Below are 114,398 nucleotides of genomic sequence, written 5' to 3' on the forward strand. Positions count from 1 at the left end.
GCGTCGGCATTCCCGAGGAATACGGCGGGCAGGGCGGCGACGTGGTGATGCAGATGCTGCTGGCCCGCGAACTGGCGCGTTCCCTGGGTGGACTGGCATGGATCTGGGGGATCACCAGTTTTGCTGGGGGGAAGTCGATCGGTCTCTACGGATCTGCCGAGCAGAAGGAGAAGTATCTGCCGTTGATCGCTTCCGGTCAGCTCAAGGCCGCCATCGCATTCACGGAACCGGGGGGCGGTACCGACCTGCTTGGCGCGATGACGACAACGGCGGAACGCGTCGATGGCGGCTGGAAGCTCAACGGCGAGAAAACCTGGTCCTCATCTGCGCATGTCGCCGACTATCTTCTGGTGATTGCACGAAGTGACAGGAATCCGGAGAAAAAGCATCAGGGACTGACTCTTTTTTGGGTTCCCGCCAAGACTGCCGGAGTGACGATAACCCCGCTCGCCAAGCTCGGCATGCGATCGATGGGGAGCTGCTCGATCCATTTCGAGGATGCTTTCGTCGCAGACGAACAAGTGCTCGGCGAGCCGGACAAGGCCTGGTACATGTTGCTGCCCACGCTCAACAACGAGCGGATCATGGTCGGCGCGTTCTGCCTGGGCGTCATCGACGGCGTACTGGAAGACGCTGTCGCCTACATGCAGCAGCGCAAGGCATTCGGCGGGATCATCGGCCGTTTCCAGAGCCTGCAGCACTATGTGGCGGATATCGCCACGATGCAGAAGACCACAGAACTCATGCTGCATTTCTGCGCCGACAAGCAGAGCCGAGGCGAAGACGTTGGCGTTGAGGCGAACATGCTGAAACTCATCGCGTCAGAGAATGCCAACGCGGCCGCAGATCTCGGCATCCAGATCCTGGGCGGCATGGGCTACTCCGCAGAGACCGACATGCAGCGATACTGGCGGGACAGCCGGCTCTGGCGGATCGGCCCGATCACCAACGAGATGGTGCGAAATGGCATCGCCGAGAGCCTCGGGTTGCCCCGATCCTTCTAAGCGACAGGTGCAGGAATGACCGGCCCCGGAAATGGGGCGGGACAAACGACAGGGAGTGTGGGAGTGATGATGTTTCCGGAGCAGCCGATCCCCGATCACGTGCCGCCAGCCTTGGTGAGCCGGGACTTTCCATTCATTTTCGGAACGACGACGGACAAAGATCCGTTCGACGATCTGGCCATGAGGATCCATGACGGACCCGAAATCATTTACGCGGCCCATGCCTATCCCGGAGGAACGGGAGCATGGGTGCCACGCCGCATGGCGCATCTTCGCGAAATCTATCTCGATACAGAGCACTTTTCTTCCACCGACTTTTCGCCTTTCTCGAAGCTGGTCGGTGGAGCGTGGATCAATTCGCCGGCGGAACTCGACCCTCCGGCGCATGGCCCATTCCGTCAGATGGTGAACCCGGCCTTCACGCCCAAGGCCATGGCGGCGCTGGAAGACAGGATTCGGCACTATGCGGTGGAGTACATCGAGACCTTCGCCAAGCGCGGGCAGTGCGAATTCATGGGCGAGTTCGCATTCGAATTCCCGATCAAGGTCTTCATGGAACTGATGGGTTTGCCGCTCGACCGGGTCAGCGAATTCATGGAATGGGAAATGAACCTCTTGCATAACCACGATTTGTCCAAGATCGCGGATGCCACGCGCAGTGTGCTTGACTATCTGGCCGGCGAGATTGCCGACAGGCGCGCAAATCCGCGCGACGATCTCATTTCATTCGGCGTGCGGGGCGAGATAGAGGGACGTCCTCTGACGCAGGACGAACTGCTCGGCTTCATGTTCAACCTATTTATCGGCGGGCTCGACACTGTCTCCACGAACATGGGCCTACAATTTCGCCACCTCGGCACACACGTTGAAGACCAGGCAATTTTGAGAGCCGACCCTTCACAGATCCCGCATGCCATCGACGAATTGATGCGGGCATACGGGGCGGTCACCACGTTTCGTACCTGCAAGAAGGAAGCGGTGATAGGCGGTGTGCAGTTCAGGCCGGGAGATAAGGTCGCCATGTCGACAACGCTCGCCGGGCGGGACCCCGACGAGTTCGAAAATCCCTGCGAGGTAAAGTTGGACCGGCGGCCGAGGCACGTCGGCTTCGGCTTCGGCATACATACCTGCGTCGGCATGCACCTGGCTCGCCGCGAATTGCGGATCGCGATGGAAGAGTTCCTGGCGCGGATTCCGGAATTCCGCCTTGCGCCCGGTCATCGGGTGCGTTGTCATCTGGGCATGATCCAGCCAGTGGAATTGCCGCTGGTCTGGTGAGGGTGCGACGGAGCCGTTTCCAGGACAGTCGCTGCTTTCTGACAGGAGAGCGCCTTGGAAACGGCTTTCGAGCCTAAAGGTCGACGCAGGCTTCGTCGAAGTCCAGCCGGGGATTGCGGGGATGGAGTCCTGCCGGATCGCCGTGACCGATGTTGCACAGGAAATTGCTTTTCCAGCGGCCATCCGGGAAGAATTCGGAATCGAGGCTGGCCGCATCGAAGCCCGACATAGGACCGCAATCGAGACCCAGGGCGCGGGCGGCCATGATGAGATAGGCGCCTTGCAATGTCGAGGAACGGGCGACAGTCTGCGCGACGAGTGCGTCATTGCCTTCAAACGTCGCCCGCATGTCCCTTGCGGGAAACAGCTTGCCGTAGAATTCATAGAACCGTGTGTCACCCGCTACGATCACAGTGCAGGGAGCCTGCATGACCTTGTCTCGGTTGCCGGCGTTGACGTGAGGCAAGAGCCGGACCTTGGCATCGGCCGAGCGGATGAAGACAAATCGGGCCGGATTGCTGTTCGCGGTCGTCGGGCCCCACTTCGCGAGTTCGTAGAGGTTCCGAATGGTCTCCGTGCTGAGCGGACGATCTTGCCAGGTGTTATGCGTGCGGGCTTCCCGAAACAGGAGGTTCAGCATCGTGTCGTGTTCGAGCGTGGTTGCGCCAGTCATCCTCATTCCTCGTCAGTGGAGTAGGAACCGGGAATTCCACGCTCGATCCATTGGCGATGTTCGCGTGCGAGGATAGCTTCGGCCTCTTCGGCCAGAAGCGCCATCTCCGCGATCTCCCAGACGCGGTGGTTTCCGGTCGCATAGGCGCGGGCGTTCTCGCGATAGAGGAGCGCATCGATGATGTTGCCGTGCAGCTTGTCAAGAACGCGCGTCACTCGGCCGGGCGTGCCCATTACCAGGGAATTTGGCGGAATAATGGTGCCGGCGGGCAAGAAGCTGTGAGCAGCAACAATCGAGCCGTGGCCTATGACGCAGCGCTCCATGATCGTGGCACCGATGCCGATGAGGCAGCCGGGCTCCAACGTGCATCCGTGCAGGACTGCACGATGTCCAACTGTACAGTAGTCGCCGATGATGGTCGGGTCATTCCAGCCGATGTGGATCATGGCGTGATCTTGCACACTTGCGCATTTTCCGATGCGCACATGACCTCTCTCGCTCCGAACGACCGCGTAAGGCCACAGACTGCAATCCTGTTCCAGCATGACGTCGCCGAAGATCCGGGCTGTGGGATCGACGTAAGCTGGTAGAGAGCCGATGCTCGCCTCGGTCACGATATCGCCGTTCGTTGTCTCTGTTGCTACCCCTGCGCAGCATCCATGGGCCGTCCCTCTCTAAATGGGCTGTGGATGCTGCCACTGGGGCGATCGCCTGCCTAACACGCGATCGCCCCGGCATTTTGGATCAATAGGCACCCGGCGGAGAGATCGGATCGGCTCCGGCAAGGTTCCGGCCATAGATTTCGTAGCCGATGGTCGGGATATTCTGGATGTGGCGGAGAGCCATCGAAATATCGCGCCAGTAGCGGTTGATCGGCTTGTCCAGCGCAAAACCGGAAGAACCCGCCTGGAACATCAGCGATTCACTTGCACTGTGAACGAGTTCGACCATCTGGGCACCGCCGGAGCGCTGCTTTGCCTTCTCGGCGAGGGTGAACTCCTCACCCTGCGCAACTCGGTCGAGCTTGGCTGTGAGGTTGAACAGGATCAACTTGGCCGTGTCGATCATGGCGGCCGCTTCACCAAGGTCGCGCATGTAGGCACCGGAATTGGTGCGCGGCGAAATCGTCGTCGTCAGTACGGGCTTCTTCGGCGATTCTGCCGTAACGATCTCCAGCATGCCCTCGACTGCGCCAATGAGCTGGGCAATGCCGGTCGTGCGAACCACCGGAACGGCAGGAAGGAGGTCTGAAGGCGCGCCGAAATGACGCTTGGTCCGATCGATCTGGCCCGCGCGTTCGTCCATCAATACCATCTGGTCATCGGGAATGAACACGTCCTTTGCTATCGCCGTGTCCGACCCGGTTCCCTGCATGCCCGAAACGAACCAGGTGTCCTCAATAGTCATGCTGTCCATCGGCAGATAACACATGCTGATGCCCGGAACGACCGGCCCGTCGTAGCCTTCAAGCACCACGCCCTGTTGCGCCCACTTCGACTGGCGGGAGCCGGACATGTAGGGCCATTTACCGTTGATGATCCAGCCGCCGTCCACCTTGCGCGCCTTGCCCGGCGGGTTGTAGGCGCCGCACACGGTCTGCGGGCCCTCGCCAAAAATCGTGTCCTGGACACCGTCGGGCGCGAGACTGGTGATCCAGCTGGTGCCGTTGATGATCTGCATCACCCAGCTGACCGCGGGGTCGCCCTTGGCGATTTCCATCTGGACGCGGCAAAAGTCGGTGGTCGAGAGTCCGAAGCCGCCGAGGCGTTGAGGCAGCAGAAGCCGCAGGAAACCTTCCGTCTTGAGCATTTGATCGACGGCCGGGGTTGGGCTGCGCCGCTTTTCCCCTTCAGGCGCTTCCTTTTGCAGGAATTCGCGCAGGCTGCGCGCCTTTTCCACTAGGCCGTCGGCCACCGCCTTGTCGGCGAAACCGGATTGCGTGTCTGATTCGAGCTTTGCTACTGTTGCCATGAAATCATCCTCTCGTATTTTCGGCTTGGTGGCCGGCGATTTGCATTGCGATTTCGTGCAGCCGATCGGGAGAACCGTTCCAGAGTTCCAGCCACTCACCAGTGGCCGGAATGATCAGCGTGCTAAGCTGCAGGCGAACGAGCGTGTCGCAGAATGTGTCCCGGTCTATGGTATTTCCGGTCAGTCCTTCGAAATAGTCGAGCACGGGTTCGAGAGCGCGTTGCACGGCGGCCTTGTGACGGCCGAAATGGCTGCGCAGGAAACTCAGGTGAAAGGCAGGTTCGACTTCGAAGATCCGTTCCGGCGACCGCTCGATCGTAAAACGGCCGAAGAATTTCATGACGGCACGGAACCGCTCGATCGGATCGGGAATGCCTTCGCCAGCCTCGACAATGCCCTTTTCGAAACTGCTGCAGATGTATTCGCTGACTGCCGCGAGCACTTCTTCCTTGGACGCGAAATGACGATAGAGGGTCCCGCGCGACACCCCGCTGCTTTCGCTGATGTCACTCATCGACAGTCGCCGCGTGCCGATTGTTGCGATCGCGCGCAGTGTACCGTCCATGATCTTCTGGACGCTGCCCGTGCTGTCGGTGGCGACGACTTCGCTCCAGTCGGTGTGCGGCGTCAGTTTCATGTTTGGGCTTCCATTTCGGCAAGGTTGTGCGGAACGCTTACATAGCCGGGCAGATGCTGACCGCCATCGACATTGATCAGCTCGCCATTGACGAAACGCGACATTTCCGAAGCGAGGAAGAGCACGACCGGTCCGATGTCCTTCTCGGGATCGCCCGCGCGCTTGAGCGGATTACTTGCTGTTGCCATTTCAAGGAAGCCGGGCACGTCCTCTGCCAGCTGCGCGAACACCTGGCCCATCCCTGTCGGTGCGATCGCATTGGTCCTGATGTTGAACCGGCCCCATTCAACCGCAGCGGTGCGGGTCAGGCCCAGGATCGCCCCCTTGTTCATGTTGTAGTCGGCATGAAGCCATGCACCCGTCTGGGCGTCGATCGAGTAGAAATTGACGATCGAGCCGCCGCCGCGTGCCTTCATGTGCGGGAAGGCGGCACGCATGGCCCACCAGGTTCCCCAGGTACCGATCTCGAGAGTGCGCTGGAGCATCTCATCGGTCTTCTGTTCCAGCAACACGTTGGCAGACAGCTGCGAGGCATTGTTGATCAGGATGTCGAGGCCTCCGAACTCGGAGACGACCCGCTCGATCATGCCTTCGACGTCGTCCTTGATTCCCATGTCCGCCGAAAGGCCCATGGCGCGGGTTCCGAACTCCTGGCTTATCTCGGCCGCAACCGCTTCCGCCGCCGCGCCGTCGCGCCCGGTAATGAGGATATCGGCGCCCTCACGCGCCAGACAGCGGCTGATGCCGTAGCCCAGCCCTTTTGCCCCGCCCGTGACGATCGCGATCTTGCCCTGAACCAACCCAGTCAAGCAGCTTCTCCTGCAAATTGTTCGCCCAGCGCCCGGTCCATTTCCATGCGTTCCTGGCAATAGTCCTGCGTAAAAACGTAGCCCCGCACGTTCTTGTCGTTGTCGCGGAACAGGTACTTGAGCCCCCGCTCGTCGTTGGCCGCTTCCTCCCACCGCCCGGCAACGCCGATCGGAGCCGGAAGCAGCACCACCGGGTAGGCTGTGGTCTTGACCTGCACCGAGAGCGGCGGAAAGTGGATATTGGTAGGTGTTCCGAGCGCACTGGGAGCGATGGCGCGCGCTGCCGACATGATCGGTGTTACATAGGCTGCGAGGCCTTGCGGATATTCCGCGCAGTCGCCGATAGCGTAGATGTCGGGATCGGAGGTCCGCCCGGTCTGGTCGACAGTAATGCCCCGGCCGGTCTCCAGCCCCGCCTCACATGCCAGCGCGACATGAGGGCGAAGACCCACCGCTGAAAGCACCGCAACGGCTTCAATGACCATGCCGCTGTCGAGCTGCGCGCGAACCCCGCTTGGAGACTTGTGGATGGCCGTGATCTTGCTGCCTAGGTGCCATTCGACGCCCTTGGTAGCCAGCGCATCACGGATTCGATCACCGACCCCGCTGGGTACCAGCTGAGCCAAAGGATGGAGCAGCATGTCCACGACTACCGGAAAATAGCCTGCGGCAGAAAGATCGTTCGCAAACTCAGTTCCGACAAGTCCGCCGCCCATGACCAGCACTCGCCCGCCAGCGGGCAGCCGCTCGCGAAACTCGCGGTAATTGTCGAGATTGTTGACCGCAAGAGCCCGGTGGGCCGCGTCGCCATCGATCGGCGGCCGCACAGGATCTGCTCCAAGCGCGAGGATCAGTTTGTCGTAGAAGATCGGCCCGCCAGTTGTCAGTACAGCCTTGTCCTGCCGATCTATGGCCTCGACGAGGCGTCCTGCGCGCAGATCAATTCGGAGCTGAGCCGCCATTTTCTCACCCGGCGTGGTAATCAGGGCGTCGGGCATTTTGCCCTTGGCCAGTGCGGTGGACAGCGCCGGTTTGGAATAGAAGTGGCCATCGTCCTGCGTCACCAGGGTCAACCGGGCGTGCGGCGCGAGCTTGCGTAGCTCCCGCAGGACGCCGTAGCCGGCGAGGCCGCTCCCGATGACGACGATGTGCGGGGATGACGTCACCGTGCCCGTCCGATCAGAGGAAGATCGCAAGATTGGACATTCCCAGCGTGGATTGGTCGACAATGATCTCCCTTACGGACAGCTTGTAGTTGCCATCCACAAGACGCCAGACGTCCCGGCGCTCGGCGGTAAGCGTCTCGTTCTCCGGATTGTCGAAGCGGCTGCGCTCGACGAAGAGGTAGCTGACCACTTCATATTCGCCGGTCTTATCGCTCTCGGCGATCCGCACATTAGTGACGAACCGCCGCGTGCGCGAGGGCGGGTCTTCTGCCCAGGCGCTCTTCGAGAGACGACCAGTGCGCATGAGGATCGACCCGTAATTCTCGTCGAAATGCTTCATCGTCCGTACGACGTCACGGTCCTTGTTGGGGCCATTTCGCGTGAGACGCAGCGGTGCCGTATAGATCAAATCCTCCGCAAGGAAGGCGACCCAGTCGTCGAAGCGCCGCTCGTCGAGCGCAGCCGCTTCGTCATAGAGCGTTTCCAGAATGCGGTTGTAGACCTCCGAACCGAGCGGTACCCGCTTGGTGGAAACAAGACCGCGCATCACTCCAGTCTTGTCGATTGCGGCCGTGGCGTAGTTCACCATGTCGTGATCCTCCCAGTCTCAGGCTTCGGCCATCAGATTGTAGTAAGCCATCCACCAGGCCCACTGCGTGTCGTCCTTGGTGAAGCCGGGATAGAGATCGCCGCCTCCCACCCAGCCTTCCGGCCGCTCGTGGCCGTGAAGCGCCTGGTACTTGAGCGTGATGGTCTTGCTCATGTGGCCGCGTGCATTGCGCATGATCTGCGGCCAGGTATCGGCGTCGTCCTGCTCGATCGTTCCGGAGGTGCCGGTCGACCAGATGGCGTTCTGCAACATATCGCGCTTTACGTCCTCAGGTGCGTCCTTCTCCGCGAAAATGAAGTTCACGAATTCGACCCTGTCCGGCCCCTTGGGAACATAGGTGTGCAGCGACAGCGCGCCTGACGCGCCGCCATCGGTGCGAGGCGCAAAGATGAATGCGATCAGCACGTTGGGGAACATGCCGCCGACTTGCGGGGGGATCGTCGCTAACTGGTTGACCTGATCTTCCGTCAGATTCTTGAAGAGCTGAGGGATCAGGTCCTTGGTGATGCCGGGCGGCGAAAGTAGATGAAGGCGCTCTTCGGTCGACTTCCCTTCAAAACTGACATCCGCAAACATCTTGAAGGTTTGGGCCGCTTCCAGACAGCGCAGGGTATGGCCTTGCGGAACCGAGATATCGACACCGTACATGCCGGGCGCCGTATCGTAGATCAATTCGGCAGTACCGCCCATGATCCCGCCTTCCATAAGCGAGCGGTGCAGCGTCAGAGTATGGAAGCCGTCGGATCCCGACTGTTCGCCAGGGATCTTCCAATTGCAGGGCAGCACGAAGCGCTGCGGCGGGCCGAGCATTTCAAGGCCGTTATCGGTACGGCAGAACAGCTGATCGAGATAGAACTTCGCGTCGCCGAGGTAATCGTCGAACGAAAGATCCTCGTTCCACGTTGCGAAGATGAGGCCGCCGTACAGATGGACGCGGGCCTTCTTGAGCCCGAGTTCTTCCTTCTGGCGCTTGTTGCCGTGCATCTGTTCCTTTTCGATCGGGGCGCCGATAAAGCTGCCATCGGGTCGGAAGGCCCAGCCATGGTAGATGCAGCGGTGGGCATGGGCATTGCCCGCCTCGGCAGTGCAGACCTTCATTCCGCGATGCGGACACACGTTGAGCATGACGTGAATTTCGCCGCTACGGTCGCGCGAGACGATGACATTGTCCTCGGCCATATCGCGCATGACGTAGTCGCCGGCCTTGGGAATCTCGGACTCATGGCCCAGCAGGAGCCAGGTTCGCGCGAAGATGCGCTCCATCTCCAGCTCGTACAATTCCTTGTCGTTCATCACACGCAGCGACACTTCGTTCATCTCGCGGTCGATGAGATTGTCGAGCGTCGTCCCGTCGCTGAGTGTCAACCCAGGGTGGTGCAGCATCTTCCTCTCCTTGGAAAATCCGTGTTTGATCGCGTTATACATATTGAACGAAATCTGTTCAAGCTGTAATAATCCGAAAAAAGGAGAGGACTATGAGTCAGAAGCTGAAAGTCGTGATCGATAAGGCCGCATGCTGCGGATACGGCGTCTGCGCCGAGATCTGCCCCGCGGTGTACAAACTCGACGCCAACGGCATCGTATACGTGGACGACGAAATCGTGCCGGACGGCCTGGAAGAGCTGGCACGCGAAGGCGCCGAAGCATGTCCGCAGGCCGCGCTCGCAGTGGTCGACGCCTGATAAGGGCTCGGTCGGTGGTACAAGAATCCTGATTCGCCCTCTGGGCGAACCTGTCGCCGGGAAGGTCTCAGGACGGAGCGGCTAGAGGCAGCAGTGTCAGAAATCAGGCAGGACGGGAAACCACGGCACTATGGCAAGCGGCACCGAAATTCTTTTCAGGCCATGTGAAGTCGGGCCGCTAGCGCTGCCCAACCGCTTCGTAATGGCGCCGATGACGCGAAATTTCTCGCCTGACGGGATTCCGTCAGCGGGTGTGGCGGACTACTACCGCCGCCGTGCCGAAGCGGAAGTAGGTCTGATCGTCACGGAAGGCATCGGGGTGGATCATCCTGCTGCCGTCGGCAGGGAGACAATGGGGGGCGGAGCCTCGCCGATCATGCATGGCGAGGCCGCGCTTGCGCGGTGGCGCGCGGTCGTGGACGGGGTCCATGAGGCCGGGGGAAAGATCATTCCCCAGCTATGGCACCAAGGCGTCATCCGAGTCCCGGGAACCGGCTATCATCCCGACGCGCCGTCTGCGCGCCCCTCAGGCATCTGGGGCCCACTCGACAAGGCGATGGTGCCCCCGGAATATCTCGAACAGGTTCGCGAGCCTACCGCGCCGCTGACAGAGAACGAAATCGCCGACATCATCGCCGGGTTCGCACGAAGCGCGGCAAATGCGAGAGCCGCAGGCTTCGATGGCATCGCCCTCCACGGTGCACATGGCTACCTGATCGACAGCTTTCTCTGGGGAGAGACAAACCTGCGAACGGACCGGTGGGGAGGCGCACTCCCAGACCGCGCCAGGCTTGCGGCAGAGTTGGTCCGGGCAGTGAGGGCCGCGACGGCGCCCGATTTTCCGATCATGTTCCGGTACTCGCAGTGGAAATTGCAGGATTACGATGCGCGAAATGCGCAAACCCCGGATGAGCTCGAATCCTTGCTGACACCGATTGTCGAGGCGGGCGTGGACCTATTTGACGTCAGCACCCGGGTGTTCTCGGCGCCCGCATTCGACGGCTCCGATCTCAGCTTGGCGGGATGGGTAAAACGGCTTACGGGCCGGCCAACGATAGCGGTGGGCGGCGTCGGCCTCTCGCGCGATTTGCAATCGTCGTTCGCCCAGCCGACCGTGATGACCAACAATCTTTCGCTTGTGGCGGAGCGCTTGGCGAAGGGTGAGTTTGATCTGGTGGGGGTGGGAAGGGCGCTACTGATGGACCCGCAGTGGGTTTGCAAGATGCGGAAGGGAGAGAGCGTCAATCCCTTCCGGCTGGAAGCTTACGGGTCGCTGGATTAACGCTTAATGCGTGTCACAGGCGGCAAACACTTGAATCCGGGCGAGGTTGGTGCGCTCGGGCTGAGCCGCCATGTACCGCACGGCATCCGCAACATCCTCAGGTTGCATCGGCGGTATGAAACTGTCCCAGGCCGGCTGTCCGCGTGACTTCATGTCCTCGAATATTTCCGTGCTGGTCGTGCCCGGCGAAACGATACCGACTTTCACTCCAGTGCCGGCCAATTCGACCCGCAAACAATCGGTGAACCCCTCCAGTGCTCGCTTCAGGCCGCCGTAGACACCGACACCAGGTGCAACGATGTTGGCGCCGATGCTCGAAATATTGATGATCTGGCCTCTGGCTGCCGATTTCATTGTCCGTGCAAACAGAGTACTGGTGCGAACGACCGCTTCGTAATTGAGCGCCATCATCGGTCGCAACTGGTCGAGATCGAAATCGTCGATCGGTGCCGCATGAAGAATGCCCGCATTATTGACCAGAATGTCGGCTCGCCCGAACTTAGCCAGAACGAAGTCGTGCAAAGCCCGAGCGGCGTCGGGATCCGCCATGTCGGCTGAATGGACACAGGCATGCTCGCCAAGTTCGCCCGCCAGTGAGGCAAGGCGTTCGGCGCGGCGGGCGACCAGCACTGTCCTCGCGCCCGCCTCGGCGAGCGCTCGCGCAGTGGCCGCGCCTATCCCCGACGATGCCCCGGTTATAATGGCGACCTTACCTTCAAGGGCGTTCATTACCGTCACTCGTGCGCTCCTGTCTCTTTCAGCCGGATCAACCGCTTGCCGTGGTTTTCCCCACGGTAAAGGCCCGCAAGGGCATCCGGACAGCTCTCAATCCCGTCGAGTATTTCCTCGCGCCACGTCAGGCGGCCCTGCTCGGTCCACTCGCGCAGCTGCGCAACTGCGGCGGCGTAACGGGCCATGTGATCGAAGACGACGAAGCCTTCCATTCGTGCCCGCTTGACCAGAAGGTGGCGTTCCACGCGCGGACCATCGGGCCAGGGAGCCCAGCGGTCCTGCGACGCTGTTCCGCAGACGATGACACGGCCGCCGAGCGCGAGGTGGGGCATTACCGCGTCGCTGATCGGGCCGGCGACGTTGTCGAAATAGACGTGGATCCCCTGGGGCGCGACGCGGCTCAAAGTGGCGGCCACGTCCTGGCCGCGGTAGTCGATCGCAGCCTCGAATCCAAACTCCTCGACACAGCGCCGCACTTTGTCTGCTCCCCCGGCAATACCCACCGTGCGGCATCCAAGGATATTGGCAATCTGGCCCGCGGCGGACCCAACCGCGCCTGCGGCCGTGGATACCAGCACGGTTTCACCGGCGCGCGGCTGCCCGACAAGCGTGAGGGCCAGATAGGCCGTGACGCCGTTTATTCCCAAAATGCCAAGCGATGCGCGAAGTTCTTTTTCGCTGGTCTTCTGAAGGATTTGATCGGCCGCTACGCAAGCGAAATCCTGCCACCCGAACCATCCTGCGACGTATTCGCCAACTTGGAAATGTTCGTGGTTCGATTCGATGATACGGCCTGAGGCGAGGCTGCGCATGACCGAGCCCAGGGCCACCTGGTCTCCGTAGTTACCGACGTCGGCGATCCAGCCGCGCATGGCGGGCTCGACCGAGAGATAGTGATTTTGTACAAGTATCTGGCCCGGACCGGGACGGTCCACCGGAGCGCTGCGGATTTCGAAATGCTCGGCCTGGGCAATGCCTGCCGGACGAGAGCGCAACCTGACCTGCCGGTTCGTCGCCATCAAAAACCCGCTCTGACCATCGTGAATTTCCGGCGGGATATCCGCCAGCCTTCTGCCGTGCGGATCAGGCAGTCGTCATAGAATCCGGCCGCTCTGGTCGCGCTGCCTCCCGGTGCCGGGTCGGTCAGCACAGCGTCCACATAACTGCGGGCCAGAATCTCGCTATTGCGGCTCTCGACCACGATATTGGTTATGCGGTGAAGCGTCGCGCCTAGATTGCGATGCGCGGATTCCATGTACTCGGTGATCTCGCGCGGTCCGCGCCATTGACCGAAGCTGCCGTAATCCACTTCGCAGTCATTCGCGAAGCAGGAGCGAAACAAGGGCCAGTCCCGGGTATCGATGCCGGTCGCGTAGCGCAGCAGCAGATTGCGGATTGCGCGCTCGTCATCGGCCGCGACAGGCGATGTTCTCGTCAGGCTGCCTGATGTCGGCATGCTCCATCCTCCCGTTTTTGTTACTTGCGACGATAGTGCGTAATCGGGGCGACTTGCCCGTCCAAGGATAGGAGCTTGCGGGGACACGCCCCTATTTTTTACGATTTATCTGGCCCATCATTTCGTCGGCAGAGCATAGGCGATCAATTCGTCACTCGTTCCAGACAGCATGGCTGCATGGCCGCCGGCCGCGATGACGACAAATTGGCGTCCGCTGGGCCGGGACCAATACGTGGTCGGCGATGCATTGCCGCCGGCTGGCAACCGTGCTTTCCACAACACCTGCCCACTTTCCGTCGCAAGGGCGCGAAATACGTGCTCCTGAGTCGCGCCGATGAAGGTGAGGCCGCTCGAAGTCGTTAGAGACCCGCCAATGTTCGGCACCCCCATAGGTATCGGTACGAGCGAAGGCAGAGCCAGCGGCCCGCTGTCGCGCGATGAGCCCAAGGTACGGGACCATACCAGCTTGCCGGTTCTGAGATCGACGGCGTTGATGCTGCCATAGGGCGGCTGCTGACACGGGATCGCGAGCGGCGAAAGAAAGGGTGCGATTTGCGCGGCGTAAGGCACGCCCTGTTGAGCCGCTGGACCTCCCACATTGCTCATGTGCGCTGCATTCATCGGCTTGATGCCGCGCCGGTCCGCCTCCGCTCGGGAAATGAGGCGGTTGTAGTTGGCGACCTGGTTGTTGTTGACGATCATGAGGCCGCGTCTCACATCGACGGAGACACCGCCCCAGTCGATCCCCCCAAGGTAGCCAGGCCACGTAATCGTGAAGCGGTCTGTCGAGAGGGGTGTCATTTCGCCTTCGAAACGGGCTTGCCGAAAGCGGATGCGGCACAATGCCTGATCGATCGGCGTGAGCCCCCACATGCTCTTTTCCGTGGGAGCCGGGCCGCCGAAACTTGGCATCGCGGCGGAAAAGGGCTGGGTGGGAGATAGTCGCTCACCGGCGACCGCTCCGCGGGGAACAGCGCGTTCCATTACAGGCAGTAGGGGTTTACCCGTCATGCGGTCCAGGACGAAGATCTGCCCACGTTTTGTGGGTTGTACAAGTCCATGGATGCCGCCGGGCAGGTCGAAGAGAGTAGGCTGCGCCGCAACATCGTAATCCCAAAGATCGTGATGTGTCGTCTGGAACGACCAGCGGACTGCTCCTGTCTGGGCGTCAAGTGCGACAACAGCGCTGGAGTAGCGATCGTCCAGCGCCGTGCGGTGGCCGCCGAAGTAGTCAGGCGTTGCGTTTCCGGTTGGCACATAGACGAGCCCCAGAGCTTCATCGGAACTCATCGGAGCCCAGCTATTCGGCGTGCCTCTTGTGAATGTCGCGCCTGGTTCCGGTGAACCGTGATCGTCCGGGCGGCCAATATCGAATGCCCACGAAAACTCGCCCGAAACAGCATCGAACGCGCGGATGACGCCCGAAGGCTCCTGCGTTCGCTGACCGTCGATGATCCAGCCGCCGACGACCAGCCGTCCGCGAACCAGCGCCGGGGGCGAAGTGACGAAGTAATAGCCCTTTTCGACGGACCCAAGGCCCTTGGTGAGATCCACCTGGCCGTTCTGTCCGAAGGCGCCGCAGGACTGTCCCGTGGCAGCATCGAGCGCCAAAAGCCGAGCATCCAGCGTAGCGGTATAGATACGTTCTGAGCAGGTGCCCGTCGCGCCGGGCACGCGGTAATATGTCACGCCGCGGCATACAAGGCCGTAAACGCCTTCGAGGTTTGTCCTTGGCGAGTGGCGCCAGAGCTGGCGGCCGGTTTCAGGGTCGAGTGCGATTACATCATTGTTGCCCGCGCAAATGAACAAGCGATCACCGATCTTGAGGGGATTGGTTTGAAAGGCCGTGCCCTGCTTGCCGCTTGTCAGTTTGCCCGTATGGTAACTCCAGACGGGTTTCAGATTGCCGACGTTTGCTGGTGTGATCTGACCAAGCGGTGAATAGCGCGAGCCTCCGCGGTCGTTGCCGTAGGCAATCCAGTCACCTTCTTCCGAAGCTGCTGGTGCCGGTCCCCAAGCTGTGCTTGTGGCAGCAGGTGTGCGGTCAGCCCAGAACGCCGCCCCGATCCCGGCTATCCCGATTACCGCGAGGCCAGGCCAAAGTAGGCGGCCGCCGGGCAGGGCTGCCTGCTGGCCCACATGCCGGCGGTACCAACCTGTCAGCATGTAGAGACCCATGACAGTCGGCATTGCGATCCGCGGCGCCAGTGCCCAGCCATCGAGGCCGCACTCCCACAGCGCCCAGCATAAGTTCACACAGAGAAATACCCAATAGAGCAGCGCAGACTTTGCTTCCCTCCGCCATCCCAGAACTGCGCAGACAAGCATGACAAGGCCGCTCAGCACATACCAGGGCGATCCACCCAGCAAGGCGAGCTGGGCGCCAAGGACTGTCAGGGTACCGCCTGTTGCGCCCAGCAGCACCAGGAAAGCATGATTGAATAGGCGTCGCATGTCACCGCCTTGGGTCTCAGGATGGAAAGTGAGCGCGAACTCAGGACGGCAGTTGTTCAGCCAGCCAGTCCGGGACATTGATCCGGTAGCATTTCTGTTCGTAAAGGCGGCTGATCTTCCAGCCCTGCTCGGTCCGGATAAAATCGTGAATATACCAGAGGCCAAATACGAGCGTGTCGCTCGATTGCCCCTGCGAGACGGTCATCGGATTGTAGCATACCGTCTTGGTCCGGGCGGTATCGCCATCGATAGCGTATTTTGTGGTCGACACTGCGTGCTGGTAGGCGAGAATGGGAGATAGCCCCTCCACGAGGAATTGCTTGATCTCGGTCAGTCCGCCGCGCACGCCCACCATTTCTGAATAGTCTATCAGCGCGTCTTGCGTGAAGAACTCGTCAAGCGCGTCCCAATCGCGATTGTCCACGGCATAACAATATCCCACGATCAGGTCCTGCAGTTCAAACCTGTCGGACATTTCCTGCATGCTCAGGGTCATGGCCTCTCCTCCGTTCGATATGGTGCGATCGCACGGGCGTTCGTCCTGGCCGCCTTTCGTTGGGTAGGTGGCAGCAGGTGCGGGGATCGGGATGACGGGCTACGGCCTGCGCGATGGGCGGGCCAGATATCAAGCAAGGAGAATACTGATGGGCCTGGCCCCGTTCACTGAAGCCGATTTCGTCCTGTCCAAGGAGAAGCGGGCCGAAATCACAGCCGGACTGACTGAGCGGCAGGCTTTCATGGTCACGCAATGGATGGACCTGCACGAAGTCATCAATCGGGGCGATTGGGACGGCATGGATGCCTTCTTCAACACCGACACCATGACGTATGACAATCCGAACCGGCCGGATCTTGGCACCTACCATATCTGGAAGACCTCGCCGCAGGGCCTCTACAAGACGTTCCCGCCCAGCACTTACCGGACTTTGAAGGCATGGGGTCGCGGCGACGATGAGGTCTGCGTGCTCTGCCATCACTACGGCAAGCACACTGGCGGTCCCTACATGGGTGTTCAGCCGACAGGAAACGAACTCAACGTCCTGTGGTTCTCCTGGCTGCGTTTCCGCGGCGACAAGATCGACCACATCTATTCGATCTCCGACGTGCTCTCGATGCTGAAGGACCTCGAAGTGATCGATGTGCCTCAGCCAGTCGACCCCTACAAGTGATCGAGCACGCCCCGGCCGCCTGCGTTGTCGGGCGGTCGGGGTGTGAAAAGGCCCAATCTTAGAGCGGGACTTGCGGCATAGCTCGCCAAGGGTTTGACGTGGGGCTCTCGGGTGCCTCGGGGTATCGGCGTCCTTAACGCTGAGAGTTTCCCAGTAGCGGCTGGCGTCTCATTCGCCCGTCTTGGCCATCTCATCGATCCAGCCGTTGAGTTTCGCCCAGCTGTCGCTGCGCGTCGAGGCGAAGTTATGGCAATGCGCAGAACCAGCGAGCGGCATCAGGCTGATACGGCGCGACTTGCCGTAGAACGACGGCTCAAGAAGCGGATCCGGACTGACGTCAATGTCCCCGAAATGCAGATAGACGGGAACATCGATCGCGGCTGCCTCATCCGCCACGCCGCCGGGCACTATCGCCAGGCGGCCGTAGCTGTTGGGCGTGACCGAGGCGCGGGAATCGTCGGCGGCAATGACGGCTTCAGGCACGTCAGGGGCGTGGAAACTCGCGCGCATCGAACCCCGATCCGCTTGACTGTAACCACTGCCTTCGACCCGCTTTTCGAGATCTGCACGCACTTCGTCCGGCAGATCGAGGCTGATATTGGTGAACCCAAGGATCGCAACCTGATCGAAGCTGCGAAACGAGGCCTGCTGAATGATCGTGAGCATTCCGCCCATGGAGTGACCGATGCCGCTGATCCGTTTGCGCTTCGCTGCAAGTTCGGCGCCGAAATCTCCAGCGTCGATCCGGCACAGGATGTTTGCAAGCGCCTGATGGTGCGCCTGCGCGCCGAGCAGGGGATTTAGCAGTCCTTCATCGAGTGGCTTGGAACTATCCCCCATTCCCAGTGCGTCGAGGGTGAGGACGGCCTTTCCCTGGGAGAGGAAGTAATCGATGAAGCTGTAGCCGGGGTGACCGTCAATCCATGCATCCCAGTACCAGCGACTGTACGATGCGCCATGTAGGCAGACGAGCAGGTCGAGAGCATCTGAAGGCACGGTTTCGGGCAGGGCCAGCGTAGCGGCAACCGTGAGTGGCTGCGCGAATTCGATCGCGGGTGCAACGGGTATCGACAGCGTTAATTTGGACACGGTTGCTATCCTGTTTCAGAGGCTGAAGCCACCGTCGACGATGAGGGTCTGACCCGTCACGTAACCTGCACGCGCTGACGCAAGGAAGGCCACGGCGTTGGCGATATCGCCTGCGCTGCCAAAGCTCTGGAGCGCGATCCGCTTGCGCTGGGATTCCCAGATGTCCGGTGTGTAGAGAGTTGAAAGAAATTCGGCGCCAAGCCCTGCGTCGATGATGCCTGGTGCGACCATGTTCGCCCTGATGCCGTATCGCCCTTCTTCTTTCGCAACAGCCCGGCAAAGAGCCTCGATACCGGCTTTGGGAACCGATGAAAGCGCATCGCCAGGGGGGAAGCAGTAATTGGCAACCGATACGACCGCGACGAAATTGCCGAAGCCCTGCGTCCGGAAGTGCGGCAGGGCATGGGCAACCACGCGGGTGAAACCCATCAGTTCGATCTCGATGACTTCGCGCCATTGCTGTTCGACGATCTGACTGACGAATGGCTGCGGAATTTCGACGCCGCTGGCGTAAACGACGGTCCCGATTGCTCCGAACCGCTCCACGGTGCTGCGCATGGCCTCCTGGATCGAAGCATTGTCAGAAAGGTCGCAGCGGACCGCGAGGGTGCCGCCGTTTCCGCCCATTGTTTTGGCGACTGCGAGGGCTCGCTCCTGGCTGGAACGATATCCAATGGCGACTCCGTTCCAGTCAGAGGCAAGCTGCCTGCATATCTCGCTTCCGAGGCCGCCGGTTCCGCCAATGACTATTGCGGCTCCCCGGTTCATAAAGGCAGATGCTCGGCCAGATGGCGCAGCAGTCGAACTGCGAAGGCATCGTTCTGGTCGCCGGTGAACATGTGACCGACACCCTCGGCGATTTCGACCTCCAATTGCGGTGTGAGGCTTTTGAAATGGCGAACGCTCTCGTCCGAGACAAGTTCGCTGAGCTGCGCCTTCACCAGCACGACGGGTGATTTCACCCTGCCGGCCGCTGCGAACAGGGATGCGCGTTCGGAAGGCGGATGCAGGAATTCGGGTGCGGTTGTGCGCGGATCCCAATGCCAGAACAGCCGGCCGTCTTGCTTCCGCATCGACTTGGCCAGCCCGGATACATTGGCAACGCGCGGTTGGCCCAAATGGCGATGCAGAGCATCGGCTGCGTCATCCAGCGTCGCAAAGCCGGCGTCGCTGCTGCGAAAGAAATCGCGAATGCCATCCACGCCGTCATCGACGATCAGCGGCGCCACGTCCGCCAGCATGATGAGCCTGACGAGATCGGGATGACGCGAACCGCCGACCAGTGCCGATTGGCCGCCTCGCGATGCGCCGACCAGCGCAACGGGCCTGGAGAGACGGGTGACGATGGCTTCCACATCGCGCCCGTAGGCTTCCAGCTCATAGTCGCCATCGGCCGCCCAGCCGCTCTCGCCATGCCCGCGCAAATCGAACGTAAGTGCATAGTAGCCGGCCTCCGCTGTCCGCCGTGCCGAACGCGTCCATGAGCGCCGGCTTTGGCCGCCGCCATGGAAGAAGCACACTGCAGGAGCAACAGGGTCGCCGAAGGCATCGGCTACCATGTCGAGATGGTCACCGGGCCACGTAGTTTGGGAAGCGGTGATCATGCGCAAGTCTGCCGATCACGCTGCCGCGACCGGGGGTACCAGTTCTGCAAAGGAAGGATGTTCGCCTGGCCCGCGGTACGCGAACTTGCCCGGCGCATGGTGCCACTTGCCGTCGTTCCTGCTCTCGTAGGGCGAGGCGACCTCGATAAGGCAGCCATGGGTGCTTTTCGGGCCCACCCAGCTCCATTTCTGCCAGGTCATGTCCGGGTCGTTGTAGGTCTTGCCGCCGCCAAGCACCTGAATGCCTTCTGCGGCCAACTTCTCCATCGCGTCCGGTACGTCGTCCGTAGCAAAGCAGAAGTGATGCACGTGCTCGCCGACCTTTTCGAGGCGGTCGCCCATTGGCGTTCCCGGAGAGGGCTGGATGAACTGGATTTCCGTTCCGCCATTGTTGACGAAAGTGGCCCACCGCATGCCTGCATCCGCACCGCTCGAGAATTCGTCGTACTTGACGATACGCTCTTCCAGCGATGCAGGGTCGAGAACGCGCAGGATCTTGGTCCAGTTCTCGATGGCGGTGTCGAGGTCGCGTACGACCATGCAAACGTGGGCAAAAGGTCCGCTAGGCATAATCTCTCTCCTGGAGAATCTTCAGATTTCTATTGTTGCTGTGCCGGAATTGACGGTACCGCGCCCGTCCACGTCGAGCTTGAATTCGCAAGTGACCGTGCTTCCATCGATCGCCGTGACCTTGCCGGTGACGACAGCGCGATCCTCGCCATAGACATTGTCCAGAAAGCGCGAATCCATCTTCGAAATCCGGCCTTTGGGGAAGGCACGCATGAGCATGTTCATCATGTAGGCCACGTTGATTGGCCCCTGGTTGATGACGCGGTTGCCCAGGCCCTTCGCCTTCACGACTTCGACGTCGAGATGGATCGGATTGGGATCCGCGAGAAAGACCGCCCACTGCTTCATTGCATCGGAGCTGACGCGTTCGATGGTGAAGGAAGGCAGTTCGTCTCCAACGTCGTATGTCATGCCGCAAACTCCTTGCGGGGCAGTACCCACACGTTGTCGGTTTCAAGCACTTTGGTGCCGTCCAGCAGGTGCAAACGGAGCCGGTAGGTCAGTACGTCCATGACGCCGAGCTTGCGGCTGCGCTTGCGGACGAGATCGAGGATTTCGCCGGTGACCCTGTAGCTTTCGCCCACCTTCAGAGGGGCGTCGAACGTTACGCCGCTCGAGCCCATCATCGGACCGTCCTCGACGTCGAATTCGCAGGCCTCGCATACGCCGGCCACCGTCTTGCCCATCGCGACCTGGGTCGCGATGTAGTAGTAGATCGGATGCGCAGTGCCGTCAGGCGCCGGCTCGATGCCGGTCGAACGGCACAGCGCAGCGTTTTCCTCGGCACTGATCGTGAAGATCGCGCTGCCGTCAAGAGAGGTGCCGGCAGCGTCTGGGGCAGGGGGCAGATCGTCGAGATCGCTCATGACCATTTCCTTCAGAAAGAGCGGGGCAGCCCGAGGCTTTCGGCAATCGTGTTGCGAACCATCTCGTTGCTGATTGGCGTCATTCTCAGGATCCGATGATCCCGCCAGTAGCGTTGCATGTCCGTCTCTGCGGAATAGCCCATGCCGCCCAGGATCTGGATGCCTAGATCGGCCGCTTTTACTGCATTTTCAGTGGCGACCATCTTGAGCATGTTCGCCTCGACACCGCAGGGCATGCCGTTGGCTTGCATCCATGCGACGTTGTTGAGCAGCAATTCGGTCGTTTTTTGCCAGGTGGCGATATCCGCGACGTAGTGTTGAAGGATCTGAAAGCGGCCGATGATGCCCCCGAACGCCTTGCGCTGCTTCATGTAGTCAAGCGCGTCTTCAAGTACGCCGTCTATCGCACCGAGGCACTGCGCGCCGACCATGATACGCTCGTTGTTGAGCGTCGGCAGCATTGCGTACCACGCCTGCCCCGGTTCCCCGAGCACGTCCTCATCCGGGACGAAGACATCGTCGTAATGGACTTCGCACGAACCCATCGCCCGCATGCCAAGCTTGGGCAGTAGCGAGCAGGTAATGCCGGGAGATTTGGCATCGACGAAGAACATCGTGAGGCCGTGATGCTTCTTTTCGACATTGCGATCCGTCCGCGCGAGGACAAGAAGCCGGTCAGCCGCCTTGGCGGCCGTCGTCCACATCTTGGCCCCCTTCAGCTTCCAGCCACCCTCGACCTTGTCCGCGTAAGTCTTCATCGCGCCCAGGACATCGGTTCCGCCATCGGGTTCGGTCATCGACAGCGAGACGCGAAGCTTGCCCTGGGCCATCGGCCTCAGCCAGCGGTTCTTCTGCTCTTCGGTTCCCACCGCACCGATCGTCTTGGCGCCTCCGAACGAGGTAAGGCCCCACACCCAGAGCAGCCCCCCTGCCGTGCGGGCAAACTCGCGGGCGAAGATCATCTGCATCATGACGTCGCCGCCCAGCCCGTCATATTCTTCCGGGATGCCGATGCCGAAAAAGCCTTGCTCTGCCAGCTTGTCCCAAAGCGCGTAAGGGTAGTTTTCCTCGTCGGCTTCGAGCGTGCGCATCCAGTCCTTCGGGGCTTCTGCGTCGACCCAGCGGCGCACCACGTCACGGAAGGCCTGCTGCTCGTCGGTGAGCGAAAAATCCATTGTACTTCCTGTTCTCTTGCGCCCCCAATTGGCACCCATCCGGTGCGCTCAGAACCTATCGTCCTATAGGGTCGGCCCTGCGTGGAAGCGAAACATCTGGTCTACCATCATGGTAAGCTGGCTGGTGACGGGCGCCTGTTCGATGGGATCGCCCTCGGTTCCGACCGTGTTGATCGCAACCCCGAGAGGTGTGGGCCAACCGCGCAGGGCATGGGTTATGCTGCGAAGCTGCTGGAGCGTTCCAACCGCAGCCTGCCAGCCAGCAGCCGTGGCGATTGCGCCGACCGGCAGGCCGTCGAAGTAGCAGCGACTGTCCCGGTTCGTATCCTCGACATAATCGAGCGCGTTCTTGACGAAGCCCGATATCGCACCGTGATAGCCCGGCGAACCGATGATGATGCCATCGGCGGTCCGAAGCAGTTCAATATAACGCCGTGCTGCGTCGGAGCGCTCCTGATTTTCCGGTGCATACGGGGGGAAATTGATGTCTTCGCCCGAAAGGATGGTAGTGCGTGCGCCGCGCTCCTGCGCGATTGCTAGCGCTTTACGCAGGGCGCGTTCGGTCGATGACATGGCGCGCATGGTGCCGCCGATGGCGATGAAATGGGGCTGAGTCATATCAGATCGACAATCCACCTTCGACCGGAATGACCGATCCTGTCACGTAGGCTCCGGCGCGAGAGGCCAGATAGATGGCAGCGCCCGCCAGGTCTTCCGCAGTACCGGTGCGCCCGCGCGGCACCATGCCTTCGACCATTTTTCTCATCTCGTCGGACGTGATGACGGTCATCTCCGTCTCGAAGAAGCCGGGCGCGATGACATTGGCCGTGATGTTATCGCGGCCCAGTCGTTTGGCGAGACCCTTCGCCAGCCAGTGGATCGCACCTTTGGATGCCTGGTAGGCGTAGTTCTCCTTGGGACCGACCTTGAGAGCGCCTACCGAGCCGATGTTGATGAGGGATGCCGGCCGTTCCTTTGTCCCGCCGGCGCGCAGTAGAGGGAGAAATTTCTGAAGCAGGAAGAACGGTGCCTTCAGGTTGAGATCCATGACCTGGTCCCAGTCCTGCTCGCTGTAATCGTCGATAGGCGCCTCGGCCATCGCACCGGCATTGTTGACCAGGATATGAAGCGCATTCTCGGCTTCACTCACGCGGGCGACGAGAGCGTCCACTCCCTCCAGGGATGAGACATCAGCGGTTAGCCCGATGCATTGACCCCCGGTCGAGGTGCTGATTTCCCGGGCGGCATCGAGCACTTTGGCCTCGGTCCGCGCGCAGATATAGACCTTGGCGCCGGCGGCCGCGAAGCCGGTCGCTATATGGCGCCCAATGCCGCCGGAGCCGCCCGTCACGACGGCGATGCGGTCCTTCACCGAGAACAGTTCTGCGGGGTTCATGCGTCTACCTTCAATCCGGCGATTTTAAGGATCAGGCCGGTGGTGCCTTCGGGATCGCCCACCAGCAGAGCATGGTCGCCGGGATGTTCGTGAATGTTCCAGCCGAGCGCGCGCGCGCGCTCGTGCATCGCCGTCATTACGGTCACGGCGGCGGCGATATAGTCCACCGGTCTTGCGATGGTTTCGCTGCCCTTGGCGATGGCGCCCGCTGTCGCCTTCATTGGCTGGTCAGAAAGGTTGTCGAGCAGCCACTTTTCCCGTGCGGGATCCATGAGGTGCGGATGCTCCTTGGCAGCCGCACGCTGCATCTCGTCGACGCCCGAACCGATCGGTCCCTCGCCGGCTTCAAGCAATGCATCGAGCTGTGCGACTTGTTCCTCGGGTACATAACCCATCAGCGAGGCGATGCGCTCGCCCGAATGGGCGATAATGGCGTCGAGGTAGATGATGCTGGCGATGCGGTCGCCCACCTCTGCTATGATACCCGGCGCCACGGTGCCTGCATAGCTGTGCGCTACCAGCACGACGTCATGCAGATCTTCGAATTTGAAGACGTTGACGATGTCGCGCACGTGGGTCTCGTTGCCCACATCGCGGCCGATGAGATGGCTGCGCTCGCCAAAGCCGGTAAAGGTCGGTGTGTAGACCTTGTGCCCTTGCGCTTCGAGAATCTCCCGGACGTATTTCCAGGTCCAGCCGCCCATGCCGCCGCCGTGAAGAAGAACGAATGTGGTCATGGCAATCAGGCCTCCGCTGGTTCGGTGTTCTGGATAAATTCGGGGAATGGGTCCGGCCCCCAAAGGAACATGCTGTCGTCAGGGGCGTGGTTGGCCGAGGGCCAGTCCACATCCGCAGGAATGAAATCGATGTCGGCGGAATACTCGCTGAAGCTGCCCCAAGGATCGCGTACGTAGTAGAAGTAGTTCGCACCCAGCACGTGCTGGCCGAGGCCCCAGTTGGGTCCGTAGCCGGCGCGCGCCATGCTTGCGCCGCCGAGACCCACTTCCATGACGGAACCCACGTCCCAGCTGTTGTGATGCATACCGCGGCGGTCGGAGAGCACGAGTGCGAGCAAGTGGTGATCGCTCCCATGGACACCATGGAGAAAGGCAACAGCGGGCTCGCTCTTGTCGGAGAGCCGCAGGCCAAGCGTCCGCTCATAAAAGTCGATCGCGGCGTTCACGTCGGTGGTGAAAATCGCAAAGTGCGAAAGACGCCGGGGGTGGACCTTGGGTGCCTTGCTGTTGGGAATCGCGCCGGACTTGCCGGGTTCTGAACTCGTGAAGCTGAAGCGGCTCTTTTCGGCGGGCGTCGCCTTTTCCGCAACGCGGACGTTGATGGGAAGGCCGTCGAACCCTCTGAACCAGATACCCTTGGCTTCTGCGTTGTCAGGTGCCGGGATGAATTCCACACCGGCGCGCTTGAGGTGGCCGCGAAACGTCTCCTCCTCATCCGCGAATATCCCGAAGCTGAGATAACGCAGCCGCTTGGCATCGCCTGCCTGGCTGAGGACTGCCCACCTGTGCGGATGACCCTGCGCATAGAGTTCGAGCCGGCCATCCGCCTCGCGCACGTCCAGACCGAAGAGCGTGTAGAAGCGTCGTGCCTCGTCGAGGTCGGGCACTTCCACCGCAAAGTGATCGATGGAATGGACACCAAGTACATTGGCGCGGCGACTGGCGATGCTTTTCTCGTTCATCCTGTCCTCCATGGCGGCCGAGCGATGTTCTGGCGCATCGCTCGGCCCGAAATCACGCTGCCTTGATGGGATTGACCAGCAAGCCGATTTTTTCGATCTCCACTTCGCACACATCCCCGTCCTTCATGAAGAGCGGAGGATTGCGGGCAAGTCCGATGCCCGACGGCGTGCCCATGACCAGCACGTCGCCTGCTTCCAGCGTGAAGCATGTGGAAAGCAAGGACACCGTATCGACAACATCGAAGACCATGTCAGAGGTATTGGCGCTCTGAACCACCTGCCCGTTCAGCCTGGTCTCGATCTTGAGCCCAGCGCCGCCCGCGGGCAGTTCATCGGCCGTGACCAGCCATGGACCGAAGGCACCGGTATCGTCGAAATTCTTGCCCACGGTCCATTGCGGCGTCTTGAGCTGATAGTCGCGCACGGAGCCGTCATTGAACACCGAGTAAGCGACGATGTGGGACAGCGCGTCTTCCTTTCCGATGTTCTTTCCGCCCTTGCCGACGATTGCGACCATTTCAGCCTCGTAATCGAGCTGGTCCGATGTGGCCGGCTTGATGATCGGTGCGCCGTGGCCGATCAGGCTCGAATTGAACCGTCCGAAAACTGTCGGGAATTCGGGAACCTGAAAGCCGCCTTCGGCAGCGTGATCCTTGTAGTTGAGACCAAGGCACAGGATTTTCGGCGCCTTGATGAGCGGAGGCAGAAATTCAAGGTCGTCTTGCGCGACGCTCTCTCCCTGGGCCAGGACTTTGCCGCCCGCCTTTGCGAGCGCTTCGCCGCCCTGAGCGACAAGGTCGTCCAGATCGTAGAGTGCCGCGTCGCCGAAAATCGCCTTGATGCCGGAGCCAGTGTCCACCGCAACGCCGATGCGACCGTCCTTCGAAACTTTTGCCAAGCGCATGATTCGATCCTTTTCCAAACTCGGGCACCGTGGGGTGGCTCGGTCGGCTCGTCAATCTGAAATATATTCTAAGTACTCAAATATACCTCTAGCGTTTACCTTGCATTTCGTTGCTGCTATGGAGACTGGGATGACAAAAAAGCTCAGCCTCACCGAGCAGGCCTATCGCCGGCTGCGGGACAATCTCCTGACCTGCCGCCTTGTGCCGGGGGAGCGGATCAACATCAAAGACGTGTCGGACAACCTGGGGTTCAGTCTCGGTGCAGTCCGAGAGGCCTTGTCGCGCCTGACGTCTGAAGGGTTCGTCGTCCTTGACGATGCGCGAGGCTTTCGGGCAGCGCCGATTTCCATCGCCGATCTGACTGACCTCGTCATGGTGAGGAGTGACATCGAGGGACAGTGTCTTCGCCGCGCCATCGAACGCGGCGGCCTCGATTGGGAATCGACGATCGTGAGTGCTGCCCACCGTCTCAGCAAGACGCCGACACGCGATCCCGACATGCCGGAGCGGCTCAATGAGGACTACGCCGAGGCCCATGGTGACTTCCATCATGCCCTCGTCGATGCTTGCGACAGCCCATGGTTGCTGCGCATGCGCGAATGGCTCTACGCTCAATCCGAACGATATCGCTACCTCACGGTTCCGCTCGCAACCGGCGAGCGGGATCTGGTGCATGAGCATGCCGAAATCGTCGAAGCCACGCTTGCCAGGGATGCGGATCGGGCCGTCGCTCTCCTCAGAAGCCATCTCGAGGCAACAGCCAGGCTTCTGATCGATGGACAGACCGACCCGGCGGGTGAGGCGAACCTGCGTTTCCTGGATGACAAGGCCGCCTGACACCATTTTCAGCGTTGCCTTTGCTGGCCCGTGCCGCCCCCGCTGGCCGGCATCAGCATGTTGCTCATGCCGCCGTCGACAAGCACATCGATACCGCTGATGTGGCTGGCCTGCGAACTGGCGAGGAACAGGATGGCGTTGGCGACATCCTCGGCCAGGCCGAGTTTACGCAAAGGTATACTGGCTTCCCGCTCTTCCCGGCGCGTCTTGTCACCGTAGCCGGCGGCCGTCATCGGCGTGTAGGTAGGACCGGGAGAGACGGTATTGCAGCGGATGCCATCGGGACCCCACTCAATGCAGAGTTGCCGGATCAGCATCAGAAGCGCCGCCTTGCTGCACGAATAAAATCCGAGCCCCGGCGTGGGCTGGGTGCCCGACATCGAACCTGTAGCAATGAAGGCACCCTTGCTGGCTCGCAGGTGCGGATGCGCGGCCTTTGCTAGCAGCCAGGTGGAGCGAGTGTTTACCGCGAAGATCCGGTCGAAGTCGGCAAGTGGCTGGTCGACAAGAGCGCCACCCATGATGATGCCCGCATTGCTGATGACTGCATCGATACCGCCCATGTGGGCGAGTGCAGCCTCGACGATGCGATCGCCGCAGTCGGGCTCGGCAAGATCGACGACGCAGCCCCCTGCCGCCGGCCCAATTTTGCCCGTCACTGCTCCAAGATTGGCCTCGTCCCTGTCGGCGAGGAGCATTGAGTGCAGGCCGGGCAACACTTGTCCCGCCGCCAGCAGTTCAGCGCAGGCGCGGCCGATGCCGCTGGCTGCACCAGTAATGACCACACGCATTCCATTCTCCCTTTGCGCGCAGCGCCTGATCAGTCCTTGAGACCAAGCTCGTCCATCAACGCGCTGCGCAGCTTGAACTTCTGTATCTTCGATGCCGACATCGGCCATTCGTCGATGAACCGGATGTGCCGGGGCACCTTGAACGAGGCAAGGCGCGCCTTGGTAAAGGCGATCAATTCCTCCGGCTCGACAATCACGTCGCCGTCTCGCTCGATGTAGGCTGCAGGGATTTCGGCCAGCCGCTCGTCCGGCAGGCCAACGACCTGGGCAAGACGAACAGCCGGATGCGCGGCCAGGACCGCTTCGACTTCTGCCGCCGCGACGTTCTCGCCGCCCACCTTGAGCATGTCCTTGAACCTGCCGTGAAACATCACATGCCCGTGCGCATCGATCGAGCCGATGTCGGCGCTGTGATACCAGCCCTCGCTGTCGAGCGCCTGGGCCGTCTTCTCAGGATCTTTGTAGTATCCGTCGAACAGATTGTAACCGCGGATCAATATCTCGCCCCGTTCGTCGACGGCTTTCTCCAAGCCTGTTTCAGGGTCGATGATTTTCATTTCGATGCCGGCAAGAGGATAACCGAGCTTTCTGAAGCCCATTTCCGGCTCCATCCCGTAGCCGCCGGTGGTCACGATTCCTGTAGCCTCCGTCATGCCCATGGTCCCCACCTGCAACATACCGGGAGCCTTCTCCCGGTATGCCTGACCGACCCGGTCGGGCATGAAGGCAAAGCAGCTGTTCTGGAGCCTGACCGAGGAAAGATCTGACGTTTCCCAATCGGGATGCGCGATCATTGCCTGATGAAATGTGACGAAGGGGAGGAACATCATCGTCACGCGCTCCTGCTCGATCTGGCGCAGGCTTTCTCCGGCGTCGAAATGCGGCTGTCCGATGAAGGTACCACCTACCTCCATCGCGCCGAGCATGCAGAGCATTGCGGCGATATGGAAAAGCGGCAGCGGCGACCATGCTCGCTCGCCGGGCTGGAAGGCCCAGCGATAGTGCGCCAGGTTGTTCGCCTCGCGCGTCACGGCTTCATGGCTTAGTAGACAGCCCTTGGGATTGGCCGAAGTGCCGGAGGTGTACAGAATCATCGCGGTATCACGTACGCGAACAGTGAGGCGCGCCGCATGGATTTCGTCTTCGCTGACCTGTTCGGCGGCTTCATCGAACATCGCCTGGTCGATGAAGCCGGGAACCGAACGACCGCCAAGCATGATGATGCGGGAAAGCTTCGGTGCCGCGGCAAGTGACAGGCGAGCAGGATTGTCGGCACTCGCCAGGTCTGCAAACGCCTCGTAAAGCCGGGCACCGAAGTCGACGTGTTCAGAGACAAGATCGTTTGTGACGATGGCTGCAAGGTCGGCGTTCTCCGACACGTACGCCATCTCTGGTGCCTTGTAGCGGGCATTCATGAGAACCGAGACGGCACCGCACATCGCATTTGCGAAAAGCGTTTCGACGAATTCGATGCTGGACGGCAGCAAGATGCCGACATGGTCGCCCCGCCGAATCCCGAGCGCCCTTAGCCCCCTCGCGCGGCGCAGAACACTGGCCACGACTTCGTCATAAGTCTTGCGTTCGCCCGGAAAAACCAGGGCCTCCCTGTCCTTGCCCTTGTCCCACCCCGCCAAGAGGTGATCACCCAACGTCGTCGCGGTGATGCGAATTGCGGCGTCGTCTTCACCCGTCATGCTCACAAAAGCTCGTCCTCAAAGTTCGTCCCTGCGCGATGAGTGCGAGATTGCAGCGAACCCGCGATCCTGCGCCTTTCGTTGGATAGGTGCGGACAGGCTGGCCAGACCCAAGAGCAGGATCACGAAAACACCGATCACTGGCCGGGAAATGACGATGGAAGCCTATATCTACGATCATGTTCGCACGCCGCGCGGCAAGGGCCGGCCCGATGGCGCGCTGCATGAGATCACTTCGGTCGAAATGGCGACACAGCTGCTCAAGGCCTTGCAGGAGCGCAACGCACTCGACACCGCCTTGCTCGATGACGTTATCATTGGCATGGCGCAGCCGGTCGGCGAACAGGGCGGTGTCCTGGCGCGCGCGGCAGTTCTTCAAGCCGGCTATGCGCAATCGGTGGCTGGCCAGCAGATTCACCGATTTTGCGCGACTGGCCTCGATGCTGTCAGTCTCATCGCGGCCCAGGTCCATTCCGGCATGATCCAGGCCGGCATCGGGGGCGGCGTTGAATCCATGAGCCGGACGGTCATGGGCTATGATTCCGGTGCCTGGACGTCGGACCCGGCTGTTGCATTCGGCAACTATTATGCGCCGCAGGGCATCGGCGCGGACATCATCGCGACGCTCGACGGCTACACCCGCGAGGATGTCGACCGTTTCGCGGTCGAGAGCCAGCGCAAGGCGGCCCGTGCCTGGGAAAACGGCTATTTTCGAAATTCCATCGTGCCAGTGAAGGACGTGCTGGGCGAGGTCGTGCTCGATCATGATGAGCACATGCGTCCGGGCACCACGCTGGAGAGCCTGGCAAAGCTCAAGCCCGCATTCGAAGGCTTCGGGAAAGCCGGTTTCGAAGCTGTCGCAAAAGCGCGGTACCCCGAGATCGAGGACCTCGACTACGTCCATCACGGCGGCAACAGCTCCGGTATTGTCGACGGTTCCGGGCTCGTCCTGGTCGGCTCACGGGCGTTCGGCGAGAAAGCGGGGCTCAAGCCCCGCGGGCGCGTCCGTTCCTATGCCAATATCGGTTCTGAACCGACGATCATGCTGACGGCCCCTGCGGAGGTCTCGCGCAAGGCTTTGCGGGCCGGAGGAATGATGCCCAAGGACATCGACCTCTGGGAGCTCAACGAGGCCTTCGCCAGCGTAGTTATGCGCTTCCAGCGCGACATGGACATTCCCGACGACCGGATCAACGTGAACGGCGGCGCGATCGCCATGGGACATCCGCTCGGCGCCACCGGCGCGATGATCCTCGGCACCGTGCTCGACGAATTGGAACGCCGCGACGCCGAAACCGGCCTCATCACGCTGTGCGCGGCCAATGGTCTTGGGACCGCCGCTATCATCGAGCGCGTCTGAACGCTGCTCCATTCCTAGAAAAAGATCGGGACACACCCATGAAGACAATGCGACTGGAGAAGGCCGAAGACGGCTTCGCGATCCTGACTCTCGATGCCGAAGGTTCGATGAACGTCGTCAACGACGGCTTCATTGCGGGCATGACGCAGGCCACCAGGCAGATCGCACAGGACGACGCCATCAAGGGCGTTATCCTGACCTCGGGCAAGAAGTCGTTCATGGCCGGCGCGGATCTCAAGCAGCTGGTCAATGGCTTCGATACGCTCACACCGCTCGAGGCCTATGCGTTCTCGAAGCGGGCGACCGACATGCACCGCGCGATCGAGCAGTCGGGTAAGCCGTGGGTTGCAGCGATCAATGGTTTGGCGCTGGGCGGAGGTTTCGAACTCGCGCTGGCCTGCCATCATCGCATCCTCGTCGATGATGCAAAGGCCACTGTCGGCCTGCCCGAAGTTACTGTCGGTCTCCTTCCCGGATCTGGAGGCACGGTTCGGCTCGGTATCATCGCCGGCATGAAAACGGCGCTCGACCTGCTTCTGACCGGCCGCGCCGTCGCGCCTGCCGAAGCGCTCAAACTGGGCATCGTGGATCAGGTGGTTCCCGAAGCGGAACTTCTCGATACCGCCCGGACGTGGCTGGCGAGCGGGCCCGACCCTGTCAAGCCGTGGGACGTCAAGGGCTGGGTTCCGCCTCAGAAGAAAGGGCTCACGGTACCGGAAGATTCCGCCGCGTACATGATGGCGACGGGAGGCCTTGCGAAGAGCGGCTATAATCAGCCGGCTCCGCTCGCAATTCTCAATTCGCTGTTTCAGGCATTGCAGTTGCCGTTCGACAAGGCGCTCGCAGTAGAGGGCAAATACTTTGCTAAGCTGCTAACCGATCCGGTCGCCCGCAACATCATTCGCACGACCTTCATCTCGAAGCTGGCAGCAGAAAAGGGCGCTCGCCGCCCCGCAGGCTATCCCAGGTTCGAAGCGCGAAAGGTCGGCGTGCTGGGCGCGGGGATGATGGGTGCGGGAATTGCCTACGTTGCGGCCAATGCCGGCATCGACGTCGTCTTGATCGACCGCGATGTGCCGACGGCGCAAAGGGGCAAGGACTATTCAGCCAAGGTACTCGACAAGCTGGTCGAAAAAGGCAAGGTGACGCGGGACAAGGCCGATGCGGTTCTTGCCCGCATTGTCCCGACCGACGATTTCGGCATGCTCCAGGGCTGCGATCTGGTCGTCGAAGCCGTGTTCGAGGATACCGCGATCAAGGCGGAGACCACGAAGAAGGCAGAGGCAGTGCTGCCGCCCGAAGCCATTTTTGCTTCTAACACCTCGACTCTTCCGATTTCGCAGTTGGCGCTGGCTTCGAGAAGCCCGGATCAGTTCATCGGTCTGCATTTCTTCTCGCCGGTCGATCGCATGGGTCTGGTCGAGGTCATCATGGGCAAGCAGACCAGCAAGGAAACGCTGGCCAAGGGTCTCGATTTCATCGCGCAGCTCCGCAAGACGCCGATTGTCGTCAATGACAGCCGCGGCTTTTATACCAGCCGCGTGTTCCAGATGCTGATCCACGAAGGAGCGGCCATGCTGGCGGAAGGCGTGCCACCGGCAGTGATCGAGAATGCCGCCAAGGCAGTTGGCATGCCGGTCGGTCCGCTCGCGCTGCTGGACGAACTCACGCTGGATCTGCCGCTCAAGATCGTCGACCAGGCGATCGCGGAAGAGGGCGAGGCCTATACTCCGCCGGCCGGCGTTGCCGTCATGCGCAAGATGAAGGACGAGATCGGACGCTCCAGCCGCAAGACCGGAGGAGCCTTCTACGACTACCCTGAAGGCGGCAAGAAGCACTTGTGGAAGGGGCTCGTCGAGCACTTCCCTGTCAATGGCAGTTGGGACATCGAGGAACTCAAGAAGCGCTTTCTATTTGCCCAGGCGATGGAGACGGCGCGCTGCCTGGAAGAGGGCGTGTTGGAAACACCGCAGGACGCCGATCTCGGCGCGATCTATGGGTGGGGTTTCCCGACGTGGACCGGCGGAACGATCAGCTACATCGATACGATCGGCATCGGCTCGTTCGTCGGGGAAGCGGATATCCTTGCCCAGCGATATGGGCCCCGTTTCCTGCCTTCCGCGTGGCTGCGTGAGAAGGCATCGCGCGGCGAGACCTTCTACACTGCCGAAAGCGCCGACGAGGCCAAGGAGCCCATGCCAGCATGAAGCGCCTGATCTTCGAGCCGGAGCACGAGCAGTTTCGCGACAGCGTCGTCAAGTTCATGAGCGCCAATGTCGGCGCCCATGCCGAACGCTTTCGCGAACAGGGCATGGTCGATCGCGATCTTTACCTCAAGGCAGGCGAGCAGGGATTGCTCTGCACCTGGGCCGAGGAACGGTACGGGGGTGCGGGAATCGACGATTTTCGTTTCGAGCAGATTATCATCGAGGAGAATATGCGCCACGGCGACATAGGCTTCTACATCAATCTCCATAACGATTTGGTCGCGCCCTACATCGCCAAGCTCGGCACACAGGAGCAAAAGGAGCGCTGGATGCCCGGCATCGTCAGCGGCGAGACTATTCTTGCCGTGGCGATGACCGAGCCATCTACGGGCAGCGACCTTGCAGGAATGCGCACGAGCGCGGTCGAGCATGACGATCACTGGGTGCTCAACGGCGCCAAGACATACATTTCCAACGGCATTTTGGGCGATCTGGTTGTTGTCGCGGCACGGACCGATCCGGCCAGCCGCCATGGGCTTGGCCTGTTTGTGGTGGAGCGCGGCTTCGAAGGCTTCGAGCGCGGGCGCAAGCTCGCCAAGATGGGTATGAAGGCGCAGGATACCGCCGAGCTGTTCTTCAGCGATGTCAAAGTGCCCAAGCAAAACGTGCTGGGCGATCCGACGCAGGGCTTCAAGTATCTTGCGCGCTTCCTGGCACAGGAGCGCCTTGTGGCAGCGATCGGTTTCATGGCCACTGCCCAGACTGCCTTCGACCTTACGCTGGACTACGTGAAAGAGCGCAAGGCCTTCGGAAAGCCGATCGGCGCGTTTCAGAATACGCGCTTCAAGATGGCTTCCATGCGCGCGGAGCTCGATGCGATCCAGACGTACGTGGATCAATGCGTGATCCTGCTCAACGCAGGCGAACTCACTGCCGAAGATGCCTCCGCTGCCAAGTTGCTCACGAGCGAACTGGAGGGCCGGGTGATGGACGAATGCGTCCAGCTCCACGGCGGGGCCGGGTACATGGACGAGTACCGGATCAGCCGGATGTACACCGATGCCCGCGTCAGCCGCATATTCGCCGGCACGAGCGAGATCATGCGCGAGATAATCGGGCGCGGGCTCGGGCTCGACGAGCGCAAGCTGACCTGACCGAAGGGAAACTCGCTATGCTGAACCTTGAGCGCATGCGCGGTTACCGGGTCCCGATCGCGCAGGACGTTTGCGATCCGCGTTCCGCCATCCTCTACGCCCTGGGCGTGGGAGCGGGGCTCGCCGCCATCGATGAGAGCCGCTTCCTCTTTGAGCGTGACCTCACCGTTTTGCCAACCATGGCGCTTGTGCTTGGCACGCCGGGGTTCTGGCCGATGGCTGCGGAACTCGGGTGGGACTGGCCGCGAATTCTGCATGGCGAGCAGAGCTTGCGTCTTCATCGACCGCTGCAACTGGGCCAGGTCATTCATGGCCGGATCGAGATCGGAGAGGTCGCCGACAAGGGACCGGGCAAGCCCGCTCTCGTTCGGGCGAAGCGGATACTGACGACGCCGACAGACCAGCTGATTGCGGAGGCAGAGGAAATCTGGGTCCTACGGGGCGAAGGTGGTTTCGGGGGAGACCGATCTCTCGTTCCGCTTGCGGATGGACAATGTCCCGATTTTCCGCCGGATGCAGTGCTTGACCTGCCTACGGCGGCTAACCAGGCGATGCTATACCGGCTGACCGGCGACCGCAATCCGTTGCACATCGATGCCGGAACGGCGGCGGCGGCGGGGTTCGAGCGCCCGATCCTCCACGGACTGGCGACGATGGGCCTCGTTAGCCGCGCATTGATCCATTTGTGCTGCGGCGGAGACGCGTCGTTGCTGACGCGCATGCATGTCCGTTTCACCGCGCCTGTGTTCCCAGGCGAAACCATTCGGACCGAGATCTGGCGCGATGGAGATGACATTCGCTTTCGCGCGTCTGCGAGAGAACGCGGCGTGGTGGTGATCGACGGGGGCAGTGCCTGCGTTCAAGGATTTGTGAAAGAACAGGAAGAGGTCACGTGAAAATACTGGATGGAAAGGTCGCGCTCGTTTCGGGATCGGGGCGGGGCATCGGCAAGGCGATCGCGCTCAAATTGGCTGGCGCGGGCGCAAATGTCGTGGTCAATGACCTTGACGAAGACGTGGCCCGCGCCACCGCGGCCGAGATCGAAGGACTTGGCGTTCGCGCCGTCGTTTGCGTCGGCGACGTTACTGATCCGACTTTTGGCGATACCTTCGTGTCCGCAGCAGTCGCGGCTTTCGGCACGATCGATATCATCATCAATAATGCCGGCTATGCCTGGGATTCGGTGCTTCAAAAGACCAGCGACGAACAGTGGATCGCGATGCTCGATGTACACCTGAGCGCGCCTTTCCGGATTCTTCGCGCCGCGCAGCCGATCATTTCGTCCGCAGCCAAGGCCGAGATCGAACAGTACGGGCGTGCCAAGCGACGGACAGTCGTAAACATTTCGTCAGTTTCGGGTCTTGGCGGAAACCCGGGGCAGGCCGGTTATGCTGCCGGCAAGGCAGGGATTGTCGGCCTCACCAAGACTGTGATGAAAGAGTGGGGGAGATACAACACCACGGTCAATGCCGTCGCCTTCGGCGCGATCATGACGCGTATGACGGCTGGCGAGGCTGGCAGTTCAACCATCGATATCAAGGGCAAGAAGATCAAGGCCGGGGTCAGCGACGAGATCCTTGAGGCCATGGAGAAAGGAATTCCCCTCGGGCGCGCAGGCACTCCGGAAGAAGCAGCAGGAGCCGTCTATCTCCTTTGCATGCCGGAGGCCGATTACATCACAGGTCAGGTCATAGTCGCGGGGGGCGGCTGGCAGCTCTGACCTGTGGAGCGAGGGAGGAACTATGTCCTCCCTCGCTCAAGTCTTTTCGCTGCCGGAGGAATGCGGTCCTCGGAGGATACGGCATCAGGGATGAGCCTGGCTGGACGCTCGTCCCTCTGCCGGCATCAAGATCACCCGCAGCCGACTACGCCGCCATCGACCGGAATTTGCGCGCCGGTGACATAGGCTCCTGCTCGCGAGCAAAGGAAGACGACAATTCCGGCGATGTCGTCGGCGCGGCCCAGCCTGCGCAGCGGAATATGGCTGAGCAATTTCGGGTCGACTGCATCCTCGTCACGCATGTGAGCGGTCATTTTGGTAGGGAAGAAGCCCGGTATCACGGCATTGACCGTGATGTTCCGGTCGGCAAGGTCGCCGGCGAGATCCCGCGTCATCATGTGGACCGCCGCCTTGCTGGCAGCGTAACTGTAGGCATTGAGCCGTTCGGCCTTCATGCCCGCCACCGAACCGATGTTGATGACCCGCGATGGATCATCGGCCGTGCCCGCCGCGACCAGTTCGGGAAGGAGTTCGCGCACAAGAGTGAAAGGCGTCTGGACATTGACTGCCATCACGCTTGGCCAGGCCTTGTCGGGAAAGGTATCGATAGGGCCGCCCCAGGTCTTGCCGGCGTTGTTGATCAGGATGTCGCATTGGCCCAGCGCGCTGCGATACAGTGCGGCAAGCTCCACCGCGGCTTCCGGAGTAGACAGGTCTGCGGCAAGCGGCAGGCATGGCCCGAGACCCGACATTTCCGCCGCGGCGGTCTCACACACATCGGCCTTGCGCGATGTGATTGCCACGCTAGCGCCTGCGCGCAGAAGACCTTCAGCGATCATCCGCCCCAACCCCTGTGCGCCGCCGGTGACGAGGGCTTTCTTGCCGTGCAGGCTGAACAGATCGCTCACATCGTCACCACGACTTTGCCGAACTTGTGCTGGTCGCGAAGGTGAAGAAGAGCTTCCTTTGCCTTCGCCAGAGGGTAAGTAGCCTCGATGACCGGCTTGATCCGATGCTCGCCGGCGAACGCTAGCATTTCCCGGAAGTCCTGCGGATCGCCGACCTGACTGCCGACGATGCTGGCGCTCTTGAGGAAAATATCCGTCGCATTGAACTTGACCTCGTTCCCGGCGGTCGACCCGTAGATGACTATGCGCGCACCCGGGTTGATGGCGCGGACATAGTTGGCAAAGCTGGGTGACGGTGCACCATCCAGGACCACGTCAATCCCGCCGGTCAGCTTGCCAACCTGCTTTCGCCAATCCGGGTCGGTATAGAGCAGGCCGCCCTTGGCACCCATCTCGATCGCCCGGTCGAGGACTTCCTGGCTCTCACCGGTCACATAGACGTTCGCGCCCTTGGCGACGGCGAATGCGAGGCCGAACGTGGCGACTCCGCCGCCGACCCCGCTGATCAGCACAGTTTCTCCGGCCTGAAGCCGGCCCTTGAACATCAGAGCCCGCCACGATGTCAGCGCTGTGAGCGGCATTGCGCCGGCTTCCTCAAAGCTCATGAAGGAAGGTTTGGGAGCCAGGTTCTCGGCAGGGATACAGATGTATTCGGCGATCGTCCCGGCAAATGGCATGCCCAGCAAACCGAAGTCTGCAGCGGGCGCATGGCGATTGGGGCCCCAATTGCGGGCCGGATAGAGAACGACTTCTGAGCCCACGTCCACGCCGCTAACGTCGGCGCCGACCTTGTCGACAATGCCTGCGCCGTCGCAACCCAGCGTTACCGGCACCACCATGCCGGGATATTGTCCATGAGAAATGAACAGTTCTCGGTGGTTGATCGAGGCGGCTTTGAGTGCGACTCGCACTTCCCCGGGACCGGGTTCCGGCGTTTCGACGTCGGCAACGCGGGTGGATTCAGGTCCCTCGGCGTTTTCGAGATACAGGGCCTTCATGGTCAACCTTTCCTAGCTTTTGGCCCCGGCAGCTTCGGGCGGCCTGCTTGTTTCGGGCGTAAAGACGGCAATTTACGAAAATTCCCGGCCATCCGGAGCAGGACAATATCTCCGGCTCGCGAGGACCTATCTGCGGATAGGAAAAAGGATTGCGTTTAGGATTTCACACGTCAGAATATATTTCGGATCAAAAAACAAATTGCCACAAGGCATGTCCAGGAGAGAGCCATGAAAGTCATTCCGACGAGCGCTTTGCCGCATCGGATAACGCCGACATTGATTGAGCGCGCTGCCATGAGAGACCTGACGGCCAAGGTCCGCGATTCCCGATTGACGATGGTGTCAGCGCCCGCTGGAAGCGGAAAGACCACCTCGATGCTCTACTGGGCGGACCTGCTACGCGCGCAAGGCCACCCGCTCCTCTGGGTGGCGACACGTGCGGGGATCTTCAACAAGGCATCTTTCCTCTCTGCCCTCAAGGCAGCAGGCGTTGCGGCCGGCCTTCCTTGGGAGCAACTTTCCCTGGATGGCGACGATGCGCCCTGGCTCGAAGCGTTGTCGATAACGATCGACCCGCGGCCCGTCCTTGTCATCGACGATGCCCATCTGCTCGATCAAGCCGCTCTCGATTTTATCGCACAGCTATCGGCGACAGCTCGGGATGCCCTGTGCATGATCGTTTCTGCCCGCGGCGCGATTGGGCTTCCGCTGGCGCGTATGCGCGCATTGGGTTTCCTCAATGAAGTGGGAAATGCCGATCTCTCACTCACGATCGCGGAAGCGGCTCAGCTGGTAACCCAGAGCATCGGAACGCCGATCGACTCCAAGGATCTTCAGGATATCGTGCGGGACACGCAAGGTTGGGTATCCGGCGTTGTGATCGCCTGCGACTTGTACCGCCGCGGCAAACAGGGGGCCGGCAGTCCCAGGTTGACGGGCTTGCGTCCGGAATTTGCAGAGTACTTCCATGAAGAGGTGCTCAGCCGTCAGCCAGAGGACGTTCGCCGCTTCCTTGTCGATACGTCGATCCTGGATGAACTGACCCCTTCTGCCTGCGCGGCGGTCACCGGCGACGAAGATTCTCGCGCGATGCTTGACCATGTGTTCCGCCAGGGGCTCTTCCTGAACGCGATCGATCAGGAACACAGTCGATACGCGTATCACCGCCTGTTTCGTGAGATGGTCCTTGGACGCCTGATGGACAGGGCGCCCGCACGGGCGGGCCTGATGCATTGCCGTGCCAGCGACTACTTCGCCGCCAACGATCAGGCAGTCCTGGCCATCGAGCATGCCCGACTGAGCGGCGATCAAGCATTTCTGGCCCGCCAGCTCGACCAATTGGCGGAACAGCTGACCTATACCGGCTATCTCTATCGCATCGACGAGTTGGGCTCCGCCTTGCCATGGGCGGAACTGGCCCAGCACCCTTATCTGTTGTTGGCTCTGGCATGGCGGCGCATTCGCCAATTGTCTTTCACCGCCGCCCAGCGCTTTATCGACGCAGCGCGCGCTATCCTCGAGACCAAGGTCTCCGAAGGAAGGGTCGATGCGCACGATGCGGATCAGATCGATCTGATGATCCGTCATCGCCTGGTCATGCTGGCCGCCGCGCGCGACGACATGGTCAAGGTTGAAGCGGACGCGGAGCCGCTTTTGGTCGAGATGGCCGAAAGCCATGCCTATCTCAGCTGTACGTTGCTTGCCCAGCTCATGTCGGCACGGCGCGAACTCTACCACTTTCAGGACATGCTCAAGCTGGAAGCGGAAACTCGGCGGGCGCTGTCCAGGCCGGGTTCGGATTTTGCCTCGATTGCGCTCAAGGCCTCCGTTGCCCCGACATTGATGGCACAAGGCAAAACGCCCCTTGCCGAGCGCTTCCTCGAAGAAGCCTTTACGCTTGCGAAAGGGTTACATGGCGAGGGCTCGGGACTGGCTGCCTTGCCAGCGCTCCCGCTTGCGGAGCTGCTTTACGACGCCGGCGATCTAGATCGCGCGGCTGACCTGGTCGAACGGCACTTGCCCGTCGTGCGACAGTGGGGATTCGCCGACCAGATGGCATCCGGTTATCTCGTCGATGCTCGCCTTCGCGCGGCGCGCGGCGACCTTCCCGGCGCGCTTGTCACTCTCAATGACGCGCATCTCGTTGCGATAGAATGCGGTCTTGATCGCATGCGCGCCTTCATTGTTGCCGAAGAGGTCCGTCTGCTCGTCAAGGCGGGCCAAATCGAGGAGGCTGAGCGGCACTTCCTGGCCGGCGATCCGCAGATCGACGGCGAGCCCATACCGACGCTGCGGCCGACGCGTCGTAACGAGTGCAATGCGATCGCCTGGTTGCGCATCGAAATGCAGCATCACCGATTGACCCGGGCGCGCAAGGTGGCCCATCGCTGGCTGGAGTTCGTAAAGCGCGCCGGGGCCATTCGCTCGGCCGTAACCTTCGAATTGCTCCTTGCCGAAATCGCGGTGCTCCAGGGCAATCGCTCCGAGGCTCGCCGCGCTGTGCGTGCGGCGGTGGAAATGGCGGAACCTGCCGGCTGGATGCGCACGTTTATCGACGAGGGCGAAGTCATTTCCGCTCTTCTTACCGAGGCCTATTCCCACGGTCCTGAACTCGAAACACCTGCCGACCGGTTCGCGGTTCACTTGGTCTCCCTGATGCGAAATGGCCCGCAGATCGAGACAGACGAGGACGAGGACGACGATTTCGGGCTGACCGGTCGCCTTGCCAACCGGGAGGTGGACATTCTTACCATGGTGAGCGGCGGTCTGCGCAACCGGGAAATCGGCGATCGGCTGGGACTGACCGAGGGAACGGTCAAGTGGTACATGCAGCAGATCTACGACAAGCTCGGTGTTCGCCGTCGCCCTCAGGCGGTTCTGCGCGCCCGCCAACTCGGAATCCTTCCCTGACGAGCCACCTCACTGCCTATCGAAGGATAGATTGCGGGCGGCGAGCCGGCTGCCATCGAGCGGCTGCGGGAAAGGAAACATCATGGCCAAACGAAAAGTCATCATCAGTTGCGCAATCACCGGAGCGATCCACACACCCTCGATGTCACCCCATCTTCCGGTGACGGCTGACGAGATCGCGGAATCTGCGATTGGCGCGGCCGAAGCGGGCGCAGCGATCATCCACCTTCACGCCCGCAACCCCACTGACGGCCGGCCCGACCAGGATCCCAAGCTTTTCGAACCGTTCCTCAAGGTCATCCGCCAGCGCAGCGATGCTGTGCTGAACCTGACGACCGGGGGACATCCCTCGATGACCGTCCAGGAACGCATCCGTCCCGCCCAGACTTTCGCGCCGGAAGTCGCCAGTCTCAACATGGGCACGATGGGTTTTGGATTGTTCCCGATGCTGGACCGCTTCAAGGAATTCAAACACGCCTGGGAGCCAGCGGCGCTGGAAGCATCGCGGGACTTGGTATTCAAGAATACCTACGCGGATATCGAGCATCTGCTCGGCACGCTTTCGCCTCTCGGCACGCGTTTCGAGTTCGAGTGCTACGACACCAGTCACCTCTATAACCTGAAGTACTTCCTGGACCGGGGCTTGGTAAAGGCACCGCTCTTCATACAGACATGCTTTGGCATTCTGGGCGGGATCGGCAGCCATCCCGATGATATCATGCACATGAAACGCACAGCAGATCGGCTGTTCGGCGATCAGTATCAGTGGTCGGTGCTCGGCGCGGGTGCCCGCCAGATGAGTGTCGTCGCGATGGCTGCGTCCATGGGAGGAAACGTGCGCGTCGGATTGGAAGATTCTTTGTGGGGCGGCCCCGGGCGTCTGGCCGAGACCAATGCTGAGCAGGTGCGCAACGCGCGCCAGATCATCGAGGGCATGGGGCTGGAAGTGGCAAGTCCGGACGAAGCTCGTGCCATTCTCGACCTGAAGGGCGCGGACCGGACAAATATCTGATGCCGGAACGGTCAGGGCCGCTGGTCGGCGTGCGTATCATCGAGATCGATGCGATCGGCCCGGTGCCGCTGGCAGCGATGCTGCTGGCCGACATGGGGGCGGACATCGTTCGGGTCGCGCGGCCTCCCTCCGCTGGACCCGGTGACTGGGAGGACGTGGGCGGTGATATCCTTCATCGCAGCCGAATGGTCACTTATCTCGATCTCAAAAACGAGAGGGACCGCAGCAGTCTGCTCGACCTGATCGAGCATGCAGACGGTCTGATCGAAGGCTATCGGCCAGGAGTGATGGAGCGGCTGGGTGTCGGTCCGGATGTCTGTCTTGCCCGTAATCCCAGCCTTGTGTTCGGGAGGATGACCGGCTGGGGACAGAGCGGGCCGATGGCCATGCGCGCGGGACATGACATCAACTATCTCGCAATCACAGGGGCGCTGCATGCCATGGGCAAGACCGGGGAGCCGCCGCCAGTCCCTCTCAATCTCGTCGGTGATTACGGCGGCGGCGCGATGTTCCTCATATTCGGAATGTTGAGCGCCTTGCTTTCGGCACGGCGGACGGGGGCGGGCCAAGTGGTTGATGCCTGCATCACGGACGGCGTCGCGTCGCTCATGAGCCTGTTCTACGCTTGGCAGCCGAAGGGCCTTTGGAATGATGCACCCGCATCCAATCTTCTTGACGGCGGTGCGCCGTTCTATCGATGCTACGCCTGTGCCGACGGCAAATTCGTGGCCGTGGGCTGTCTGGAACCCAAGTTCTTTGCGCAGATGCTCGAGGGTCTGGGCCTTGCAGGTCGCGGTTACGATCAACATGAGCGGGCGGGGTGGCCTGGGATGGAAGCCGATTTCGAAGCGGTCTTCCGGACGCGTACGCGCGACGAATGGGGCGAGACCTTTGCGTCGACCGATGCCTGCGTGACGCCGGTCCTAAGCATGGCCGAGGCTCCGGCGAGCCCTCACAACAACGCCCGAGATACTTTCGTCACCCTGGGCGGCGTAACGCAGCCGGCGCCATCGCCCCGTCTCACGGGGACTGTCCCGGCAATCACCGCCGGGACTGAGGCCACCATCGCGGACCTCATTCGGGCTTGGGCGCAGCCGCGTTATTGAAACTCGCAGTGACCATACGCCTCGCAGGTGGCGGTGGTAAGTATCGGCGGAGCCCCGGCTGCCCAGTCCATAAAACTGAACAGTTTTGCCCTCTTTTGTATCATTTCCTCTCCGAAGATAGGTGGTGAAAGACCGTGAATAGCGGCCATTCAGAGTGCTTTGAAAAGCCTGCGAAGAGACAGGCGGCGGGAGAGAGAGTTGATGAAATCGCGTTTGCTGAGACTTGCGCTGTTGTCGGCAGGAACGACCTTGGCCGTCCCGGCGTGGGCGCAGGATGAGAACGCTTCTGCCCCTCAGATGGAAAGCGCGGCGACGGGTGACATTATTGTCACCGCTCGCCGGCGCGAGGAGCGACTGCAGGATGTTTCCGTCTCCATTTCAGCGTTTTCCGCTGAAGCGCTCGAGCGCAGCACGGTCCAGACAGTGAGTGATTTGAGGACAATTACGCCAGGGTTCACGTTCTCGGCTGAAGGCGGTAAGGACAACGTGGCGCTGACGCTTCGCGGCATTGGCCAGCTCCCACTGGGTGAAGTAACCCCGGGCGTCGTGATCTACGTGAACGATACGCCGCTCCCGGCTGTGGGATCGAACGTGCCGACTTACGATATAAGCAGCATTCAGGTTCTGAAAGGCCCCCAAGGCACGCTGTTCGGGCGCAATACGCTCGGCGGTGCGGTGGTGATCGGCACGCAAAAGCCGACATACCGTTTCGAGGGCTTTGGCGAAGGCACATACGGCCGCTTCGACTATCGGGAGCTGCAAGGCGCGATCAACATCCCCATCGTCGAGGACAAGGTCGCGTTTCGCGCCGCGGGTCAGATTCGCCGTCAGGACCCGCGAACGATCGCCTTTGACGAGGGCCCCGGGTTCGACAATATCCATCAGGACGCCTTCCGGCTTTCGCTGCTGATTGAACCCTTCGATGGGTTCACCAGCACCACCGTATATGAGTATTTCAAGGGCGACGAGCTGGCTGGCGGGCTCTATCTTTTGCGTCAGAATTTTCCTTTCGCGGCGCTGGGCCTCGCGGCCGTCGATCCTCAAGTCGATGCCGCGTTGGCAACCCAGGCTTCCAATCGGCGCGGATCGTTCGACGGGGGAATCGACGGAGGTGCCTCGTATCGCAAGGCAACTGCGATCACCAACGACACGTCTTACAGTTTCGGCGACATGACGGTTCGGAACATCTTTGGTTATCGGAAGAACTACAGTTACCAGCTGATCAATACGGGCGGCCTGCCGATACTCCAGATTCCCACCGGCCTCTCCGCCCCGCTGCCGGCATCGGTGCCATTCACGCTGTTTACGGCGTCGTCGGTAATTGACCGCCAATATCTCACCAACGAGACACAGCTGCTCGGCAACTTCGGCGCGTTCAATTTTATAGCGGGCGTCTTCTACAACAACGACAAGCCCCACGGGCCCACCGGATCGCAGTTCACCGCGTTCTCGGTGGGCGGGGTTCCCGCTCCTGCGGTCACGTCCCATGTCCGTAACCGAAACTGGGCTATTTATGGGCAGATCGGGTACGACATAACCGACAAGCTGAAATTGAACCTGGGGGGACGCTACAGCTGGGACAAGGTTTCAGCGTGCGGCGGCACTATCGGGACCAGCTATGTGGACGAAGCGACTTGCCTGGCAACCGCGAACACCGGGGCAATTGATGGCGTGGGCACAGTATCGAACAAGGGGCAGGAGCCCAGTTGGACGGTCGGCCTCGACTACAAGGCGACGCCCGATTGGCTGCTCTATATCGTATCGCGTCGCGGCTATCGTGGTGCCAACGTCAACACGCCGAAATTCGAAACCGTCTATACGACTGGTGGAACCGATCCTGCTTGTGTCGCAACCGGAGGTGTTTGCCCCGATCTCCGGCCATTCCAGAAGACCAACGAAGAGACGATTACCGATCTCGAAGTCGGTTCCAAGTATGACTATCGCGTGGGAACCGCGCGGGGCCACCTCAATATTGCAGCTTACTATAGCAAATACAAGAATGCCCTCCAGTTCCTGAATACGCAGACGACCGTTCCCAACGGAACGCCGGATTCTCCTTCGAATGGTTCGCTCGCGGTCAATGCGGCGAACTTGCGGATCTGGGGCGTCGAACTCGAGGCCTCGATAAGCCCGGCACGCAGTGTAACCGTCGGCTTTAACGCGGCCTATACGAACGTGACGGTCGAAAGCCTTACCCTTCCCGCTGATTTGCCGCCGACGATCGTGCTCGGAAAGGATCAGATCAACAAGTATTCACCGAGCTTTTCCGGTACGGCCAGCTTCAACTGGATCCTCCCGGTGCGGCCCGCGAATGGCGAAGTCAGCTTCAATGCCGACGTATTCATGACCGCCGATTACGGTGGCCAGAACGGCGAGAAGCTGCCCGGCTACGAATTGGCGAATGCGCGCCTGGACTGGCGGGGAATTGCGGATACCGGGATCGATCTCGGAATCTTTGTGAAGAACGTTTTCAACGAAAAGTATTTCTCGGCCGCGAGCGTGCTTCTCCCGTCCTTCCCGACGAGTTCCGTTTATGCCGGCGACCCCAGGATTTGGGGCGTGTCGGCAAAGTACACGTTCTAGAGCGGCCGGAGCGACCGGTATGAAAATCGGCCTCGAACTATCACGGAGAATGTTGTGATGCTCGACCAACTGCACCTGAGCCACGATGATGCAAATCGCATTTACAGCGCTCTCACTTCGATTTCCCTCAACGAAATGATGGCCACGGCGGAGGCGATGACGCTCGCCGCCCATGGTCCGCGCATGACATATTCGCGCAAGGTCTTCATCCCGCTGACCAAACTGTGCCGCGACGTCTGCCACTATTGCACTTTCGCCACCACGCCCGGTCGGATCGACAAAGCCTACCTGGCCGCGGAGGATGTACTGGCGATAGCGCGCGCCGGTGTGGCGGCAGGATGCCGCGAGGCGCTTTTCACACTCGGGGATCGACCTGAACTTCGCTACGGAGCCGCACGCGACGCCTTGGCCAGATTGGGGCACGAAACGACCCTTTCCTATCTCGGCGAAATGGCAGCGCTCGTCTTGAACGAAACCGGGCTGCTTCCGCACCTCAATCCGGGGCTGATGGGTGCTGCCGACTATGCCTCACTGCGTCCGCATGCGGCCTCGATGGGCCTGATGCTTGAAAGTAGCTCGCAGCGCCTGTGCGAGAGAGGAGGGCCGCACTTTGGATCGCCCGACAAGGAGCCGGCGCGGCGGCTTGAGTCGATTGCTCAGGCAGGGCTTGCCAAGGTTCCTTTCACTACCGGCCTGCTGATCGGCATCGGCGAAACGTGCCGCGAGCAGGTTGATGCACTTGTCGCCATCCGCGACCTGCATCGCCAATACGGGCACATACAGGAAGTCATAATCCAGAACTTCCGCGCCAAGCCCGGCACGCAGATGGTAGATTTCCCAGAGCCGGCATTGGATGACCATCTCTGGGCCATCGCGGCTGCTCGTATCATCCTCGGCCCCGAGATGACGATTCAGGCTCCGCCAAATCTTCAGGAAAGCCATAATTTCGCTCCGCTGCTTCGCGCTGGCGTCAATGACTGGGGAGGAGTCTCTCCGGTAACGCCTGACCATGTCAATCCGGAAGCGCCTTGGCCGCACCTCGACATGCTCGAACGCGCCACCAATGCCGCCGGGCGCACATTGCACCAGCGCCTTGCGATCGGCCCCCGCTATGCAACGGCCGCAAGGCAATGGGCCGCGCCGCCTGTCGCGGCAACCGTTCTTCGGGCAATCGATGCTCGCGGACTGCCAAAAATCGACGATTGGGCCGCGGGCAGAGGCGATGCTGCGCCGCAGCAGATCTCGGCGGGTGGATTTGCGGTATCCCCGCGCATATCGTCGATACTTGACAGCGTGAAAGCCGGCCACGTGCTGGGCGAAGCGGATATCGTGTCGATGTTCGATGCCGAAGGAGCCGACTTCACAGCGATCGTGAACTTCGCCGATCGCCTTCGCAGGGACGTAGTGGGCGAAACGCTGACTTTTGCGGTCAACCGAAACATCAATTACACCAATATCTGCCTCTACAAATGCGGCTTCTGCGCGTTTTCCAAGGGTAGTACCAAGGCCATGCGCGGGCCGGCATATCGGCTCGATTTCGCCGAGATTGGCCGCCGGTCCGCCGAAGCCTGGGATCGCGGGGCCACCGAAGTCTGCCTGCAAGGCGGTATCCACCCCGATTACGACGGTAACACCTATCTGGATGTACTTCGCGCAGTGCGTCAGGCGGCGCCGGATATCCATATCCATGCCTTCTCCCCGCTTGAGGTGACGCACGGCGCGAGAACATTGGGGCTACCGCTCGAAGACTTTCTGGCCCGTCTGAAAGCAGCCGGGTTGTCGACGCTGCCCGGCACGGCCGCCGAAATCCTCGATCCCGAAATCCGCGACATCATCTGCCCGGACAAGGTTACAGCGGACGAGTGGATCGAGGTCATGCGTGTCGCCCATGGCGTTGGACTGCGCAGCACCGCCACGATCATGTTCGGCCACGTCGAGGGATATCGTCACTGGGCACGTCATCTCCTGTCGATCCGATTGCTTCAGGACGAGACAGGTGGGTTTACCGAATTCGTCCCGCTGCCTTTCGTCCATATGGAAGCGCCGATCTGGCAAAAAGGCCTGGCACGGTCGGGTCCGAGCTACCGCGAGGCGGTGCTGATGCATGCCGTCGCCCGTATCGTGCTGCATCCCGTGATCGCCAATATCCAGGTCTCGTGGGTCAAGATGGGGCCTGAGGGCGCAGCGGCGATCCTGCAGGCAGGTGCAAACGACATGGGCGGCACCCTGATGGACGAGTCGATCACCCGTGCCGCCGGCGGCGTCAACGGGCAAGAATTTGGGCCGACGCAAATGCGGGCGCTCGCCGCTTCCGTCAACCGGCCCGTGCGCCAGCGCACCACTTTGTATGAAGATCCGCCGGTTCGTCACGGCCATTGCATGGAGACGTTATGATCGATCTATCCTTTCCGTTGCGCGACAAGGTGGCTCTCGTCACCGGAGGCGGCAGCGGCATCGGGCGCGCTACCGCCCGCATGTTCGCGCAGCGCGGCGCCATGGTCGCCGTCGCCGGCCTCGACGAGGCGCCGCTGCTTCTGGTTGCCGAGGAAATTGTCGCCGCCGGCGGGCAGGCATTGCCGATTGTCATGGACGTGACGAGCGAAGACGCGATCGCAGGGGGCGTTGCGCGCCTCGCGGATCGCTTCGGCAGGCTGGATATTCTTCACAGCAATGCGGCGCAGACCGGCGAACTGCAGGAGGATGGCCTCATCGATGCAATGGACGCGGACTTTTGGGACCGCACGTTCTCGATCAACCTGCGCGGATCCATGCTTTGCGCCAAGCACGCCATTCCGCTCTTGCTGACGAGCGGGGGGGGCTCGATCATTTTCACCGGCTCCGGCAAGGGTCTCGCCGGCGATCTTGATTACCCGGCTTACGGCACGTCAAAGGCGGCCTTGCTGGGACTTTCGCGCTACATCGCGACCCAGTACGGGAAGCAGGGCATTCGCTCCAATGTCGTTGTCGTGGGCCTAGCCATGACCGAGGCGCTTGACAGGAACATGCCCGAGGCGGCGCAGAAGCTGATGACCGAGCACAATCTGGTCGACCACCTCGGCAGGCCCGAGGACATTGCCGAAGTGGTCGCATTTCTAGCTTCCGAGCAATCCCGCTACATCACGGGAGCAGCGATCGTCGCTGACGGCGGCTTCACTTCGCACTCGGCCGTCTATGCGGACATGCTGCGCTTTGCAGCGATGGATACCGGAGCCAAGGCATGACGCAACCTTCTATTGCCGTCGTTGGCGGCACGGGAAACCTTGGTGCGGCTATTGCCTGGCGGCTTGCCCGAGCAGGTTATGAGGTCGTAATCGGATCGCGAAATGCCCAAAGTGCGCAGGACGCGGCATCGGGGTTGGGGCACGGACTTCGCGGCGCGAGTAATGTCGACGCGGTGGCAGGAGCCGATATCGTGATCGTCACGGTTCCCTTCGCCGCGCAGCAATCGACGCTTGCTGATATTGCGCCGCATGTCGCAGGAAAGCTGGTGGTGGATACTACCGTTCCCCTAGTTCCTCCCAAGGTCATGCGCGTGCAACTGCCCGATGAGGGATCGGCAGCCATGAGAGCGCAAGCGGCTCTTGGCCCCAGTGCCGTGGTCGTGTCGGCGTTCCATAACGTCGCTGCGCACAAGCTCGCTCAGGACGTCGATGTCGGCTGCGATGTCCTCGTATTCGGAGACGACAAGGAAGCGCGCGGACGGATTGTGGACCTTGCCGATGCCATGGGGCTTCGGGGTCTTCACGGCGGCGCGCTTGTCAATTCCGCCGCAGCCGAGGCGCTGACCTCCATCCTCATTTTCATGAACAAGACGTACCGTGTCGACGGCGCCGGCATTCGGATCACGGGCGAGCTTATCCCGCCAGATCAGCAATAGGCAGCGGCGATGATCGAAATAGTCGAACTGAGCGGCATCGGCGAAATCGCGCCCGGCGACGACCTCGCAGCGATACTTCGAGATGCCCTCCAACGGTGTGGATCGCCGCTTCGCGATGGGGATGTACTCGTGGTAACCCAGAAGATTGTCTCGAAGGCCGAAGGACGGCAGGTCGATCTTGAGCAAGTCGAACCGGGTGAGCCGGCCCGCGAACTGTCCCAATTGACGCGCAAGGATCCGCGCATGGTTCAACTGGTGCTCGACGAATCGAGTGAGATTGTGCGAGCGGTTCCCGAAGTGCTGATCACGCGGCACAAATTGGGTCACGTCATGGCCAACGCGGGGATCGATCGTTCCAACATCGGTCCATCACTGGGCGCTCGTGCACTGCTGCTCCCCCTGGATCCTGACGCAACAGCGGCGAATTTGCATAGCGCGCTTGGAGTGCCGGTAGTGATCTCGGACAGCTTTGGAAGGCCCTGGCGCCTTGGTGTGGTCTGTGTTGCCATCGGCGCAGCGGGCCTGCCGGCTCTCCACGATCGCCGCGGCGAACTCGATCGCGACGATCGCCCTCTGGAAGTCACTCAGGTGGCGCTGGCCGACATGATAGCCAGCGCGGCAGGGTTGGTGACGGGTGAAGGCGCAGAAGGCATACCGGCCGTTCTCGTCCGCGGATGCCGCCTTGAGGGGATGCCGCGCAAAGCCGCCGAACTGGTACGCCCGAGGCGCGAAGACCTGTTTGCATGAACGGGGCGCCTGCGCGCGCCTTCGTATTTGCAATTAGCTCCGCCGCAGGACTTGCACGATGAGAAACTGGATCGCTGTGGTTCCCTGGAAACAGGGGAGGGAAACGAAGTCGCGACTGGCCCCGAGCCTGAGTGCGAGAAAGCGGCAGGCGTTGGCCTGCACGATGGCGGCGCACGTCGTGGGCTGCCTTTCCGGGATCGAGGCAATCGAATCGACTTTCGTCCTGGCGCCTGCCAGCGTGGAAGGTTGGCCGGTGCAATGGCTGCGCGACAGCGGCTTTGGTCTCAACGGCGAACTGAACAGGATCCGCGAACATTTCGGCAGTCGGCCGCTCCTTGTTATCCATGCCGACCTGCCTGCGTTGGTCGGTGAAGACGTGGAGGCCCTGCTTGCCGCGGCGCGGGGGACAGGACGCGCATTCGCCCCCGACCGGCATGGCAAAGGCACCAATGCAATCGCTCTTGCGGACTCGGGCTCTTTCACCTTCGCATTCGGTCCTGGCAGTCTAGCACATCACCGGGCGCAGTCGCCTGCTGCCGCCATTGTCGAAAGGGCGGGCCTGGGTTTCGATCTCGATACTCCGGCCGATCTCGAACACGCAGTTTCCCGACGCCTGATCAGGCAAGCCGCATGAGCCTTCGCCGCTCGCTCCCCTTCCTAAGGAAAGGTGCGAGCACGCCGCCGCGCTTCACTATCCGCCCGACATCGTGAGAGGACAGCAGATGAAACTGAACGTCAGTGTGCCCAACAGCATGCACGTGGCTGCGATGACCCAGCCCTGGGAGCATGCCCTGACGGGCGACGATATTGGGCATGCGCTGAAAATTGCAGACGATCTCGGCTTCAACAAGTGCATGCTGGGCGAGCATTTCATAATTCCCCGTGAGCACATCGAACTGTCAGGCGACCATTACGTTCATGGAACAGTGGCTCTCGCATTCCTTGCCGGCCGAACCTCCAGGATGAAAGTCAGCTCTTCGGTCACGATCCTGCCCCTCCAAAACCCGATCGTCCAGGCCAAGGCATGGTCTACGCTCGACTGGTTGAGCGGTGGGCGGGCGACCGCGCTGTTCGGCGTGGGATGGCTCAAGGAAGAGTTCGACATGCTGGGAGTGGATTTCCATAACCGGGGACGAATGGCCGACGAGTACGTGGCTGCGATCATCGAGCTGTGGACCGCTGACAATCCGGAATTCGACGGCGAGTTCGTGAAATTCAGCAATGTCGGGTTCGCACCGAAGCCGGTCCAAAAGCCGGGCCTGCCGATCTGGTTCGGCGGCGACGCGGAAGCTGTTCTCAAGCGCGTGGCAAAGTTTGGCGACGGTTGGTCTCCGTTCAGGACACCGCCCGAAAAATTCCCGGAGTGCCTGGATTTCATCCGGTCCCAGCCCGAATATGACGGGCGCCCCATCGACTTGTTCTTCGCGCTCGAAATGCTCAATGTCGGTGCGCATCACGAAATCATGGACGACCCGCGCGCGCCAGGAACTCGCGACGCGCAGAAGATCATCGACCAGATCGGATGGCTTCGCGACCTGGGTGTCAACGAGACGATCGTCCCTCTGCCGCCAGGGATTGGTGGAATGGATGAATACGTCGAGCGGCTGCAGTGGGTCGCGCAAGAGATCATGCCGAAAATCTGAACTGGGCCGTCGGAACGACGGGTTTGGTGAGCGCCGTTCCATCCAAATCGAAAAACGGGAGGTAGCAATGACCCAGTATGATGTGGTCGTGGTGGGTTCGGGCGCGGCAGGCATGACTGCCGCGCTGCGCGCGGCGGCGGCGGGGAAGTCGGTGATCGTTCTCGAGAAGGCATCGCATTTTGGGGGAACGACCTCGATCTCGGGCGGCGGTATCTGGGTTCCGGTAAGCCCGCAGGCGCGGGCCGCCGGGGTCGACGACAGCAAGGACAGGGCGCGGCAATACGTCCTGGATGTCATAGGTCCCTCGGCCGAGCCGGCGCTCATTGATGCCTACCTCGATGCAGGGCCCCGGATGGTGGAGTGGCTGGAAAAAAACAGCCGGGTCGAATTCCTGCTCTCGCCGCCGAGCAGCGATTGGTATCCCGAAGTTGACGGCGCAGCCGATCACGGTCGTTTGCTCGCCCCTAAGGAGTACGATGGCAAGAAGCTGGGCGAACACTTCGCGCAGCTGAGGCCCGCGCGGGAAGAGTTCAACGCGCCGGGAGGCTTCATGATCGACCTGTTCGATCTGCCATATCTTGCGCAAATGCCCTCGGCAAAATCGCTCGTGCACTTCGGCAAGCTGGCTGCCAAATTCGGGTTCGACAAGCTTCGCCGCTATCCTCGCGGCACGCGTCTCACGATGGGAAATGCACTGGCGGCCCGTCTCCTTCGCTCCGCGCTCGACGCGGGGATTACGCTGCGCACCAATGCGCCGGTCGATCATTTGCTGGTGCAGTCCGGCCGGGTGACCGGCATTCGGGTAGGTGACGAAGAGATCGGTGCAAGGCTGGGCGTCCTGCTGGCATCGGGTGGATTTTCCGCCAGCGAGCAGCTTCGCAAGGCTTATATCCCTTTTGCCGAAAACCATGTCTCGATCCTCCCCTACGAAAACACGGGCGACGGCATGAACATGGGATTGGAGGCAGGCGGCGCGCTTGCCGAGGAAAATCTGGTCAACGCGGTATGGGCGGTGGTCTCCAAGCTCACGCGGCCCGACGGATACGTGGCACGCTATGCCCATCTCATCGATATGTCGAAGCCCGGATGCATAGCGGTCAACGCCAAGGGCGAGCGCTTCGGTAATGAAGCATCTGTGCATTTCGTTGAAGCGATGCACCGTGACGGAGCTGTTCCGGCCCACATCATCTGCGATGCCGATTTCATCAAGAAGTACGGCATGGGCATGGTCTATCCCGGCGGCGGCGGTCTCAAGAAGCTTATCGCAGCAGGCTATGTGACCGAGGGGCGCAGTCTTCGCGAACTCGCAGAGAAAATCGGCGTAGAACCGGACGGCCTTGTCGCCAGCGTGGCCAAGATCAACCGCTATGCGGAGATCGGGCATGACGCCGACTTCGGAAAGGGAGAGACACAGATCGACATCGAGATCGGCGATCCCCGGAACAAGCCCAATCCCTGCCTGGGGCGCGTCGAGCGGGCTCCATTCTATGCGATCAAGATCTACCCCGGCGATGGCTCGACGACCGTGGGCCTCAAGGTCGACGCGCAGTTTCGCGTGGTAGGGGGAGACGGCACACCTGTTCCCGGTCTTTATGCTGCCGGGTTGGATGCCAATTCGATCTGGCGAGGCAAATCGCCTGCGCATGGGTGCAACGTAGGTCCTGCCATGGTCACCGGCTTTATTGCGGGCAATTCGATGGCGCAGGCCCTGACACTCGCAAACTAGCTCTCAAGTCACATACACGGCGCTTCTCGTCCCGGCGGGAAGCGCCCTGTGCTGTGCATTGCCGGAGGGCAGCGGCAATAAGGCTGCCGAGGCGGCCCCCGCGACGCATCGGTTGATTGACCATAATCGCCGCCATCCGGGGCGGAGCGCGCAGCAAGGAACGTGACGAAGGTCGACGGCTAGCGCGCTATGCGGCAACGCCGGTTCATTCGGCACAGAATTTGGGCCGCATCGCCGCACCGTGAACGCTCCCCAGCCTCGTGCCGTCGGACGCGTCCCAATACCCACGCCAGAACCAGACCCGCCCATCGAAGTCCAGATCGAACACCGCCGCGACGAGCGCTGCCGAGCGCCGTCAATCCCAAAGCCGGCGCGCTGTGCCTAACCATTCCGTAGAGACGGGGCCGGCGTCGTGATTTCCCGGACCACGCAGTAACACTCATCGTACAGCTCACTTCGTCGCGCCAGCTCTCGGCAGATCGGATCGGCACCCTGGCGCAGCGGGGCGACTGGAAGGGCCGATTGATAGTTGGCCCTCGGTGGCAAGCGCCACGCGCAATTGGCTTAGGTCGAGATGGGGACCATGGATGAGCGCCAAAACCTGCAAAAAGCCGTATGCCAGGTCTCCGTCGAAGGTCGGGGTGGTCCCTCTCTTCGGGCAGGTTGCGCTTCGGTCGCGCCTGCGATGCTCGGTATCCCGGATGCAGCGTAAAATCGGTCCGCAAAGCCGGCAAGCTCCCTCGGCCCAGGTTCGAGGGCCTTCGCCGGGACGGACGACGCTGTAACACAAGAACACATCAGGAGAGTTCGATGGACCCACAAGCCCAACCGCAATACCGCAATGCGACGGTCGATCCTGATTGTGTGCCTCGTCCTTATCCTACCCGAACTGGTCATCTGCCGACCTCGATGGAGGGGATCGATGCCGCGTGGTTGGGATCGATTATGGCCCACAAGTATCCCGGCGTCGCGGCACGCAGCATGGAAACGGTCCAGCTGCTGAACAGCCACACGACCAAGTGGCGCGTCAAAGTGGATTGGAACGAAGCGGGCCTTGCCGCCGGGCTCCCCGCGAACCTGTGCCTGAAGGCCAACTGGTCGGGCAGCTTCGACAATGTCGATATCCATGCCGTCGAGGCCCGGTTCTATCATTTCCTCGCCAAGGAAATGAAGGTTCCCACCGCGCAGTGCTATTACGCCGACTGGGACGACGATGGCAGCGCTCACGGCCTGCTCGTGCTGGAAGACCTCAATGATCGCGGTGGACACTTTGGTCACAGTACGCAGCACTCCGGCATCGACATGATCGCCTCCAACCTCGAGGGACTGGCTGGTCTTCACGCCAGTCTCTGGGGAAGCGAAAAAATCTCCAAGGCCAATGCCCCGTGGCTGCAGACGCAGATGGATACTCCGGTCGACAGCGACCAGGTCCGCATCATGTGGCAGTGGATCGACGACAATCTGAAGGATCCGAATTTCCGCGCGATCGCGCCAAAGCACTATCTTGACGATCCGCGCCGCGTCGAGCGCGCATTCGACCGGCTGGGCGAACTTGAGCGTGCCTATGACGCGCCCTATTGCATCGCACTGGGTGATTGCCACCAGGGGAACACCTATATCCTGCCTGGCGGGGAAAGGCTTTGGTTGGATTGGCAACTGGTGCGACGTGGACGTCCGTGGCGTGATCTTACTTATTTCCTAGTCGGATCGCTGACCATCGAAGAGCGGCGCGCCCATCACAAGGATCTGCTCAAGCAGTATCTGTCTTACCTGACCGCGACGGGCGTTCCCGGAATTCCCAGTTTCGAGGAGGTCTGGGAGCAGACGCGCTTGTGGGTGATGTACGGAATTCAGGCGTGGGTCGCCAACCACGACTCCTGGGGGCAGAACGGGTTGCCTATGAACGAGCGGTTCTTCGTCGCGGGCGAGGAACTGGGGACCTGGAAGATACTGCTGGGAGAGTGAGGATGGGACTGGTTCAGGGAAAAATCGCCGTCGTCACGGGATCGGGATCCAACATCGGGGAAGCATGCGCTCGCAAGCTCGCTTGCGAGGGCGCTAAAGTGGTTCTGGCAGACATTAATCTGGCGGGAGCAGAGCGCGTGGCGAAGAGCATCCGCGCCGCCGGTGGGGAGGCGATGGCATGTCCGCTCGATCTTGCAGAAGAGGCGAGTATCGCTGCATTGGTCTACGCAGTGATCACGGCTCATGGCCGGATTGATGTCCTGCACAACAATGCCGCCAACACCGCCGTCAACCAAATGGCCGCTGACGGTGCTCTGGTCGATATGGACGCAGCGGTTTGGGATGCAGCGTTTCGTATCAACACGCGCGGCACGATGCTGATGATCAAACACGTCGCTCCCCACATGATCGCCGCGGGCGGTGGGTCGATCATCAATACAAGCACGGGCGTTTCGATCCTCGGGGATGTCTTCAACCCGGCCTATTCTTCCTCGAAAGGAGCGGTGAACAGTCTTACGCGCAACACTGCCGCCCAGTTGGGCCGCCAGAACATCCGCTGCAACGCAGTGATGCCCGGTTTGGTTCTTACACCGCAGGCGCGCGAAATGATGCCTGCAGAACAACTGCGCATGATCCAGCGGCATGTCCTGTTGCCACGAGAAAGCGTGCCTGACGATATCGCCGGGGCCGTGCTGTTCCTTGCCTCGGATCTTTCGGCATTCGTCACGGGCCAAGTCTTCTCGGTCGATGGCGGTATTTGCCACCACACTCCATATTTCGGCGATGTCATGGATATGCAAGCGGCCGCACACTAATGAAAACGGAGCGGTCAGTCGCAGACTGACCGCTCCCCACAAGATTACCTGATCGGCTCCGCGGATAACGCGGAGCCGAATTGATTTCAGAACTGGACCTTGGCAACGACCCCGTAAGTGCGCGGATCGCCTACAGCTACCGAATTGACCGGGAAGCTCTTGAGCAGGACATCCGCAGCCGCGAAATATCGCTCCTTGGTCAGATTGCGGACGAAGAAGCTGAGATCGACGCCAGTATGAGCGATGTTCTCCCAGTCCAGGCGCATGTTGACGAGATTGTAGCCTGGCAGCTTTTCACCATATTGACCACCGAAGTCCGCAGTCATGAACAGGTCACCGCTCAGCACCAGATCACCATCCGCCGGACGGACAGGCAAAGTCCAGTTCGCGCTGAAAGTGCCGGAAAAGGTCGGCGCGTATTTGTTTACGTCGGAAGAGGTGAAGGAAATTCCCTCCACGTCGGGCAGCGTGAGCTTGTCTACCCTCATGTGCGTATAAGCGCCGTTGAAGGAGACCGTCAGGTTTCTGCTGGGGCTGACGGCGGCATCCAGTTCCACGCCATAGATCGACAGGTCTGCGGCGTTCACGCCGAACGAACCGTTGGTGGGACTGTCCGGGGCGGAAGCGGGAATCAATGTTTGCGCGTTCAGAAATTGCAACGCGTTTTTATACTTGCTGTAATAGGCTGCTGTGTTGATGTGACCGTGGGCACCGGCGATGTTGAACGTCCATTTCTCGCCGATCTCGATATCGGTAAGCGTCTCTTTCCCGGTTTTCTGGAATGGCCGCAAATCAACGCATTGACCCGAGCCGGATCCGCAGGCGGGGTCGGTTCCCCCGGTCGTAAAACGCGTTTCGAACAGCGGCGTGTTTACATTGACACCGCGGTAGCCGCGACGGCTTACCACATAAAGCAGGAGGTCAGGCGCGGCCTTCCAATCCGCACCAATCGTCCAACTGGGCGCGGAGCCGCGATTGGATACCACGCCGATGCCGTCGGGAAGATTGAGCTCTGCAAGCGACCGGCAGGTCGAATCCTCGGCATAGGAAGTTCCGATGGCGCCGCCGCAAGCCGACACACGGTCCCAGCTGTAGCGCAGGCCGGCGTTGAGCGTGACGGCGTCCGTCACCTTGTAGGAGATCTGTCCGAACGCAGCGTAGTTGGTGTTCCTGACATTGGCGGTGACGACTGCGGCAGGTGTTCCGGGCGTGGTGAATGCGGAGAATGTCGAACCGGAGGGACCATCGGGTGTGTCATGGCTATAGAAGCCGCCGACAATGAAATTGAATCGGTCGAAGCTGCCAAGGAACTGCACTTCGTCGGTCAGATACTGGCGCTGAATCAGCGCAGCCGCATGGAATACTGTGAAGGGAACATCCACCGGACTGCCCAGTGCGGCGCCCGGCAGGTACATTGGGCCGAGAGCAGAAGTGTTGATCAATTGGTCGCTGCGATTCTTGCGATAACCGAAAATGTTTCGCAGCGTGAATTGGCCGAAACTTGCGGATGTGTCGTTCGAAATGCCCCAGTTGCGACGATTGGCCCGGCCGGATCCCGAATCGTCCGTGAAAGCACCGTAGAAATTCTGCTTCTGCAACGCGAGATACTGCGCTGTCTGAGCATCAAGGGAAGCGCCGATCAGTGACCCCGCAGCCGCGCCGACCGACGGGGCGAACAGGTCCGTAAAGCTGAAGTTCTGGCGAAGCAGATAATACCCTGAAGCAGATTCCCTGGCTTTGAAGTAGTCGAAAATGGTCGTGCTCTTCAGCCAGTCGGCGGGCGTGAAGAGTACCGAGGCTCGTGCGCTGTCCTGACGGACGTCATTGAACCCATCGCCGCCGGTGATCGAATATGTCATCGGATCGCGCCGTCTGATCTGTCCTGCAACGCGGATGGCCAGAACGTCCGCGATGACCGGGACATTGAGGGCGCCCTGAACTTCGCGATAGTCGTAATTGCCGTAAGTCCCCTGCAGATAGCCGCCAAAGTCCTGGCCAGGTGATTGCGGGGATATCAGAACTGCACCGCCAAGGGTGTTGCGGCCGAACAAAGTGCCCTGCGGGCCCTTGAGGACCTGGATGTTGCCGATATCGAACGTCGGCACGTTCGAGCCGAGCGAGGCAAGGGGCACGTTCGCGAAATAGGTAACTACACCGGGCGTGACTTCGCCAGTCGGTATCTGCCCGATCCCGCGAAGTGAAACCGAGGTGTTGTCCTTGCCGCCCTCCGAACTGAATGTAAGACCGGGCGAGATAGTCCGAATATCGGCAATCGTCTGGACGCTGCTACGTTCAAGGGCGGTATCGGAGAATGCTACGACCGATACAGGCACGTCCTGAAGCCGCTCCTCACGCCGCCGCGCTGTGACGACGATCTCGCCGGTCAGGGACGGGGCGGCGGAGGACTGCGCTTCAGCGGTCTGGTCGGGCGTGGGCGGGCCATCGGCGGCCCATGCCTGAACAGGAAGCACGCTCATTGCACAGAGCCCGGTCCCCGCTACGATGCGGACGAATTTAGTTTTCATGTATCGCCTCCCACTTGCGTCCGGCTTCTTGCGCCGCGCGTAGATATTCCCCGCTGCTAAAGAACGGGCAGACGGCGGGAGCTATAGAGATCTATCTCGTTTCGATTCCTATCTTCGGAGGGGGCGAGGCCCAAATTGGTTTCGGTTTTTCTGGCGCAAGGATCTGCCTTCGAAACAAGCAGATTCTGGTCGGTGACGAACATTGAGCAGAACGTCGCTTTGCTGGCTTTCGCTCAGTCTCGGCACTTCGCGCTTCACGGAATATCGGCATTCTTCCCCGTCGAGGTTATGCGCGGCGAGAATTCTTAGCCCGTTCTTGACAACGCTGTTTGCAAATCGCCTGAAATTGAATAATGACGAATTTGTCATTATAGGAGACAGGGATGCAAATCGGCAAGTTTGACACTGGCAAATTGACTGTCGCCTGCGTCGAGAATCCTGTGAACGCGGCTCGCGCATTACGCCCATTGCTCGCAGCAAATGCCGACAGATGCGAAAAGGAACGCCGCATCGTCGCGCCGGTGATAGAGGCTTTGCGCAACTCCGGCTTGTTTCACATTACTGCACCCCGGCGCGCTGGAGGGCCGGGGCATAAACTGATCACCCATATTGAAACGGTGGCGGAACTCGCTCGTGCCTGCCCGGGCACCGGCTGGGCCTACGGTTTGCTGAGCGGAATAACCGGTACTGCTCTTGGATTAGGGCCGTCGATGACAGAGCTGCTTTTTCGTCATGGGGGTGAACTGTTCTGCAGCGCATCGGCGCCCAGCGGCAACGCGACGGGAGTACCCGGCGGTTACCTCGTCTCGGGACGGTGGGGATACGGTTCCGGATGCCTTCATGCCGATTGGGCGCTGAACGGCATCATGCTTGATACAGCGGTTGGCGCGCAGCCAGCCATGGCATTCTTGGACCTTCATGATCCGGCATGTTCCATCGAGGACAACTGGCATGTTGCAGGTATGGCCGGCTCGGGGAGCAACATGATCGTTGCCGAAAACGTGTTCGTGCCGGAAGAGTTGATCCTGAAACCCAGTGATACACCTCCACCAGAAGTGCTCCTCGAGATGGAAGGTCTCGAGGCGCGGGACCGCTGGCCGATGGAGCCGTTGTTCCCGCTGGGCGTGTTGGCGCCGATGCTCGGCGCAGCAATGGCGATGCTGGAGCACGTAGTAGAGGTGATGGACCGGCGGCCGGTCGTAGGCTGGACTTTTACCACTCAGACTGCCTCCGAAGCCTTGATCGGAATGACAGGACGCGCGGCAATGGAAATCGACTCGGCCTGGCTGCACGTCCGTCAAGCTGCCGCGATGCTGGACGAGGCGGCACAGCAACGGGTCTTGACTGGATACGACAAGGCGCGGATCCAGGCGGACTGTGGTTATGCCATGGAACTACTGCGTGGGGCAGGCGAGCGGCTGATGGACGTGGCCGGACCTGGTGCCTTCGCGTTGTCCAATCCCTTGCAGCGCTTCTGGCGCGACCTCAGCGTGGGCACGCGCCACAACGCGCTCAATAGCCATTTGTCCCTGGAGCTTTACGGGCGGGCAATCACGGGCCGTGCATCGAACATCCGCCTCATTCCCGACATCGGGCCGGTGCCTGTCCTTTCAAACGACCGATAACCCTTTCACCACAGGAGAGAAAATGATGCCCATTCCAACACCTCAGGCAATCGCGACCTTCCTCAAAGAGCAAGCCGAGATGTTCACCGCCGGGCGGCTCGACGATTTTCTGGCGGCGTTCAGGGCTATCGCGCCTGGAGGGTTTAGGGTGCAGGATCCAGCAACAGGTCCGATCCAGGAAGGGTGGGACAAGCTGGAGGCACTATGCCGTGAATATGCGGGCTGGAAGCTTTTCGTGGAAGATGTGAAAGTCAGCGGCAACGAAGCCGTAATCTACGTCCGCAACGAAGGGGAATATCTGGGGCAAGCCATCACTGCGTATAGCATCGAACAGTATGTGTTCAGCGATGATGGCAGCCTGCTTGCGCGCTATTTCCATCCCGTGCAATAGGACAGCATGTCCTCGGTTGCCTCCCACCTTCAAGAGCCGGATCCGCGCAGCAAGGCAGCAGCGCTGCGGCGCGAGCGGATGCGGCAGAGGCTGATTGAGGCGGTACTTGAACTCTACCAGCCAGGCCAGGCCGCGCAGCATGTCCTCATCGACGACGTGATCAAGCTGGCGGACGTCTCGCGTGGGAGTTTCTACAAGTATTTCGAATCCATCGATGCGGTAGTCGAGGAGTTGGCAGAGGCGATGACGGTGGGCATGATCGCCGATTATCGCCGCTTGTTCGAGGATATTTCTGATCCACTGGTGCGGGCCGTGGGCGGTGCGATGATGGTGATGCTGCGCGCGCTACACGATCCGCGGTGGGGAGGCTTTACCTGCCGCATCGACTTTGTGGATTATTTTGCGCGCGAGCGAGCGTTTGACCTCATGGTTCGCGATGCGCTGGAGGGTGCCAGGGATGGTGGCCAGATAATGTTCACATCGGCGGACGCCGCCGTAGACCTCATCGTGGGAATGACTGTCGAAGCTCGGCGGCGCCTCGTTCGCGGAATAAGCGATCCGCATGACTATATGGACGAGATGATCCGATGCACATTCTGCGGGCTGGCGGCAGCCCCCGACGTAGTGGCTCTCGCATGCGAGCAAGTACGGTTTCGCATTTTCCAGGAGGCAACCGAGTTGGACTGGTGGTCAAGTTCGATCGCACATGGGTGATCTGCCTTATTCGATCGCCGTCGGCCGTTCTTGAACCAGGCGTTGGCGAGCCGCACATCCATTCAGTATTTTCGCGTTGAGAGTACGCTTTGCGTCGCCAAAATCCGGTCGCTCCGTCGCCGCCAGCAAACCGCAATCGAGCCTTCATCGCACCAAAGCCTGCCAATCTGATGGTCCGGATTCCGCAGCAGGCAGCGATGACAAGGTGGGCAGCGCACACATCCGCTGCGTACCATGGCCCGGTGGAACCAATTTCGCGTTTCGCCTGCACGGGCATGCGCGGGGGCAATCTTAATCCCCGACGCCGGCCCGTGGCATTCTTTCTCGACAAATGGTGCAATAGGCTACGCTGATCAGGCCGGCGCCGGAATTGCCGTGCCTGCTCGTGTCTTAGCGGCAGCGACCAATTGGAAGAGGCCTGAATTGTACTGGGTCAACTGTTCCAGCGTTAGATCGCGGTAAGGCGTCATCGGGCAAAGCGAATCGACCACCTCCCAGAAGGGTTCGATCTTCTCAAGCACCTCATCGACCGGTCCGCAGGTGACGAACGCCTCCACCATCTCGTCGGAGACATTGCCGATCACTTTTGCAATGTCTCCATGTTCGCCGAGGCTCAGTTGGCAGGCCCGTGCCTGATCTCCAAAGCCGATCGCCTCGAAGAATGGCTCATATTCCTTGTAGCCGGAATAGGCGGCAACCGTAGCCCGGCTGTCGTTGATCGCCTGCTGTTTGTCGTCGTTGACCGCGATCCAGGGCCACGCATTAATCTCGATATCCTGACGTCTGCGGCCGTGCTTTGCCAGTGTCTCATTTATGAAGGGCAATTTGCTCCTGGTATAGGCCGCAGACCAAAGGGCGTGCACCATGAGCCCGTCGCCGATTTCGAGCGCCAGCGCGGTCATCTTGTCCTGGAGCGCCGCGATCCAGATCGGAACGCGCTCGCGAACCGGCGGCGGGGTCAGCATCATTTCCTCGAAATCGGCGGTGAAGTATTCGCCCTTGATCGGATCGAGGCCCTTATGCGCATTGGCGATCACGTAACGGATGACGCCGACGCTCTCCCGCAGGTGCGTCAACAGCTTGCGTTCCGGCTCTCCGTACATGCCGGTCACGCAGCTCTTGATGCTGGAGCCAAGGCCCAGCACGAAGCGCCCTTCGGAGATTCGGTCAACTTCTATCGCCGCATAGGCCGTTTCGAGAGGACTGCGCGTGCCGACGATAGCCACGCCAGTGCCGACCTTGAGGCTACGGGTCAGTGCGGCAGTCGCCGTCATCGGAATGAACGGAGGGCCGTAAATCTGCAGAGAGAAGCAGCCTTGGAATCCGACCTGCTCCATTTGCTGGCCAATGCCGGCCATGATCGGGGCGGAAAGAGTGGGCATGACGCCCCACCAGCGGCGCTCCGCGCCAACGGCATTGACAAGCTCGGGCATGAGTACTCCGAAGATAAAAAAAGGGCGGACACTAATGTCCGCCCAAGGGGAGAGGTCAGGTCAGAACCGGAAGAGTTCGTTGCGAAGTCCGATGATCTCGCTGCAATCTGCGCTGACGTTGTCGCGATAGGCGAAATCGCCGTTGGCTTGCCGATCGGCTAACTCCATCATCGCCATGCGGTAACGCTGACCAGCCTGGTCGAACTTGCTGTGGAGGTCCTTGCGGTCGGTATGACGCATGTAGCGCGGGCTTTGCGGGGAGGTCATGTAGCTGTCCTGGCGCGAGACCTTGTAGCCAGCTTTGGGCATGACATGACGGAACATGAGCCCGGCATTGGTCGTGTTCATCACCATTTCCATGCGCGTGCGATCCCGCGTTTCGGGCGTGCACGGATGGAAAAGAGGGACGTCGTCCCCTGGGCTGAACCGGCCATAGGCGATCGCGCAGTGCGAGCGGAGGTAGATGCGAATGACCTGGCGCACGTTTTGCGTGGGCTGCCTGATGCCGCTGAAGAACTTCATTACCGGCGCGACCGACTTGTTCACGCAGGTGCGAACCATAGTGACTGTTTCGCTGTCGTAGAAGGTTTCCACTGTCTCGCTGTCCGATCGCTCATCCCCCACGACATCGGCATGAAGGAAATCGGCGTGCGTAAGGTCGATCAGGTTTTCGAGGCTGATCGGTGCAGCGCTCTCAAAGCGTACCGTCGCGGTCATGTGCCGCGGAAGTCCGCCGTCCGGCGGCAGGAACGGCAGGCTCGGAAGGTGTACCGGATCTGCTGCGAGCGGATTGCCGAACCAGACCCACACGACGCCGTAGTGCTCCATCACCGGATAGCACCCGCGGGCGTCGGTATATTCGCTCTTGTCGCGCGCTATCCGTTCGTTCGGATGGAATTCACTGGCGATCACGGTGCCGTTCTCGCGCCAGAGAAAAACCGGATAGGAATAGACCGCACGTCGGACGGGCTTGGCCGTCACAGAATAATTGTGCGCGACTGGAAACCACGTATCGCGCATGACGATATTGTGGGGCACCCAGCGATTGATCGCATTCAGCGCGATCTGACCGGAGCCGGTGCCGGTGCCGGTGCCGGAAGGGGGACTTCCGTCGTGTTCGGCGGAACGATCAGCGACTTCAAGCATCTCTAGTTTCTCCTTCAGGCCGCTTCGGTCTTGTCGCGCACGAGCGGTGTCTGTTCGAGCATTGCGCTGCGCAGGTCCTCGCCGTGCAGTGAGACGGTGGGTTTCGTGGCACGCAGCCTGGATCCGTCTACCGATGACAGTACCGAAAGCGGATTGACTCCCCGCAGAATTGCGCCGTGCAGGCCGGGTTGGCGCACGCCCAGTGCAGATCTCCAACGCACAGCCGTGACGCCCCGCGCCGAGGGAACGGGACACAGCATCGCTCGCATTAGCTCGTTGAATTGATCGTCCCGCAGGATGAGCGTGGTTTGACCGGTCTGCGGGTGCGTTCGCGTCAGCAACGTCAGCGGAAATTCCGACACAAAGTGCGATGGCCAGTGCGGCGTGCTCCACTGACAATTGCGCTCCATCACCAGCATGCCATCTTCTTCATGAAGTTCAGACATGAGATATGGCGTGAAGCGGACTCCCCTGATCTTGAGGATCAGGCTGGGATCGTCATAGAGCGCATTGAGATACTCCTGATGGCTGCAACTCACGTTTGCAGTGCCGCAGTAGTTATACTTGTCCTCGGCTATTAGTGGAACTTTCGCCTTCGGGTCCAGGCACACACGTACAAAGCCGCCTTGTTCGAACACGCCGAACGCGTTGGCCTTGTAGACCGGCGGAAACTTCTGCTGGTCCTTCATGTTCGGGATTTCCTTCAGGCGCCCGGTCTCGCCGTCATAGCTCCATCCGTGATAGCCGCACTGAATCCAGCCATTGTCGCGGATGCAGCCGAGCGAGAGAGGAGCCCTGCGGTGCGGGCAGCGATCCTCGAGCGCGCGCGCAATGCCCTGGTTATCCCGCCACAGCACGAGCGGCTGATCGCCAATATCGACCGACAGGGGCTTCTGGGAGGTCACTTCCTCGGAACGGGCTACCGCCCACCAGAGATCATTCTCGAGACTCATAACGTCTATCCACTCTCCCTTTTGATTAAATTGACGCGTGACAATTTATAAGTCAATGACTTTTGAATATGGCCTTCCAGATGCTCGATAGACCTCAGCGCGCCCGCGGCCGTCCTGCCCAGAATGCCGACCTGGCGCTGGATGAGGACAAGCTTCTGGGCCTTGCGTTCGCCACATTTGCAGAGCGCGGATACGAGGCAACGACCTTGCGCGACCTCTCGAAGCGGCTGGGCGTCAGCCACAATCTCCTGAATGTACGTTTCGGACGAAAGGAGGATCTGTGGGTCCGTGCGGTCGATTGGCGGATGGCCCAGGCCTCTCCCTTCGTTGAAATTGCTTTCGACGAGCAGGCTGACGCCGAAGTGCGTCTGCGGCACCTGGTGGAGCGGTTCTGTCTGTGGGCGGCGAGAAACGGCGACATAGTCGCGCTTACCAACGTCGAAGGTTGCCGTTCGACCTGGCGACTGGATCACATCGTCGAGCACTTCGTGCGGCCATTCCAGCGAAGGCTGGACGATCTTCTCGATGCGGTTAGGCGCCAGCGGCCCGTCCACGGCCTTTCGACGGCTGCCCTGATGGCCCTGCTTGTGCAGGGCGTTGGATACTATTTCTGCGCGGTCCCGATGCAGCAACGACTGGGCGCCGGGCATGAGGTCGACGCGGACCACGCCGACCAGCAGGCAGCCCATTTGGCCACTTTTCTGCTGGCGGCCTTGCTCCCGCCTGTCGAGTGAACAACGCGGCGGGAGCAAGTGCAAATCACTTGTAGGGGTCGACGGGCTGCGGCACGTCGATCACACCGATGTCCTTGAGCATCGAGAGAACGTCCGAAATGCTGAAGATCCTGACGATCTTTTCGTCCTTGAACTTGACGATCGAGAACCAGTTCACCTGGAACTCGTTGCCGGTCGGTTGCACGCCCATGTACGGGCCGCCTACGTGCTTGCAGTAGTGGGTCGCATAGATCCAGATCTCGTCGTCGCCCTTGCCTACCGCGTCGATGGTCTTGTAGGCGGCGGGGAAGAAGGTCTTGTACAGCGCAACCGGCGAGGTCTTCCACTGATCGTAAGTGCCAAGATCCGGCCGGTTGGGGTTTCCATACCGAAAGTCGGAATGGAAAAAGCGGTCCATGCCATCGAAGTCACCCGCGTTCAGGGTTTCCTGAAGGTCGGTCCAGTGCTTGACCATCTTCTTCTGGGCATCGGTGAGCAACGGGGAAGCGGACACGTCCAGTTGTTCGCGAATTGATTCTTTCCAGGCCACGTTTGTCCTCTCTCTCTTTCTCTGTTCAGTCTATTGGTATTATCAATCCTCGGGCGCGATAGTCACGGTAAGACCGGACAACGCATCCGTCATCATCAGCTGACACGACAGTCGTGACCTGTCGCCGCGGTGAGGCGACCCATCCAGCAAGTCGCTTTCATCCTCCGTCACCGGAGGCAGCGTCGCTGCAAACGAGGGATCGACGTAGACATGGCATGTCGCACAGGAGCAGCAGCCGCCGCAAAGAGCCAGAAGTTCGTCGAGGCCGGAATCGCGAATGGCTTCCATTACCGATGCATTCGCGGAAGCCGCGATCGTCTGCTGCGAGCCGTCACGGGTAATGACATTCAATTCAGGCATGGCATTCCTCTGCTGGAGTCTGGTCGATGCATGGCTGTTAGCGAGCGCGCCTCGGCTCACGACCTGCCGAAAGACAGGTCGGGGAAGGAAGTTACGTCACTTCAACCTCGACATCGAAGCGGTCGAAATAGAACCCGAACGGCCGGCGCAGCTCTTCCGCTGTGACAAGGAAATCTCGTTCCAGGTCGTAGACGATCTTTCCTTTCGATTGTTCGCCGTGCTCGGCGAGATAGCGATGGAGTTCAGCCAACGCTTCGTCCGTCAGCTCAACGCCTGCGATGCGATAAATCTCTCTCAGTATCCGGTCCGGGGCTTGCGTCCATTCATCGAAATAGACATCGATTGTCTGTTCCGCTGGCAGGACCTCGCGGTCCCTGACGCAGGCACGCAGCAACCTCTGATACCGATCGGGCCAGTAGCCGAGCGGTTCCGCGATATCGACGGTCTTGCGCAGCATCCGGGCAGCGTAAGTGTACATCGTAAGCTGCGAGCGGATTGAGCCGACGGGATCGCGATGGGTCAGCACGAAAGTCGCATCCGGGAATGTCTTGTAGAGGGCCGGTAGCTGTTCCATGTGCTGCGGGCACTTGATGACCCACCGATTAGGGCCGTTAAGAAACGTCAGGATTTGCATGCATTTGCGCAAATAGGCGTAGGTTCCGGACTGATCGTGGCTGAGATAGTAGTCCCGCCAGCGCGGCACGAGGGCAAGCCATTCTATGAGATAGGAGGAGAAATCGACTGCCTGCAGTTCGATGTCCTCGCTGATGTGGTCGGGCGAGAATTCGTGCATGATCGCCATGTAGGGCAGTATCGATTCCATTGTGCGCCAACCTTGTTCGGCCTTTGTCCAGCGCGGGTTGGAATCTTGGGGTGTGGGGGTTTCATCGGGCGCTGCTACTGGCGCGATTGCCTCCCACCAAGGCAGGGAACGGAACCGGCGGTCTGCCGCAAGCAGTCCCAGCAAGTGCGTCGTACCGGACCTTGGAAGGCCGGCAACAATGATCGGACTCTCGATCGGTATTTCGAGAATCTCGGGGTGTCGCTTCACGATATCCTCGACGCGCAGACGTGTTGCTGCATAGCGGATCATCATCTGGAACAGATTTGCCCGTGTCACGGCAGAGGCATTTTCGTCCTCGTCGATGGACTGGCACCAGACCGCCAGACGTTCCTGAAAGTCCTGGGCGCCGAAATCCGAAAGGCCCGTCTGCGCCATGGCGGCTGCCAGAATGACCTGCGGCTCGAACACAATATGTGCAGCGGCAGCTTCGGCGCCGGCGAGCACCTGCTTCTGGATTTCGTCGAGCACGGGATGATGAAGGTCGGTGATATCTATAACGTTGGGGTGCGTTGCCCCCTTCTGAGCGGAATCGACCATGTCACTCTCCCTTGGCCTTTGCCGCATTTAAGGAGATGGACCCTGTCCTAGGCAAGGTGATCGGGCATCGCAGCTCTGCCAAATCCTGCTTCATAACGCCAGTCGCCGTGCGCGGCGGATTTCGGGAAAGGGCGCCTGGGAGAGTTTGATGGACACCGTTTCACAAATCTACGACCTGCCAGCCACTCCGGAGATGGAGTGCAGGGTCGAAGGGCGCATCGAACTTCCTGGCGTGGTGATGGAACTCCATCGCTACCGTTTTTTCGGGCGGCAGGAAGGCATCTTCACTTCGCATCGCGGGTTTCTGGATCTTGCCTTGTCCCCGCGGCCAGGCCGTCCGCGTGGCGGCTTTGAAAGCGGCGGGGAGGGAGCGCTAGGCGAAATTATCTTCGTTCCTGAGGGAAGCAGGTTGCATACGCGCTGGGGTGACGGTGAGCAGAAATCCATCTGTTGCGGATTTGACGGAGTCGGTTTCGACCTCGCGGACGCGCGCCGTCCAACAGCCGATTTGGGTTTGGCATTGCTCGACGTTCGCAGCGCGGCGGTGCGCGCAGCTCTGAGGCGTATTGCGGGCGAAATTGCACAGCCCGGGTTTTGCAGCGAATTGCTGGTGCAGGCAATGTGGCTCGAGGCGGCTATAGAGTTGCAGCGGTATTTGCGGCTGAATACGGGCGATCGAAGCGCGCGCAGCGCACTCTCGCGCCGTCAAATGGAGCGAATTAACGAGCGGATCGAAATGCCTGGAAAGCCGCCCTCAATTGCCGAAATGGCAAAAGATTGCGGTCTTTCCACGCGTCATTTTTTCCGATCGTTCCGAGCTGCCACCGGCGAAACGCTCACCAGCTACGTCACCGAGCGCAAAATCTTCAGAGCCAAGGAGAGGCTCAGCCAGACCGAGATGGCTATCAAGGTCATCGCGTGGGAATGCGGTTTCGATAGTCCCGCGGCGTTCTCCGCCGCATTTCGCAAGGCGACCGGAGTGACCCCGCGGCAGTTCCGGGATGCCCTGATGCACTAAGGCCGTTTGGCGATGGCTTTGGCAGGGCTGCGAAAGTTCCGATTGTTGATGTGAAGGCCGCAACGGGCAATCTTTCGCCGAGCGGGCCAGACTTCAAAGCGGTCACAGGGAGATAGAGCGTGCCGGAGAACCTGTTCGACCTCAGCGGCAAAGTGGCACTGGTCACAGGGGCAAATTCCGGGCTTGGCTTCGGCTTCGCGCGGGGGCTTGCCCGTGCAGGCAGCGACATCGTGATCTGGGGACGCCGGCGGGAGAAGAACGAGGAGGCTGCTGCGGCCCTGCGCGCCTATGGAGTCCGGGTCTTTGCTGACAGTGTGGATGTGGCCAGTGAGCCGGCCATCGTCGCCGGGTTCTCACGCGCGCTCGAAGCCATGGGGCGGATCGACACGCTCGTTGCAAACGCAGGCATCGCAAGCCAGGTGCCCTTCACCGAAATGGACGTTACACGGTATCGTCAGCTGATCGACGTCAATCTCGACGGCGCGGTCTTCACGCTGCGCGAAGGTGCACGCCACATGAAGGCCCGCGCCGAGGCTGGCGATCCGGGGGGCTCCCTGATCATTTGCGGCAGCGGCTCGATCTTCCAGGGTGTGCCGACAATGGCGCATTACGGTATCGCCAAGGGGGCGCTCAATGCGCTTGCCAAGGCGCTGGCAGCGGAGCTCGGCCACTTCGGTGTGCGCTGCAATGTCATAGCGCCCGGCTTCATCGAGACGGAAATGACGTTCGCGGACCCGGAGATCGGCCGAAAGATCGCCGATATCGTCGCATCGAAAGCGCCGCTGGGAAGGGCAGGAACCCCGGCCGACCTGGAAGGCGCTGTGGTCTATCTGGCGAGCGACATGGCAGCATACCACACCGGTGACACGCTCGTCGTCGATGGCGGGAAGATGTCGGCCAACTGACCGGACGGCAGGTGCGAGAGGGTATTTCGCCGCCAGTCTGGAGCCTAACATCAGGAGGATTGCATGTTCGCCCGGCCAAACAGCCTGCACAGTCAGGTCGCCTACGTCACCAATGACCTGCCCACTGCCATGGCGAGGCTCAAGCAGGAATACGGTACGCCCGGCTTCTTCGAGATGTGCAACATCCAGCCAGGGGAAGATCCCACAGGCAAGCCGGTGCTCAAGATCGCCATTGCGGTCGTGGGGGGCGTCGAAATCGAACTGATCGAGCCGGTGGGCGACACTGCGCCGCTGTTCAGGGATTTCCTGCCGCAAGGGGATGAGCTTGCTATCCGCTTCCATCATATCGCGACCCGGATCGGCGGGCCAATGGCGAATTGGGAAGCGCATCTGGGCTCGATCGATCAGGAGCGCCACCCGGTGGTGTTCGAAGGCGCGGTCGGAGACATGCTGCGCTATGTCTATACCGACGAGCGCCCAACGCTCGGGCATTTCGTTGAACATGTCTGGATGTCTCCAGAATTGCTTGCACAAATGCGAACGCTGATCCCGAGCTTCCCCCCGGTGGAGGGCTGAGACGATGACCCTCGCGCTATCCCGCCTGAACTTTCGCGATATCGGCGGAACGCCTACCTCAGACGGCCGAAGGGTTCGGCACGGCATTCTTTTCCGGTCCGAGGGGCCGGCCAGTTTCGTGGAAGATCACCGCGAAGAACTGGTGAGGCTTGGTTTTCGCAGCGTTGCGGATCTGCGCTCGGACATTGAACGTCAATCGGCACCACACGATTGGTGCGGACCGGATTGCAGGCTTCTCAATCTCGACATGAATACCGACCTGCGCGCGCAAGGGGAGGATATGTGGGCATCGCTCGGGCAGGAGCCGAGTGCCTCGCGCGCGTCGGAAGTAATGGCGCATAACTATGGCCTGATGCCCCAGGCTTTCCTGCGCCATTTGCCGACAATGGTTGAGGCACTTCTTTCCCGCGAAACACCGATGCTGGTTCATTGTACGGCCGGCAAGGACAGGACCGGGGTCGTCGTGGGACTACTCTTGGAACTTCTGGGCGTTCCGCGAGCGGTGATTGCCGAAGATTACCGCAAGTCCGATGTCTTCGGGGAAAATCTGCGCATGTCGGATCATCTCAAGCGTGACCTTGAAAAGACGTTCGGCTTCGTGCCGCCCGACGAAATGGTCGCGGTGCTGATCGGCGTTCAGGACAGTTTCCTCGCGCGCGCCTTTGACGAGATGGAGAGCCGGTGGGGCGGCGTCGACGGTTATTTTGCCGCTGCCGGAATCGATGAGGAACAGCGCGCGGCGCTGCGCGCGCTGCTTGTCACTGACTAGGCGCGAGGTTCGTGCGGGGATGACGACAATCGCGGCCTTGACGACGATGCCGGAAAGCGGAGCGACCCAAGGTGCAGCATGGATCGGTCGCAGAAAGGTGGAGAGCGATATGAGCGATAACGGCGTATTCGAATGGGAAGACCTTCTCGACCAGCTTCGTCCGCTGGGTCAGCAGATGCGCGATCGCATTCCCGAGCGTCTCCGCAGCGATCCGCATGTCATGCAGGAATCGATGCGGCTCTTGCTCTCCGGAGTGCTCAGGACCGCGAACGATGCGATCATGCACGATCGTAGTCATCCGATCTTCGTCCCCGAACTCAATATCTGCCAGAACATCTTCCAGCCCAACGCAGACACCATTTACAAGGCGGCGCTGATCGAGAAGGGCGGCACTTACCGCATTCGCGGCGATCGCGGCACCACGCGAATGATGATCCTGGCCCAGCTCGGTCCCGACACGCTCCGCACGGGGAAGCATCATCCCGCCCAGGATGCGAATGATTTCGATGACCTGCGGATTGCGCCTGACGGCAGTTTCGACGTTATCCTCTCGCCGCAGCGTCCCGCCGATTATGACGGCGACTGGTGGGAGCTCAAGCCCGAGACGGAAAAGTTGATGGTGAGGATCGTGGCCTGCGACTGGGGTTGTGAGCGCGAGCCTCGCTTCGGCATCGTCCGCCTGGATGCCGAACATGCCGCCAAGGGAAGACCAAGCCTCGCCCAGCTCGCGCACCGGTTCGCGGAGATTCCCATGACGGCGGCGGTATGTGCGATGGCATTTCCCGACAAGGTCCAGAAGCTGCGGGACGAAGGGTTGATCAACACTCTGAAAGTGGCTGATTTCTCGCAGATGACGGGTCTTGCTCGGCAGTCGTACTATGAAGGCGCCTACGAACTCGCCGAGGACGAGGCCCTCATAACCGAAGTGCGGATCCCGAAGGAGGTCGGGTACTGGTCCTTGATCCTGACCAACGAGCTCTACGAAACGACTGACTGGTATCACAATCAGTCCAGCCTCAATGCTGCGCAGGCCGTGGTCGACGTCGACGGCGTCTTTCGGGCTGTTATTTCCGCGCGCGACCCGGGCGTGCACAACTGGCTCGATACCTCGGGCTATTCCAGCGGCGCGGTGCAGGGACGGTGGTTCAACACTGACGAGCGTCCAACCCCCAGCATGAAGAAGGTGAAATTGAACGAGGTCCGCCAGTATTTGCCGGCAGGCACCGTTTTGGTGGCACCGCGCGAACGCGCCGAGGCAATCCGCGAGCGGGCGCTGCGAGCGCATACCCGCATCATCTGGTGAAGGACGGATGCGATGAACGATGCACTTTCGATGCTGCTCGATTACGAGGCGATCCGCAACGTCAAGGCGCGCTACTGCCGCATGCTCGATACCAAGGACTGGGAGGGGTTCATCGACCTTTTTACCAGCGACGCGGTGATGGACGTACAGGAGGATACCGGACACGCGCCGATCACCGGCCATGAGGCGATACTCGACCAGGTGCGGTTTGCAGTGGCGGATGCCCGGTCGGCCCATCAGGTTCATTCCTCTGAGATCGATCTCAAAGGGGATGAGGCGAACGTCGTGACTGCTATGCAGGACCGCGTCGTCTGGGCGCCGGGCAAGAGCCCAATACCCGGCGCGCAATCCATCACCGGATTTGGTCATTACACGGAGCGTTACGTCCGCCAGGCCGGGACATGGAGGATCGCCTCGCTCAAGCTGACACGTCTTTATGTCGAGGTTCATCCCGAGCCTGTCTTTTGACAGGTTGCAATCAAAGTCGCGGCCGCAAATCTGCGGCGCATAACGAACTGAGAGGATTTCAATGACGCTGGCGGTGGAACCGGGAGCACAGGCGCTTTTCGACAGGTTCGGCACGTATATTCTGCCGGGGCGTGTCAACGACCCGCGGCGCGGCATCGAAGAAGCCCGGGAAGCCGAGCGGATCGGCCTGGGGTGCGTGTGGATCTCCGAACGCTATGCGCTCAAGGAACCGGCTGTGCTCTCGGGCGCTGTGGCTGAGGCCACATCGAAGATCCGCATAACGGGAACCATGTATGCGACGATGCGCCATCCGCTGGTGACTGCAAGCGTTGCGGACATGATGCAAGCGATGAGCGGGGAACGCTTCCGCCTCATGTTCGCCCGCGCGGTACCGGCCTATATGAAGATGCTCGGATCCCCGCCCATCACGATGGAGCGGCTTGCCGATCTGATCACGATCTGTCGCCGGCTCTGGGCCGGTGAAAAGGTCGATTACGACGGCATACTCGGCAAGTTTCCGGCCATCAACCTGACCGATCGCCACGGAGGAACGCCCCCGCCGATCATTTTCACGGCGATCGGGCCAAAAAGCCTCGAATTTGCAGGCGAGCACTGCGACGGCGTGCTGCTTCACCCCTTCGTTTCGGCGCAGGGCGTGAAGAACAGCGCCAGAATCGTCCGCGAGGCCGCGGAAAAGGCAGGGCGCGACCCGATGTCAGTGCGCATCTACCATAATATCATTGTCGCTCCCGATCTGCCCAAGGACGAGGAAGAGGCCGTCGTCGGCGGGCGCGCGATCACCTATTTCGAACTCCCCGGTTTTGGCGACCTGATCGTCGACATCAACGGCTGGGACAAGAAGGTGCTCGACGACATCCGCGCCCACCCCAAGATTGCAGGGCTCAACGGAAAGCCCGCCGACCAGGCCTATACGCGTCAGGAACTCGTCGATGTAAGCCGTCTCATACCCCAGCAGTGGCTGGACGAGGGGGCTGCAGTGGGAACGGCAGCGCAGTGCGCCGATCAGCTGATGTCCTTCCTTGATGCAGGCGCCGACGAAATCCTACTGCACGGCTCCTCCCCCAAGGACATGGGTCCTCTCACGAGCGAACTGAAGCGCGCATTGGCTGCAAAGGGACTGTGATCATGGACGTGCTGACCCCCGATCGCATTACCGTCCAGTTGCAGGATTGGCTGGCCGGGCAGAAACCGCAATGGCGCCAGATCCATGTTCGCCCCCTCGACGTGACATTGGGGGCGGGCTTCTCTGCCGACATCTTCTTCGTGGAGGTCGACTATGTCGACGAGGCAGGCCCCCAGGCGCAGACACTTGTGGTGCGCCGCCAGCCGATGGACCTGGAAGTCGTCTTCGGCAGCAGTCTGGCCCTTCAGGGGAAAATGATGGCCGCGCTCGATGCGCGCGGAGATCTCCCCGTTCCGCCATGGATCGGGATGCACCTCGATCCCGAGATTCTCGGCCTGCCTTTCCTCGTGATGGGCAAAGTGGCGGGTGAATGCGCCAAGCAGACGCCGAACTACAATCTTGAAGGCTGGCTGGTCGACATGGCGCCGGAGCAGCGGCGCGCGGCCTTTACCAATGCCATATCGGCGTTTGCCAGCCTGGCGAGTATTGACTGGCGCGACGGGTTCGAATTCCTCGCACAACCCGAAAACGGTGAGCCGGGCCTCGATCAATACGTCGGTGCATTGGAAGCGTGGCACAAGGCCGCAGGACGCGGGCGGGCAATGCCCATTGTCGATACGGCAATGGCTTATGTGCGCGCCAACATGCCGCAAGATGCGGCCGTCAACGTACTGTGGGGCGATCCCACACCGTCCAACGTCATGTTCGCGCCCGATGGCCGCGTCAACGCGCTGATCGACTGGGAACTGGCAGCGTTAGGACCGGCCGAGCTCGACCTCGCATGGTGGCTTTACTTCGACGACCTGTTCGGTCGCCGGTTCGGCATTACCCGGCTTGAAGGGCTGCCCAGCAAGCAAGAAACGATCGCGATCTGGGAGGAGACCACCCGGCAGACGGCGAGAAACCTTGAATACTACGATATCGTCGTCGCACTGCGCATGGCGCTGGTGGCGATCGGCGCGTTCGACCGCCAGGTTGGTATCGGCAATATTCCTGAGACCAACAAGTCGCTGAATGACAACTTCATGACGCTCTACCTCGCGGAACGTCTGGGTTTGCCAATCCCTGAATTGGGTCCGGATTTCGTTGCTTTCATGAAGAACCTGACACCGGTCGAAGACAAGGCCTGAGCGACCGGATTCCATACCGGATCGCGGCACCTGGGAGAAGTACGGCAATGGCGCAGCACCGTGAAAAGCGGCCTGCATGAACGCGGGCTCTTGTGAAGCGGCGGTTTTGGAACCGCAAACCCTGATCGCGCGCGCGCGCGATCTCACGGGCCTTACGGATTTCGGAAATGACCTTTCGTTCATGGCCGGCTTTCAACGTCTGGTCGAGGCGGTGGAGACGATGGATCCGCCGCCGCAACTGCGCCAGACAGTAAGTGAGAAGATTGTCGGCCTGCTGGCGACCCGGCTGCGCTACATCGAGGATGAGAAACGCCACCCGGAGATTACGCAGCAGGATCTCGGCGACCCTCTCATAGTCTGCGGTCTGCCGCGCACAGGGACAACGATCACCTACGATCTGCTCTGTCTCGATCCGTCCGCGAGGGCGCCGCGCGAGTGGGAATGGTATATTCCCTGGCCCGCTCCTGAAGAAGCAAATTTCGAGAGTGATCCGCGCATCGGCCAGGTCCAGGCGATCTACGAGAATTGGCTGAAGCATGCCCCGCAGCTGGCCGACATCCAACGGATGGATTGTACCCAGCCCGGTGAATGCAATCACGGGATGATGCTGCATTTCGCCAGCACCAATTTTCCGGCCGAACTCGGTGTTCCCGATTTTGCGCGCTGGCTGCAGGAAACCGTGCCCGACGGGCAATATCGCACGCATCGGAGAATGCTGCAGCAATTCCAGTGGAAAGGTCCGAAGGGACGGTGGACGCTGAAGTCGCCGCAGCATCTGATGGACCTGCCAGGCCTGCTGCAGGCCTATCCCGGCGCGATGCTGGTCTGGACCCACCGCGATCCGGTTCTCACCTTCTCCTCGCTCTCGAGCATGATTGCAGGTTTCCTTGCTGCTGTGGGCGGCGCGAACGACCTGGCGGCAATCGGGCGATCGGTCGTCGACACCTGGTGTGCGGCGATGGCGCGCGCGACAGAAGCACGGTCGGGCGATCCGGCGTTGGAAGGGCGCATCGTTGACCTTGCTCACCGCGATGTCGTCAGCGATCCAATGGCTGCAATCGAACACATCTACAGCCGGTTCGATCTGCCATTTTCGGTGCAGCACCGCGATCGCATCGCCCGCTTTCTTGCCGAGAATCCTGCAGCGAACCGGTTGGGGAGGCATCGGCACAGTCCGGAGCAGTTCGGGATTGATCCGGCCGAGGTACACGCGCGCCTTGCCGGATACTACACGCGCTACGGCCATCTTTTCGACCATTCATAGGCCTGACCTGGGGAACGAGACCATGGGCATTCTCGACCGTTTCCGCCTTGACGGGCGCACTGCAATCCTGACCGGCGTTGGTCCGGGAGTGGGGGAACATGTTGCGCGGGCTTACGCCGAACTGGGGGCGAATGTGGTGATCTCCGCCCGTTCGGGGGATCGTCTCGAACGGCTGGCAGGAGAGATCAATGCGGCCGGCGGCGGCCGCGCTGCCGCCATTGTCGCGGACGCCGGGAAAAGGAGTGATCTTGAGCGGCTCGTGGCCTGCGCACGCGAAGCCTTCGGTCCGATCCACATCATCTTCAACAATGCTGCAGCCGGGGTCGTATATGCCGCCGATGGCGGGCTTTGGGCGAACACCGACGAAGTGTGGCGCACCGCGTTCGACGTCAACGTCATGGCGACCTGGTGGCTGGCCGAACTGACCGAAGCCGACATGAAGGCACATGGGAAGGGTAGTATCATCTCGGTGCAAAGCTGCGGCGGTTTCACGCCCATCCCGCCGGCTGTCGCCTATGGAGTATCGAAAGCAGCGCTCCACTTTCTGGTGAGGGAACTTGCCAAGTCGCAGGCCCCGCACACGCGCGTGAACTGTCTGTGCGTCGGTTCCATGAGCCCCGATGGGCAGGAAGCGGAAATCCACAAGGGTCTGGGGCTGGCAGAGCGGAACGCCATCAAGCGCTTCGGTGCCGCGGACGAAGCTGTCGGGGCGGCCATCCTGCTTGCTAGCGATGCCTCCAGCTACACTACGGGAAGCACGATCTTCGCTGAAGGCGGTAGGGTGGGAACGATATCATGACGGTCAATCCGCTATGGACGGAAGATCAGGCTTCAGCCGAGCGGCTGGCCCTGCGCCTCATCGAACGGCCTGACGTTCGCGCTGCGCGCGAAAGCGCACGGCAGATTCTGCTTGGCGATCCGCTATCAAAGACGCTCGATGGGCGAATTGGCCTCGATCGTGCGCTGGATCAATGGGTCCTCGGCCTTGCTATGCGGGAAGCTAACGGCGATCCCGCCGATCCCAAGGTCGTGTGGAATATCAGCAATGCGCCTCGGGATTGGTTCGGTCACATATTTCCCGGCGCCGCCGTCGCGATCGATAATCCGGATAATATCAATCGCGAGATTCCGATCGACGGCGATGGCGGGTACGCGGTCCAAATCCGCTTCTCCGCCGATCCGCCCCAATTCAGCATCGTTGCGGAGGTCGAGCCCGAACACCATGCCGGCCTCGGTCGAAATCTCGGTGCGCTCACTCTTCAAGACCTGTTGCCGCTCTGCGATTCAAGTCGGCGCGTGACGGTCACGGTGGGCCCTGGGGACGGCGGGCCGGCCCATCTGAAAACCGAGAGTGGTGCGCGCATTCAGGTCTACACGCGCGACAGCCAATGCGGCTGGGAACAGGTACCCGCCGAAGTCAGGGTCAGTCGTCTCGACCAATTGCATGCATCGATGCCACGCAGCGAGGAGGATATCGCCCGCGCCATCATTGCCGACATGCCAGCCTGGGTGACATTCTGGTCGCGCTTCAAGGACGACTTTCTCGGGTATCCGCAGCCCAATCGGCTAGTCGGACCTCAGGGGCGGGATGGTGACTGGGGTTATCTTGCAGGAGGTCGTTTCGCGCTCGGGGACGGCGAGGGGCTGCTCATCACCATTGATCCAGCAGGAAGCCGTTACACGGGTATCCAGGTTGCCGACCCCTGGACAATATCGCCCGATCCAATGCTGCGCACGGTAAGTCTTGCTAGCTCACAGGTTGCGCCCTCCGCCGACGGCACGATCACTTATGTCCTCGCCGGCGTGGATGCCGGTATCGCCAACTGGATCGACACCGCAGGGCTTGGGGAAGGCTGGGTATTGCTGCGCTGGCAAGGCGTGCCGGAGGGAAGCGATCCTGCGGCATTCATCCGCGACGTGCGCGTCGTCGATCTTGCGACGCTTGGGGATGGTGAAGGACGGCTGCCGCCCTCGGATATCGCGCTGCGGCGCAGGCAATTGGTTGACCGGGCCCGCAGTCACGGGCTGCGGACCGCCGCAGCGAAGTGGAGTAAGGGCTGATGCAACCCAATGGCTCGATTCTCGAACTATGCCAGGTCGTACGCGACATGGACCGTGCGCTCGACCACTGGACGAGGGTCATCAAGGCAGGACCTTTTTTTGTCTTCGACGTGCCGGTGTTACCGGGCCAGATCTATCGAGGCGAGCCAACGCAAGTTGCACTGAAGGTCGCCTTCGGGTTTTCCGGCGGCCTGCTGATCGAACTTCTTCAGCAGACGAACGAGAGACCATCCGTCTTCACCGAGATGCTGGATCGCAGCGGAGAGGGCTACCATCACGTCATGCTGCGGATTCCCTACGAGGAGGGCGTTCAGCGGCTCTCGGCCGAAGGTCATGAAATCGCTTTCAGCGGCACGATGCCTTCGGGTGAGCGCTTTGCATTGTTCGATACCCTGGCCGCCAACGGGGGGTTCATCGAATTGATGGAACTGTCGGGAGCCATGGAAGCATCGCTTCAGAGGATGCATGCAGCCCATCTCGAATGGGACGGCATTAGCCGGCCCATTCGCGCCATCGCCGATCTTGCGTGAACCTGCTGGCAAGAGCCTCGGCCCGTTCGCCTCAAAAAGTCATGGCTCGCGGCGAGACCGACCGGTAAATCCGCCTAGAGCTTCTTGATGTCGTCGGTCGACATGCTCGTTGTGACGCCCTTTTCACCGGCGGTCAGCGTGGCGACAGGGATCGTGATGAACTTGCCGCGGAAGATGATGCGCACAGCGGTCGCGGTACCGTCGCTATCCGTCAGGACCCGCTCAACTTTGCCGATCCGTGTGCCGTTCGCGGAATAGACCGCGTCGTTCCGCTTTACCGCTGCTCCGTCGGCAAGCGCAGGAACGGACAGGCCAAGTGCCATGAGTGCGATGATTATCTTCTTCATGCAATAAGATCCCCTCAATCAAGGTTGGCGGCGTGGTGGCGCAGGTCTTGCCGTCGATCAAGTGAAAAATGATACACTTGAGAGAAAAAGTGTTCTACCTGTCTCATGCGAGGCAAAAAGTCCGCCTAGGGAGAGCTGCCAAACCTATGTCCAGTTTCACGATGCGTGACCGTTGGTTTCTGCTGCTTCTGGGCGGAATCTACATGCTCAATTTCATCGATCGCACCATTATCGCGGTGGTTGGCGAGGCGATCCGCCGCGATCTCAAGCTCACCGATCTCCAGCTTGGAATGCTTGGAGGATTGGCCTTCTCGCTCTTCTACGCAGTCCTTGGAATTCCACTTGCCCGTCTTGCCGAGCGGTATAGCAGAGTGAAGATCATCGCGGCCGTCACTGTCATCTGGTCGCTGATGACGGCTCTTTCCGGCATGGCGGGGAGCTACGTTCAGCTCCTGATCTGCCGCATGGGAGTAGGGGTGGGAGAGGCAGGATTCACGCCGGCCCTCGTTTCCATGATTTCCGACAGGTTTGAGGCCAGCCGCAGGGCGGTCGTGTTCTCGCTCATTGCGCTGGGGGTCCCTATCGGCGGCGCGGTTGCCGCAATTGCGGGAGGGGCGGTCGCCCAGACATTTGGCTGGCGCCTTGCCCTGGTCTGCGTTGGATTGCCCGGGATTCTTCTGGCGGGCATGCTGATAACGACGATCCCTGAGCCCGCTCGGATCGATGCCGGCAAGAGCGCCGATACGCCAAAATTCGGCGCTGTTCTGCGCAGGCTGGGCCGTTCGCCCGCTTTCCTCTTCCTTACCGCCGGGAGCGGATTTGTAGGAATGGTCGGCTTCGGTACCAACCTCTTCCTGATTCCGCTGCTTGTACGGCGATATGAATTGTCCTTGTCGCAAGCCGGGCTCGTCTTTGCATTGTCGTTCAGCCTTGCCACGATGGTGGGACAGGCAAGCGGCGGATATGTCATCGCGAGCCTTCTTCGCCGCGACCTGCGTTGGGGAGGCTGGGCACCGGCGGCGGCCGTTGCTCTAGCCTTTCCACTCTATCTGCTCGCTATCTACCAGGACGACTGGCGCTGGCTCGTGGGCTTCCTGTTTGGTGCGACGGCCCTGCTTTATGCCTTCACGCCCGCAATAATGACAATAACCCAATCCCTCGTCGAACCCAGGATGCGCGCTTCGGCAGCGGCACTTCATTCCTTCGGCCAGACCGTGGCGGGGCTTGGACTGGGGTCAGTGCTCCTGGGCTATCTCAGCGATCACCTTGCCGCCTGGCGCTATGGGGCCGGTTACGCGAGCGATTGCGTGGGCGCCGCGGGAGGTTCGATGACTCGAGCCTGCCTTCAGGCTGCGGCCGGCGGGTTGCAGCTCAGCATGGCGGCAACAGCATTTGTGCTGGTTTTGGCGGTCTTTCTATATTTACGCGCTGCAACAAACCTCCCCGCCGAAGCAAATGCATCGTGAGAAGCTGTAAATTTGTCGCGTTTCGGCCAACGGGCAGCTGTCAGGATGACGTCGACGGCCCAGCTATGCCACGATTTGAAACATGTCGATCAAGTGGCCGAGGCGCCGCGCATGAGAGGTAGAAAATGGGAAAAGCAGGAGTCATCGGGTTGGGTCAGATCGGTGCCGGCGTTGCCATATGCCTGGCACGATCTAAGCAACTCGCGGCAGTCTACGACATCCGGCCGGATGCATCCGATACGCTGGACGGCGTGCCCGCGGTAGAGAGCTCCCCTGCCGCTGTTGCCGAGCAGGCCGACGTGATCGTCATCGCTGTCGTCGATGCAAAGCAGACGATCAGCGTGCTCACCGGCCCCGATGGAGTGCTTGCGCGGGCGCGTCCGGGCATGACCGTCGTTCTCGTGGCGACCGTCTCGATCGAGGACTTGAACGCCATCCGCAGGCTTACGGAGCAAGCCGGAGTGGAGTTGGTGGATTGCGGCGTGACCGGCGGCCCGAAATCGCGCGAACACGGGCTCGTCTGTCTGGTGGGCGGCAGCGATCAAGTGATTGACCGGGTTCGGCCGGTGCTTGACGGCTTTGCCAAGCACGTTGCCCATATGGGCGGTCCAGGTTCCGGCATGGCTGCAAAGATTGCACGAAACGTCATTGTCTTTGGGGGACTTCGCGCAGGATACGAAGCGTCGATATTGTGCCGCAACGCCGGCGTCGACATCCGTCAGCTCAACGAGGTGATCGAGGCCAGTTCCGACAGTGTAGGGGGGCCGCTGATGCTGGCCATTCGCGACGACCCGTCGTCGAGCAAGAGCGAAGCGGCGGTGCGCGAATATACCCGCTCACTGATGGTGAAGGATCTCGACGCCGCGATCGACCTTGCGCAGAGCTACGGGATTTCGCTTCCGCTTATCGAACTGACCCGCCGCACCGACCTGGCGGTTGTCGGCCTTGAAGCAGTATTGGGAGAAAAGGCATGAGTATCGACGAAACACAGTGGCAAAAGGGTCTCGAAACCTTTGATCAGGTCTATGGGCCGGGTTCCTCGGACATGGTGCTGCCATTCCGGAACTCATCGTTCAACCAGGAGATCGTCGGTAATCAGTTCGCCAACCTTTGGGCAAGCGATGTCCTGTCGATGCGCGAGAAGCGTCTGCTCGTGCTCGGTGCAACAGCCATGCTCGGCCGCACTGATCTCGTGGAAATTCAGATGAACGGCGCCTTGATCAACGGGGAGTTCACTGACGAAGAGCTCGATTTCATTCCCCTTTTCACGCTGTTCTATGCCGGCGCAGGCAATACCACGGCGCTCTTTAGGGGGATCGAGGCCGCCAAGGCCCGGCGCCGCGATCGCGTCGAAGCGGCCCAATAGGGAACAGAGATTTCAAGTTTTCGGGAATGGCCCGGCTCGCACGAGCCGGGCCATAATTCTTTAGGCGATTTGTTTCTTCTGCGCGCGGCGAATGGACCGCGATGCCAGCAACAGCACCAGTCCACCGGCAAACGTGAACAGCATAGCCGTCCCGATGCCCCATGCGACTCCCTCGGTCCCGCCCACGAAGTCGCTGACAGCTCCGATCAGATAGGTCCCGGCGCCAACACCGATCAGATTTGCGCCAAGTTGCACAAGCGATACGGCAAGACCGCGCAGGCGCGGGCCGGCTATCGTGACGATCACCGCATAGATCGGGCCGTTGTAGGAGGCGCTCAGGAAGCCGCAGGCCATGAGGAGCGCTTGCATGGGACCAGTTTGTGAAACGACCACCGTGCCGATCCCGGTCAGGGCAGTAAGAATGGGGATCACCGCGCCAAAGAGGGCGGTTCTTGCCGGATCGAAGCCGCCGCGCTGGCGATTTATCTGATCGATTGCCCACCCGGCAAGGAAACCGCCCACCGAGCCGAGGCCGCCGTAAGCAATGGCGATGGTGACGCCCGCGCGCGAGATCGGCATACCATGAACGCGAATGAGGAACGTCGTAAGCCAGGTGCTCATCCCGTAGATGCCGGCCGCAATCAGAATGATGGCGGCTATGCACAAGAACAGTCCCGGCCGCGCGGCGAGTTGAAGGATGCGTGCGGCAAGACCGGGCTGGCCCTCGGCTGGCCGTGCAGGCACCGGATCGTCGTAGGCGCCTCGCTGCGGCTCACGAACGGTCAGGAACAGGATCGGCGCCAAAACAAGGCCGGGCAGTCCAGCTGCGGCAAAAGCCCATCGCCACCCACCGACCTGAACGATGGCCCCTCCAATCAGGAAGGCGAGGGCAAGACCGATGCCCGAACTCAGGTACCATATGCCGATAGCCGTCGCCCGCCGTTCCTCGCCGAAATAGTCGCTAAGGAGTGACATTCCGGTGGGAGAGCCGGCAGCTTCTGCGGTGCCGACCGCGGCCCTGCCGAGTAGGAGCGTCCAGAAACCGGATGCCAGACCGCATAGCGCTGTTGCGCCGCTCCAAAGCGCGAGTGCGATCGCCATCAGGTTGCGCCGGTTCAGGCTGTCCACCGCGATGCCGAAAGGCAGCGCGGCCAATGCGAAGAATATCCCGTATGCAAACCCGGCCAGAATGCCAAGCTGACCGTCGGTGAGTGAGAATTCCTTGCCTACCGGTGCGAGCACCAGACCGATGATCGCGCGGTCGATCCCATGGCAAGTCTGCGATAGTGTCAAGATGCCAAGCACATACCAAGGGTAGCGATCGGCGGATTTGACTGGGTCCGGAGCTCTCATCGCACGGACCCGGTTTTGACCGAAAGGTTATGCATAGGTCTCCCCGTTGTGACGAGAACAGCCTAGTCCCCGGGAAACGTTCCGCCATCCACGGCCAATGCCGTCACTCGGCCAGATCGTGTCGCGCATGGGCCAACGGATAAATTGCCGACAGCACTTTCGGGCATCTTGACGACCTACCCGAAGATAGAGGAACTGGAGGCGGCACAGGTATCTGATGCCCTCATAAAAAAAGAGAAGAGGCAGAGGTAACGATGTTTCGTCCGGAGAGCGATTGGACCGGCCAGGACAGGTTCGGCGTCGATGATTTCTACATCGAAGCGTTGGCATCGGTGAACGATGCCCGCGTCGATATCCGGCACTTCAATTGGGTGCGGCCCTGCAGCGGCGTGTTCAGCCCTGAAAAGCATTACCTCGACTATTCCCTCAATACCCAGCCTCGTCGCAGCATGCTTTCGATGGGGCGTTCGGACGGGTTCGTGGCGAGTGGCGACATGCTCTACATGCCGCCTCACCGTCAGTACGTGGGTGAGCCGGCCCTGCAGGAACGTCATCTCGTTTGCGTCGCGCTCGGCGAGGCCTTCCTCGAAGAACTTTTCGATGGCGAACGCCCCTTCCACGGGCTGGAACCTTGTGCCGATGTTCAAAATATCGCGATGAGGCGCTTTTTCGAGGGGCTGGCGGCAGAGCTTCGTGTACCCGGATTCGCAAGCCAGGCCTTGATCGAATCCATGCTCATGGGACTTGCCGTGGAACTCGTTCGGCATGTGAGTACACAGGAATTCGGCGCCGGCAGCCCACGTAGTACACGGCAAGTGCGCCATATCGTCGACTATGTGATGGATAATCTGGCGGCGCCGCTCGGAGTTGCTGACATCGCTCGTGGTTGCAATATGAGCGTGCGGCACGTGGCGCGCGTGTTCAAGGACGGTACTGGCGTAAGTCTGGGGGAATTCGTTGCGCGCAGCCGGATTGCTCTCGCCAAGGAACTGCTGCGCGGCGACGGCACGCGGATCAAGGAGATCAGCTGGCGCTGCGGCTTCAGCAGCACCTCGGCTTTTTCGGCCGCGTTCCGTGTGGCGACCGGCCAAACGCCCAAGGACTTTCGCTGCCAGCCGCGGCAGGTTCACTGACAGACGCCTGAACATATCGAGCGACGGCCAAAACATGTCGCGCCGCAGTCATTAACTCCGCAACCACTATGGAGGAAAATCCCCCGCGCTTAGGCTCCCCCCCGCGTCAACGTGCCGAAACAGGCACGGAGCAAAACAAAAACGACGTGGGAGGAACGGATGACCAAGGCTGTCATACTGGCGACTATAGCGACAGGCGCGTTGATTGCTGCGTGGGGGCAACCCGCACACGCGCAGCAAACACAATCAAACGAAACTACCGGGATCCAGGACATCATCGTTACGGCTCGCCGGATCGAGGAGAGTCTTCAGACCACGCCGATTGCGGTAACGGCGCTCAGTTCCCAGGCACTGACGACTGCCAAAGTCGAAAACGTCGTGGATCTTCAACGTACGGCGCCCGGCCTGGTGATCGGCCGCGGTTCGGCGGGCGGCGATGGCATCGTGTTCGTGGCCATTCGCGGACAAGGAAACCTTCAACCGATCCTCGCCAACGATCCGGCAGTGGCGACATACGTCGACGGTGTCTACATTCCGCGCCCTTCGACCGGCATGACCGACATCCAGGATGTCGAGCGCCTTGAGGTGCTGCGTGGACCTCAGGGCACGCTCTTCGGGCGGAACACGACCGGCGGGGCTATCAACATCATCACCAAGGATCCAACCGACCAACGCGAAGGCAGATTCAAGGCGGAGTTTGGGAACTACAACAACCTCGGTGTTCAGTCCACGATCAACCTCCCCTTGGCCGAAGGGCTGGCGATCCGCGTCAGCGGCGCGATCAACGATCGCGATGGCTACGGGAACAATCCACTTACAGGTCGGGATTTTGCTGACAACAACAGCAAATTCCTGCGCGGTAAACTCAAGTACATTGGCAATGGCTGGGACGTCACTCTTTCCGGCGACTGGAACCGCCAGCGAAACAGCGGGCAGCAGATTGCTCTTTGGACCTTCAATCCCGCAATTGTCCCTGCTCCCTTTCAGCCGGGTCTCACCGCAGGTCTGCTGACCAAGGACAACTGGTGGGACAATACCGCTACCGGTACCTCGGTGCCGGCAGGTATTGGCAGACTCACGCCGCAGGCGCAGGCTCTCTATGGGGTGCAGCCGTTCAACACTCTGGAAGTATACGGTTTTTCCGGCACCGTTAATGTCGAACTGGGCCAACTCAATCTGAAGTCCATTACTGGCTATCGTCATTCGATGAACTACGGCCTGAGCGATACCGATGGTACCGCGGTTCCCTTGCTCGGGACCTTCGCTGGATCGGGGTCCTATTACCTTTCCCAGGAACTCCAGGTTTCGGGTAACGTAACGGACGGGCTCAGCTTCATCGCCGGTGCCTACGCCGGGAAAGAAAGCGGCTACGAGTTCAGTCGATCCCAGATCTTCGGCGGCCTCATTCGCGATTCCAATGCGGACGTTACCAACAAGACGTTCGGCTTGTTTGCGCAAGCCTACCTGGAGCTGACCTCGAGCCTGCGCGCCGTCGGTGGCTTCCGCTACACGTGGGACACCAGGGACAGTGTTTTGCACAATGCCCAGATATATGGCCTGCCCTATGACGTGCCGGTCGCAGGCACGCCCACCGGCATCAATTGCACGGTCACTCCCACCGAACCGGTCACGGCCACGACCTGTAATCAGGACCAGAATGCCAAGTTCCACTATCCTGCATGGAACCTCGGTCTCGACTGGCAGGCAACGGACGATCTCTTCCTGTATGTCGCGACACGCGGCGCGGCGAAGGCCGGCGGCTGGAACCTGCGGGCAGGCGGGCTACCGGCATTCTCGCCGGAAAAAGTGAAGGATGTCGAAGGAGGTCTGAAGGTGGATCTCTTCGATCGGCATCTGCGCTTCAATACGGCGGTCTTCCATACTTGGAAGAGCGACAACCAGGCGATCGTCAACAGCTTCGTTCCCGGGATTGGCGTTACGCAGTATATCCAGAACAACGGCAAGGTGCGGATCTGGGGTGTCGAGGCCGAAGCAACTGCGGTTCCCTGGAAGGGTATGACCGTCAGCCTCAACGGGTCGCTTCAGGACGGCAAGTACGTCAAGGGCACATTTAACGAAATTCAGGTGGTCCCGGGCAGTGGCTGTACCAACGGATCGGGCGTGACAAACGGCTGTGTTGTCGACCTGAGCGGATTGCCGCTGCTGCAGCTGCCCAAGGAGCAGCTCAACGTCAGCGCGACCCAGAAGGTTCCGCTGGGTGCGGGCAGCTTCGCTGTTACGGGCGCCTATTCCTATATTGGGGCTCAGCATTTCGACGCGGTGAGGGCGGCCGATCAGGCATCCGCTGCGACCAAGGCCGCCTACGACACTGAGAACAGCCTCGGACGCGTGCCGGGATATGGTGTCTTCAACGGCCGGATCGCCTACCAGTTCGACAACCCCGACATCGAAATAGCCGTCTACGGACGGAACATCACCAACAACAAGTATCTGCTGCGAAGATTCCCGGATCTCTATCGAACCCTTGGAATTGTCGCAGCCTATGTCGGGCAACCGGCGACCTATGGGGTGGAATTGACGTTCAACTACTGATCGGCCGCGTCGAGGCGAACTATTGAGTAAGCGAGGGGACAACTTGGTCCCCTCGTACACGTCCGGGAGAATTGTGAGAGATGAAACGGCTAGAAAACAAGGTCGCAATTGTGACTGGCGGCGGCGGCGGCATCGGTACGGGTGTTGCGCGGCGGTTCGTTGAGGAAGGCGCGCTGGTCGTCGTCGCAGATGTTTCCGAAGAGGCCGCGGCGCGCACTGCTGCATCTTTGGGAGAAAGGGCGCTCGCCGTACAGTTCGACGCGGCCGCGCCGAAGTCGGTCAAGGCCATGGTCGACAAGACAGTCGCGCACTTTGGCAAGTTGGACATACTTCACAATAATGCGGCCATGACGGATCCGGTCAAAAGCCCGCAGGATACGACCGCAGTCGATATCCCGATCGAGATATGGCGCGAGATCCTCGACATCAATCTCACTGGCTACCTGCTCGGATGCAAATACGCGATTCCGCACATGGTGGCTGGTGGCGGCGGCTCGATCATCAATACCGCCTCGAATTCAGGCTCGGCAGGAGATCTGGCCCGTATCGCCTACGGTTCATCCAAAGCCGGTATCATTGGGCTGACGCGGTACATCGCGACGCAGCACGGACGCGACAACATTCGCTGCAACAGCGTGGCCCCCGGTGTCGTGCTGACCGAAGCGCTGGAAAAGACGGTGCCGGGTCTCAAGGAGATCATCCAGCGGCATATATTGACGCCCAATTTCGGAACACCTGAAGACATCGCTGCGCTTGTGGCGTTCCTGGCGTCCGACGAGGCTCGCTACATTACCGGTGAGAACATCTCCATTTCTGGCGGCGGCCTTGTCCATCAGCCGCATTATGCGGATCTGCTTGCCTTCATGCAGGCAGCGGACTGATCGATGCCCAAAACCCGCATTCGGACCAGGAAGCTTCTACCGGGCAGTCCGATGGAAGTATCTAATAGCCAACCGGCCGCCGGCAACTTTGTAGGTCTCGAGGCTGGTCAATCTGACCGTGCCGCTATCGGTCTGAAGGTGATTGGCGACATAGGCGGCGCCTTCCGTTCCATTGACTATCACATCAAGAAGTTCGGTGGTGCATTTGCCCCCGTATTCCTTCCACATGGCGGCCATCGCGGTGGGGCCGTCGACTGCGGAGGATCCGACATATTCGATCGTGAAACCTTGGGGCCCGAGCGAGCGAAAAAGCGCATCGAGCTCTTCGCGCTTGCCTTCGTTCCACAACCGGTAGTTGTCCCTGATCGCCTGCTCGAGATCCGGAGTGATTGCGTCGCCCATTTTCGTGGCCTCCATTGGCTGCGGATATTCCGCCCCGCCGCATTCGCATCCGTGCAGCGGGCGACGCACCCATCTTTGGCAAGGGTTGCCACTTTCCGTTGAGCTCTGGAGAATACCATGACTTCACTCGCCAAATCCTCGCTCCCCGCCCATGTTCCGGCCGAATTGGCGTTCACGCTGCCTCTCTTTGCGCGCAAGGTCGTCTATGAAAATCCGCAGGAAGTTCTGATCCCGGCAATGCACGCCGAGCTTCCACCCGTCTCTTACGTCACTAACATTTTTCCGGGGGATCAACCCGGCTGGCTGCTGAAAAACGCCGAAGATGTTCAGGCGATGCTCCGCGATCCGGACAACTTTACCAAAAACGGCATGGGAAAATGGGCTCAGAATATTGGTGAAGACTGGCTCGTGATCCCAACGGAGGCCGATCCGCCGATCCATACCCAGTACCGCAAGGCGCTGAACGGCCATTTCGCGCCGCAGAAGATGTTTGCAATGAAGGAACAGGTCCGTGAACGCGCGCGGTCTCTCATCGGCGCCTTGCGAGAGCGGGGACAATGCGACTTCATTGCCGACTTCTCGGAGAAGTTTCCCATCTACATCGTCCTCGACCTTTTGGGCCTGCCGCAGGGACGAATGACCGAGTTCCTGAAATGGGAAAAGGAACTGCTCCATTCCAACGACTGGGAAGTGCGCGGAAATGCCGTGCGAAAGGTAAAGGCCTACCTGCTCGAGGAAATCGCAGCGAGGCGCGAGCAGCCACGCGACGATTACATCACCAAGGTGCTCGACTTCGAAGTAGACGGGCGGCCCTGGAATGATGACGAGGTCTTGGGGCACTGCTTCAATCTCTACATCGGCGGCCTCGATACGGTCACGTCCCTGCTGGGCAACATCTTCAACTATCTGGCATCGCATCCGGAAAAGCAGAACGAACTCCGAGCCGATCCTTCGCTCATCGTTTTGGCTGTTGAGGAGTTCCTGCGCGCCTTCGCACCTGTCACCGTGTTTCGCATCGCGACCAAGGAGATCGAAATTCACGGCCAAAAGATCATGCCTGGAGACTATGTGGCCTTCAGTTCGCCGGTTGTGGGTCGCGATCCGGTATTTTACGATGAACCGCAGGAAATCCGGTTCGACCGCAAGGCGGCGCACATGTCATTGGGAAGCGGCATCCACAAATGCCTGGGCATGCATCTCGCCCGGCTAGAGTTGCAGATAGCAGTGGAGGAGTTTGTGACGACGCTGCCCGAATTCAGAATCAAGGACGGCTTCAAAGTTCCCTATTACGTCGGCAACATCTTGCACGTGCCCGATCTTCATCTTCAATGGGATAGCGCATCGGCCTGACAGCTGAGCGTCCGGGAAGCCTTGTTGGGCCTCCCGGACGCTCAGGAGTATCAGCCATCCAGCCTAATACTCTGCGCGTGCCGATAGCGAATTTTCCAGCCTAGAGCGGTTGATCCGACTGCATCGGATCAACCGCTTTAAACTTCTGGTTTGGCGCGTTTTCCGAGTCATCAGGTGGTTCCACCTGATTAGTAAACGCTCTAGCGACCGATTGGGTAGAACACGGATTTCTGGTTCTGATATTCGTGAAGCCAATCCGGACCATACTCGCGGCCGATACCTGACCTTTTGTAACCCCCGATCGGCGCATAGGTCATCCGCCCGGTCCCGCCATTCAGCATGACGCTGCCTGCGCGAATCTGCATTGCCATCTCATACCCTTTGGCAGCGTCAGCCGTCTCGATGCCGCCGTTGAGACCGTATCTGGAATCGTTGGCGATGCGGATGGCCTCGTCATCACTGTCGAAACCGATCACGCAGCCGACGGGCCCGAAGACTTCCTCCTGCGCGATGTTCATCTGGTTGTCGACATCGTCGAAGATCGTGATCTCCGTAAAATAGCCCTTGTCGAGCCCCGCCGGCCGTCCGCCGCCGTGAACGAGCCTTGCGCCTTGATCGCGGGCCTGGGCGATCATGCGTTCGACCTTGCTACGCTGGCTCTCGCGGATCAGCGGGCCCATCGTCACCGTTGAATCGCTGGGGTCGCCGATCCTGAACTGGCGGGCGACAGCGCAGACGGCCTCGACGAATTTGGCCCGCACACTGTTGTGCACCAGAAGCCGCGTGAGCAGAGCGCATCCTTGTCCAGCATTGACCGACAAGACAGCGGCGGCCATTGCCGCGGTTCGGGCAATATCGGCATCGTGCCTGACGATCAGCGCCGACTTGCCGCCTAGTTCTAGATGAACGCGCTTCAAGGTCGGGGCCGCCTGCGCCATGATCGCAGCGCCCACGGTTTCTGATCCCGTGAAACTGACAAGATCGACGCGCGGGTCGGTAGTCAACAGCGACCCCACGTCTGGTCCGCCGGTAACGATATTCAGCACGCCCTTGGGCAACCCGATTTCTTGCGCGATCTCGCCGAACAGCAGAGCGGAAAAGGGCGTAAATGGGGACGGCTTGAGCACCAGCGTGTTGCCTGCCAGCAAGGCAGGTACGATTTTCGCCAGGTTGAGCAGAAAAGGGAAATTGTAGCCGGTAATCCCTGCAACGACGCCAACCGGTTCGCGGACTACCGTCGTGCCGCCGATTTTCTTTGGGCCCTGGGGATCAAATGGATCGGGAGTCACGTCGATCGGTAACCGGACACTGTCGTCCCGTGCCGAGTGGTTCAGCGCAGCAAGCAGATGGTCGAGCGGGTTGCCGACCTGCATCGTATGGGTGACGCGTTGCGAACAGCCGACCTCTGCCACGATTAGCGTCGCGATCTGGGCTCGCCGACCATCCAATGCGGCATGCATCTTGCGAAGGTATTCCGCGCGCTCGGCCATCGCCATGCGGGGCCATACACCGTTATCGAATGCATCTCGCGCCGCGGCGATGGCTGCGTGTGCCGCGATGCTATCGCCCACGGGTGCCCGGCCGATTACCGCCTCGGTTGCCGGATTGAGGATGTCGTCCCGATCGCCGGCGGCTTCGGCCCAGGCGCCGTCGATGTAAAGACCATCGAAACTGGTGAAGGGAATAGTCAAAGTCCATCATCCTGCTGGGGCCGCAAAATCATTTCCGCGGCGTTGAGAGCGATCGCCATGGCCGGCGCGTTGGTATTGCCCGACACAATGGTCGGCATGATCGATGTGTCCACGACCCGTAGACCGGTGACGCCGCGAACGCGCAGCTGCGGGTCGAGCACCGCACCCGTATCGCTTCCCATCCGGCAGGTCCCGCAGATGTGGAACGATGTGCCGCCAAGCCCGATGGCATTCGCGAGGATGTCCTCGTCGGTTTCGAGGCCCGCCGTGGCGCCGGTTTCCTCGATAATCCAGTCCCGCAAGGCCGGCTGCCGGGCAAGGTTGCGCAGCCACCTGAACAGAGCCAGGAACCGCTCACGATCGTTGGCGCTCGCAAGGTGATTGGCATCGATGGCAGGCGCAGCATCGGGATCTGCCGAGGTAATCCTCACTTCGCCCAGACTGTCGGGCCTCATGTAGTAGGCGATCACCGTCAGGCCGGGGAATGGGTCGAGAACGACCGCGCCCTTTTCATCGGTATGAAACGAATAGAGACCCATGCCCACTTGTGCGTCGGGTCGCTCGAGCTGCGCTTCTGTCTTGATGAAGCCGCCAACTTCGTGCGCCGAATGGGTGAGGGGACCGCTCGAGGCAAACAGGTAGCGAAGGAACGATGCGACCAGACCAGCGCCCGACAGTCGCTGGTTCAGACTTTGGCCGCGAACCCGGAAAGTGAAACCCAGATATCGGTGCTCCTGCAGGTTGGCGCCCACCCCGGGTGCATCGACTACGACCGGAATACCCAGCCCCTCCAACAGGCGGCGTGGGCCGATACCCGAGAGCTGCAGAAGTTTCGGACTCTGGATCGCACCCGCACATACGATTACTTCGCGCCGTGCTTGCACCTCGAAAGTTTGACCGGCCTTGCGCGCGACAATACCGCAGGCCCGTTTGCCTTCGAACAGGATGCGCAGGACATCGGTGCCGGGCGTAACGTCGAGATTGGATCTCCCACGCACGGGTTTCAGAAATGCGCGCGCAGCCGAAAAGCGTTTGCCATTATGCGTCGTGGTCGGCTGATAGCCCATACCGCCGTCGGTGACCGAAGGGATGTCGTTCATGTCTGCGACCCGAGGAATTCCGGCTTGCTCACTGGCCTCCAGGAACGCTTCGCAAAGCGGATCGCCCGCGGGATGAACACTGACTTTCAGTGGACCGCCGGTGCCGCGCCATTCATTGGCACCAAGCGCGTGGTCCTCGAGTTCGACGAAATGCCGGCCCATTTCCGTCCAGCCCCAGCCATGACAGCCCGCCCGTTCCCACGCGTCGTAGTCGGCCGGAGCGCCCCGGACATAGACCATACCGTTGACGGAACTTGAACCGCCAACCGCTCGGCCCTTGAGCCACACTTCGTGTGACGCGTTCCCGCCCGGGGATACTTGATAGTCCCAGACATGCGGGTTTCCCGGGGCAAGCAGTTTGCCGATGCCGCGCGGCATCCTGATCAGAGGACTCTTGTCGTCAGGGCCCGCCTCGACCAGCAGCACCGAAACGTCGGGATCGGCAGACAGCCTGTTTGCCAGAACGCAGCCGGAGGATCCGGCGCCGACAATGATGTAATCATAGATTTTTTGCTGCATGCCGCGGAGTGAACATGCTGGCACGCTACGCCCACCTGTCTGAAGGAAGGTCGGCGCACCTTCTGTCCAAGAAGCTGAACGTTTGCGGGCTAATTTCCTGGCAGTCGCCATATCGGGGCGTCTACATTGGCGTAAGCCGCCTCCCGCCGCCAAAGTGGAGAGGGCTGGGCCGGGCAACATGTTCCAGGCCACGATCCTGCGTTGGCATTCGCGGGAAATCTGACGAAATGGGGTGCACACCGATTCCCTGCGCCGGTGCGCAGGTCACGGTCTGAACGGCCCAAGTGGCTGGTTTAAACCGGCTATCAAACACTGACCGGAATGGCACAATATGCCATTCCGGTTTGCTGCAGTTCGCATGCGTTGCGTCAGCTTGAGGCTGGCTTCGTAACTGGAACGGGTTCCACGCGCCGATAGTGCGTCAAGAACGCACAGCGTCTCTTAGTTCCACTGAAGTTCGAGGCGGGGCACGAAAGTGATATTGCCCACGAAATATTTCGGTTCGAAACCGTCTTTGAATCGAAATTGCGGAATTTCTTTCAGAAACAGTTCCAGGGCAGTCTGCAGTTCGAGCCGGGCGAGATGCATGCCGAGGCACTTGTGGATACCCCCGCCGAGCGCCACATGCGCGGCCTTGCGATCGAAACGGACCTCCGCTGGGTCTTCATGGATCTTCGGATCCTGGTTCACGACGGGCGTGCTGACCGAAACATATTCGCCCGGCATGATCTTCTGCCCGTGAATCTCGATTTCGCGCGAAGCGATACGGAATGCCGTAACCGGCCCGTAGACCCGAAGAAACTCCTCGACCGCCAGGACCATTCGATCCGGATTGTCGCGCAGTTCCTGCTGCTGATCAGGATGGCGTGCGAGATGTGCGAAGATATTGCCCAGCATGGTCGTGACCGTGTCGAGGCCGCCGAGAAAAAGATTGAAGCAATGGCCGAGGACCTCTTCGTTATTCCACTTGCGGCCGTCTTCGGCTTCGAAGTCGAATATCTTGGTGATGTAGTCGTCCTGAGGAGTACGGCGGCGAGCATCGATCTCGGACTGCAGATATGCCACGACCTGGCGCACCGCGTTGCTGCGCACCTGCCAGTCATTGGTGTGCAACATCTCCTTTTCCCAGACCAGGAATTCGGCCATCCGTTCCTGCGGAAGTCCCAGGAGGTCGAGAACGATGAAGATCGGGTAGCGTTCGGAAAATTCGTTCACGAAATCGCAGTGGCCGCGGTCTTTGAATGCCCCGATGAGATCGCTTGCGCGTCGCCGCAGCTCGTCTTTCATCGCGGCCATCTTCTGCGGCGAGAATTGGGGGTTCAGGGCCTTGCGGTAGAAACTGTGCATCGGAGGATCCACCTCCGTGGGCACGACCAACCAGTCTGCGCCGATGCTCTGCGACCATTGGCCCATGCCGTTCTTGGTGAAATTGTCGGGATCGCGCAGCATGGCCATGGTGTCATCATAGCCGGTGAGCAGCCAGCCGGGCTTGTCTCCGGGGAAGATGTTGGTGACATACGTAATGGGTCCCAGGGTGCGGTGCATCTCGGGAATGAGCGTTTCCTGAGGGCACTCCTTCACTTCCTCACGAGCGAAATAGGGCAACCACTTTGCCATCTCGGCCGGTACATGGGGAGGAATTTCCTGTGTGGGTGCGCTCGCCATCAAATCTTCTCCGAATCCTCTTTGCCCCGCTGGCCAGACCGCTCGCCTGTGCGCTGCCATTCTGGTTTACCGAAGCGTCTAGTCCTGTTTCGCGCTGCGATCAGACGATGGGAAATGCGTCAACGCGTGGCCTGCGCAACCTTCCATAAGATAGGCGCCGGGCCGCCGTTCGCTGCGAACCGGCGCCCTGTCGCGTCGCAGTCACGTCAGAGCGGTTTGGCCGGTTGTTGAGGTAATACCGCCGGCTCGCATTCACAGGGGGCGTCGATGAAAGACATTGGCCGCGCCCCTGGTGGCCGGGAGTACCTGCGCGGCGGCGCCGGACGAAATCTGCGAAAGCATCTCGCTTCACTGCTTCCGGCGCCTTGCGTGTCGGCACTTCGGCTACCCCTATCAGACCGCGCGACGACTATGGCGAATGGGCTGAGCCATATCCGATTGGTCGCCCGCGGCCTGGTTAGGGGCACTCAGGCGCCGATTGGTTGGCCGAGCGGATATTCCAGTCCTGATGTGGAAGCGGCGTTCTCCCGGATCAGTTCTACCATGGGAAGACGGACGCCGAAGCGAGCCGCCTCGGCAATCGCGACCTCCAGATCCTTCACCATGAGCATCTGGAAATATTCGCGTAGCTTCGTCTCGTCGGCATTCCCAGCCGCTTCGGGACGTCTCGCCATGGCAAGGGCGCCCTCAAGCCCGCCGCCGGCGGTCGGGTCGCCTGACAACGCGAGAGTGAGCTGATCGAGGCTGACGCCATAGTTGCGCGCAATAACTGCCCCCTCGTAACCCGCTCTCATGCAGCCGAAGTACGTGGTGTTGCGAGCGATCTTGGCGGCCATGCCGGCTCCCGGGCCGCCCATGTGAAGGACCTGCTGCGCGAATCCGTCGAATACGGGTTTGGCGGCCGCCAGATCACCGTCTTCGCCGCCGGCCATACAAATGAGGCCGTTTTCGGCAGATTTCGGTCCGTTCGTGACCCCGCAGTCGATGAGGATAACGCCGGCATCCTTGCACATCGCCTGCGCTCCGGCGAGATCTGCCATATTGATCGTCGACAACAGAATGACGGTCTGGCCGGGTTTGTTTGCCGCGAGCACTCCGTCCGGTCCGGAGAGGACTGCAAGGGTCTGCTCCCCGTTGAGGACCGCGATCAGCACGCAGTCCGAAGCCTCGGCCAAGGCACGGGGGCTAGAGGAAATTGGAGGTGCACCCTTAACGCGATCCGCGGCTGCCGCCTGAACGTCATAGATTGCTGCAAGCTGGCCGGATCGCTGAAGGCATATGGCGACGCCTCCGCCAATCGATCCCAAACCGATAACGCCGCCGGTCTTCATCACTATTCTCCTGTATCGGAAAAACACTGGTGCTGCCGAGGGGGGCTCGACGCTTCCAGGATAATTCAAAGTCAAAAAGGGGCGGATCGCGTCCGCCCCTTCATGGTTGTTCCGGCTATCAGAACCTGTAGGTCGCCTCGACGCCCCAGGTGCGCGGAGGGCCGAGATAGAGGCTGTTATATGGGGCATTCGGCAAAATGACCGAAACGCCCGCCTGATATTGAACGTCAAACAGGTTCTTGACGTAGAAGCCCAGGTCCAGCCCCGTGCCGGCAATTCCCTTGACGTCGATACGCCCGTTGGCGAGGGAATAGCCCTTCAGCTGGTAGCCTTGCTGGCCGCCGTAGTCGGCCGTCATGTAAAGATCGCCGCTGATGATGACATCTGCATTTGCCGGATGGACTGGCGTAATCCAGCTGGCCGTGACGGTACCGGAGAATGTCGGTGTCAGCCTGTTGATCTGATCTGCGCCGAAGGATCCGACATTTGGTCCGAGTTCGCCATTCGTATTGATGGGAAGCAGCTTTGCCACGTCCGTTTTTGTGATGGCGCCATTAAAGCCCAGAGTCAGGTTGCGATCAGGCGACACACTGGCATCGATTTCCACACCGTAGATGTTGAGATCGGCTGCATTGATGATGATCGAGGAGGGCGGCGCGTCCAGGGTTCCGCGAGGAAACAGGAAGTTGCCGGAATTCGACAGGAACTGCGTGGCGTTGTCGTAGCGCGAATAGAAGGCCGCGACATTGAGCCGTCCTTGTGCACCGGCCACATTGAAGCTCAGTTTCTCGCCGATCTCGACATCGGTTACCCGTTCCTGCTTGATTGTCTGGTACCCACGCAGATCCACGCAGGACATCGAGTACGCCTGGGATGGGCAGGTCACCGGAGGAGATTCGAACAGCGGGAAATTGAGGTTCTTGGGGCGAACGCCGCGGCGGCTCGTGATATAGACCATGAAATCCGGGCTGATCTTGTAGTCAAACCCAACGGTCCATGTCGGATAGTTGTCTTTGACCGATGCCTGTCCGAAACCGTCGCTGAATTCGGTCGGCGTCCCCACCCGATCGGCGATATTCTGCTTGCACTGTGAGAAGTCAACAGATGCGAACGTGGCCGTATTGCCAGGATTGTAGCAGAATTCCGACTTGTCCCAGCTGTAGCGACCGCCGATGTTGAAATTCAGCTTATCCGTGAGCGGAATGCCAAATTGCCCGTATACCGCAAGGCTTTGATTTTTCACATGAGTGGTGGTGGGCGGAACGCGGCCAAGCGACGAGAACACGGTAAACTGGTCGCCGGAGGGGCCGGCCGGGCCATCCACACTGTAGTAGACGCCAAGAATACCGTTCAGTCCGCCCGAACCCTTGTAGATGAACTGGAAGTCGTTGTCGATATAGTCGCGAACATAGCGTTGTTCGGCGTAGTAGGTAATGAAAGGCTGGGTAACAAGGCCGCCCAGGAACGGATTCGCTACGCCTCCCTGATCCAGCACCGGCACGGCAGCAGTGTTGATCGACTGGCCATTCGTATTCTTGCGATAGCCGAAAATGTTCCGGAGAGAGAAGCTGTCGCTCAGCTCAACGTCGGTCGTGTTGACGACCGCGATCGACTTTCGATAAGCCCGGCCTCCGTCGATCCCGCCGTCGAACGCGCCGCGAGGATGCGCCTGCGCGTAAGCCTCGGCGAGGCTTGCAAGCTGGACGGCGGTGGCAGCCCGACTGGCGCTACCAAGGAGCGGCAGGAAAACGGCCGACTGGAGCGGCGCGAAATCTGCCTTGTAAAGGTAGAGACCGGATGCCAGTTCGTCGGCCTTGAAATATTCGGCGACCGTCGTGTTCGTGATCCCCTCGGTCGGGGCGATTGTAAGCGACACACGAACGCTGTCGTTCTTGATGTTCTCGAAGCCGGGATAGCTGTTGGCTTTCGGATCCGTAGCGCCCAGGGCCTTCACTTCAGGCAGCGCGAAGAAGTCTGCGTCCAGAGAGCGGATCCTGGGGTCCTGGCGCCGTATCTGGCCGGCAATGCGCAACGCGATCTTTTCCGACACGATCGGGACGTTGACCGCCCCTTCGATCGCCCAGTAGTTCCAGCGGCCATACGTGCCTTTCACGTAGCCTCCGAAATCGTACAGGTCCGGTTGAACGGTATTGACGAGGATCGCGCCGCCGAGCGTCGATTTACCGAACAGAGTGCCCTGCGGTCCCTTGAGAACCTGCACATTCGCGATGTCGTAGGTAGGAATGCTCGACCCAAGGCTGGGAATCGCGATGTTGTTGAAATAGGTTACAACACCTGGGGTCGTAAGACCGACGGGAAGCTGGCCTACGCCGCGCAAGCTCACATTCGTCGTGCTTTTCCCGCCCTCCGAATTGAAGTTCAGGCCGGAGGCGATTGTCCTGACATCCGAGAGTTCCTGTACAGTCGAGCGCTGGAGAGCGCTGCTGTCAAATGCGGCGACCGCAACCGGAACATCCTGCAATCGCTCGGCGGTTCGCCGAGCCGTAACGATAATTTCCCCGGTACTTTGTGCGCCGGCGGTGTTTGCCGGAGCATTGTCTTCTTCCGCCAGGCCTGGCCCGAACAGATCATCAGGGCGCTCGAGCCGAGCAATACCCTACAAATGCCCTTTTTCATTTCCATCTCCCTGCCGACTCCGATTTTCTTGCAGTCTACTGGTGGTCCGCCGCAGGGCTACCTATCGAAGGGTGGGGCGGTCCTGTTTCCATTTAGGTTGCGCAAGATCTCCGACCTGAAAATACGCAATAGGTGAGGTGTCACTAGACTGCCGCAATGTGTTTGGGAATCCGAAGCGCGGGGCACATTTTCGCTGTTTCCGGCGTGCTAGTCTTTCAGTCGCAAGGCGATCACGGGCCGTGCGTGAGCACGCCGGACAAATGTGTCGAAGCGGTCTCTCTCATACGAATGGTTGAAAACACCTCGGGTGCAATATGGCGGATCGATGCTCCGATGGCATTTAGCAAATGGTCCTTCAGAAGCACCGCCTTCCGCAGGTGAAAGCCGTCTCATCCGGCAAACCCTATCCTCGGGTGGGTGCTCTTCGCATGGGCGCTACTCACGATCCAGGAGAACAAATCCGCGGAGGGGTGATGGGTAGCCAGAGCACGACAATGAAGCTGTGCACTTACATGGGCGCGATTGCAGGAACAATGATGTTCCTGGGAATCTGGCCGGTTGCACACCTCTTTCCGCCGCTCGCGCCTTCAATGCCATATGCTCAAGTAGCCCAATACTATCGCAAGCATCAGGTCGGGATATTGGTCGGTGGCATTCTTATAACCTCGGCATCGGTCCTGTTTTTCCCATTTCTCGGCGCCTTGGCGACATTCATGAAGAAAATTGAGGGTCCAGTGTCTCCGTTGACCTGGTCGTTCGTGATGATCGTTGCTTATGGGTTTGTAACACTGTTTTTCGCGGGGCTTTTCTTCACCGTCGCGGCCTATCGGCTGGATCGACCAGACACCGAAATCGTCATGCTGAGCGACATTGCGTTCTTTCTGTTCGTCATGCCCGCCGTCCCGGCGTTCGTGCAGAACATTGTCACCGGTATCGTGATCCTTCAGGATCGGAAGACGGCCCCGACGCTTCCGCGATGGCTGGGTTACCTGAACCTGTGGACTGGTGTCCTGTTTCTCCCCGGCCTCGCGGTCGGCTTGTTCAAGTCGGGTCCTTTTGCGTGGAACGGCGTTCTTGCTTTTTGGCTTCCAGCTGTCGTTTTCGGCATATGGTTCAATGTGATGATCTTCGCCATGCTGGCGGCGATCAAGCGCGGTGCATTGGCCGGCGAATGACGGACAAGCAACAAACAACACCTGCGATCAAGACTCCCGCCGGTCGTATACCGGGGGAGGAAGGCGTGTGGGTCTTCATTGGCGGCGACCTCATAGTCTTCGCAGTATTTTTTATAACCTACGCTGTCGCACACCGGCAAGAATCGGCCCTCTTCGAGACATCCCAGCGATTGCTTGATCGCCACCTCGGCTTGCTCAACACGCTACTGCTGCTGACCAGCAGTCTTTGCGTAGCGCAAGCCGTCACGGCTGTCCGAAAAGGCGATCGGCGCGCGCGCCACTTCCTGCTTGGCGCGATTGCACTCGGTATGGGTTTTGTCGCGGTGAAGGCTGTCGAGTACTCGGCAAAAATCGCTGAGGGCTTTACGCTCAATACCAACGCATTTTCGATATATTATTACATGTTTACCGGTATTCATCTGGTCCACGTCGTGATTGGCATCGGTGTACTGTGTTTTGCCGCATCGCAGATCGAATCGTCCGGTCAGATGCGCGGGAGCGTGGCCCTCATTGAGGGGAGCGGCGTGTTTTGGCACATGGTCGATCTCCTGTGGATCATTCTCTTCGCGTTGCTCTACTTGTTGTGAGGGGAGCCCTGATGCCTTCAGTTCTGCAAAATCGCGCAATCATTGTCTGGACGATCTTGGTCGCTGCGACCCTCCTTTCGTTCGAAACGATGGTCGTGGGGCGTGATGGAGCCGCCCGCTGCGTGATCCTTATCGTCGCGTTCGCCAAGGTGACTCTGGTCGGGCGTGAGTTCATGGAGCTCAGGCACGCACCGAAGTATCTCCTCTGGCCGTTTCAAATATGGGTTGCGGTCCTCGGCGTGGCGCTCGTCGTCTTGTTCCTGGCTTGATCCAGAATCCGGGCCGGACATCTTGTTCATCTGACGCCCGTTATCGGCCCCGTCCCTAGGGAATAACGGCATTGTGCGGCATTGATGAATTACGGTCTCAATATGATTGTATTGCAGCCACTAAATTGAAAAATCGCCGGATAGAAAAATAAAACTTCGATAAAAATTAAAAAAGTGCGGGAAAGGATTTGTATGTTGATGGTTCGCTTAAGTGTCAGTTTAAGTTTTTTGACCGTTATTCCAAATTCGACTTGTGCTGAACGATCCGATTTCGTTCTGACGTCGCTTGAGCGGCCGGATTTGCCGCGAGCTTACGCGTCGTACGCACCCACTTGCAATAGTCCGTGTGGCTGGGCGGCGCTCCCCTTCACGCGCTAAGTTCCGTATAGGCTGTCGGTGTCGATCGTATCGCAGTGGGAACTTTGATGGGCAATGAACTTCGCCGCTGTCCGGCTGGCGGTGGCGATAAAACCCCATGAGTGAGCGCGTTGAAGGAAGTGCCTTGCGGGGCAGGTGGATGAGACATCGTCTCAAGCCATGGAATGCAGGCCGGGCATGTTCGGTAGAGATGTGAGGCATCGAAATTTATTCGCGCGCTCTAATGGCATCATCAATAGCGCTGACGAGCCCGTCGCTGGGGATTTGCTGCATTGCGTAATGTGGAGGGTGATTGAACGATACGTAGGCGCTTTGCCCTACTGATTTTTCGGCGGCCGAATAATTTTTCTATCCATTCCAAGTTAGGCATCAATTGGATGGCGTCTGGAAGGTGGCGGGATACGGCCAATCTGGTGTTTTAGGCAGTGTGTGAATTGTGTCGATCATGCCACATATGACAAAGTTGTAATTTCGTTCTTGAAGATCGTCTCGCATATAGTACCTTTTGCAAGCATCGTTCTTTTGTTCGATGCCGAGGCGTGAGAACCTCACAAGTGAATAGGGATAGTCTCGCCTTGCGGGAATAGACCGGATGGCTGATGCATATGTCCAGGACCCTTTGCGGTCTAAACGCGTCGGCGCATGTGCTTGCATGTTCTCAACATCCGGTTCCTACCGGCTCCGCCTCGCTAGTCGAGCGGAGCCGGTAGATGTTTTCCATGACTGATCTTGGTTTACCTGGCAGCAAGTCATGCGATTTGCCTTAGGGTTTGGTAGCGTCCCGCTCGGTGACGATGAACCTCTTCCCCCTGATGACGACCGGGTTTGCGCGGCTAGCGAGACGCTCGACCGAATTTACCGCGTCGAGCGCTCGGGGTTGCTGCGTTTCGTGATGCGCCGATCGCGTCGGGAAATTGCGGAAGATGTCGTCCAGCAAGCCTTCGCGCGATTTGCGGCACGCGGTAATGTGCATCAGATTGAGAACCCGGGAGGCTATCTGCGGCAATCGGCGGTCAACCTGCTGCGTGACAACGCCCGGCTGGCAATGCGCAATCCGGCGCCGTGTTCCGAGGTCATGGACGTTGCGGAAATTCCCGATTGCGATCCTGTGGCGGCACTCGAGGCCCGTGACCGTCTTCGCCGCATCGAAGCCGCGGTGGGCAAGCTCAAGCCTCTGACACGGCAGATATTTCTGGCGCGAAGGGTCTATGGTTATAGTCTCGCCGAAATCTCGAAGCAGACGGGTCTGAGTCAAAAGGGGGTCGAAAGGCACATGGGCATTGCGATCAAGAAGCTCGGCCAGCACTTGTGTAGCCATGACTGACCGGCCTCCGTACTCGCTCCCGGAGCGGCTTTACGAAGAAGCGAACCGATGGGCTGAGCGCTGCGATGCGGGTGAGCCTGGCGTAACGGAAAGCCTCGCGGCCTGGCTCGCCTCCGATCCACGCCACCGTCAGGCCTATGAGGAAAGCAGGGCCTTGCTGGGCGAAGCGCGGATCGTCCCCAAAGGTCTCGGTGGTTTTGACGGAAACCTGACGAAGGCTCCGTTCTACGCACGCCAAAGTACCCACATCGCGCTAGGGACTGCGGCGGCGGTCTTCCTTGTCGGTTTAGCGACCGTCTGGGCCAGCGGCCATCATCTCTTGCCCCAATTGGTGACCCCGGCCGAGGCGGCGACGTACGAGACTGGAATCGGGGAAATCAGGACGTTCCGCCTCGCCGATGCGAGCGCGATCACCCTCGATACCGATACCCGAATTTCGGTTTCACTTTCCGGAGGGATTCGTGACATCGTTATTGCGAAGGGCCGAATCAGGGTGGAAAGCGCGCCGGGTTCAGGCAGTTATGCGGTGAGCGCGGGCACAAACAGCGCGACGGTCCAGGGCGGTGTCTTCGATGCCTTCCTGACAGGTGCAGTGCTGCGAATTGCCGCTCCGCATGGGGCGGTCGAACTGAACGCGGCCGAGCCGCCAACGGGCGCGCCGCGGCAGATCGCTGCCGGTTCGCAGATCGAGATCGGATCGCCGGCAAGCACTTCCTCCGTTCCGGGGCCCGACGTTGAATGGGTTTCCGGGATGCTCGCGCTCAATGGTACCCGGCTTGATCAGGCTGTGGAGGCGATCAACCGTTACAATCGCGCCAAGATCCGCCTGGGCGCCGAAGAGCTGGGATCGCGCAAGCTCAGCGGCGCTTTTCCGGTAGGCGATCCCGAGGGGTTTGCCGAGGCGGTCGGCAAGATGCTGGATCTGCATGTTGACTTGTCAAATCCTGCTCAGATTGTCCTCTCGAAACAGTAAGAATTAGTTTCCAGAAAATGCGCTGAAAAAAGCGTAGGGCAAAGTCTCGTCCCATCGTTCCCCTCATGACCAGCCAATTCGTGGCGGAGGGGAAACAAAAAAATGGAAAAGAGAGCATATTCGGTCACGCTTTGGCTGGCGTCGACGTCACTTGTCGCATTTGTAGCCTGCCCTTCGGTCGCAATAGCGCAGCAAACTGTGCAACTATCCGTCGATTTGCCAGAGCAGCGCCTGGCGGATTCGCTTAGGGCTCTTGCGCTGCTCTCGGGCCGGACGGTCCTTGCGGATGACGGGAGCGTTGCCGCGAGGCGCGCTCCCGCTCTGCATGGAACCTTCACGCTCGAGCAAGCTCTTGACCGTCTTCTCGCAGGTTCAGGTCTGAAAGCGGAGGCTGCGGGCAACGGTTATGTCGTCCGCGGCGCGGCGCGCGGCGGCAAGGAGAGTGCTGCTGGGGGCGACGATATCGTCGTGACCGGTACGAGACTGCGCGGCACCGAGGTCGCTTCCCAGGTCATCGTCCTTGGCAACCAGACGCTTCAGGATTCCGGCTTCGGCGACCTTGGCGATGCTGCACGCAATATTCCGCAGAGCTTCGGCGGCGGGCAAAATCCCGGGATCGGCCTCAACGTCCCGGCTTCGGCGGGCGCAAATGCCGGTGGCGGTTCGACCGTCAACTTGAGAGGGCTCGGCAGCGACGCGACGCTGACCATACTCAACGGCAGGCGGCTTCCCTACGACACGGCGCTACAGGGCGTTGATATCTCGGCGATTCCGCTTGCCGCAGTCGACCGTATCGAAGTCGTCGCCGATGGATCTTCGGCGATCTACGGGTCTGATGCTGTCGGCGGCGTGGTGAACGTGATCCTGAGGCAGGACTACGAAGGCCTGCAGACCCGCGCCCGCATTGGCGGCGCAACCGAGGGCGGTGATTTCCAGCAGCTTTACGGGGTGCTTGCAGGACATCGCTGGAACGGCGGCGGCATGTTCGTGACTTACGAATACAACCGCAACACGGAGCTCAATTCGAATCAGCGCGACAGTACGGTCTCGCACCCGAACATGACGCTGCTGCCTGCAAGCCAGCGCCACGCCGTGGCGGCGCACGTGCATCAGGATCTGGTGACTGGCCTCACCTTTGAAGGCGACGTTCTCTACAACGAGCGAACAGGTTCGCTCACTTATCCGCTCAATGCGGCCTCCGATCCGCATGTCAGCCGTGTCGACCAGTCCTACAATTCCTACTCGCTCGCGCTGGCCGGTGCGCTTCACTACCGGCTCGGTCACTGGGACGTCACGGCAGCCGGGACATACGGCAAGGGGCGCAACGACCTTCTGGCCGAATACGTCTATAGCGATGTCACGGGGCTCACGTCCGCAAAGCGCTACCGCAATCGGTCGACCACCGGCGAACTTGCGGCCTCGGGTCCGGTGTTCCACCTGCCCGGCGGCGATGCCCGGATCGCGGCGGGGCTGGGCATCCGCGACAACGGTTTCGAGATCTATGCGGGGCCGGGAAATTACCAGAATGCGAAACCGAGCGAGACGGCCCGCTATGTCTTCGGGGAGCTCAACCTGCCGCTCATCAGTCCCGATCTTGGCGTTCCCCTGGTTCGCAAGCTGTCACTGAGCGGAGCGCTGCGTCACGAGGATTACGATACGGTCGGCCAGATCACGACGCCCAAGCTGGGGCTTATCTATGCGCCGGTGGACGCGCTGGAGCTCAAGGCTACATGGGGGCGCTCGTTCCGCGCGCCGAGCTTCTATGATCAGTACGGTGCCCAGACCGCCAGCCTTTACGCCGCCTCGCGCCTGGGCGGAATCGGCTATCCGGCGAGTGCGACTGCCATCCTGCTTGGTGGCGGCAATCAGGACCTGAAGCCCGAACGGGCGAGGAGCTGGTCGGCGACGGCCTCGTTCCATCCCGCTGCGCTCGCAGGCGCGAGGTTCGAAGTGACCTATTTTTCCACGAACTACGTGAACCGCGTCGTCACCCCGATCACACTGACGGCGCAATCGCTGTCCAATCCGATCTACGCGCAGCAAGTCACCTTGAACCCGAGCGCTTCCCAGCAGGCGAGCATCATTTCCGGTGTCGACCAGTTCTACAACTTCACGACGGGGGCGTACGATCCCTCGCAGGTCGTTGCCATCATCGACAACCGCAAGGTCAATGCCGGCCGCCAGACCGTTCACGGCATTGACGCGCTAGCGCAGTATTCGGCCAAGCTGGCGGGAGGCACAGCCGCGTTCGATCTCAATGCCACTTATCTTGTCAGTGAGCGCCAACTCTCGGACGGCCAGCCGATCGAGACTCTCGCAGGCTATCTCTACAATCCGCCGCACTGGCGCGGACGGGCAGCGGCAAGCTGGGATGACGGTTCGTGGCGCCTGACAGGAACGCTCAGCTATATCGGCGGGGTCGTCGATACGCGTGCAAGTCCGCCGGACAAGGTGCACGGCATGACCACGCTCGACCTCTCGGCGCGCTATCGCTTCATTCGCGAAGGCAGCGTGCTCGATGGTCTCGAAGTCGGGGTGTCGGCGAACAACCTCTTCAATGCGATGCCAGCCCAGATCACCACCACGACCTGGGCCGATACGCCCTACGATTCGACAAACTACTCCCCGGTGGGGCGCTTCCTGGCTCTCGAGGTCGTCAAGAAATGGTAACGACGACTTCTTCCGTACTCGCATTGGCGAGCGCCGTGTTGGGGCTTTCGATCGCCACTCCGGCTGCCGCCGCAGACCGGTGCTCGGATCTCCTGCCGCCGGTCGTGCGGTCAGCTGGGCCCAAGCGCGACATCACGCCCGAGGATCTGGTCCGGCTCCGGCAGATCGGGCCGCTCGAGGCCGTAGTTCCGGCCCCGTCGGCACTTGCCGTCTCGCCAGACGGTCGCCAGCTGGCTTTCGTCATCACCCGCGCCGATCCCGCAACCAACAGCCATTGTGTCGGGCTTGCGGTTGTGGATGTGGCGGGTCGAAGTCCGCCCCGGCTGCTCGACAGGGGCGGCCAGCTCGCGCTCGTTTCCAACGAGTACCGAAAGCGGATCTGGGGCATCGGATATCCGCTGACGATCACGCCGCATTGGTCGCCCGACGGCAAGTCGATTGCCTGGCTTCGCCGGGACAATGACCTCACGCAAGTCTGGGTCGCCAATGCCGCTTCGGGACAGGCACGGCAGATCACGCATTCCCCGGTGGATGTCGAAGCGCTGGCATGGAGCCGCGATGGCAAGACGATCGTCTACGCCGGGCGCCGAGGGCAAGTGGAGGAGAGGGCGGCCTTTGCGAAGGAGGGGCTGACCGGATTTCACTACGATACCCGCTACGTGCCGATCATGTCGAACAAGCCGATGCCCGACGCGGCCATTCCCTGGACCGCTTATGTCGTCGATCCGCTCACGGGCGAGGAGCGTTCGGCCAGTCCGGAAGAGGCGGCGCTCCTTCCGCCAGACATGATCGGCAAGGTCGAGCCGCCGCCTCGAGCAGCAAGCGCCGAGGGGTTGCTGGCGGAGACCCACCGGAGTTCTGCCAATCCGGTCAGTCCGCTGCTCCTCTCGGTCCACGCGCCCGGCGGCGCCCCGATCGATTGCAATGCGGATGCCTGTCGCGGTTCGATCGACAGCATGTGGTGGACGGGGGATGGGAGGGCCCTGATCTACCTTCGGCGCGAAGGCTGGGCGCGCGGTGACAGCGCGCTCTATCGCTGGGTGCCGGGCGAGGGCGCGCCGCGTCAGCTGCTCAGAACGAGAGATCTTGTCAGCAACTGTGCGATGGCGCCGGACGGACTTGTCTGCCTCTATGAGCGGGCGACCGCACCGCAGAGGGTTGTGCGGATCGATCCCGCAACCGGGGCGATGCGCGACGTTTTCGACCCGAATCCGGAGTTCCTGGGCATCCGGTTCGGGCAGGTCCAGCGTCTCGAATGGCGTAACGACCAGGGCGCCGAAGTGCGCGGCGATCTCGTGTTGCCGCCCGATTATCGCCCCGGAACGCGGCTGCCGCTGATCGTCACCACCTATATGAGCAACGGCTTCCTGCGCGGCGCGATGGGCGACGAATATCCCATCCATGCCTTTGCGGCGGCGGGGTTTGCGGTGCTGAGCTTCAACAAGCCGCGCGCCGTCGCCGACGACAATCCGGGCCTCGATACGATCAAGAAAGTACAGGGTGACGGGATACGGAACTGGGCCTGGCGGCGCGAGGTCCAGTCGGCCATCGACCGCGGCGTCGACAAGGTGATCGCCATGGGCATCGCCGATCCGAAGCGGATCGGCATCAGTGGGCTAAGCGACGGGTCGAGCACCGTGCAGTTTGCGATGATCAACAGCCATCAGTTCGCCGCCGCTTCGATGAGCACCTGTTGTCTCGAGCCGTGGGCGGTCAATGTGGGTTACGGACCGGCATTTGCGGCGCATATGCAGGAGCAGGGCTGGGGCGCGCTCACTGCCGACGACCGCACATTCTGGGCACCGGGCTCGATCGTGCAGAGCGCGGCCGCTACCGACACCCCGCTGCTGATGCAGGTGGCCGATCGTGAATATCTTGGCGGGATCGATGTCTTTGCCGCGCTCCGGGAGCAGCACAAGGCGGCCGACATGTTCGTTTTCCCGGACGCCTATCACTTCAAGTATCAGCCCGCGCAGCGGCTGGCCGTCTATCGGCGCAATCTCGACTGGTTTGCATTCTGGCTCCAAGGCAGGATCGATCCCGATCCCGCCAAGGCCGCGCAATATGCGCACTGGCAGGAACTCGCCAAGGAGAGGGAGGCAGCTCAGCGCCCTCAGGATTGAGGGCGCTGGGCCGCAAGCCAGGCCTCGACCTGTGAGAGTTGGAGCAGACGCCTGTGGGCGGTGTCCCTGATTGGCCCCGTGTCGCTTGTGGCGCGTTCGACCGCATCGCTATCGATGAGGCCGAGCCGCCGCAGGTTACCGTCGAGCAGCATCGATCGCACGGTTTCGCGGTTCTTGCAGTAGACGTCGGCGACGAAGCTTTCGGGCGATCCCTTCGATTGCCGCATGACGATCTCCCTCGGCAAGCGGTCGGCGAAAGCGTCCCGGGCGATGATCCGGCTGCGGCCATCGCGGAACCACCACCAGCTTGGAACCCGAAGGCATGCCTCGACGACCGGCTGACTGGCGAGCGGACTGATATGCCGGACCGGACTGAGCAGGTCGCAATCTTCCGCCCATCCCTGAGCAGCGGCGATGACCGCCACGTGGGCGGCTGTGCCATGCTCTGCCTTGCCGGGGGCGCTGAGCCATGCGTGCGGTGCCTGCGATGCCAGATTGGCGATTGCATCAGGGGCAAGAAGGGCAAGGTCAGGCCTCCACCGAAACGTGGCGGATCGCCGGAACCGGCGGCGTGCAGCGCGCCACAGCACTTCGAGCGCGCCGGCCTGTCCGAGCGCGGCAACTGTCCTCGCGCACGACCACACCGTTTCGTAAGTGTCGGCATGGCGCAAGGCATCGGTGACTGGCGCCACCGAATTGAGAGCAAGGAACACGTTGTCGCCGCCCCCGCCATCGAGAGTGAGGTCGGCGCCAATTGCGTTGGCTGCGCTGGCGAGCGCTGCATTCGTCCCCTGCATGAAGACCCGCGAGCCGGGGGACGGCAAGTCCGCGCTTTCGGACCGCGTGACGTCGACAGCGCTCAGCGGAAAATCGAATTCTTCGAGCTGGCAGCCGAGGTGCCGCGCGACCATCCGGGCCCAGTTGCGCTCGTCGCCGGAGCTGTCCTCATGGACGAAGTTGGCGCAGCGATATTCGCCGCCAAGCGACGACAGGCAAGCGGCGAGGATCGACGAGTCGATACCGCCCGAGAGCATGAGGAGCGTCTTCGCCGCATCTCCCCTGAGAGCGCGGAGCGCCTGGTAAATCGCGCTGCGAACTTCATGCTGTGCCTGCTCCATGGTCTCGTACCACTGGGCGCGCTCAGCATGGGGCCAGGGGGACCAGGCTTCTCCCGTGGATGCGCCGCCAGGCCCGATCAGCAGTGCCGCGCCGCCCGGCAGGTTGCCGATCCCCGTCAGGCACGTGCCCTGTCCAGGGAGACCCGGGAACGCCAGCCGCTCGGCAAGTGCGCGGGCGTCAGGATTGCCCACGCCAACGCCGGCAATTGCGAGCGCGGCGACATCAGATGCCGCTATCCTCATCCCGTCCTTGAAGCCATAGAGGCAAGGCAGTTTGCCGAACGGCGCGCGAAGGACCGTGATCTCGCCGCTTCCGGGTGTGCGCAGCAATGCGACGTAGTTGCCCCAGAACCGGGTGACGAGGTGGTCCGCATCGACCGGCCGCTCCGCCAGCATACGACCGATGCTTTCTGCCGAGCTGGCGAGGTTGGTGCCGCGCGAGAAGACCTCGCCAATCACCATGCCGCGATCCTCGCCGAGATGATGATGAGTCAGTGCCGCCGAGACCGCAACAAAGAGGCGCGCGTCGCTGTGGCAGATTTCCAGACCGGCCGTACGCGCGCCCTCGGCAATGGCCTCGCGATCGGGGATCGGCCGATCCGGCGTGCCAATCACAGCGAGATAGCGTCCCATCATACGACCAGGATCGGGACATAGGGAGCGACAGTTCCGGCATCCTCGCATACGAGGCCCGAACCCACTTCCACCCAGCAATGCGCACTGAATGGCCCCAACTGCACGCCCATGACCATCCGGGCGCAAACGCCGGCTTTGGCAAGATCGGTCATGAGCGCCATCGAAGTGGGTAGGCAGCGCCCTCGGGGCGATCGGATGAGGCCGGCGTGGCGATAAGCGCTGGCAACACCTTGCAGCGCGGCGGCCGCATCATGTGCGGGCTGCAGGTTTTCGCGTCTGCTGATGACGTCCGCGATGTTTGCGGCAAGGGCTCTCGTACGGACCCGTCGGTTCCACAGGGACCTGTTTGCAAGCGCCCGCGCGATGCCCAGCGGCGCAAGGCGTGAAACGGATGCAGACGCACCATCCTGCGCCTGCGCACTTGCAGTGATGGGGGTGCGGCGCGTGCAGGCCGTCAGCGGATAGCCATGCCCCATCGACAGAACGCCGATGCGTTGCAGTGCCTGCCTGACCGGGGTTTCCACCTCGCCAGTTTCGGCGAGCCGGTGAAACTGGCGGTCGAGGGGCTGGGGCAGGCAGAAGTAGCGATCCGCCTCGAGATCGAGGAAGATGTATCGCTCGCCAATGGCGCAGAAGCTCACGCCGCGGCGAAGTCCGTGACCCGACATGATCGTCTCCAGACACGTTGGCCCGATGATCTTGAAAAAGTGGCGCGCAGCCTGAGCTGCGCGCCACCTTGGACTCAGTCGTCCGACAGGCCTGCCTGCGGGCTGCCGATGCCGACATCGAGATCGTTGGGCTGCACGCCCTTGGTTTCGGTGCTGGCGGTGCCGAGTTCGATCGGCGTGTTTTCACGGTCCATCGTCTTTGCTCCTTCAACAAGCTGCCGGGATTGGCAGCAGAAGAAGCCTACGAATGAGCTAGCGATATACGAAATATATAGTGACTCTATATCGAGAATATATCGACTCTCGCGCGTTAAATGCGTTTATTGACTGTCGGTATATCGATCTTCGTGAAGGCAAGTGTTGCTATTCGTATGGTTTAAAGCGTCTCCATCGACGAATAAGCTCAAAAGCCGAGCGATGGCGGCGTTGATGATAAGACTTCAAAACTTTGCCGATTGAGTCTCCTGGAACCTCGGTAAGCGCAATTTTGAGTTCTTCGAATTCCCCGTCGACATCTTCCAGCAGGTCAGACTCGATATGACGAATCGCATGAAGGTTCGCATTGAGGCGCCGCATGGCGATGCGGTACTGCGAGTTGTTCGAACTGTAGACGAGGTCCGTGAGAAGGCTTGCCACGCGATCCGGATAATCGTCGCCCCGGCCGAGCCTGGCGGGATCGCGTCCCGCGAGCGTTCCGGATCGCAGCGAAAGACCGATGAGCGTGCGTGACCAGGTATAGAGATCGCGCAACGCCGGCTCATCGAGGGTGATAACGAAGAAGCCGCCTGGGACCAATGTTTCCACCATGCCCTCGCCGACGAGGCGATTGAGCGCCTCGCGAACCGGAGTGGCGCTGGCTTCCAGATCCTTGGCGATCGCTTTGGGGTCGAGGCGGAAACCGGGACGCATATCGCGGCGGGTTATGAGAAGCCGGATGTGCTCGTAGATCCGGTCCGATGTCGCGCCTGCGTTCATGACGCGCCTCCCTGCACGGCGGTGCGATTGTCGATCAGCGCTTGCTGATCGGGCCGGAGCGCGTCGATCGCGGCGAGCGGCCGGCCGAGATCGTAGTCCTCATCCAGCAGGATCGAGGGGCACTGGCCTTCGTAGTTGCCGAGGTTGGGCCGGTGCTGGCGGTAGCCCACCAATGCGGCAAGTTCGGGATCGAACTTGCGCGCAATCCCAGGTGGATAGGCGAGCCACTGCGCTTCGTACGGTTTGAGCCAGCCGAGCGAATAGCCGACGATGATACCGCGACGAACCTGGCTGGTACGGTTGCTGCCTGCGCCGTGCAGCGTCGAGCCGAGGAATAGGAGCGCGGAGCCCGGCGGGATTTCGACGGCAACCGGGTGGCCGCTCGGTTCCGGATCGAGAGCGGCGCTGCCATGGCTTTGCGGCCAGACCAAAGTCGCGCCGTTCTCGGCCGTGAACGGTGTAAGTGGCCACATCACATTGACAAGGTACTCGGCCGTGCCCTTGGCCGCGGACCACATGTCCTGGTCACGGTGCGGCAGTTGTGCGGGCGCACCGCCGTGGACGGCGATCGCCTGCGTCGTATTGAGCTGGATGCAATCACACCAGGGGAGCAGGATCTGCTCGACTATCGAGACGATGAGGCTGTGGCGCACTAGCGTTTCGGCGTGCGGTGAGCGGGCGAGGAGCCGGCCGAACCGCTTGGTCGTGGCGCCGTAGAATCCGCCCTCACAGAACGGCGTGCGATGGAAGCGAGGCGCGATGTCATCATCGAGCGCGGCAATGGTCTCGGCCGGAAGCGCGTTCTCGATCACGCAATAGCCGTGCTCGCTGAGATCGGCGGTGTAGCGGGCGACTTCGGAGAAAAGATCCATGATCGCGGTCTCCTCAATTCGCCCCGCGGTCGGAGCCGCGGTGGTTCGTGGTGATGCCGGCTGCCGCCAGTTTGTGAGGTGTGTCGCGGTCGATATCGATACGGATCGCTGCGAGCATTTCACTTCCACTGAAACGGGGAGGGCCGAGCGGACGGCAGTCCCATCCGAACTGCAGCACCTGTTTGAACCAGCCGGCGGATGCGATTGCGGTGTAAGTGGTGATCCCGTTGATGAGCGCGTGGTCGACAAGCGCGCAAATCAGCGCATCGCGCGCTTCGCGGCGTTCGGCTGCGCACAGTCGCCGATCAAGGCAGAAGCGCGTAATCTCCTTGATCGCGGCGCCGCGCGGCACTTCGTTCTCGCAAAACTCGGCGTAGAAGCTGTCGAGGATATGCGGCCGTGTCGTCGGCAATAGCCTGGCCGAAGCATAATGTTCGCAATCTGGCCCGGCCAGAATGACGTAACGGGCGTAAGGGTCGTCGAACTGATCGAGTTCATACCGCTCGGCAAGTACCGGCAGGTCCCATTTCAAAAGGTCGACGAAGACGGATTTGCGAGCCGCCCACATGGCGCGCAGCGCCTCGTCGGGAGCCTCGCGATTTTCGTAGCTTTGGACGTTGAGCATGGGGTCATTCCCTGGCCGTGACCATTCGCGGTCACGTGCCAAGGGTCATCCGGAACGGCCGTTCCAGGCCATACCGGAAAAGGGGTATGTTACCGCCGCAGGATATCGGTGAAGGTCAGGTTTCCATCGAGCAGAGCCCGGATAACCGCCAATGTCCGCTTGTTCACTCCATATCGTCCGCAAACATTCCTGACATGAAGCGCGATCGTTTCCTCGCTACGGCCGAGATATTTCGCGATCTCGCGATCGTTCATGCCCCATGCGACAAGGACCAGGATCTCGCGCTGCCGATCGGTGAGCCTTGCGGGTTCGATCAGGCGGCTTGCCCCGCGTCCGAGCCACAGTCCTCTCGCCGCATCGAAAGCGAAGAGGGCGATCGACTGGACGATCGGCAGAATTGGATCGTAGATCGGAACGGAGACCGAATTCACGAAGGAAAGCGATCCGCGCCATTCGCCCGGAACATAGCCCGGAACCGTGTACCCGTGGACTATTCCCTGTTCGCGCGCCATCGCAAGAACGCGCCGATCCCCCTCCGTCATCGGGATCAGATGGGGAATGCGTTCCCAGCGGAAACCCAGGTTCGTGACGTTGCTCGCCCGGTGGACGGGGTCATTGAGACCAAGACCGAATTGGTCGTAGAACTCCGCCCACTGATCGGGATAATTGTGAATCCGAAAAGTCTCGCCCGCGGGATCCAGAAATCCCCCATGGTGCGAGAGCGCAAAGCGCTGAAAACCGAGTTCCTCTGTCGCTTCGCTCATAGCTTCGGTCAGATCGTCGATGCTGCCGATAGTCTCGAAGATGCTCACGAGGTGCGTCATGAGCGCCAAAATTCGTGTGCCCAATGTTCGACTTCGCGATCGTCGGCGGCGTTGCTTGTCACCGTCGGTCCGGCGATCGCCCTTCCTGCTTCGTGGCCGTCCAGCGGGTTCTCAATCCGCCATCGGGCAGGTTGTGTCGCAAAAGTGT

General features: G+C 60.8%; 105 protein-coding genes (1 of these 105 running past the window's edge). 54 read left to right on the forward strand and 51 right to left on the reverse strand.

Features of this window, described 5'->3' with window-relative positions; all coding sequences use genetic code 11:
* Together WBP07_RS27025 and WBP07_RS27030 are read left to right on the forward strand one after the other, a co-directional pair.
* On the forward strand, positions 1-1,004 hold the 3' portion of the coding sequence (locus WBP07_RS27025) for an acyl-CoA dehydrogenase family protein (protein WP_395398141.1). The gene continues 208 nt to the left of window position 1, outside the view; only the last 1,004 of its 1,212 coding nucleotides appear in the window; its start codon lies beyond the left edge, outside the window; its stop codon occupies positions 1,002-1,004.
* A gap of 66 nt (positions 1,005-1,070) precedes the next feature.
* The gene (locus WBP07_RS27030) at positions 1,071-2,282 is read left to right on the forward strand and encodes a cytochrome P450 (RefSeq protein WP_395337583.1); all 1,212 of its coding nucleotides are present in this window, start codon (positions 1,071-1,073) and stop codon (positions 2,280-2,282) included.
* Positions 2,283-2,355: 73 nt separating this feature from the next.
* Here WBP07_RS27030 and WBP07_RS27035 read toward each other — a convergent pair whose 3' ends face one another.
* The 8 genes from WBP07_RS27035 to WBP07_RS27070 all read right to left on the reverse strand — a co-directional run bounded on the left by WBP07_RS27035 (position 2,356) and on the right by WBP07_RS27070 (position 9,531).
* Entirely contained in the window at positions 2,356-2,955 is a 600-nt protein-coding gene (locus WBP07_RS27035) for a malonic semialdehyde reductase (protein ID WP_395335283.1), read from the reverse strand.
* Positions 2,956-2,957: 2 nt separating this feature from the next.
* Entirely contained in the window at positions 2,958-3,569 is a 612-nt protein-coding gene (locus tag WBP07_RS27040) for a gamma carbonic anhydrase family protein (RefSeq protein WP_395335280.1), read from the reverse strand.
* Between the two features lie 130 nt (positions 3,570-3,699).
* The gene (locus WBP07_RS27045) at positions 3,700-4,926 is read right to left on the reverse strand and encodes an acyl-CoA dehydrogenase family protein (protein WP_236549404.1); all 1,227 of its coding nucleotides are present in this window, start codon (positions 4,924-4,926) and stop codon (positions 3,700-3,702) included.
* Between the two features lie 4 nt (positions 4,927-4,930).
* Complete coding sequence (locus WBP07_RS27050) at positions 4,931-5,563, reverse strand: TetR/AcrR family transcriptional regulator (protein WP_133085022.1); 633 nt, start codon at positions 5,561-5,563, stop codon at positions 4,931-4,933.
* Positions 5,560-6,372, reverse strand: a complete 813-nt coding sequence (locus tag WBP07_RS27055; RefSeq protein WP_133085023.1) for an SDR family NAD(P)-dependent oxidoreductase — start codon at positions 6,370-6,372, stop codon at positions 5,560-5,562. The genes WBP07_RS27050 and WBP07_RS27055 overlap by 4 nt, the downstream gene beginning before the upstream one ends.
* Positions 6,369-7,538 carry an NAD(P)/FAD-dependent oxidoreductase gene (locus WBP07_RS27060; protein WP_395335275.1) on the reverse strand — a complete coding sequence of 390 codons (1,170 nt, stop codon included), beginning with the start codon at positions 7,536-7,538 and terminating at the stop codon, positions 6,369-6,371. Before WBP07_RS27060 ends, WBP07_RS27055 begins: the two co-directional genes overlap by 4 nt.
* Positions 7,539-7,551: 13 nt before the next feature.
* The gene (locus tag WBP07_RS27065; protein ID WP_395335273.1) at positions 7,552-8,127 is read right to left on the reverse strand and encodes an aromatic-ring-hydroxylating dioxygenase subunit beta; all 576 of its coding nucleotides are present in this window, start codon (positions 8,125-8,127) and stop codon (positions 7,552-7,554) included.
* 18 nt (positions 8,128-8,145) lie between these two features.
* Positions 8,146-9,531 (reverse strand): aromatic ring-hydroxylating dioxygenase subunit alpha, encoded by a 1,386-nt coding sequence (locus tag WBP07_RS27070; protein WP_395398142.1) that lies wholly within the window; start codon positions 9,529-9,531, stop codon positions 8,146-8,148.
* Positions 9,532-9,623: 92 nt separating this feature from the next.
* On the opposite strand from WBP07_RS27070, the gene WBP07_RS27075 reads away from it, so the two are divergent.
* Together WBP07_RS27075 and WBP07_RS27080 are read left to right on the forward strand one after the other, a co-directional pair.
* Positions 9,624-9,830: a ferredoxin gene (locus WBP07_RS27075; RefSeq protein ID WP_133085027.1), complete on the forward strand. Its 207-nt coding sequence runs from the start codon at positions 9,624-9,626 to the stop codon at positions 9,828-9,830.
* Between the two features lie 130 nt (positions 9,831-9,960).
* Positions 9,961-11,112: an NADH:flavin oxidoreductase gene (locus WBP07_RS27080; protein WP_395335270.1), complete on the forward strand. Its 1,152-nt coding sequence runs from the start codon at positions 9,961-9,963 to the stop codon at positions 11,110-11,112.
* Positions 11,113-11,115: 3 nt separating this feature from the next.
* On the opposite strand, the gene WBP07_RS27085 is transcribed toward WBP07_RS27080, so the two are convergent.
* From WBP07_RS27085 to WBP07_RS27105, 5 genes are all read right to left on the reverse strand, one after another.
* Entirely contained in the window at positions 11,116-11,841 is a 726-nt protein-coding gene (locus tag WBP07_RS27085; protein ID WP_133085029.1) for an SDR family oxidoreductase, read from the reverse strand.
* A gap of 5 nt (positions 11,842-11,846) precedes the next feature.
* On the reverse strand, positions 11,847-12,863 hold the full coding sequence (locus tag WBP07_RS27090; RefSeq protein ID WP_236549403.1) for an NADP-dependent oxidoreductase: 1,017 nt from the start codon (positions 12,861-12,863) through the stop codon (positions 11,847-11,849).
* On the reverse strand, positions 12,863-13,300 hold the full coding sequence (locus tag WBP07_RS27095; RefSeq protein WP_133085031.1) for a nuclear transport factor 2 family protein: 438 nt from the start codon (positions 13,298-13,300) through the stop codon (positions 12,863-12,865). Before WBP07_RS27095 ends, WBP07_RS27090 begins: the two co-directional genes overlap by 1 nt.
* Before the next feature lie 117 nt (positions 13,301-13,417).
* On the reverse strand, positions 13,418-15,832 hold the full coding sequence (locus WBP07_RS27100; RefSeq protein WP_395398143.1) for a membrane-bound PQQ-dependent dehydrogenase, glucose/quinate/shikimate family: 2,415 nt from the start codon (positions 15,830-15,832) through the stop codon (positions 13,418-13,420).
* Positions 15,795-16,250 (reverse strand): nuclear transport factor 2 family protein, encoded by a 456-nt coding sequence (locus WBP07_RS27105; protein ID WP_395335265.1) that lies wholly within the window; start codon positions 16,248-16,250, stop codon positions 15,795-15,797. The genes WBP07_RS27100 and WBP07_RS27105 overlap by 38 nt, the downstream gene beginning before the upstream one ends.
* A gap of 148 nt (positions 16,251-16,398) precedes the next feature.
* Here WBP07_RS27105 and WBP07_RS27110 point away from each other — a divergent pair, with 148 nt between their 5' ends.
* Entirely contained in the window at positions 16,399-16,923 is a 525-nt protein-coding gene (locus WBP07_RS27110; protein WP_133085034.1) for an ester cyclase, read from the forward strand.
* Between the two features lie 168 nt (positions 16,924-17,091).
* On the opposite strand, the gene WBP07_RS27115 is transcribed toward WBP07_RS27110, so the two are convergent.
* The 12 genes from WBP07_RS27115 to WBP07_RS27170 form a co-directional block, all read right to left on the reverse strand.
* A complete protein-coding gene (locus WBP07_RS27115; RefSeq protein ID WP_159831191.1) occupies positions 17,092-18,012 on the reverse strand; it encodes an alpha/beta fold hydrolase in 921 nt (306 codons plus the stop codon).
* Between the two features lie 15 nt (positions 18,013-18,027).
* The gene (locus tag WBP07_RS27120; RefSeq protein ID WP_395335261.1) at positions 18,028-18,780 is read right to left on the reverse strand and encodes an SDR family NAD(P)-dependent oxidoreductase; all 753 of its coding nucleotides are present in this window, start codon (positions 18,778-18,780) and stop codon (positions 18,028-18,030) included.
* Positions 18,777-19,616: an alpha/beta fold hydrolase gene (locus WBP07_RS27125; RefSeq protein ID WP_133085037.1), complete on the reverse strand. Its 840-nt coding sequence runs from the start codon at positions 19,614-19,616 to the stop codon at positions 18,777-18,779. Before WBP07_RS27125 ends, WBP07_RS27120 begins: the two co-directional genes overlap by 4 nt.
* 15 nt (positions 19,617-19,631) lie before the next feature.
* Complete coding sequence (locus WBP07_RS27130; protein WP_395398144.1) at positions 19,632-20,156, reverse strand: VOC family protein; 525 nt, start codon at positions 20,154-20,156, stop codon at positions 19,632-19,634.
* Between the two features lie 51 nt (positions 20,157-20,207).
* Entirely contained in the window at positions 20,208-20,597 is a 390-nt protein-coding gene (locus tag WBP07_RS27135) for a MaoC family dehydratase (RefSeq protein ID WP_395335256.1), read from the reverse strand.
* A complete protein-coding gene (locus WBP07_RS27140) occupies positions 20,594-21,052 on the reverse strand; it encodes a hypothetical protein (protein ID WP_395335254.1) in 459 nt (152 codons plus the stop codon). The genes WBP07_RS27135 and WBP07_RS27140 overlap by 4 nt, the downstream gene beginning before the upstream one ends.
* An 11-nt stretch (positions 21,053-21,063) precedes the next feature.
* Entirely contained in the window at positions 21,064-22,227 is a 1,164-nt protein-coding gene (locus WBP07_RS27145; protein WP_395335252.1) for an acyl-CoA dehydrogenase family protein, read from the reverse strand.
* Between the two features lie 63 nt (positions 22,228-22,290).
* A complete protein-coding gene (locus WBP07_RS27150) occupies positions 22,291-22,845 on the reverse strand; it encodes an NADPH-dependent FMN reductase (protein ID WP_133085041.1) in 555 nt (184 codons plus the stop codon).
* A 1-nt stretch (position 22,846) separates the two neighbouring features.
* A complete protein-coding gene (locus tag WBP07_RS27155; RefSeq protein ID WP_133085042.1) occupies positions 22,847-23,623 on the reverse strand; it encodes an SDR family oxidoreductase in 777 nt (258 codons plus the stop codon).
* A complete protein-coding gene (locus WBP07_RS27160) occupies positions 23,620-24,360 on the reverse strand; it encodes an alpha/beta fold hydrolase (protein WP_395335249.1) in 741 nt (246 codons plus the stop codon). The genes WBP07_RS27155 and WBP07_RS27160 overlap by 4 nt, the downstream gene beginning before the upstream one ends.
* Positions 24,361-24,365: 5 nt before the next feature.
* Positions 24,366-25,322, reverse strand: coding sequence for a VOC family protein (locus WBP07_RS27165; protein ID WP_133085044.1), 957 nt, complete (start codon positions 25,320-25,322; stop codon positions 24,366-24,368).
* Between the two features lie 52 nt (positions 25,323-25,374).
* Complete coding sequence (locus WBP07_RS27170) at positions 25,375-26,226, reverse strand: fumarylacetoacetate hydrolase family protein (protein ID WP_133085045.1); 852 nt, start codon at positions 26,224-26,226, stop codon at positions 25,375-25,377.
* A 118-nt stretch (positions 26,227-26,344) separates the two neighbouring features.
* Between WBP07_RS27170 and WBP07_RS27175 the strand changes: the two genes are divergently transcribed.
* On the forward strand, positions 26,345-27,064 hold the full coding sequence (locus WBP07_RS27175; protein ID WP_133085106.1) for a GntR family transcriptional regulator: 720 nt from the start codon (positions 26,345-26,347) through the stop codon (positions 27,062-27,064).
* Positions 27,065-27,072: 8 nt separating this feature from the next.
* Here the strand turns inward: WBP07_RS27175 and WBP07_RS27180 are convergent, their stop codons facing one another.
* Together WBP07_RS27180 and WBP07_RS27185 are read right to left on the reverse strand one after the other, a co-directional pair.
* The gene (locus tag WBP07_RS27180; protein ID WP_395398145.1) at positions 27,073-27,963 is read right to left on the reverse strand and encodes an SDR family NAD(P)-dependent oxidoreductase; all 891 of its coding nucleotides are present in this window, start codon (positions 27,961-27,963) and stop codon (positions 27,073-27,075) included.
* Positions 27,885-29,549, reverse strand: a complete 1,665-nt coding sequence (locus tag WBP07_RS27185) for a class I adenylate-forming enzyme family protein (protein WP_236549399.1) — start codon at positions 29,547-29,549, stop codon at positions 27,885-27,887. The genes WBP07_RS27180 and WBP07_RS27185 overlap by 79 nt, the downstream gene beginning before the upstream one ends.
* A gap of 157 nt (positions 29,550-29,706) precedes the next feature.
* Between WBP07_RS27185 and WBP07_RS27190 the strand changes: the two genes are divergently transcribed.
* Genes WBP07_RS27190 through WBP07_RS27210 form a run of 5 tightly spaced genes read left to right on the forward strand, consistent with a single transcriptional unit; the run spans position 29,707 to position 35,990 of the window.
* The gene (locus WBP07_RS27190) at positions 29,707-30,909 is read left to right on the forward strand and encodes an acetyl-CoA C-acetyltransferase (RefSeq protein WP_133085048.1); all 1,203 of its coding nucleotides are present in this window, start codon (positions 29,707-29,709) and stop codon (positions 30,907-30,909) included.
* Between the two features lie 47 nt (positions 30,910-30,956).
* On the forward strand, positions 30,957-33,116 hold the full coding sequence (locus WBP07_RS27195; protein ID WP_395337582.1) for a 3-hydroxyacyl-CoA dehydrogenase NAD-binding domain-containing protein: 2,160 nt from the start codon (positions 30,957-30,959) through the stop codon (positions 33,114-33,116).
* Entirely contained in the window at positions 33,113-34,270 is a 1,158-nt protein-coding gene (locus tag WBP07_RS27200) for an acyl-CoA dehydrogenase family protein (RefSeq protein ID WP_133085049.1), read from the forward strand. Before WBP07_RS27195 ends, WBP07_RS27200 begins: the two co-directional genes overlap by 4 nt.
* A gap of 35 nt (positions 34,271-34,305) precedes the next feature.
* Positions 34,306-35,166, forward strand: a complete 861-nt coding sequence (locus WBP07_RS27205; RefSeq protein ID WP_395398255.1) for a MaoC/PaaZ C-terminal domain-containing protein — start codon at positions 34,306-34,308, stop codon at positions 35,164-35,166.
* Positions 35,163-35,990: an SDR family NAD(P)-dependent oxidoreductase gene (locus tag WBP07_RS27210; protein ID WP_395335242.1), complete on the forward strand. Its 828-nt coding sequence runs from the start codon at positions 35,163-35,165 to the stop codon at positions 35,988-35,990. Before WBP07_RS27205 ends, WBP07_RS27210 begins: the two co-directional genes overlap by 4 nt.
* A 131-nt stretch (positions 35,991-36,121) precedes the next feature.
* Here WBP07_RS27210 and WBP07_RS27215 read toward each other — a convergent pair whose 3' ends face one another.
* Together WBP07_RS27215 and WBP07_RS27220 are read right to left on the reverse strand one after the other, a co-directional pair.
* Positions 36,122-36,898, reverse strand: a complete 777-nt coding sequence (locus WBP07_RS27215; protein WP_133085052.1) for an SDR family oxidoreductase — start codon at positions 36,896-36,898, stop codon at positions 36,122-36,124.
* Positions 36,895-37,896 carry a zinc-binding dehydrogenase gene (locus tag WBP07_RS27220; protein WP_133085053.1) on the reverse strand — a complete coding sequence of 334 codons (1,002 nt, stop codon included), beginning with the start codon at positions 37,894-37,896 and terminating at the stop codon, positions 36,895-36,897. The genes WBP07_RS27215 and WBP07_RS27220 overlap by 4 nt, the downstream gene beginning before the upstream one ends.
* Before the next feature lie 228 nt (positions 37,897-38,124).
* Between WBP07_RS27220 and WBP07_RS27225 the strand changes: the two genes are divergently transcribed.
* From WBP07_RS27225 to WBP07_RS27285, 13 genes are all read left to right on the forward strand, one after another.
* On the forward strand, positions 38,125-40,806 hold the full coding sequence (locus tag WBP07_RS27225) for a LuxR C-terminal-related transcriptional regulator (protein ID WP_395335238.1): 2,682 nt from the start codon (positions 38,125-38,127) through the stop codon (positions 40,804-40,806).
* Positions 40,807-40,888: 82 nt separating this feature from the next.
* The gene (locus tag WBP07_RS27230) at positions 40,889-41,818 is read left to right on the forward strand and encodes a 3-keto-5-aminohexanoate cleavage protein (protein WP_395335235.1); all 930 of its coding nucleotides are present in this window, start codon (positions 40,889-40,891) and stop codon (positions 41,816-41,818) included.
* A complete protein-coding gene (locus WBP07_RS27235) occupies positions 41,818-42,924 on the forward strand; it encodes a CaiB/BaiF CoA-transferase family protein (RefSeq protein ID WP_133085056.1) in 1,107 nt (368 codons plus the stop codon). Before WBP07_RS27230 ends, WBP07_RS27235 begins: the two co-directional genes overlap by 1 nt.
* A 201-nt stretch (positions 42,925-43,125) precedes the next feature.
* Entirely contained in the window at positions 43,126-45,507 is a 2,382-nt protein-coding gene (locus tag WBP07_RS27240; protein WP_395335232.1) for a TonB-dependent receptor, read from the forward strand.
* A gap of 54 nt (positions 45,508-45,561) precedes the next feature.
* Positions 45,562-47,901: a 5-amino-6-(D-ribitylamino)uracil--L-tyrosine 4-hydroxyphenyl transferase CofH gene (cofH, locus tag WBP07_RS27245; RefSeq protein WP_395335229.1), complete on the forward strand. Its 2,340-nt coding sequence runs from the start codon at positions 45,562-45,564 to the stop codon at positions 47,899-47,901.
* The gene (locus WBP07_RS27250) at positions 47,898-48,728 is read left to right on the forward strand and encodes an SDR family NAD(P)-dependent oxidoreductase (RefSeq protein ID WP_133085059.1); all 831 of its coding nucleotides are present in this window, start codon (positions 47,898-47,900) and stop codon (positions 48,726-48,728) included. Before cofH ends, WBP07_RS27250 begins: the two co-directional genes overlap by 4 nt.
* A complete protein-coding gene (npdG, locus tag WBP07_RS27255; RefSeq protein WP_133085060.1) occupies positions 48,725-49,384 on the forward strand; it encodes an NADPH-dependent F420 reductase in 660 nt (219 codons plus the stop codon). Before WBP07_RS27250 ends, npdG begins: the two co-directional genes overlap by 4 nt.
* A gap of 9 nt (positions 49,385-49,393) precedes the next feature.
* Complete coding sequence (gene cofE, locus WBP07_RS27260) at positions 49,394-50,131, forward strand: coenzyme F420-0:L-glutamate ligase (RefSeq protein ID WP_133085061.1); 738 nt, start codon at positions 49,394-49,396, stop codon at positions 50,129-50,131.
* A 58-nt stretch (positions 50,132-50,189) separates the two neighbouring features.
* On the forward strand, positions 50,190-50,765 hold the full coding sequence (gene cofC / locus WBP07_RS27265) for a 2-phospho-L-lactate guanylyltransferase (RefSeq protein WP_133085062.1): 576 nt from the start codon (positions 50,190-50,192) through the stop codon (positions 50,763-50,765).
* 88 nt (positions 50,766-50,853) lie between these two features.
* Entirely contained in the window at positions 50,854-51,774 is a 921-nt protein-coding gene (locus WBP07_RS27270; RefSeq protein ID WP_133085063.1) for a TIGR03619 family F420-dependent LLM class oxidoreductase, read from the forward strand.
* Positions 51,775-51,841: 67 nt separating this feature from the next.
* Positions 51,842-53,500 (forward strand): FAD-dependent oxidoreductase, encoded by a 1,659-nt coding sequence (locus WBP07_RS27275; RefSeq protein WP_395398256.1) that lies wholly within the window; start codon positions 51,842-51,844, stop codon positions 53,498-53,500.
* A gap of 810 nt (positions 53,501-54,310) precedes the next feature.
* Positions 54,311-55,465, forward strand: a complete 1,155-nt coding sequence (locus tag WBP07_RS27280; protein ID WP_236549398.1) for an oxidoreductase family protein — start codon at positions 54,311-54,313, stop codon at positions 55,463-55,465.
* Positions 55,466-55,467: 2 nt separating this feature from the next.
* A complete protein-coding gene (locus tag WBP07_RS27285; RefSeq protein WP_236549397.1) occupies positions 55,468-56,280 on the forward strand; it encodes an SDR family NAD(P)-dependent oxidoreductase in 813 nt (270 codons plus the stop codon).
* Positions 56,281-56,366: 86 nt separating this feature from the next.
* On the opposite strand, the gene WBP07_RS27290 is transcribed toward WBP07_RS27285, so the two are convergent.
* Positions 56,367-58,613: a TonB-dependent receptor gene (locus WBP07_RS27290; protein ID WP_395398146.1), complete on the reverse strand. Its 2,247-nt coding sequence runs from the start codon at positions 58,611-58,613 to the stop codon at positions 56,367-56,369.
* Positions 58,614-59,188: 575 nt separating this feature from the next.
* Between WBP07_RS27290 and WBP07_RS27295 the strand changes: the two genes are divergently transcribed.
* From WBP07_RS27295 to WBP07_RS27305, 3 genes are read left to right on the forward strand one after another with little or no spacing between them, the layout of a single operon-like run.
* Complete coding sequence (locus WBP07_RS27295; RefSeq protein ID WP_159831189.1) at positions 59,189-60,430, forward strand: acyl-CoA dehydrogenase family protein; 1,242 nt, start codon at positions 59,189-59,191, stop codon at positions 60,428-60,430.
* Positions 60,431-60,452: 22 nt separating this feature from the next.
* Entirely contained in the window at positions 60,453-60,821 is a 369-nt protein-coding gene (locus tag WBP07_RS27300) for a hypothetical protein (protein WP_395335218.1), read from the forward strand.
* A gap of 6 nt (positions 60,822-60,827) precedes the next feature.
* A complete protein-coding gene (locus WBP07_RS27305; RefSeq protein ID WP_133085066.1) occupies positions 60,828-61,535 on the forward strand; it encodes a TetR/AcrR family transcriptional regulator in 708 nt (235 codons plus the stop codon).
* A gap of 353 nt (positions 61,536-61,888) precedes the next feature.
* On the opposite strand, the gene WBP07_RS27310 is transcribed toward WBP07_RS27305, so the two are convergent.
* From WBP07_RS27310 to WBP07_RS27320, 3 genes are read right to left on the reverse strand one after another with little or no spacing between them, the layout of a single operon-like run.
* On the reverse strand, positions 61,889-62,968 hold the full coding sequence (locus tag WBP07_RS27310) for an LLM class flavin-dependent oxidoreductase (RefSeq protein ID WP_395335215.1): 1,080 nt from the start codon (positions 62,966-62,968) through the stop codon (positions 61,889-61,891).
* Positions 62,969-63,028: 60 nt separating this feature from the next.
* Positions 63,029-64,114 carry an aromatic ring-hydroxylating dioxygenase subunit alpha gene (locus WBP07_RS27315; protein ID WP_236549395.1) on the reverse strand — a complete coding sequence of 362 codons (1,086 nt, stop codon included), beginning with the start codon at positions 64,112-64,114 and terminating at the stop codon, positions 63,029-63,031.
* A 14-nt stretch (positions 64,115-64,128) separates the two neighbouring features.
* Positions 64,129-65,067, reverse strand: coding sequence for a Rieske 2Fe-2S domain-containing protein (locus WBP07_RS27320; RefSeq protein ID WP_395335209.1), 939 nt, complete (start codon positions 65,065-65,067; stop codon positions 64,129-64,131).
* 80 nt (positions 65,068-65,147) lie between these two features.
* Between WBP07_RS27320 and WBP07_RS27325 the strand changes: the two genes are divergently transcribed.
* Positions 65,148-65,801, forward strand: coding sequence for a TetR/AcrR family transcriptional regulator (locus tag WBP07_RS27325; RefSeq protein ID WP_236549394.1), 654 nt, complete (start codon positions 65,148-65,150; stop codon positions 65,799-65,801).
* Between the two features lie 25 nt (positions 65,802-65,826).
* Here WBP07_RS27325 and WBP07_RS27330 read toward each other — a convergent pair whose 3' ends face one another.
* The 3 genes from WBP07_RS27330 to WBP07_RS27340 all read right to left on the reverse strand — a co-directional run bounded on the left by WBP07_RS27330 (position 65,827) and on the right by WBP07_RS27340 (position 68,071).
* Positions 65,827-66,294, reverse strand: a complete 468-nt coding sequence (locus WBP07_RS27330) for an ester cyclase (RefSeq protein ID WP_395398147.1) — start codon at positions 66,292-66,294, stop codon at positions 65,827-65,829.
* A 78-nt stretch (positions 66,295-66,372) separates the two neighbouring features.
* Positions 66,373-66,690: a 2Fe-2S iron-sulfur cluster-binding protein gene (locus WBP07_RS27335; RefSeq protein ID WP_133085071.1), complete on the reverse strand. Its 318-nt coding sequence runs from the start codon at positions 66,688-66,690 to the stop codon at positions 66,373-66,375.
* 91 nt (positions 66,691-66,781) lie between these two features.
* Complete coding sequence (locus WBP07_RS27340; RefSeq protein WP_395335203.1) at positions 66,782-68,071, reverse strand: sulfotransferase family protein; 1,290 nt, start codon at positions 68,069-68,071, stop codon at positions 66,782-66,784.
* A gap of 148 nt (positions 68,072-68,219) precedes the next feature.
* On the opposite strand from WBP07_RS27340, the gene WBP07_RS27345 reads away from it, so the two are divergent.
* The 12 genes from WBP07_RS27345 to WBP07_RS27400 all read left to right on the forward strand — a co-directional run bounded on the left by WBP07_RS27345 (position 68,220) and on the right by WBP07_RS27400 (position 79,239).
* Complete coding sequence (locus tag WBP07_RS27345; RefSeq protein ID WP_133085073.1) at positions 68,220-69,089, forward strand: AraC family transcriptional regulator; 870 nt, start codon at positions 68,220-68,222, stop codon at positions 69,087-69,089.
* Positions 69,090-69,208: 119 nt separating this feature from the next.
* On the forward strand, positions 69,209-69,994 hold the full coding sequence (locus WBP07_RS27350; protein WP_133085074.1) for an SDR family NAD(P)-dependent oxidoreductase: 786 nt from the start codon (positions 69,209-69,211) through the stop codon (positions 69,992-69,994).
* Between the two features lie 63 nt (positions 69,995-70,057).
* The gene (locus tag WBP07_RS27355) at positions 70,058-70,570 is read left to right on the forward strand and encodes a VOC family protein (RefSeq protein ID WP_133085075.1); all 513 of its coding nucleotides are present in this window, start codon (positions 70,058-70,060) and stop codon (positions 70,568-70,570) included.
* Between the two features lie 4 nt (positions 70,571-70,574).
* The gene (locus tag WBP07_RS27360; RefSeq protein WP_133085076.1) at positions 70,575-71,339 is read left to right on the forward strand and encodes a tyrosine-protein phosphatase; all 765 of its coding nucleotides are present in this window, start codon (positions 70,575-70,577) and stop codon (positions 71,337-71,339) included.
* A gap of 109 nt (positions 71,340-71,448) precedes the next feature.
* A complete protein-coding gene (locus WBP07_RS27365) occupies positions 71,449-72,642 on the forward strand; it encodes a DUF1214 domain-containing protein (RefSeq protein WP_133085077.1) in 1,194 nt (397 codons plus the stop codon).
* 12 nt (positions 72,643-72,654) lie between these two features.
* Positions 72,655-73,110: a nuclear transport factor 2 family protein gene (locus WBP07_RS27370; RefSeq protein ID WP_133085078.1), complete on the forward strand. Its 456-nt coding sequence runs from the start codon at positions 72,655-72,657 to the stop codon at positions 73,108-73,110.
* 61 nt (positions 73,111-73,171) lie between these two features.
* Positions 73,172-74,254, forward strand: a complete 1,083-nt coding sequence (locus WBP07_RS27375; RefSeq protein ID WP_133085079.1) for a TIGR03857 family LLM class F420-dependent oxidoreductase — start codon at positions 73,172-73,174, stop codon at positions 74,252-74,254.
* 2 nt (positions 74,255-74,256) lie between these two features.
* A complete protein-coding gene (locus tag WBP07_RS27380; protein ID WP_133085080.1) occupies positions 74,257-75,384 on the forward strand; it encodes a phosphotransferase family protein in 1,128 nt (375 codons plus the stop codon).
* A 181-nt stretch (positions 75,385-75,565) separates the two neighbouring features.
* Positions 75,566-76,648, forward strand: a complete 1,083-nt coding sequence (locus WBP07_RS27385; protein WP_395398148.1) for a sulfotransferase family protein — start codon at positions 75,566-75,568, stop codon at positions 76,646-76,648.
* 22 nt (positions 76,649-76,670) lie between these two features.
* Complete coding sequence (locus WBP07_RS27390) at positions 76,671-77,447, forward strand: SDR family NAD(P)-dependent oxidoreductase (RefSeq protein WP_133085082.1); 777 nt, start codon at positions 76,671-76,673, stop codon at positions 77,445-77,447.
* Positions 77,444-78,709, forward strand: a complete 1,266-nt coding sequence (locus tag WBP07_RS27395; RefSeq protein ID WP_133085083.1) for a hypothetical protein — start codon at positions 77,444-77,446, stop codon at positions 78,707-78,709. The genes WBP07_RS27390 and WBP07_RS27395 overlap by 4 nt, the downstream gene beginning before the upstream one ends.
* Positions 78,709-79,239 (forward strand): VOC family protein, encoded by a 531-nt coding sequence (locus tag WBP07_RS27400; RefSeq protein ID WP_255490519.1) that lies wholly within the window; start codon positions 78,709-78,711, stop codon positions 79,237-79,239. Before WBP07_RS27395 ends, WBP07_RS27400 begins: the two co-directional genes overlap by 1 nt.
* 74 nt (positions 79,240-79,313) lie before the next feature.
* On the opposite strand, the gene WBP07_RS27405 is transcribed toward WBP07_RS27400, so the two are convergent.
* Positions 79,314-79,586 carry a PRC-barrel domain-containing protein gene (locus tag WBP07_RS27405; RefSeq protein WP_133085085.1) on the reverse strand — a complete coding sequence of 91 codons (273 nt, stop codon included), beginning with the start codon at positions 79,584-79,586 and terminating at the stop codon, positions 79,314-79,316.
* A gap of 146 nt (positions 79,587-79,732) precedes the next feature.
* On the opposite strand from WBP07_RS27405, the gene WBP07_RS27410 reads away from it, so the two are divergent.
* The 3 genes from WBP07_RS27410 to WBP07_RS27420 all read left to right on the forward strand — a co-directional run bounded on the left by WBP07_RS27410 (position 79,733) and on the right by WBP07_RS27420 (position 82,418).
* Positions 79,733-81,052, forward strand: a complete 1,320-nt coding sequence (locus WBP07_RS27410) for an MFS transporter (protein WP_133085086.1) — start codon at positions 79,733-79,735, stop codon at positions 81,050-81,052.
* Between the two features lie 125 nt (positions 81,053-81,177).
* Positions 81,178-82,026, forward strand: coding sequence for an NAD(P)-dependent oxidoreductase (locus WBP07_RS27415; protein WP_133085087.1), 849 nt, complete (start codon positions 81,178-81,180; stop codon positions 82,024-82,026).
* Positions 82,023-82,418: a carboxymuconolactone decarboxylase family protein gene (locus WBP07_RS27420; protein ID WP_133085088.1), complete on the forward strand. Its 396-nt coding sequence runs from the start codon at positions 82,023-82,025 to the stop codon at positions 82,416-82,418. The genes WBP07_RS27415 and WBP07_RS27420 overlap by 4 nt, the downstream gene beginning before the upstream one ends.
* A 60-nt stretch (positions 82,419-82,478) precedes the next feature.
* On the opposite strand, the gene WBP07_RS27425 is transcribed toward WBP07_RS27420, so the two are convergent.
* Entirely contained in the window at positions 82,479-83,711 is a 1,233-nt protein-coding gene (locus WBP07_RS27425; protein ID WP_236549389.1) for an MFS transporter, read from the reverse strand.
* A gap of 314 nt (positions 83,712-84,025) precedes the next feature.
* Between WBP07_RS27425 and WBP07_RS27430 the strand changes: the two genes are divergently transcribed.
* The 3 genes from WBP07_RS27430 to WBP07_RS27440 all read left to right on the forward strand — a co-directional run bounded on the left by WBP07_RS27430 (position 84,026) and on the right by WBP07_RS27440 (position 88,338).
* Complete coding sequence (locus WBP07_RS27430; RefSeq protein ID WP_133085090.1) at positions 84,026-84,904, forward strand: AraC family transcriptional regulator; 879 nt, start codon at positions 84,026-84,028, stop codon at positions 84,902-84,904.
* Between the two features lie 159 nt (positions 84,905-85,063).
* Positions 85,064-87,457, forward strand: coding sequence for a TonB-dependent receptor (locus WBP07_RS27435; protein ID WP_133085091.1), 2,394 nt, complete (start codon positions 85,064-85,066; stop codon positions 87,455-87,457).
* 80 nt (positions 87,458-87,537) lie between these two features.
* Positions 87,538-88,338 carry an SDR family NAD(P)-dependent oxidoreductase gene (locus WBP07_RS27440; protein WP_133085092.1) on the forward strand — a complete coding sequence of 267 codons (801 nt, stop codon included), beginning with the start codon at positions 87,538-87,540 and terminating at the stop codon, positions 88,336-88,338.
* A gap of 36 nt (positions 88,339-88,374) precedes the next feature.
* On the opposite strand, the gene WBP07_RS27445 is transcribed toward WBP07_RS27440, so the two are convergent.
* A complete protein-coding gene (locus tag WBP07_RS27445) occupies positions 88,375-88,740 on the reverse strand; it encodes a hypothetical protein (RefSeq protein WP_133085093.1) in 366 nt (121 codons plus the stop codon).
* 117 nt (positions 88,741-88,857) lie between these two features.
* On the opposite strand from WBP07_RS27445, the gene WBP07_RS27450 reads away from it, so the two are divergent.
* Positions 88,858-90,090: a cytochrome P450 gene (locus WBP07_RS27450; RefSeq protein WP_133085094.1), complete on the forward strand. Its 1,233-nt coding sequence runs from the start codon at positions 88,858-88,860 to the stop codon at positions 90,088-90,090.
* Positions 90,091-90,290: 200 nt separating this feature from the next.
* Here WBP07_RS27450 and WBP07_RS27455 read toward each other — a convergent pair whose 3' ends face one another.
* The 5 genes from WBP07_RS27455 to WBP07_RS27475 all read right to left on the reverse strand — a co-directional run bounded on the left by WBP07_RS27455 (position 90,291) and on the right by WBP07_RS27475 (position 98,878).
* Positions 90,291-91,781, reverse strand: a complete 1,491-nt coding sequence (locus WBP07_RS27455; RefSeq protein ID WP_159831187.1) for an aldehyde dehydrogenase family protein — start codon at positions 91,779-91,781, stop codon at positions 90,291-90,293.
* The gene (locus WBP07_RS27460; protein ID WP_133085096.1) at positions 91,778-93,400 is read right to left on the reverse strand and encodes a GMC family oxidoreductase; all 1,623 of its coding nucleotides are present in this window, start codon (positions 93,398-93,400) and stop codon (positions 91,778-91,780) included. The genes WBP07_RS27455 and WBP07_RS27460 overlap by 4 nt, the downstream gene beginning before the upstream one ends.
* A 441-nt stretch (positions 93,401-93,841) precedes the next feature.
* Positions 93,842-95,065 carry a cytochrome P450 gene (locus tag WBP07_RS27465; RefSeq protein WP_133085097.1) on the reverse strand — a complete coding sequence of 408 codons (1,224 nt, stop codon included), beginning with the start codon at positions 95,063-95,065 and terminating at the stop codon, positions 93,842-93,844.
* Between the two features lie 467 nt (positions 95,066-95,532).
* Positions 95,533-96,396 (reverse strand): NAD(P)-dependent oxidoreductase, encoded by an 864-nt coding sequence (locus WBP07_RS27470; RefSeq protein ID WP_133085098.1) that lies wholly within the window; start codon positions 96,394-96,396, stop codon positions 95,533-95,535.
* A 118-nt stretch (positions 96,397-96,514) separates the two neighbouring features.
* Complete coding sequence (locus tag WBP07_RS27475) at positions 96,515-98,878, reverse strand: TonB-dependent receptor (RefSeq protein ID WP_395398149.1); 2,364 nt, start codon at positions 98,876-98,878, stop codon at positions 96,515-96,517.
* A gap of 502 nt (positions 98,879-99,380) precedes the next feature.
* Between WBP07_RS27475 and WBP07_RS27480 the strand changes: the two genes are divergently transcribed.
* The 7 genes from WBP07_RS27480 to WBP07_RS27510 all read left to right on the forward strand — a co-directional run bounded on the left by WBP07_RS27480 (position 99,381) and on the right by WBP07_RS27510 (position 108,532).
* Positions 99,381-100,208 (forward strand): hypothetical protein, encoded by an 828-nt coding sequence (locus WBP07_RS27480; protein WP_395398150.1) that lies wholly within the window; start codon positions 99,381-99,383, stop codon positions 100,206-100,208.
* A complete protein-coding gene (locus tag WBP07_RS27485) occupies positions 100,205-100,795 on the forward strand; it encodes a cytochrome c oxidase subunit 3 (RefSeq protein WP_395335181.1) in 591 nt (196 codons plus the stop codon). The genes WBP07_RS27480 and WBP07_RS27485 overlap by 4 nt, the downstream gene beginning before the upstream one ends.
* 11 nt (positions 100,796-100,806) lie before the next feature.
* On the forward strand, positions 100,807-101,064 hold the full coding sequence (locus WBP07_RS27490) for a cytochrome C oxidase subunit IV family protein (RefSeq protein ID WP_395335179.1): 258 nt from the start codon (positions 100,807-100,809) through the stop codon (positions 101,062-101,064).
* Positions 101,065-102,193: 1,129 nt separating this feature from the next.
* On the forward strand, positions 102,194-102,766 hold the full coding sequence (locus WBP07_RS27495; protein WP_395335177.1) for an RNA polymerase sigma factor: 573 nt from the start codon (positions 102,194-102,196) through the stop codon (positions 102,764-102,766).
* On the forward strand, positions 102,759-103,739 hold the full coding sequence (locus tag WBP07_RS27500) for a FecR domain-containing protein (protein WP_395335175.1): 981 nt from the start codon (positions 102,759-102,761) through the stop codon (positions 103,737-103,739). The genes WBP07_RS27495 and WBP07_RS27500 overlap by 8 nt, the downstream gene beginning before the upstream one ends.
* Before the next feature lie 216 nt (positions 103,740-103,955).
* Positions 103,956-106,409 (forward strand): TonB-dependent receptor domain-containing protein, encoded by a 2,454-nt coding sequence (locus WBP07_RS27505; RefSeq protein ID WP_395398151.1) that lies wholly within the window; start codon positions 103,956-103,958, stop codon positions 106,407-106,409.
* Complete coding sequence (locus WBP07_RS27510) at positions 106,403-108,532, forward strand: Atxe2 family lasso peptide isopeptidase (RefSeq protein WP_395335169.1); 2,130 nt, start codon at positions 106,403-106,405, stop codon at positions 108,530-108,532. Before WBP07_RS27505 ends, WBP07_RS27510 begins: the two co-directional genes overlap by 7 nt.
* On the opposite strand, the gene WBP07_RS27515 is transcribed toward WBP07_RS27510, so the two are convergent.
* From WBP07_RS27515 to WBP07_RS27545, 7 genes are all read right to left on the reverse strand, one after another.
* Positions 108,523-110,286 (reverse strand): asparagine synthase-related protein, encoded by a 1,764-nt coding sequence (locus WBP07_RS27515; RefSeq protein WP_395398152.1) that lies wholly within the window; start codon positions 110,284-110,286, stop codon positions 108,523-108,525. The two genes, WBP07_RS27510 and WBP07_RS27515, sit on opposite strands and share 10 nt — an antisense overlap.
* Positions 110,283-110,954, reverse strand: coding sequence for a lasso peptide biosynthesis B2 protein (locus tag WBP07_RS27520; RefSeq protein ID WP_395398153.1), 672 nt, complete (start codon positions 110,952-110,954; stop codon positions 110,283-110,285). Before WBP07_RS27520 ends, WBP07_RS27515 begins: the two co-directional genes overlap by 4 nt.
* Positions 110,955-111,028: 74 nt before the next feature.
* Entirely contained in the window at positions 111,029-111,148 is a 120-nt protein-coding gene (locus WBP07_RS27525) for a benenodin family lasso peptide (protein ID WP_132392713.1), read from the reverse strand.
* A 169-nt stretch (positions 111,149-111,317) separates the two neighbouring features.
* Positions 111,318-111,929, reverse strand: coding sequence for a GntR family transcriptional regulator (locus WBP07_RS27530; protein ID WP_395335160.1), 612 nt, complete (start codon positions 111,927-111,929; stop codon positions 111,318-111,320).
* Entirely contained in the window at positions 111,926-112,801 is an 876-nt protein-coding gene (locus tag WBP07_RS27535; protein ID WP_395335157.1) for a phytanoyl-CoA dioxygenase family protein, read from the reverse strand. The genes WBP07_RS27530 and WBP07_RS27535 overlap by 4 nt, the downstream gene beginning before the upstream one ends.
* Before the next feature lie 13 nt (positions 112,802-112,814).
* Positions 112,815-113,426 (reverse strand): acyl-homoserine-lactone synthase, encoded by a 612-nt coding sequence (locus tag WBP07_RS27540; protein WP_395335155.1) that lies wholly within the window; start codon positions 113,424-113,426, stop codon positions 112,815-112,817.
* 89 nt (positions 113,427-113,515) lie between these two features.
* Positions 113,516-114,250, reverse strand: coding sequence for a LuxR family transcriptional regulator (locus WBP07_RS27545; RefSeq protein ID WP_395335153.1), 735 nt, complete (start codon positions 114,248-114,250; stop codon positions 113,516-113,518).
* Positions 114,251-114,398: the final 148 nt, after the last annotated feature.

It is taken from the genome of Novosphingobium oxfordense, from assembly GCF_044029435.1.
GTDB lineage: Bacteria > Pseudomonadota > Alphaproteobacteria > Sphingomonadales > Sphingomonadaceae > Novosphingobium.

Bases quoted from the DNA above. Each gene is read 5' to 3' on its own strand.
- WBP07_RS27110 (WP_133085034.1), top strand. From the start codon at position 16,399: ATGGGCCTGGCCCCGTTCACTGAAGCCGATTTCGTCCTGTCCAAGGAG.
- WBP07_RS27430 (WP_133085090.1), top strand. From the start codon at position 84,026: ATGTTTCGTCCGGAGAGCGATTGGACCGGCCAGGACAGGTTCGGCGTC.
- WBP07_RS27545 (WP_395335153.1), bottom strand. From the start codon at position 114,250: ATGACGCACCTCGTGAGCATCTTCGAGACTATCGGCAGCATCGACGAT.
- WBP07_RS27125 (WP_133085037.1), bottom strand. From the start codon at position 19,616: ATGATCACCGCTTCCCAAACTACGTGGCCCGGTGACCATCTCGACATG.
- WBP07_RS27390 (WP_133085082.1), top strand. From the start codon at position 76,671: ATGGGCATTCTCGACCGTTTCCGCCTTGACGGGCGCACTGCAATCCTG.
- WBP07_RS27085 (WP_133085029.1), bottom strand. From the start codon at position 11,841: ATGAACGCCCTTGAAGGTAAGGTCGCCATTATAACCGGGGCATCGTCG.
- WBP07_RS27325 (WP_236549394.1), top strand. From the start codon at position 65,148: ATGCTCGATAGACCTCAGCGCGCCCGCGGCCGTCCTGCCCAGAATGCC.
- WBP07_RS27075 (WP_133085027.1), top strand. From the start codon at position 9,624: ATGAGTCAGAAGCTGAAAGTCGTGATCGATAAGGCCGCATGCTGCGGA.
- cofE (WP_133085061.1), top strand. From the start codon at position 49,394: ATGATCGAAATAGTCGAACTGAGCGGCATCGGCGAAATCGCGCCCGGC.
- WBP07_RS27540 (WP_395335155.1), bottom strand. From the start codon at position 113,426: ATGCTCAACGTCCAAAGCTACGAAAATCGCGAGGCTCCCGACGAGGCG.
- WBP07_RS27320 (WP_395335209.1), bottom strand. From the start codon at position 65,067: ATGAGTCTCGAGAATGATCTCTGGTGGGCGGTAGCCCGTTCCGAGGAA.
- WBP07_RS27335 (WP_133085071.1), bottom strand. From the start codon at position 66,690: ATGCCTGAATTGAATGTCATTACCCGTGACGGCTCGCAGCAGACGATC.
- WBP07_RS27450 (WP_133085094.1), top strand. From the start codon at position 88,858: ATGACTTCACTCGCCAAATCCTCGCTCCCCGCCCATGTTCCGGCCGAA.
- WBP07_RS27515 (WP_395398152.1), bottom strand. From the start codon at position 110,286: ATGATGGGACGCTATCTCGCTGTGATTGGCACGCCGGATCGGCCGATC.
- WBP07_RS27130 (WP_395398144.1), bottom strand. From the start codon at position 20,156: ATGGTCGTACGCGACCTCGACACCGCCATCGAGAACTGGACCAAGATC.
- WBP07_RS27305 (WP_133085066.1), top strand. From the start codon at position 60,828: ATGTCCTCGGTTGCCTCCCACCTTCAAGAGCCGGATCCGCGCAGCAAG.
- WBP07_RS27105 (WP_395335265.1), bottom strand. From the start codon at position 16,250: ATGACCCTGAGCATGCAGGAAATGTCCGACAGGTTTGAACTGCAGGAC.
- WBP07_RS27530 (WP_395335160.1), bottom strand. From the start codon at position 111,929: ATGAACGCAGGCGCGACATCGGACCGGATCTACGAGCACATCCGGCTT.
- WBP07_RS27205 (WP_395398255.1), top strand. From the start codon at position 34,306: ATGCGCGGTTACCGGGTCCCGATCGCGCAGGACGTTTGCGATCCGCGT.
- WBP07_RS27080 (WP_395335270.1), top strand. From the start codon at position 9,961: ATGGCAAGCGGCACCGAAATTCTTTTCAGGCCATGTGAAGTCGGGCCG.
- WBP07_RS27185 (WP_236549399.1), bottom strand. From the start codon at position 29,549: ATGACGGGTGAAGACGACGCCGCAATTCGCATCACCGCGACGACGTTG.
- WBP07_RS27380 (WP_133085080.1), top strand. From the start codon at position 74,257: ATGGACGTGCTGACCCCCGATCGCATTACCGTCCAGTTGCAGGATTGG.
- WBP07_RS27525 (WP_132392713.1), bottom strand. From the start codon at position 111,148: ATGGACCGTGAAAACACGCCGATCGAACTCGGCACCGCCAGCACCGAA.
- WBP07_RS27160 (WP_395335249.1), bottom strand. From the start codon at position 24,360: ATGACCACATTCGTTCTTCTTCACGGCGGCGGCATGGGCGGCTGGACC.
- WBP07_RS27230 (WP_395335235.1), top strand. From the start codon at position 40,889: ATGGCCAAACGAAAAGTCATCATCAGTTGCGCAATCACCGGAGCGATC.
- WBP07_RS27485 (WP_395335181.1), top strand. From the start codon at position 100,205: ATGACGGACAAGCAACAAACAACACCTGCGATCAAGACTCCCGCCGGT.
- WBP07_RS27365 (WP_133085077.1), top strand. From the start codon at position 71,449: ATGAGCGATAACGGCGTATTCGAATGGGAAGACCTTCTCGACCAGCTT.
- WBP07_RS27175 (WP_133085106.1), top strand. From the start codon at position 26,345: ATGGAGACTGGGATGACAAAAAAGCTCAGCCTCACCGAGCAGGCCTAT.
- WBP07_RS27435 (WP_133085091.1), top strand. From the start codon at position 85,064: ATGACCAAGGCTGTCATACTGGCGACTATAGCGACAGGCGCGTTGATT.
- WBP07_RS27520 (WP_395398153.1), bottom strand. From the start codon at position 110,954: ATGTCGGGTCACGGACTTCGCCGCGGCGTGAGCTTCTGCGCCATTGGC.
- WBP07_RS27445 (WP_133085093.1), bottom strand. From the start codon at position 88,740: ATGGGCGACGCAATCACTCCGGATCTCGAGCAGGCGATCAGGGACAAC.
- WBP07_RS27285 (WP_236549397.1), top strand. From the start codon at position 55,468: ATGGGACTGGTTCAGGGAAAAATCGCCGTCGTCACGGGATCGGGATCC.
- WBP07_RS27300 (WP_395335218.1), top strand. From the start codon at position 60,453: ATGATGCCCATTCCAACACCTCAGGCAATCGCGACCTTCCTCAAAGAG.
- WBP07_RS27140 (WP_395335254.1), bottom strand. From the start codon at position 21,052: ATGAGCGATCTCGACGATCTGCCCCCTGCCCCAGACGCTGCCGGCACC.
- WBP07_RS27345 (WP_133085073.1), top strand. From the start codon at position 68,220: ATGGACACCGTTTCACAAATCTACGACCTGCCAGCCACTCCGGAGATG.
- WBP07_RS27240 (WP_395335232.1), top strand. From the start codon at position 43,126: ATGAAATCGCGTTTGCTGAGACTTGCGCTGTTGTCGGCAGGAACGACC.
- WBP07_RS27120 (WP_395335261.1), bottom strand. From the start codon at position 18,780: ATGAACCGGGGAGCCGCAATAGTCATTGGCGGAACCGGCGGCCTCGGA.
- WBP07_RS27360 (WP_133085076.1), top strand. From the start codon at position 70,575: ATGACCCTCGCGCTATCCCGCCTGAACTTTCGCGATATCGGCGGAACG.
- WBP07_RS27370 (WP_133085078.1), top strand. From the start codon at position 72,655: ATGAACGATGCACTTTCGATGCTGCTCGATTACGAGGCGATCCGCAAC.
- WBP07_RS27400 (WP_255490519.1), top strand. From the start codon at position 78,709: ATGCAACCCAATGGCTCGATTCTCGAACTATGCCAGGTCGTACGCGAC.
- WBP07_RS27375 (WP_133085079.1), top strand. From the start codon at position 73,172: ATGACGCTGGCGGTGGAACCGGGAGCACAGGCGCTTTTCGACAGGTTC.
- WBP07_RS27045 (WP_236549404.1), bottom strand. From the start codon at position 4,926: ATGGCAACAGTAGCAAAGCTCGAATCAGACACGCAATCCGGTTTCGCC.
- WBP07_RS27235 (WP_133085056.1), top strand. From the start codon at position 41,818: ATGCCGGAACGGTCAGGGCCGCTGGTCGGCGTGCGTATCATCGAGATC.
- WBP07_RS27065 (WP_395335273.1), bottom strand. From the start codon at position 8,127: ATGGTGAACTACGCCACGGCCGCAATCGACAAGACTGGAGTGATGCGC.
- WBP07_RS27465 (WP_133085097.1), bottom strand. From the start codon at position 95,065: ATGGCGAGCGCACCCACACAGGAAATTCCTCCCCATGTACCGGCCGAG.
- WBP07_RS27070 (WP_395398142.1), bottom strand. From the start codon at position 9,531: ATGCTGCACCACCCTGGGTTGACACTCAGCGACGGGACGACGCTCGAC.
- npdG (WP_133085060.1), top strand. From the start codon at position 48,725: ATGACGCAACCTTCTATTGCCGTCGTTGGCGGCACGGGAAACCTTGGT.
- WBP07_RS27295 (WP_159831189.1), top strand. From the start codon at position 59,189: ATGCAAATCGGCAAGTTTGACACTGGCAAATTGACTGTCGCCTGCGTC.
- WBP07_RS27510 (WP_395335169.1), top strand. From the start codon at position 106,403: ATGGTAACGACGACTTCTTCCGTACTCGCATTGGCGAGCGCCGTGTTG.
- WBP07_RS27250 (WP_133085059.1), top strand. From the start codon at position 47,898: ATGATCGATCTATCCTTTCCGTTGCGCGACAAGGTGGCTCTCGTCACC.
- WBP07_RS27180 (WP_395398145.1), bottom strand. From the start codon at position 27,963: ATGGCCGATGTCGGCATCGAAGATACAGAAGTTCAAGCTGCGCAGCGC.
- WBP07_RS27225 (WP_395335238.1), top strand. From the start codon at position 38,125: ATGAAAGTCATTCCGACGAGCGCTTTGCCGCATCGGATAACGCCGACA.
- WBP07_RS27340 (WP_395335203.1), bottom strand. From the start codon at position 68,071: ATGGTCGATTCCGCTCAGAAGGGGGCAACGCACCCCAACGTTATAGAT.
- WBP07_RS27315 (WP_236549395.1), bottom strand. From the start codon at position 64,114: ATGCTTGAAGTCGCTGATCGTTCCGCCGAACACGACGGAAGTCCCCCT.
- WBP07_RS27470 (WP_133085098.1), bottom strand. From the start codon at position 96,396: ATGAAGACCGGCGGCGTTATCGGTTTGGGATCGATTGGCGGAGGCGTC.
- WBP07_RS27415 (WP_133085087.1), top strand. From the start codon at position 81,178: ATGGGAAAAGCAGGAGTCATCGGGTTGGGTCAGATCGGTGCCGGCGTT.
- WBP07_RS27165 (WP_133085044.1), bottom strand. From the start codon at position 25,322: ATGAACGAGAAAAGCATCGCCAGTCGCCGCGCCAATGTACTTGGTGTC.
- WBP07_RS27170 (WP_133085045.1), bottom strand. From the start codon at position 26,226: ATGCGCTTGGCAAAAGTTTCGAAGGACGGTCGCATCGGCGTTGCGGTG.
- WBP07_RS27410 (WP_133085086.1), top strand. From the start codon at position 79,733: ATGTCCAGTTTCACGATGCGTGACCGTTGGTTTCTGCTGCTTCTGGGC.
- WBP07_RS27405 (WP_133085085.1), bottom strand. From the start codon at position 79,586: ATGAAGAAGATAATCATCGCACTCATGGCACTTGGCCTGTCCGTTCCT.
- WBP07_RS27135 (WP_395335256.1), bottom strand. From the start codon at position 20,597: ATGACATACGACGTTGGAGACGAACTGCCTTCCTTCACCATCGAACGC.
- WBP07_RS27490 (WP_395335179.1), top strand. From the start codon at position 100,807: ATGCCTTCAGTTCTGCAAAATCGCGCAATCATTGTCTGGACGATCTTG.
- WBP07_RS27035 (WP_395335283.1), bottom strand. From the start codon at position 2,955: ATGACTGGCGCAACCACGCTCGAACACGACACGATGCTGAACCTCCTG.
- WBP07_RS27100 (WP_395398143.1), bottom strand. From the start codon at position 15,832: ATGTCCCGGACTGGCTGGCTGAACAACTGCCGTCCTGAGTTCGCGCTC.
- WBP07_RS27440 (WP_133085092.1), top strand. From the start codon at position 87,538: ATGAAACGGCTAGAAAACAAGGTCGCAATTGTGACTGGCGGCGGCGGC.
- WBP07_RS27500 (WP_395335175.1), top strand. From the start codon at position 102,759: ATGACTGACCGGCCTCCGTACTCGCTCCCGGAGCGGCTTTACGAAGAA.
- WBP07_RS27270 (WP_133085063.1), top strand. From the start codon at position 50,854: ATGAAACTGAACGTCAGTGTGCCCAACAGCATGCACGTGGCTGCGATG.
- WBP07_RS27355 (WP_133085075.1), top strand. From the start codon at position 70,058: ATGTTCGCCCGGCCAAACAGCCTGCACAGTCAGGTCGCCTACGTCACC.
- WBP07_RS27385 (WP_395398148.1), top strand. From the start codon at position 75,566: ATGGCCGGCTTTCAACGTCTGGTCGAGGCGGTGGAGACGATGGATCCG.
- WBP07_RS27280 (WP_236549398.1), top strand. From the start codon at position 54,311: ATGGACCCACAAGCCCAACCGCAATACCGCAATGCGACGGTCGATCCT.
- WBP07_RS27095 (WP_133085031.1), bottom strand. From the start codon at position 13,300: ATGCCGACATCAGGCAGCCTGACGAGAACATCGCCTGTCGCGGCCGAT.
- WBP07_RS27050 (WP_133085022.1), bottom strand. From the start codon at position 5,563: ATGAAACTGACGCCGCACACCGACTGGAGCGAAGTCGTCGCCACCGAC.
- cofC (WP_133085062.1), top strand. From the start codon at position 50,190: ATGAGAAACTGGATCGCTGTGGTTCCCTGGAAACAGGGGAGGGAAACG.
- WBP07_RS27310 (WP_395335215.1), bottom strand. From the start codon at position 62,968: ATGCCCGAGCTTGTCAATGCCGTTGGCGCGGAGCGCCGCTGGTGGGGC.
- WBP07_RS27190 (WP_133085048.1), top strand. From the start codon at position 29,707: ATGGAAGCCTATATCTACGATCATGTTCGCACGCCGCGCGGCAAGGGC.
- WBP07_RS27460 (WP_133085096.1), bottom strand. From the start codon at position 93,400: ATGCAGCAAAAAATCTATGATTACATCATTGTCGGCGCCGGATCCTCC.
- WBP07_RS27195 (WP_395337582.1), top strand. From the start codon at position 30,957: ATGCGACTGGAGAAGGCCGAAGACGGCTTCGCGATCCTGACTCTCGAT.
- WBP07_RS27420 (WP_133085088.1), top strand. From the start codon at position 82,023: ATGAGTATCGACGAAACACAGTGGCAAAAGGGTCTCGAAACCTTTGAT.
- WBP07_RS27480 (WP_395398150.1), top strand. From the start codon at position 99,381: ATGGTCCTTCAGAAGCACCGCCTTCCGCAGGTGAAAGCCGTCTCATCC.
- WBP07_RS27145 (WP_395335252.1), bottom strand. From the start codon at position 22,227: ATGGATTTTTCGCTCACCGACGAGCAGCAGGCCTTCCGTGACGTGGTG.
- WBP07_RS27030 (WP_395337583.1), top strand. From the start codon at position 1,071: ATGATGTTTCCGGAGCAGCCGATCCCCGATCACGTGCCGCCAGCCTTG.
- WBP07_RS27495 (WP_395335177.1), top strand. From the start codon at position 102,194: ATGCGATTTGCCTTAGGGTTTGGTAGCGTCCCGCTCGGTGACGATGAA.
- WBP07_RS27200 (WP_133085049.1), top strand. From the start codon at position 33,113: ATGAAGCGCCTGATCTTCGAGCCGGAGCACGAGCAGTTTCGCGACAGC.
- WBP07_RS27535 (WP_395335157.1), bottom strand. From the start codon at position 112,801: ATGGATCTTTTCTCCGAAGTCGCCCGCTACACCGCCGATCTCAGCGAG.
- WBP07_RS27155 (WP_133085042.1), bottom strand. From the start codon at position 23,623: ATGAACCCCGCAGAACTGTTCTCGGTGAAGGACCGCATCGCCGTCGTG.
- WBP07_RS27220 (WP_133085053.1), bottom strand. From the start codon at position 37,896: ATGAAGGCCCTGTATCTCGAAAACGCCGAGGGACCTGAATCCACCCGC.
- WBP07_RS27150 (WP_133085041.1), bottom strand. From the start codon at position 22,845: ATGACTCAGCCCCATTTCATCGCCATCGGCGGCACCATGCGCGCCATG.
- WBP07_RS27090 (WP_236549403.1), bottom strand. From the start codon at position 12,863: ATGGCGACGAACCGGCAGGTCAGGTTGCGCTCTCGTCCGGCAGGCATT.
- WBP07_RS27275 (WP_395398256.1), top strand. From the start codon at position 51,842: ATGACCCAGTATGATGTGGTCGTGGTGGGTTCGGGCGCGGCAGGCATG.
- WBP07_RS27395 (WP_133085083.1), top strand. From the start codon at position 77,444: ATGACGGTCAATCCGCTATGGACGGAAGATCAGGCTTCAGCCGAGCGG.